Consider the following 115343-nt stretch of genomic DNA (forward strand, 5'->3'; position numbering starts at 1 on the left):
TTAATTATGAGCTACTCATGAAATAATTATACTTGTAGCTTATTATAAAAAATTAGCTTGTTTAGAATACTAAACAAGCTCTATGTTACAATGATATTGTTTCTTACGGTTCTTAGTTCAATGAGAACTGGACCGCTTTTGCGGTTTACAATCGCCCACTTCTATAAGTGGTGAGTATGTTGAATATGCAGTTCTAATGCTCAAAATAATTTAAAACAATTTATTTACTTGTGGTAATAATCATAAATATATATTATATTTTACTAGAAGATGATAAAATTGAAGGCAAATGAACTTTTAAATTATAAAAACTGGGTTGTAGTTGTGGATGTATTAAATCAATCAAAATATGCTTATAAAATATTACTTTCTTTAAAAACAGATGGATTTAATGTAGTTGGTGTAAATCCATCTATTGAAAATAAAGTATACAATAAAGGAAGTGAGTATTTAGTGGAAGTGTCTATTTACAATAAGCACACTTTCACTAAAATAATACATGGAGATAAAAAAAATTATGGGAAATACATTTTGTATTACTACTGGTATGACATATATACCATTTTATAAAATTAATGAAAAAGAAATAATTATGTTGGATTCTGGATGGGCAAAAGGACAAAGACACGGAATTGATGAACTACTAGAAAATAACAACTTTAAGGTGGTTGCCATAATATGCAGTCATGCTCATGTTGACCATATAGGTAACAATACTTTTTTAAAGAATAAATTCAATTGTATAATCGCAATGCCAGCCTACGAAGCTCTTATTTGTAGTTCAGTTATAAATCTCAAGCTTTATTACAGTAATCAAACATTATCTGATGTTGCGTTGCATTTTGGACATATGGTTTGTCAAACAGATATTATGATTTATGATAATCAAAACTCGATATATATATGTGGAGTTGAATTCAAAATTCTTCATACGCCAGGGCATAGTCCTTCACATATATGCATAACAACTCCAGATGATGTTGCCTATATTGGAGACGCACTTATAAGTCATGAAGTCATGAATGGCTCTAAAATGCCCTATGCCTATATACTCACAGAAGATTTATTAAGCAAATCAAAACTTTATGACTTAAAATGTTCTAAATACATAGTTGCACATAAAGGTATATATAACGAAATTACAGGACTTATAACTGATAATATAAATTTCTATAAAAATAGAGCAAAAGCAATATATACTCTCATAGTAGGGGCTATGACAATGCAAGATATTCTAAAAACTGTTATTGAAAATTTTAATATTAATATAAGCGATATATATAAATATACCCTAATTGAGCGAATGTTAAGGTCCTACGTTGAATATTTAAATGAAACAGGACTTATAGTTTTAAATATGAATAATGGATTCCTTAAATACTCAAAAGCCTGAGAGATAATTTATTGTTTCTCAGGCTTAATCTATTTATAAAAGTTAATATTAAAGAATATTTAGATGCCTATATCTATGATATAATTTACTGTATGATAAATGAGCATAAAAGGTTTGGTGATAAAAATGTATACTTTTGAAATAATATACTGATATTATATGTTTATACAATAAAACTTAACAGAATATGGGGGAATAATAAAACTTATGAAAAAGAATGTAAAAATAATGATAATTTTACTACTAATAGTCGTTTTGGGATCTAGTGGACTTTATACATATGTTAATTATAATACAAAAAAATGGGCAAGTCTTGTATACCCAGGTGTTAAAATCGGTGAATTAGATATATCTGGGAAAACACTAGCGCAGGCAAAAGATATGGTAACTCAGAAATATCAATCCACTATGTTAAAGAAAAACGTAAATATTAAAACACCGCAGAAGACATATTCGTTAAACTTTGCAAAGATGAATGCAAAATATAATATTGATGATGTAGTTACTGAGGCTTTTAATTACGGCAAAACTTTATCACTATACGGAAAATATAAATTAATTAGAAAATCTGAAAACAAGGTAATTACTATGAAATTTACCTATAATTCTAAACCTCTAACAGATCTAATTTCTAATATGAAAAAAGAGATTAATAACACTCCTAAAAATGCAAGCATTTATATGAATGGCGATACCTTCATTGTTACACCTGACACTAAAGGATCTACACTTATGGATGATAAACTAAAAAAGGAAATCTTAAGTAAAATAAATGGCGACGTAAACTCTGGGGATATTCGTGTAAGCGCAGAAATTAAAACTACTTTAGCAACTGTAACGAAAGAAAAACTTCAAACTGTCAACACAAAACTCTCAAGTTTTTCTTCTGATTTTAGTACTTCAGCATATGGTAGATCCACTAATATAACCCTTGCAACAAAAATTATTAACGGAACTATTTTAATGCCTGGAGAAAGTTTTAGTTTCAACGACACTGTAGGTAAAAGAACAGCAGACAAAGGTTATCAGCCAGCACCCGTTGATATTGGTACCAAAGTAAGTTCCGATTATGGTGGTGGAATATGTCAAGTATCTACAGCATTATATAATGCCATAATTAGGTCAAACATTAAATCTACTGAGAGGAATCATCATTCCATACCTTCAACTTATATACCACTAGGGAATGATGCAACAGTAGATTGGGGTAATTTAGACTACAAATTTACTAATACCTTAGGATATCCTGTTTTTATTGAGAGTATTGTGAACAATAAGATACTAACTTTTAATGTTTATTCTAATTCAAGTTTAGCCAATAAGTCTTATACTCTTGTGAATGATATATATGCTGCTGTTCAGCCTGGCCCTACTCAGTATATAGATGATGCTACTCTTCCTGTTGGTAGTATTGTTCAAGAACAATTTCCTTTGGTTGGATATAAAGTAAGAACATATAAAAATACAATTCAAAATGGTAATGTAATTAATCATGAACTAATTTCAAATGATAGCTATCAGTTAAAAGCTGAGGTAATTAGAGTAGGTATAAAAAAAGTTAAGTGATCACCTATTCTAAAAAGGGGAAGTAAATATGCTAAATAAAAAAGTTATCGTAATTACATTAGGCATTATATTCATAATTACTTTTTCAGCTTTTTCTCCAAACACAGATACAAAGAAGGATAGCATTTATCCTACCGAGGGACAATGGATAAACAATGATAATAATAACTCTTTTACAACATATATCATTGATTTAAAATAATACAAATAACACGTAAAATCAGAGTATCAGCGCCTTAACAGATAATAACTCAAGTATTTAATTAGAATTTTATTAAATTTAACAAGATTCTAATTAATTTTAATTATTTATTCTTGTAAAAAAAGGAATTTGGAAATATTTGGAGAATACTTCTTATATATAATTAGGAGGCGCATACTATGATCTATGATGCATTTAAAATTGCTAAGCATTTAAATATAAGTAAAGTAACCGCATATGCTAAAATGAAACTACCTGAAGTAAAACCTTTTTTAATAACACACAATGGTAAAACCTGTGTAGATGAGAAAGGACTAGAGGCAATTAAACAATGCCTAAAATATAATCAAACCTCCGATTCAGAGGTAGCAGCTACTGTAGTTGCATCTAACGTAGTAAATTTATTAAAGGAAGATATGATTGAAACACTTAAAAATGACATTGAATTTATTAAACAACAATTAAATGTAAAAGACGGGCAACTCTATGATATTAATAAATTATTAGAAAATACACAGATCCTCTTTAAACAAGAACAAGAGAAAAACAAAATTGTATTATCCCTGCCTCAAACCATTAAAGAACACGATATCCAATTAATTGATACACTAAACCAGTCTCTTGAAAAACAAAGAACTAAAGCATTAGCCGAAGAAGTTCTCCATAGAAAAAAAGGAATTTTCCATAGAATATTTGATAAATAAAATATATATGACCTTGCTCTATGATAAGAGTATAATGTACGTATACGGTATGCTTTTGCAAAAATAATAATTTTGTAATAATACTAAATCATTAGGAGGTAAATACATATGTTAAAACAAACAATAAAAGACGATATTATTAAATATATGAAAAGCAGGGATAAGATAAGACTAACTACTTTAAGAACTTTAATGGCTGACGTTAAAACTAAAGAAATGGATTCAAAGAAAGAAATTGAAGAAATCGACCTAGTAAGTATTATTGAAAAAACAATTAAACAATTACATGAAACTCTCGACTATGCAAAACAAGCTAGTAACACAGAAATCATATCTGAATCAGAAATATCTATTGAAATGCTTTCGGTTTATATGCCAAAACAATTCACTGAAGATGAAGCAAAAGCAATCATCGCTGAGGTTATTGCTGAAAATAGTTTCAAGGGTAAAGGTGACATGGGAAAAGTTATGAAGGCTATTATGCCAAAGCTCAAAGGTAAGTATGATAGTAGAAAGGTAAATCCACTTGTAATTCAGTTACTTTCATAAATAATTTAGGGTAGTAATATTTATATTACTACCCTAAATTATTGTGTAAACTCATTTATTCTAGAATATTATTACCTAATTCCTTATTCAACTTCTTAAGTACTCTCTTTTCAATTCTAGAAATATATGACCTCGAAATCCCGAGTATTAATGCTATTTCTCTTTGAGTTCGAGGTTTACCATCGATTAATCCATAACGCATTTGAATTATTACTTTTTCCCTCTCCTTCAAAACTACATTTATCTTACTATAAAGCCTTTTAATTTGTATTTTATTCTCTACTATATCGCTAATAGGATCTTCCTCGCTACGTAATACATCCATAAGGGATACCTCTTTTCCCTCTTTATCCGTGCCAATAGGGTCTTGCAGATACACTTCCCCTTTTATTTTCTTGTTACTGCGAATTAACATAAGTATCTCGTTTTCTATACACCTTGCAGCATAAGTCGCGAGCCTTATTCCCTTATTCATATTAAAGGAATCAATAGCTTTTATAAGTCCCACCGTTCCAATAGATATGAGATCATCTACATCCTTTCCCGGGTAGGAATATTTTTTTACTATATGTGCTACTAATCTCAAATTTCGTTCAACTAATGTACCTTTAGCTAATAAATCACCCTCCGCAAACTTTGTTAAATAGTATTTTTCCTCTTCCTCGCTTAGTGGTTGAGGAAATGAATTGGTACCAGTTATATAAGCTGTTAAAAATGTAACATTTCCTATCATATCTAATAAACTATTTATGAAAAACACAGATGTTCCTCCTACTAGAGCTTATAGATATAATATGATTAATTATTTGTTTTCATGTTTTTAATATTTAATTTTACAATGTAACCATTTAAAACAGTCCCAAAATAAGTATTTTAGTTCTTATATTATAACCTTATTCATTTTTTAAACTAATTATATTTATTGCTTCATTTTCTCATCACTTAATAATGTAGTATTCTCGTCCAATAGTGTAGTATTCTCATTTATTAGTCCCGTATTTTCTAATGACTTGCTAGCCTTTTTTACTAATTGAATAGACTTAGCTTCTATACAATGTGTCTTTTGTTTCTCAAATTTCTTCTTACTATTAAATTTAGTAATTAGTCCAAGATTTATATACTCACTTAGATCTTCCTTAATGTAAATGTATATTCCAACTACTATGCTTGCCACCGCACCAAGACATCCGATAACTAGAAGTATTACATATCTCATGTATAAATTTCTATCCATACACTCTCCCTCTTATTTTATTGATTTCTGAGCTTTAAGCTCTTTTATATGATCTTCTAACAAACCAAATTGATCATCATTTATTGATCTATCATACCTTTTTAAGGCTAACTTATAATAAACATTCACCTTAGTATAATTTTTCTTTGTAGTTGGTGAATGAACTTCAATATTATAATAAAGTAATCCTAATTGGGTGTATCCCACATAATCATTAGGAAACATATCTATCATTTTTTGAAAAGTTTTTTCACTATTTACATAACTTCCAATTTTTTCATATGCATTTCCAATAGAATAGTATCCATCTACTTTATTAAAACCATTATTTAAAGCTAGATTGTAGTATTCTAAACTTTTTTTCATTAAGGCAATATATTTAGCAGTACCCTCTTTAAGATTACCTGCTTTGTCATTATATGCTTTTCCAAGTCTTACATGCAGCTTATAGTCTCCTGTTGCATTGCCTGTTGCCTCCCCCACTGAATTTGCCTGTTCTAATAGTTTTATAACCTTATCAAAACTGTTTGGATAAATATCTTGATTACTTGTATATATGTCTGTTAAGTCCATATAACTTCTAATTCTCACATCTGTGTCTGGCATAGTTTTAATGTAATTTTCAAGATTAGATATTATAGTTATTATTTCTTTTGATGATTTCTGCTCATATCCTAGTGTTTGAGCTGTATCCTTGTAAAATATTACAGATTTGTCTGTAGGATTTTCTATCATTCCATAATATTTATAAGCTTCCTTATAATTTTTTTCTTTAAAGAATGTATTTCCCATAAGGCTTAATATTCTTTCATCTTTAGCCACACTTAATTTTTTTAATATAACATTATCAATTAAATAGCTAATACCTTTCTCTAATCTTTGATTTTCCTCAAGACTTGTATCTTCAAGATAGCTATTTGCTATATCTATATACGCTTCTGGTCTGTTACTATTTTTTTCTACAGCTATATCAAATGTTGTAATAGCTTCATCATATTTTTTATCCGCTTTTAACTCTTCTCCAGTTTTAATAATACTGTTGTATTCTTTGATATTTTCTCTTTGTATTCCGCAATTCCCACTAAAAATAAAAACACTTGATAAAACAAATGAAAATAGTATAATATACACTTTCAACATTTTCTTTCTTACTAATTCTCTATATGCTGAATTTAGTTTATGAATATTTTCGAGATCAAAAATCATTTCTTTAACATTTTGATATCTAAGAGTTGGATCTTGTTTCGTGCATTTTGAAATTATATATTCAAATCCTTCAGACAATAAAGGATTCATCTCTCGTGCTGGTTTAATTTCATATGGAGGATCATTTGGTCCTTTCCCTGTCGCTAGATGATATAAAGTAACACCTAAACTGTAAATGTCCGTCCTGGCATCCGTTTGATGACTTCCATATTGCTCTGATGCAGCATATCCTTTTGTACCAATACATGTGGTATCTGTAGATACCTCTTCTTTGTACTCTCTTGCTATTCCAAAGTCAATCAACTTAATTTTACCAAGCGATGTAAGCATTAAATTTCCAGGCTTCATATCTCTATATATAATAGGGTTAGGCTTTATACAATGCAAGTAATCAAGCACATCACAAATTTGCTTGGCCCAATCAATTACAGTTTTTTCTTCAAATATACCAACCTCTTGTAATTGAATATCTAATGAAATACCATCTATATAATCTAGCACTACATAAATACTATCATCTATAGTAATTATATCTACTATTCTCGGTAATGCTGGATGATCTAATTTCTTGAGTATATTTGTTTCAGCCATTAAGTTTGATTTAGAATTAATTGTACTAACAGATACTTCTTTAATAGCCCATAATTTTTGTAACTTTATATCTTTTGCAAGATAAACTGTACTCATCCCACCTTTACCTAAAACATCAAGAATTTGATACTTATTTTCAAAAACCTTTCCAATTAATTCCATAATTCAACCATCCAATCTTCATTTATATCATTTTACTATTTCAATTAGTTATTTATATTCAATGTTTTTATATTTATTTCTTTATTTGGTCTTTTATGTCTTATATGGTTGTATTATATCATATTTTGTTGTAAACTTAAATCATATTTGTTTATTAATCGAGGAGGAGATATTTTTTGAATCGTCAAAAATTAGCAATACTTGTTGCCGTATGCTTTACAGTTTCAACCACAGTTGTTCCTGTCAATGCTACAACGGAACAATTAAAATCACAAACGGAAGTGACACAAAAAAACAATTTATCATTAAATGCTTATAGCGACACAATAGCCCCTACTTTATCCAATGTAAAAATTGTTTCTAGTAGTAATTCGTCAACTACAGCAATTGGGGATACAATAACATTAAAATTTACAAGCAGTGAGCTTCTCAAAAATAATCCAACCATAACAATTTTAGGCAATGCAATTAAAGAAAGCGATGTAACTTCAATTGGAAATGACTACACTGCAACCTATGTAATCGCACCTACAACTCATGATGGACCAGTTACCTTTACTATTAGTGATGTAATTGATATGGCCTCAAACCATATGGCTACTAATGTTTCTAAAATCACCACTGGTACAGACATAAATGTAACCAAACAAGTATTATCTGAAGTTACAATGTTATCTGATAATGCTAATAAAGATTATGCGAATTCAAGCAATACTGTTACTTTGAAATTCACTAGTTTTCGTACTCTTGCTAGAACTCCAATAGTAACAATTAATGGGGTCAATATTAAACCTGTTAGTATTGTTCCCAATACATATACTGCTACATATGCATTAAACAAAATAAAAACGCAAGGTCCGATAACCTTTAAAATTACTAACTTAATAGATATTTCTGGAGTAACCGAGGTTAATGGCATAAATTCAGTTACATCAGGCCCTGGGGTTACTTTTTATAACGCACCACCAACTGTAAGTGATGTTTACATTGACTCAGGTAGTTCTGATAAATCAGCAAAAATTGGTTCTACTATTCACTTAAACTTTACAACAAATAAACCACTTTCAACCCTTAACGCGCAGGCCCCTATAATAAAGATCTTCAACAAAATAGTTATTCCTTTGCTTATTACAAATGTTGGATTGAAATATACTGCTTCTTATGTCTTAAAAGATATAGATCCAGAAGGCTATATAAATTTTGAAATATCAAATTTAACTGACCTGGCTGGAAATCTTAATAAAGACGCTATAAATACTATGCCTGTTGACAAAAACATTAAATATGATAAAACTCCAACAGCTATTAATAATGTTACTTTTACTTCAAATAATCCAATAGCTACCCTTGCTAAACCTGAAGACAAATTGTCCTTAGAATTTGATACGGATGGCACTGAATTTGTGGCTACAAATGTAATTATAGCTGGACATAAAGTTACAGCGGTTAAAACTCCAAATACAAATCACTATAAAGCAGAATACACCTTAGATGATACTACTTTGGATGGTCAAATAATTTATGATTTTAATGGAATACTAGATGAGGCAGGTAATGTCGCACTTCCTACTAATCCAATCGATTCTTCTGTGATTTTTGATAAAACAGCACCTACCTTTACTAATATAAGCTTAAAATCAACTAATAGTAGTGGGATTGATACTGATTATCCTAATGTATCAGATATTGTTAATTTAAACTTTTCAAGCAGTGAAAAACTTAAAGAAAATCAATTTGTCGAAATTAACGGTCATGATTGCAACGTTAACTTAATTTTGGGAGATAGATATTCTGCAAGCTATAGATTAACCCAAAATGATGCTGATGCAAATATAACCTTTAAAATATCTTCTTTATTAGATATTGCCGGAAATAAATCTACAACTTATGATACTATAGAAGATGGCGACCCTATTATTTTAGATAAAATTGCTCCTACCATAGCTATAAGCGGAGTTATTAATAACGAAATTACTAATGATAAATCAATTGATGCATTAATTACCTTTTATGATGAAAATTTTGATTTAGATTCTAATATAACCACCATAAATGGTATTGATGTAAGTAAATCTATAAAAAAGACTGGTGACGGTCTCTATTCTTATAATTTTCATGCTACAGAAGAGGGAAAATATGTGGTAAAAGCCTATGGAAAAGATTTATCTCAAAATGAAACCACTAAAACTTTGACCTTTACCATTGACCGTACAATACCAGTGGTTTCATTTAATGTAAATAGTCCATATGTAAATAAGGCTTTCACACCAATTATAACTACAGGTTCACCAGAAGATGTTGTTATTGAAGTATTAATAAACGGCAGTTCAGTTGATCCTAAAAATTTACCAACATTATATAAAAACCAAAAATATGTATTAGAAGCAATATCAATGGACTTGGCTGGTAATGTCTCAAAAACAACAACTTCAACCTTTATATTAGATACGATTAGACCCCAAATTAATGTATCCGGATTAATCCAAAGTTTCTTTTATGCAACTGATGTCAATCCTAATATAACCTTTGCAGATGTAAACTTACTTAATTATACCATGACATTGAACGGTGCCAAGTATACTAACAAAGAAATCACCAAAGATGGAGTTTATGATTTGAAAATATTTTCAAAGGACAAAGCTGGCAATATAAGTGAGCAACTAATTCACTTTGTAATTGATAAGAGTAGTCCTACTATAGAGTTTAAATATCCCTTAAATAATAAAACTTTTAATAAAATAATAAAACCACTATTAATTACCAAATCTAAATATGGCCTTGATTCAATTTCAATGACTTTAGATGGTGAAATATATCATGGCGAAGATATAACTACCGACGGTAAACATACTATAATTGTAACTGCCAAAAATAAATCTGGCAAAGTAACTAAAAAATCATTTACATTTTTTATAAAAACTACACCTCCAATTATACGAATTACGAATGTTAAGGAGGGCAAAACCTATAAATCAGGAATTATTCCTGAAGTTTATAAAGAGGAAGCTATAAAATATGAGATGACCTTAAATGGTAAGCCCTATATATTTGGACTGGCTATTAATGATGCTGGACCTTATACATTAGTGATTAAAGCTACTGATACAGCTGATAATGTAGCAACTAAAACAATCCACTTTTCAATTGAAAATAAGACACTTGTTGGCGCTCTCAAAGCTATAAACCCTCTTACAGAAAATAAACGAAGTTCACTCCCTATAGTTGGGGGCTTGATTGCCTTATGTGCAGCTGGAATATTTGGGTTTTTCAGATTTAAATCAAGAAAAAAAACCGTAGCTAAATAAATTGAACCCTATAAGTTGTAATATGAATAAATCCCCTTTGCTAACTTAGCAAAGGGGATTTATTCCTTATGTACTACATAAACTATTGTACTACTTTAACTTTGGCTTAGCTTAGCTACGAGCTTTCCGTCCTTTTCAAAGACTTGAGCACCAAAAAAAGTCCAATAAGTACTTTTCTCTCCATTTGGATTAATGCCTACCTTTAGCATTATACTAACACCTTTTTTTGTAACTAAATCAGGGCCATCATATTGAACACTTAATGCTTTCACATTAACAGCTTGACCATCTTTTAGTTTAAGTTGAATTTTTAAAATTTTCAAGTAATCTACTAATTTACCTTTATCTTTCGCATTAATGCTTACTAACCCTGGTGTATAATCTGCAGGATAACTCACAATACTCTTATAAGCTGTAGCATCACCATTAAGATATCTACTAATTAAATCAATGGTAAAATCAACTTCTTTGTACTCACCTTTTACATACGGTTTGTTCTTCTCTTCATTGTAAATATAATCACTAACCTTAACTTTTTTTATGTCCTTGCTTCCAACAAAGGCAGTATCTAATTTTGTTTTTGAGGTTGCTTCTGTTTTAGAGGCAGCAGTACTAGCTGGTTTAGTTGTACTCTTTTGAGTAGTAGTTTTGCTAGCTACTTGTGTTGAACTCTTGGGTGTTGTTTGTTCCGCTGTCTTTTGAGAATTAGAACAACCTACTGCACTCAGTGCAACAAACCCCAACAAAAATATTGTTGTAACCTTGTGTGAAAATTTCATATTTCTCTCCTTATATATCTAAATTTACTCTATTAAAATTATACCATAAAAGCATAATTTGTCAAATAATGCTTCATTATCTCATATTCTTCTATATTATGTTCGCTTTTTTAACCTCTATTATTTTAATTATCATAATCCATAATTATAATTTCCTTTTCAAATGACACTATTGTATTAATTTTCACTATGTAATTTCATTTTTTTCATCTCTAAAAGAACCTTAGTAGATAGATTCTTCACCTTGTTTTTTATTCTTCAAAGCCTTCTCTAATAATTGAACATTTCCAAAAACATTAGGAACACTAATACTATTAATTACACGTTCCTTGAATTCGTCCTCTGAACCACCTTCATCAACTTTTCTTTTTAATATACATCCCTTAACAATTATTTTATCATTAGTAATGGTGTAACTACTAACCGATTGTATATTATGGTAATAAAATGTTCCACCTGAAATTGGATTTCTCTCTTTTAAACGAATAAATAAAATATTGTCCCCTTCAAGCACAAACTTCGTAGATATATACGTGTTCCTATATCCAAAGTAAAAAGCCCACCAAGTGATTATAATATTAAAGAATACAAATCCTCCTACAAAAATAAATGCCGTAAGAATAGGAGCCGAGCTAAATCCCAATTTTATTATAATTTTTCCTAAAATTAATAATATTATCATTACTAAAATTGGATATAGAAATAAATATAAAAGTGTCTTTTTAACATAAATCTTTTTATACTTTTTTAAATCAATACTTATTTTCTCTTTCATTTAATTCTCCTCCTTGCACAATATAATCCACTCTTTTATAGCATACTTGATTATCATATCTATATCCTTTATACCTTTTCCACATTATCCAAATTGCTTTTCCCATTCATCATTCTACCCTTTTAATTTAAGATTTAACAATAACTTTTCATTAAAATAAACTAAACAGCTGTCTTATTAGTATAATTAGTACAATTACTGAAATTACTTTTTGAATTAGACCTTGATCTTTTCTATTATTTTTTTGTATATCTAAATACTCTTCTTCTGCAATAGTACCATTTTTATGTTCCGCTTCTATACGTTTTCCATTTTTCACCTTTAAAATACCATAAATTATCAAATATACAAAGTAAAAAACAAAAAACACTACCCACAATATAAGTATATAAATATCATTTTGTTTTTTTGTTATTATAACTACTGAAGCCATAATGCAAACAATGCTTCCTCCAAACAGTATTCCAAACATTATTAGAGCTTGTTTTACTATATTATTACTATTATTATTCTTCATGTATTTCCCCTCTTCTTGATATTTGTTGCATTAATATCTATAAATTTCATCTCTACCCTTAGAATTCATTAACTTACTTTTTTAAAAATGTTTCATTACTTTTTCATTTACTATAAGCTTAAGGTGCTTTTTACATTTAGGACAATCTGTTGCTATATATCCTTTCATCTTTTGTTCATCCTTTCCTTTATAATCAATTCCATAAAATAACTTTCTTTTACAAACTGGGCATATGTACTTGATTCTTGGACTCATTGGTGTAAAATTAAATTGAATTGCCATAAACCATAATATTAACCAACATATAACAAATATTATAACTGTTTTAATATCATAGAAAATCAATGATACTAAAACTCCAATAGTAAAAATAATAGCTAAAACAAATTCATGTCTTTCATCCCGTAATAATAAATTACTAGTATTTATAAGCACGGTATTTTTATCTTCATTAGTCTTTTTTTCTTCTTGCCTTTTTAGCTTCTCTTCATTTAAATCCATGTCAATTCCCCCCATTTATTTCCTTTCGTTATATATTCTTCAACTAATATATTATTATTAATTTCATAACTCTGTAAAAAAAGGAGCTGCTCTATCCAATGATTCTATTAATCATTTTAAGACAGCCCCTCTCTCTTATGTAAGTGTTTTTAAATAGCTTTTTAATAAACAAGCTCTTTTTTTATATACTTTCTACAACTTACTTATCAAATCATTATCTTAGATGTTGCGATATTAGCCCTTAAGTTGGCTAGCTAAAGTTGCATCTGTTTCTTCTATAGTCTTAGCAACCCCATTTAATTGTCCTGTTACGTCACTGCAAACTTTTGGAAATTGTTGTAATACTTTACTCATTTCTAAAAAAGCTTGCAAAAATGAACTTTGTGCTGCACCTTCCCATGAACTTTCAAGACGGTTAACTTCACCTTTTAGTGTTGTAATTATATCTGTTACCTCTCCAGCCTTTTGTGTAAATTTACTAGCCGATGTTCTAAGTTCCTCTGGTGTAATCATAATTCTTGACATATAAATACCTCCTAAAAAAAATTTTTTATTTATATAAACGCTATTTTAGCGACTATATTGAATTAATAAGTTATAAATCTGATCCTAAGTTTGGGATATCTGTATAAAGATCATCATAATCAGTTTTTGCCTCTGTTAAGCACGATTTTAAATGTGTAAGAATATCTATATGCATCTGCATATTAGGAGTCCAAGTATCTTTAAATTTGCTAAAATACTGTGTGCTTGCACCTGAAACCCAACCCGATGCCTCCAAATCTTTTATTACATTAAGTAAGTTCTTTTTCATCACTGTAAACTCGTCAATAGATTGTTGGTAATTAAGAGCGGTTTGCTGTAACTGATTTAAGTCAATTTTAAGTTTAGCCATAAAAAAACACCCCCCTTATTTAGAACTTGGGTTTATTAACGTACCAAGTACCTTTCCTTTTACCGCCGCTGTGCTTCTATCTGCCTCAGCCTTGTCAATTTCATTTAACTCCTGGTAAAGTTCAGCTCTTATTAAATAAACTTCTCCCATATCTTCATTAATTGCAAGTAAATAATTAACCATTTCAAATGCCTTATCATAATTTTTTAATTCCTTATAACACATAGCTCTATACACAACTATATCAAGCATCCCTGGATTTGCAGAACTCGCAAATCTAAATATTTTTATTGCTTCTTCATACGCAACCTTTGATTCTACAGTTTTACCTAATCTCCCTAGGCAAAGTGCTCTATAATAAATAGCGGCAAAATAAAATGAATTTTGGTCACCATTCGCAATTATTTCTTTTGAATAATCTAGTGCTTTGCTAACTTTATCTATATTCATATATATATTTATAAGATAAAACCTAGTTTCATCATCAAAGCTTTCTTCTGATTCCTTTACCTTCTCATACAATAAAACTGACTCATCAATTCTTTCTTTTGCAAGTAGAATTTCTGCTTTTTCAAGAAGTATGGTTCGATCTTCTGTATTATTATATCTTGTGTCTATTATATCTAATGCTTCGTCATATTTCCCTTGTTTTTCTAATAACGTAACTTTATCAAGTATAAATCCATCATCATCAGGGAATAATGTCATGGCCTTTTTAAGAGTCTTTTCTGCTTCTAAGTAGTTCCCCATCTCAATATTTACTAGAACCTTATAATGAAGTCCCTCGAAAATTTCTGGATTAAACTCTATCATATTATCAAGTGTTTGTAGTGCTTCTTGATATTTGTTGTCAGCAATATATATCATGGCTTTACGTAGCTTTGCATCTGCTCTAAATTTATCCCTTAGAATTGCCTTATTATAATTTTTAATTGCTTCTTCATCATTCCCAGCTTCTTCTGCTAGATTTGCCAAGTTTACGTATAGCTGTGCATCATCATATCCATTATTTATAGCCTTAGCATAATATTCTCTGCCCATATCATTATTGTCTAGGAGAAACTCAACATTTCCAAGATGAAAATATGTAATTGCATTCTTCTTATCTATTAAAAGAACTTTATTAAAAGATTCCTTTGCCTTATCATACTTATCAAGCATAACATAAGCTTCTCCAAGATTAAAATATGATTCTAGACACATTGGATCTTCACTTTCAGCTTTTTTATACATTTCTATAGCTTCGTTATATTTTTCAATTGAAAATAATACTTTACCTTGTTGGTTATATTCCTCCACCTCAGAAATGCTTTTAATCTCCATTACTAATCACCTCTTGTTTTTTATTCTTCAAAGCATTATCTAATAATTGTACATTTCCAAAAACATTAGGAACACTAATACTATTAATTACACGTTCCTTATATTCATCCTCTGAACCACCCTCATCAACTTTTCTTTTTAATATATATCCATTAACAATTATTTTATCATTGGTAATGGTATAACTACTAACTGACTGTATATTATGGTAATAAAATGTTCCACCTGAAATCGGATTTCTCTCTTTTAGTCGAATAAATAAAATATTGCCTCCTTCAAGCACAAACTTTGTTGATTTGTACGTGTTCTTATATCCAAAATAGTAAGCCCACCAAGTAATTATACTATTGAGGAATACGAATACTAATATTCCTCCAGCTACCATAATAATAGGATCCACGCTAATTCCAAATATCATTATGATTTTACCTAAGATTACTAACAAGATTACTACTATAATTGGGTATAGGAATAAATATAAAAGAGTTTTTTTAACATAAATCTTTTTATACTTCTTTAAATCAATTTTTATCTCATCTTTCATTTAATTCTCCTCCTTGTAAATCTAATCTTTTCATAATCTTTTATGGCATGCTTGGTTGCATTTGAATATCCTTTACTCTTACAGCTTGTTCATACATTTTTTTGCCATTACTTATCGCATCATTAATTATCCCTTTACCTGCAAGTACTTTTTCTCCCCCTCTAGTGACATTTACGACAGCATTAAAATTAAACTTATTTTTAGATCCAAATTTAGGAAATATAAGTTTTGAAACACTAAAATTCTTATCAATACCTGCTGCTCCAAATCCGGCTTTAAGATCCTTACAAAATATTTTTTTCTTAGCAAGTTTTTTCATAAGACCCACATTGCTTAATCCGTTATACATACCCATCTTTTTAATTGCTTTAAAATCTTTACTTAACCCAAGTGGTGTTTTAATTATTCCATATCCTAATGTTGCAATTGTCAAAGCAGAAAAAGTTGATTTCCCGAATTTTTCTCCTTGCTTATTAGCAGCATTAGCCATATCCTCTCCACCAAATACATATCCAACACCATAGAATGCTCCACCACCAGCAGCTGCCAGAACATCCGAACCACCCTTTTTATCCAACCACCTTGACCCTGTAGCATCGCCTGTGCTCTTGTAGTTAGCTAATGCGGCTATATCATAACCCATAGAACTAGCTCCCTTAAATAGCTCAAACCCTGTACATAATTGAGCTGCAAGTGTAGATCCAAGCAATGGTCCTAGAGCGGCTAAGGAAAGCCCCCCAGTTGGCATCGCAAGTAAAACTACAGCAACAATCGCAACCACTGCAAGAACATCTTTTGCAACTCCTACCCAATACCTATGTGCTCCCTTCCTATACCAATCTTTAATTCCATCCTTAAGTCCTCTTATATCCTTTTTGCTTAATCCATTTCCACCTAAGATAACATTTGATAATATAGAAATACCATCAGTCTTTACTGCGTCAAGAATAACAGCAAGTCTACTAACCTTAATCCCTTTTTCTTTTTCAAACGCTTTTGTATCTGTAGTTATACGGCTAGCAACACGTTGATCTGTTTCTTGAGCCTTTTGAGAAAATTGGCTCATTTTTGTACCAAATAAATTAAGTTTATCAATTTTAGATTGATACTGTATATTCTTTTTATTTATACAATCATTAGCATTTGCAAGATTGCTCCGCGATGTAGGTATAGCTTTAAGCCCACTAACTATATGTTCAAAATTTTCTTTTTTACTTTCAAATATATCTGCCAATCTAGTAGCAACTGAAGTCGCATCACTAATTGCGCCATAGTCAATAACCATTACACTCATGATTTCCCTCCTATATTTATAATATATTACACCTATGTATTTACACTATTGCCCCATTGATAAAATATTAGCTTTCATGCTCTCTATTTTGGCATCAGTAGCTGCCTTTAGCGCATCTACCGCTTGTCCAGTTCCATCTTTAACGTTCTTTTCAACCTCAGCAATTTCCTTTTGAACATTAGCTTTAGCTTCTAAGATACTAGCTTTTACGGACGCTATTTTAGCATCTCTAGCCGCTTTTTTTTCTGCTGCCTCTTGTTCAATTTCCCTTTGGACAGCGTCAATCTCATATTGAATATTATTCTGAGCACTTATGACATTAGCATCACTCTCAAGTGACCCTTCCTTTAAGTTAGTTATTCTTTCAATTGTATTTCCTAAATTATCACTTTTAACACTACTTACAAAATATTCATGTAAGCGGAGTGTTTCACCATTAATATTGTCAATTAGAAAACTATCTTGTACCAAAGAACTTTTATACATTATTAATTTCCTGTGAATTTCCTTCTTATCTATAATTCTCCCCTCCTATTTTCCTACATTTATGCCCCTAGCTTTAAAATGCACCGCCACCTCCGTTACCACTATTAAACTGATTATTGCTACTCCCGGTAACCGGGTTATTACTACCACCATTAAACTGGTTATTATTACTTCCAATAAACGGATTATTGTTACCTCCTAAAACAGGAGGTGTGTACGGTTTTTTAGGAACTGCTGGCTTAGCTGCAGGTGGCTTTAGTTGACCAGCTAACTGAGTATCCCAATCTACATAAGACTTCATACAATCTTGCAGATCCTCTTTTATTGTAAATAAATTATCTTCTTCATCCTTTAGCTGAGTTTTAAGTCTACCATACTGCTTCTCAAAAGAATTCTTGCCTTTTCCCTCCCAATCATATAATAATTTTTCCGTTGAATCAAATACCCTTTCTCTGGCTACTCTGTATTTTTTTACAGCACTTTCAAACCCATTAATAGCCTCCTGGAAATTTTTTGTATCTATTTTTTTTACACTACCTGTATCTCCTGCCATTTGTTAACCTCCTACTCATTAAGTATTGTTTTAATTTTTTCAACTTCGCCTCCAAAACATAAATATCCATCACCAGGTTTTATTGGCTTGCTAAATTCTTTCTGCTGTTTAAATTCTATATCCACGAACTTTAAGTTAGCTACATCATCAAATAAGATTACCTTCTTATTTTCTTTTATTTGTTTAACTATTTCCGGAGTACCATACGCTACTGCTGCGTTATCCAAATTTGTAAATATAACCGCAACTTTTAAGTTCTTTAACTGTTTTGTAATTTTTGAAAACTTGTCATAAAGATCTTTATCTTTCACTGTTTCCTCAATAAAACTAGAATTCTCTATAACTAGTAAAATTAATGGATATTCTTTTAGAAGTTCACTCTCTGGTTTTGTACCTCTTCGCTGTATTAAATCACTTTGTCTATTTTCAAGTTTTTCAAGAATATTATCAATCATTCCTGATACGTCAGCTGTGTCAATTGTATATTGTTTAACATAACCAAAGTCCTTAACACTTTCAAGTTGACGCTTCATGTTATCGAAAACGTACGCTTCTGTCAAATTGTTAAAAATAGTTTTATTTATAGTTGTCATAAGGTGTTTAATAAAGTTTGTTTTCCCACTCTTTTCTCTTCCCATAATAGCGAGCATGCCTATTGTTAATAAGTTTATATGATTAAATGCTACTGTTGAATAATCAATACCAATAGGAATTTCATATGGGCTAGCAAACTGCGTTCTATTATTTGCAAATACCTCACTACCCTTAAGTATTTCTGGAACCTCAGGAATTTGTCTTGCTTTCTTTGTAGCATATTTAGCTTTGTTATCCTCTACAAATGCCTTCAATTTTTCTGCTCTAATTATTTCCTTATCACCTTTTACGCATAATGCAGTCTGGAATTCTACAATATGCTTATCCATCATGTATAGAGCTCGCCCAGGAGTATCTTTTGGTTGAATCCTACATCTTTCAAAAATGTTAGAATATTCACCTTTGTCATTGCAGGTATATGCAATTCTAGTACCAAAGTTTGCGAGCGTCTTATATCCCATTGCATTAGTTTGTGTTGCTGTTGTAATTATATTAATTCCCACACTTTGCCCTTCACGTGATAAATTTAATAATTCATCATCATATAAAGGATAATATTCCCTAAATGCAGAAATATTGTCAATTATGAAGAGTATTTGTGGTAAATTCTTAAATCCTGCTTCTTTATATGCCTCAAATGTTCCAACACTATTATTTGAGAAAAAGGTTTTTCTAATATCAATCTCATTATGAAGCATTCGGAACAAATTACTTATTCGTTCTTCCTCAGCTGGTAATACAATACCACCTATATGGTTTGAGTTTTCAAATACCTTCATTGCCATATTTCCACAATCTATTACATAAATGTTTACTTCAAGCGGTGTATAATTATCCATAATTGAATATATCATTGTCTGAAGTATCGTTGTCTTTCCTGATTGTGATGAACCGATAATAAAGGTATTACTATCTGATAGATTAATATTTAATTCAGTTTGTAATTGTTGTTCTGGATCATCATACAGCCCAACCGTCGCCATTATACCTGTCACAATGTCTATTACACAAGATTTTAATATATCCATATAAATTACATTCTCTAATGGAGGTTGGCAAATACCTGCTAATTTTTTAATGTTATCAGCTTTGCAATAATTATTTACATATTCAATAACAGCTTGCAATTGAGTCTTTACATTTTTGTCCTCTTCAGTCTTTTTATTAGAATATATTAACTGTTTCTTACCCCATAAATTTAGTTTATTTAATTCAAAAACATTACTATTTCCACCATCTGCTACTATTGCTTTTGCCCCACTGTAGGCAGATTGGAAAAGTTCAAATATTTCATTGTTACCGACTTGCAGATATGCCCTACCTGGTTCAACAATTTCAGCAGCTAGCGGTGTTTTGATTACTTCGTTACTATCCTCTTTAGTTTGAACTTTAAGACATAATTTAAACTTAGAGTTACTCCAAATCTGGTTATCTACTACTCCAGATGGCTTTTGAGTTGCAAGTATTAAATGAACACCCAAACTTCTACCTATTCTTGCTGTACTTATTAACTCCTTCATAAATTCTGGATATTCACTTTTGAGTTCTGCAAACTCATCTACAATTATTATTAAGTGAGGTATTGGATCTGTTGCCTTTCCATCCCTATAAAGCTTTATGTATGCATCAATATGATTTACATCATACCTTGAAAACATCCCCTGTCTACGGCGTAGTTCCGCCTTTATCGATAGAAGTGACCTATCTATCTCTCTACCATCAATATTTGTAATTGAACCTATCAAATGTGGTAATTCCCTAAATTGATTGGCCATTCCGCCACCCTTGAAATCAATAATCATAAATCCAACTTCATAGGGATGAAAAAGTGTTGCCATTGATAATATATATGTTTGAAGTATTTCACTCTTACCTGAACCTGTAGTACCTGCAACAAGTCCATGTGGTCCATGATGTTTTTCGTTAAGGTCTAAATATACTATCTGATTTTTAGTTTTAACTCCTAGTGGCGCAGCCATGCTTTTATAAACCCTTGATTCTGACCATCTAGTGTTTAAATCAAGATCATCCACTGACAAAATGTTAAGTAATTCAAAGAGTGATATATTTTTAGTTAGTTCGCTTTCTAAACTAACTGCATCAACTGATACTGCAGTTAACTTCAAAATAGCATCTTCCATTGTTTTGTCTGGTATCTTAGAATATTCAAACTTTGAAACATAATCTCCATTATCACTTTGTAATAAACAACCAGTACTACTATTATCAAGCCTTATTATTTCGCTACATCCCTTGGGAAGAAGTTCTTCATATTCTTCAAAGAACACAAAAGTAAAGTTGTACTTATTGCATGTTTCTATATACTTAGATACTGGATGTTTTTCAATACCCTTCTTATCAAAAACAAAAATAACATAACTAGTTTCTACCTGGTCATTGCTTCTCCTTGATAATTCAGCTTCTCTTTTAGAGAGTTCTATAAATAGATTCTCTAATATGTAATTTCTACTTTCTTCGTCATACATTAAATTTCTAATGCTATTATCTTCATCTTCGTTATTAACATTTTTAAGCCATCTTAACCATGCAAACTTTTCATGGTCCTCTTCTTTAAACATATAAAATAACTTTACATCTTTATAAAATTGCCTAGTTGTTATGTCCAATGTAATAGTTTTTAAAATATCATATAATTGATCACGCTTACCTACAATACCAATTGTATTGGATTTTGAGAACTTTGATATTATTGGTGAATTCGCAATAAAGCGATATTTTTTTTCTATCTCTTCTGGCATTGATACTAATTCATCATCAGTGTTTTTAAATTCTTGCTTAGTATATTTTATTTTGCAATTTGCTTCATTTATACCTGTTCCAAGTCTTACAAACATGAAGTCCTCATCATTTAAATCTCTTTCAAAAAGATCCTTACCAAAATCTTTTATTGTGATAATATCATCATCAATAGATCTATATACTTTTTCTAAAATTCTCTGTTCATTACTACGTTTGCCCTGAATTTCTTTTTCTTTTTCTTTTATGTATTCCAAGTATTTTTCCTTACGTTCAACGATAGACTTCTTATAACTTTTTCCATCCGTCATAAATGTAATAATAGACACTAGTACTCCAATGCTCATTGTTGCAGCACTGTATATAATAAACGAACCTCCACCACCCATTGATCCCCTAAGCATAATAACAAGTGCCAACATAGCGAGGGCAGGAAGCAATGTTACTATAATGTTTTTCTTTGGTTTTTGTGGTTTTGTTATTGGCTGCAATACTTCAATTTCTTCTGATGGTATTACATACTTTACTCTTGTACTTCTATTAAACTTTGGATACTTAAATGCACTTTTCTGATCGACAGCATCCATATAGTTTAGTTTATCAACTATTAAATTCTCATTTCTAGATGTATATAGGTGCTTATCCTTTAAATAAAAGCTGTATCCTACAAGCTCAAAAAAGTCATAATCCAAAATTTGTGAATATTCATCTATCTTTGTTCCATTTATATAAACACCATACTTTGTATTATTATCTGTAATGTAATACTTATTGTCTTTTACACTTAGGGTAATGGTGTCACTTTCAAGAAGCGTATCACAAATATAAATATTGCACCTATCAGTTCCGCCAATTGTTATAGACTGTACTTCACCAATATCAATAATACGTTCATAATTTTTTTCTACCAACCCGAAATCAATAAAAAAATTAATCCTGAATATTTCACCGTTGGAATTCTGGTTCTTGACAATAATTTCATCACCATGAGATAAATCCTTTGAATATATTTTCATTACACCATCTACAGTAAAATAAACGCTATCCCCTCCGTTTAACTGCCAACCATCATTAGTCCTAACTAGATTAAACTCGAATTCACCAAAGAAATTATCCTTATTAAATCTGAGCTGACAGTTTTTTGTAGTTCCTACGTTAATTAAATCTTCTTCTGAATTTGATAGCTCATATTCGCGGTAAATATTTTTCCCGAAAATTATTATCTTATATTTAGTATCCTTAAGCACTACTTTTCTCCCCCTACCCAGTGATATTTATTACTGTACCGTTTCTAAGTTTATAATCTTTCAATTTAGTATTACCTTTGAGCAAAGCTATCGGATTTTCAGTCTTTAGATAACACTCAGTGATACTACTTACATCTATTCCTAAATTAAAAGCCTGATTCAAAGCAACCACAAGGTCCTTTGCTGTTATATCCAATGGTATTTCAACATCAAATTTTTTACCACTTTTATGAATATATATAACTACAACAATTTTATCCATATCAAATCACCCCCGATTAAATGAGCGTATAGGCTAGCTTTTGAAAATGTTTATTCATAGCCAAAAATTCAAGGTCAAAGCTTGCATAATCAAGTTCAAAACATTCTATATATTCACTTATTGTACACTTATTATTTAAGTTACTACTTATAAGCCAATTAACTAATTGTCCAGAATACTTATTACAAATAAACATATATTTATTATTATCAGAGCAATCAATGTTTTCAAGTAAACTGTCTAATTTAGAAACAGATACCGCATCCTGACCTGTTATTATCAGAACCTTATCACAATAACTCATCATCATCGTTTTCTTACTAGTAAAATCTGATGAACAATCTACCACTACATAATCATATTGTCCCGCTTCTCTAATATCTTCTATTAAACGCTTATAATGCTCCATATTAATATTTAAAGAAGATATAGACTGCTTAAATGGTAATAAATAATCAAACATTTCCACTCCAACCGCTGAAGATAAATACTGAGTAATATTTTCTTCTCGCTGTATCATACGTTTTTCAAAGCTATGTGGACAAAATTCTTTATTTTTCAACATAAAATTATATCGCTGCAAAGTTTCTGTATTTATGTATAACACATGTTTATGACACTTTGCAATTGCTGCACTTATACCTAGTGCCACAATAGTTTTACCAGAACCTCCTGAAGGTGAATACACCATTACTACTTTAGTATCTTCCTTCTGATTTATTCTTCTTAACAACTTTGTTGAGGGATTACTCATAATCTCATTAAAAATCTCCTTAACACTTGTATACTTATATATTTTATTAATACTCATATCTTGAGTACTATTAACATCATTTGATTCAGTTAGTATAAATAGGTTTTCAATAGAATGTTTTTCAAGGTCACGTGTATATAATGTTTCATGTATAATCAATATGTCTATCTTCTTAAGTGAATTAAAATAAGATTTAAAATACTCTATATCTGATATAACTTCTATATTTGCTTTATCTCCAAACTCCTCAATAAATTTTAATTCTAGTGGCATTAAATATTTCTCGTCTGTATCTGCTAACACTACAACCAATTTGCCCATGAAAAAACACTTTCCTTCCATAATATGCTAAACATATCAATATCCTTTACTTGCTGATTCTAGCAAGAATTAAGGTAATATTGTCTGTTTCACCACGATCTTTAACTTCATTTATTATACTTTTACATGCCTTCTCTAAATCCATCTTTTGTTTGCTAACCATTTCCAAAATTTCATTTTCTCCAATGGTCTTATAAATTCCATCACTGCACACCATAAAAATATCGTTTTTCGAAATTTTGCCTGTTGCACAATAATAATTAATTTCGGCTCTATTTCCTAAACATTCTGTCAAAGCGCTTTGCTTATATATTTTTCCGTTTATTGTCTTATCCACAAGACAGGAATGATCTATAGTCAATCTTTCAATTTTCCTTGTTACTTTATAAATTCTACTGTCCCCTATGTGTACAATATAATAGATGTTCTTATGAATAAATAAAACAGATAAAGTTGTAGCGGTTCTAACATTTTTTAATCTTGAATAGCTCATAATCTCTTCGTTACATTTAGTAAAAGATTCAATTAAAGATGGGATCAATTTTCCCGTATCATTATAAAAGTTTCTAAAATCACAATCCCACCATTTATTAAAATTTGAAATCGCTATTGCACTGGATATCTCTCCGTCCTTTAGCCCTCCCACTCCATCTGCCACAGCAAATAATCCTGCATGAGCGTCCTGAACTTCAACTACTTTGTATACAAAACTATCTTGGTTAACTGCTTTTACTATTCCTTTATCTGATATTCCAAAAGAATTAATTTTAAAATTGCCCATGTGATATTTGTCATTCCTCTCGCGTTAAACCCTACTTAAGTCATTTTGCAGTTTTAACCATAAAGTCACTGTTTGACAATCTTACTTTATCTCCAATTTGTATTTGAACCCGTTGTCCCTTTTGTAGTTTAACTAAATTAACATAAGTTCCGTTAGAACTTTCAAGGTCCTCAATCACATAAGAATTATTAATGTAGGATACCTTGCAATGAACCCTGCTTATTGTTTTATTAAATTGAATAACTCCATCAACAGCTTCAGGATTTTTACCTATGATAAATTCAGGTTTACTAATAACAAGCTTTATGTTTTCTTTTGTCCCAATTCCTGTTAGCGAAATAGAGGGTGTGAATATGCTGTCTAATACTTCAGTAGCTCCGCCTTCATATATTGGCTTGAAATCCATATTACTTGGTGCCTGCACCTTTTTCTTTTTTTTCAAGACAAAAATATAAATCAGTATTGATGTTATTAAATCAATAGCTAATGTTACACCAATTGAAATCATAGATGTTTTAGACTTATAGTTAAAACTAAGTATTATCCCTACACAAATGAGCACTGTACAAATTTGAATAATAATTAATATAGGTGGCTTTATTAAGCGTATCTTTTTATCATTAGCTTTGGTTTTAATATTTTTAGTTTTGGTTTTAGGTTTAAGTTTATGCATAAGTTTAAGTCTAGGTTCAGCCTTATCTATAATCTTTAGATTTTCAATTTCTCTGCCCTCAAAATGATCATCTCCAGGTGCTAGTGATCCACTTTCTTGTCCTGTCTGCAATGGATTTATAGGTAGTTTGTTACTACCTTCTGATGGTGCCTCTCCACTTTGAATACCAAATTCATTCTTCATTGGATCTCTTATTATAATATTTCTCTTCATATTTTCTTTTATTTCATCTAATCTATAATTCTCATTTTGAAGATCATTATAAAGTCCATATACCATTTCTTTATTTAAATTATTATTTTCAGAAATCGCTTCTGCTAAATTTTTCTTAAGTTCTCTCTCAAATATTCCAATGCTACTTAAGCTCGTATGTGTGTTAACTGGAAGATATATAAAAAAAGCATTCAAATTATTGCTATCAATAAAAATTTTATCTAAATTCACCTCAATGTTCTCACACTGCATAAACCCATTATGTTTAACTTCTGATACAATATTGAGCACTCTAGATACTATTGATAAAAAATTTTCCGGTGTAAGCTGGTGTAATAATGACTTAAGGCTTTTATATTTTGAAATATCATAAACTAACTTTGTTTTTCCATTATGTGAAACTTTAACACATTTTATAAATCCATTTTTCTCTTGATTCTGTAACACCTTATATCCAGTTTCGAAAAAAAGGTATTCTTGTTCCAATATATAACTTATATTAGAATTGTCTCTATTTTCTTTAATTAGATCATTTACAACTAAATTGTTCATTTAAGTACCCATTCCCCTTTTTACTAACCGCTCCATCTGCTTTTTTTACAATGTTATTTTCATTTTGAAAAATTTTCAATGATTTGTCGATTTTACCTATTATAGAAATAATACCATTCTTTAGCTAAAATATCTACAGCTAATTCGATATTATTATGATTTTCTACATTTTTTTAGCTAATATTACATATTAGTCTATATATACAGCAAGTTTCCTCCTATTTTTCTTTATATATTATATATACATAATACTATTTAACAAACTCAAATATAACGGGGGTAGTTCACAATTTGAACTACCCCACTCTTTTTAAATTATCCCTACTATTAATATTTTTATTTCTCCACAGGTAACGTAAATATAAAATTACTCCCCTTATCAACTTCACTTTCACAATAAATTGTTCCATCATGTGCTTCTACAATTCCCTTTGCTATAGAAAGCCCAATCCCCGAACTCAAAAATTCTGTATCATAGGCACTTATCTTAACAAACTTTTCAAATATTTTCTCATGATATTCTCTAGGAATTCCTTTACCGTTGTCTTTAACAAAAACTTTCATTTTTTCTCCATCTATAAATGCACCTATAGTTATTTTCCCACCTGAATTCGTATATTTAATAGCATTAGAAACTAGATTATTTAATACCCATGTTATTTTCTCTTTATCTACAATTACATTAGGTAAATCAACTTCTACACTATTATATAAAGTAATTCCTATATTTCTTGCCTGTACCTCATAATTTTTAACACAATCATCTGCAATCTCAGCTATCGAATATGCTTTTATATTATATACAGCTTGATCCGACTGTATCTTTGAAAGTCTTAGAAGATCACTAACTAGATCTGTAAGCTTTTCAGTCTCTTCTTTTATTGTATCTAAAAGCTCTTCCTGTTTTTTATTTATGTCTCCTAAATTTTTCTCAAGTATTAAGCCTACACCCATCATAATCGAAGTAAGTGGAGTTTTAAATTCATGAGAAATTGTAGCTATAAAATCTGTACGCACCTTTTCAAGTTCCTTATATTCTGTTATATTTTTTAAAAGTACCACTATAGCATTAATTTTATTCTCTTTATCATAAACTACAGTTACTATAATATTAAAAAAACAAGTTCTATCATTTACCTTAAGGCTTATTATCTTTTCAGTAATCGGAACTTTATTGTCTACCACACAAAAAATATAATCATATAATTCCATATTTCTAATGGTCTCTAAAAAATGACTATTAATTACATTTTGTTCTAATACTCCGAAAATGTTTTCGCAAGACTCATTTAGTAATTGAATTTTATAACTAGCATCAAGTACTATTAATGGATCTGTTATACTTTTTACAATTGCAATAGATTTATTTCTCTCTGAAAGTAACTTTCCGGTAGTACTCTGCTCAAATTCGTAAAGCCTATTTGTCATATTATTAAATTCCATTGCAAGCATTCCAATTTCATCCTCATTTATCACAGGTGCTTGTTTATTAATTTCTCCTTGTTTAACTGATTTTATAGTTTCAGTGAGTAGATATATAGGTTTTAAAGACTTATTTGTAAATATAAGCGATATTATTAATCCTATAATTGCAGCTATGGAGGAAATTAATAATATAAAATGCATTGCATTTAATGCATTACTTTTTGCATTATCCCGCCCTTTAAACATAGCTTTTTCATTAAGTTTCGCTAAAATTCCTAAATCGGCTTTAACCTTAACTACAGAAGGATAAATTTTAGAATTGTAAAATTTCATATTCTCTTGGCTTGTGTGAGAAGTTTGATATTCGTGAAATTTTGAGAAAGATTTAACAAACAGAAGATAGTCCTCACTTATTTTATTAGTATTATTAGCTTCACCAACTTCAGTTATATTAGTTTTTGCAATATTAAGCCACTTATAAAATTCTTCATTGTTATTATAAATAATATCTATTGCACTTTTATTTTCAAAAGCAATATATCTAAGAATTGTCTTATCTTGAGTTTCAATGACCTCAGTCATTTTAGTTGAAGCATCGATGCTCTTGTAATTATTTGTTATTAATCCATCTATCTTTCCACCTACTCTGTATATGTTAAAGCTTGAGAGCAGTCCAATCATTACTATAACTAAAACTAAAAACACATTAATAGTTACAATTTTGCCTTTTAATGTTTTAATAAAAAACACCCCCTTAACTTCAATATACCTTTTAATTGTATTTTAGTGAAAGGGATCTGCAACCACAAGCACATCAATATATTTGGTATCTCTCATTATCGTTCTAACAATTGAACCCCTTAAAATCTCATGAAATCTAGTTCTAGCAGACGGGCCTATAATTATCTGGGTTATATTATTATCAGTTGCGAACTCAATAATAGGTCTTTCACGATGTTTTGATCTTTCCACCTTAAGTTCCACATCAAGTTTCTCACATAATTTTTTTAATTCTTCTAATTTTTTTGACTCTTCTATTCCATGATTATAAGTTTTACTTACAGTTAGAACATAAAATTCTGCTTTTAACATCTTTGCCATTCTATAACCACGCCTAATTAAGTATTCTGCATTAAAATTAAGATTAACACATACTAATATTTTTTCTTGTGCGCCTATTAATCCAGCTACCTTATTTTTATTCTTGTATATTACAAGTTTTTCATCCACTTCATTTGCAACTTCTCTTAAAGTAAGTTCTCTTAATGCGGTTAGATTTCCTACTCTAAAAAAGTTATGCAATGCATCCTCAATTTTATCCTCTGAATAAACTTTTCCGTCCTTTATTCGCCCGCGAAGTGCATCAGGAGATACATCTATAACTTCAATTTCATCTGCAATGTCAATAATTTTATCTGGCAACGTTTCTTTAACCTTAATTCCAGTCATTCTACTAACATGATCATTTAGACTTTCTAAATGCTGAATATTAACTGCTGTCATTACATTTATGCCATTATCTAATATTTCTAGAACATCTTCAAAACGCTTTTTATTTCTAGATGTAGGCACATTAGTATGTGCTAACTCATCTATTATAACAAACTCTGGTTTTCGTGTTATAACTCCATCGATATCAAGTTCTTTTAGATTAATCCCTTTATATCTTATTTCTTTTAAAGGAAGAATCTCTAAATGTCCTATTTGTTCTTCTGTTCCCACTCTTCCATAAGTTTCTATTATACCTATGATAATATCTATATTACTTTTTTTCATATCATTAGCATCATGTAGCATTTGATAACTCTTGCCCACACCTGGAGCACCACCAATATATATTTTTAATTTTCCTCTGCTTTCTTTTTCATAAGCCTCCACCTACTATCACATCCTAAACATATTTTCATTATCAACATAATTTCTATATAATTATTATATTATGTTTAAATATGTGAATCATTAAATAGTTCATAAATATTATTAAATAATTCTGCTTCATCAAATTTATTTAAGTTCTTATTTACCTCACTTATTAAATTATAAATTTCTTTATTATAAGGGTTTATTCCGAGTACTATTTTTAAAGTATTATGTGCTTCCGCGTATTCTCCCTCTTCAAGCAACTTCTTTGATTTTGCTATTAATATCTCTTCTTCTAAATCTTTTGAACTTTCAACAAAACTTTTATCAAGGTTTTCGTTTGAAGTAAATATTTCTTCTAAAACAGAAGTAACTCTATCAGGCGAAAATGGTTTCTGAAGGTAAGCTGCAGCTCCAAGTTTTGTACAATCAACAGCATTTTTTACCGTAGCAAATGCAGTCATAATAATAACGGGACAATTAAAACCCATATCGCGAATTATCTTTAAAACCTCTGTTCCGCTCATTTCCGGCATTCTTATATCTAAAAATATTATATCAATACTTTGCTTTTCTTCTTTTAATATATTTATAGCTGATTTACCAGAATCTGCAGTAAGAACTTTATAACCTTTTAGTTCAAGACATGTGGTTAATAACATTCTTATATTTTTTGTATCATCTATTACCAAAACCTTTTTCATATTATTCACCTACCTCATTAATTTTATTGTTCACATAAATCTAAGATTGTACTAAAACAATTACATTATATAATAAATATTTTCCTTTTTAAAGTGTGCCTTTGCTTTTTAATATATTTGCTATATCTAAATTAGCTTTTAATACGTTCACTCTTGGTTCCCCAAATATGCCTAAAGTTCTTCCTTGTGTATTGTTTAATATAATATTATTTAAATCAGTTGAGCTAATATTAGTAGCCTTTGCAACAGCTGATACCTGTATCTTAGCAGCCTGGGGACTAATATTAGGATCAAGTCCTGAAGCAGAACTTGTTAGCAAATCAGTAGGTACATCTCCTGCTTTTAAACCAGGATGACTTTTTAAAAAATCACCCATATCTTTTCTTACTCTATCCATTAAAACAGGATTTGATGGGCCAAGATTAGACGACCCAGAAGTTACACCTGTATATGCAATATTACCTTTACTATCAGGCTTCAAATCTGCTTTTGTATAGGTATTATAATTAGAATTTGAAACTCTAGAGCGAAAAAATCTTTTATCAGTAAAACTTTGCCCTATAAGCCCTGAGCCAACTTCTTTCCCATTAAAACTAACCATACTTCCATTAGCCTTTTTGTTAAATAACACTTGGCTTATTCCAGTCATAGCTAGAGGATATATTAAACCACATATAACAAAGAGTACCACACTTAATAATACTGATTTTTTTAACATATCTTTCATTTCTATCTCTCCTCATATAAAACCTAAGATTAACCTAGGTTTAGAATTCTAAGTAATGGCGTAACTGCTAAATCTAATAGTTTAATTCCTACAAATGGAGCAATAAGTCCACCTAATCCATAAATTAAAAGATTTCTGCGAAGTAAGGCTTCTGATTTCATTGGTGTATATTTTACACCTTTCATTGCTATAGGAATTAAAGCTGGAATTATTATAGCATTAAATATTAAAGCTGATAGTATGGCACTATGAGGCGTTGATAATCCCATAATATTTAGTACGTTCATCCGTGCTATTCCCACTGCAAACATAGCAGGAATAATTGCAAAGTATTTTGCTACATCATTTGCTATACTAAAAGTAGTGAGCGCTCCTCTTGTTATAAGGAGTTGTTTACCAATTTCTACAACCTCTAATATTTTTGTAGGATCTGAATCAAGATCAACCATATTTGCAGCTTCTTTAGCTGCTGTAGTTCCACTATTCATTGCAATTCCTACATCTGCCATAGCTAGTGCTGGGGCATCATTTGTTCCATCACCTGTCATAGCAACAAGCTTACCTAAATCCTGTTCTTTTTTAATTACAGCAATTTTATCTTCTGGCTTGCACTCTGCTACAAAATCATCTACACCAGCCTCCCTTGCTATAGTTGCTGCAGTAAGAGGATTATCTCCAGTACACATAATAGTTTTAATACCCATTTCACGAAGTCTTGCAAACCTTGCTGTAAGGCCCGGTTTTACGGTATCTTTTAAGTAAATAACACCAAATATCTCATTTCCTACACAAACAGTAAGTGGTGTACCACCGGCACTAGCAACTCTTATTACTGCCGCCTCTAAATCTGTAGGAGCTTTTCCATTAATTTTCTCAACATATTTAATTATAGAATCTGATGCACCTTTTCGAATTTGGACTCCATTTGATAGGTTCATACCGCTCATTCTTGTCTGCGCCGTAAACTCTACAAATTCAGCATCTTTATAATCATCTTCATTAATTGAAACTCCTTGCTTCTTTGCAAGTTCAATTACTGACTTACCTTCTGGAGTTGTATCTTTTATAGATGAAATTAAAGCCTGTAATCTAAGGTCTTCTAACGTATGTCTTCCCACAGGTATAAATTCAGCTGCAAGCCTGTTACCATAAGTAATTGTTCCAGTTTTATCTAAAATCATTGTATCTACATCTCCGCAAGCCTCCACAGCTTTACCGGACATTGCAATTACATTAAATCTTGTTACTCTATCCATTCCGGCTATTCCAATTGCTGAGAGTAGTCCTCCTATCGTTGTAGGAATAAGACAAACAAGAAGAGCTATAAGTGTGGATACCTGCAACGTAACTTTAGAGTAGTTAGCCATAGGATATAAAGTTACTATAACAATTAAAAATATTATTGTTAAAGCTACAAGTAGCGTACTTAACGCAATTTCATTTGGCGTCTTTTTCCTTGAAGCACCTTCAACAAGTTTTATCATCTTATCTAAAAATGATTCTCCCGGAGTTACTGTTATTTCAACTTTAAGCCAGTCACTGACAACCTTTGTGCCTCCTGTTACAGATCCAAAATCGCCGCCTGATTCCTTAAGTACAGGAGCAGATTCTCCAGTAATTGCAGATTCATCAACTGATGCAAGTCCTTCAATTACCTCCCCATCATTAGGAATAAAATCACCAGTCTCAACAAGAACTATATCTCCCTTTTTTAGCTTAGCAGCACTTATTAATTTAAAATTACCTTTTGAATCTAATAATTTTGCAATTGCATCCGTTCGGGACTTTTTTAAACTTTCAGCTTGAGCTTTTCCTCTTCCTTCAGCCACTGCTTCAGCAAAATTTGCAAACAGAACTGTAATAAGTAATATAAATGATACAAGTCCATTGTATCCTCTAATATTTTCACCTTTATCACCAAATACATATGGGAAAAAAGTTAGAAATAAAGTTATTACAAAACCAATTTCAACTACAAACATAACAGGATTTTTCATCATGTATTTAGGATTTAATTTTATAAAAGCACCCTTAATAGCATCTTTAAGTATATCCCCAGTTATAATTTTTTTCTTACTCATAATATATCCAAGCCCCTTTCTAATGACCTAGCATTAAATGTTCTGCTATAGGTCCGAGTGTAAGTGCTGGCAAGAATGTCAAAGCACCTATTATTATTACAACACTAATTAAAATCACTACAAATATGCTATTATCTGTTCTAAATGTAGCCATAGTTTCAGGAACAGCATGTTTAGATGCAAGAGAACCTGCAACAGCGAGTAGTATTATTATTGATAAATATCTCCCAAGGAGCATTACAATACCAGTTGTAGTATTCGCAAACATTGTGTTTCCATTAAAACCTGCAAATGCTGAACCGTTATTGGCCGCCGCCGATGTAAATTGATAAACTGTTTCAGTTAGTCCATGAAAGGCGGGATTTGTTATTGAGCTAAGCCCCATTTTTGTTGTAAGTGCCACAGCTGATGGAAATAATATTATAAGTGGATGCACTAGTATTGCAAGTGCAATCAATTTTATCTCTTTACCTTCTATTTTCTTACCTAAAAACTCAGGTGTCCGTCCAACCATTAACCCTGCAATAAATACTGTGATTATTGCATACATCATCATATTCATAAAACCTACACCTTTACCACCAAAGACTACATTGAGCATCATATTCCATAATGGTACAAGTCCTCCCAGGGGCATTAGTGAATCGTGCATAGTATTTACAGTTCCAGTGGTAAAAGCAGTTGTAATAGTAGTAAATAATGCTGATGCTGCGATTCCAAATCTAACCTCTTTACCTTCCATATTACCCATAACTTGACTTAACCCTACTTTAGCTAAGTTCGGATTTCCTGCTTTTTCTGACATGTATATAATAGGAATCACCATTACAAGTAATACTGCCATTGTTATAAAAATCATTAAGCTTTGTTTCTTATTTTTAAGCATTAATCCAAAGGCAATAACTAATGCTCCAGGTAATGCCATCATTGAAAGTAATTCAGCTAAATTTGAAAAGGTCGTTGGATTTTCAAAAGGATGTGCAGAGTTTGCATTAAAGAACCCTCCACCATTTGTTCCTATATGCTTTATTGATTCAAGGGATGCAACTGGTCCCATTGCAATATCTTGATATTTACTTTCTATTGTTGTTATAGTTTTATTAGGGGCAAGAGTTTGAGGTACTCCTTGCGATACTAAAATCACTGTAACAAATATTGATAATGGAAGTAAAATTCTTGTAATTATTCTTGTCATATCTACGAAAAAATTTCCAAGTGTCTTTTTTCTACCAATAATTCCTCTCATAAATGCACTTGCAGCAGCAAAACCAGTAGATGCAGATGTAAACATTAAAAATGTCATTACTACCATCTGACTTAAATAAGATACTCCTGATTCTCCAGCATAACCTTGTAGATTAGTATTTGTTATAAAACTTATAGCTGTATTAAATGATAAATCTGGCTTCATTGCTGTTATATTATTAGGATTTAGAAAGTGTAGACTTTGTATTCTTAAAATAATATAAGCACATAAACACATTATTGCATTTGATATTATTATTGCTAAGACATATGTTTTCCAGTTCATTTCCTTGTGATTTATTCCAGTTACTTTGAAAATTAAATTATCAACTTTGTTAAGCAATGGATCAACAAAGCTTTTTTCCCCACTTAGAACATTATAGACATATCTTCCTAAAGGAATAATAATTAAAACGAAAACAATTAACGGTATAATAATTTGCATAACTTCCATTTAATAGACCCCCTTTTGAAATGTCATTAAAATTTTTCTGGATTTAAAAGTGCATAAAATAAATAACAAAATAATGAGATTATCATTATTATTAGAATTACCATATGAAATCCTCCTTTAAGCTAATTAGGACATCTGCTACGTAATAGCATAATTACTTACTATTTTCTGAAAAATGCCTAACCCCTTTGCTCGCCTATACCAATAGCCATTCAAAGCTTGTTTCTTAAGTCTATAGAGATTATAATCCCAATTAGCTTTTTACTAAAGCCGAGTAATAGTTCGCCTAAAATGTTCTTGTATTCATTAAAGTTCATTACGACAAACTGTATGCGAGCCTCGTAGTTCTAAGTCGATTATTGACCGTTTTTCTTAGTAGCCTATTTAAAATTGATAATACTCTAGATTTAATGTAATATATTGGATTTTTAAAACAAAAAAACATTACATATCTTTGTTTTTCTGTTATACTACTATTGAAATCAAGCAAACTAACTCTACAATAAACTTATGAGGAGATTAATAAAATGAAAGATTTTGCATTTATATCTGATTTTGATGGAACCCTTACTAAAAAAGATTTTTATAAAATATTATCTGACTTGTATTATAAAGAAGAACTTTCACCCATATTTAAATCTTGGAAAAATGGAGAAATGAAGGATAGAGAATATTTGAACTATGTTTTTAATAACGTTAATAGAAACGAAGAAGAGCTTCTCGAAGATATTTTAAATATTGCCTTTGATCCTACAGCTATTGCTTTTATTGATAAGGTTAAAGCTGCTGGTGGTGATTTTATTATTATAAGTGCAGGAACAAATTATTACATAGATAAGGTACTTGAAAAAAATCATATAGAAGGGGTAGATGTTTATTCGAATAAGAGTGTTTTCAAAGACAATGGAATTCACTTTGATTTAGATGAACATGATGAATTTTACTCAGACTTATATGGCATTGATAAATTAATTGTATTAAAAAAGTTAAAAGTTAATTACAAGAAAATATTTTATGCTGGCGATAGTACTCCCGATCTTAAACCTGCATTAGAAGCAGATCTTGTTTTTGCTAAAGGGAAATTAGTAAATCTTCTAAAAGAAAAAAACAAAGATTTTATAGAATTTGAAAATTTCTCAGAAATTTGGGATAAGTTAAAGATTCACTTATAAAAAATACACTTATTTACTTAATATTTTGCTTAAGTAAATAAGTGTATTTTATTTAAATTTTCCTCATTATTATTCTATGTAAACTTCTCTTAACATCTTAATTTCTTTTGCATGACCTTCTAGTTCATTAGGAGTTTCTAAATAAAATGGTAAATGGCGCAGCTTTGGATGATTAATAATTCTAGTAATCGCCTCTATTCCAATAGATCCTTCGCCTATTGTTTCATGACGATCTTTATGACTTTCAAATGGGTTTTTACTATCATTTAAATGAATTGCATATAACTTATCAAGACCTATAATTTTATCAAATTCATTTATGACCCCATCTAAATTATTAACTATGTCATAACCAGCATCATATACGTGACAAGTATCAAAACATACTCCCATTTTCTCATGTAATGTAACTCCATCAAGGATTTGTTTTAACTCCTCAAAAGTCCTACCTATTTCTGTTCCTTTACCAGCCATTGTTTCAAGAAGTACAGTAGTTGTTTGTTCTGGCTTTAGTATAGAATTTAGCATATTTATAATATACTCTATTCCAACTTGTGTACCTTGTTTTACATGACTCCCCGGATGGAAATTATAAAAGCTGTTTGGGAAAAATTCCATTCTTTTTAGATCATCTTCCATAATCATCCTTGCAAAATCTCTTGTTTTCGCATCAGCAGAGCTTGCATTTAATGTGTATGGAGCATGTGCTAGAATTGTAGCAAAATTGTTCTCTTTTAGTATTTCGAGAAGCGCTGCTACATCGCTTGGATCAATATCTTTTGCTTTACTACCTCTGGGATTTCTAGTGAAAAACTGGAATGTATTTGCTCCTATGCTAAGAGCATCTTCCCCCATAGCCTTATAACCTTTAGATACCGATAAATGACAACCTATATTTAACATACTTATTCCTCCAATAAAAAATTATATTTTAATTTGCGAGTACCTATGCCAATTAAATATAATTTGCCCTATTCTACAATAATTAAGTCTTTTGTATAATGGTTTAATACCTCACAACCATCCTTAGTAACTATTACTAAATCCTCAATACGAACTCCAACCTCACCCGGAATATAAATACCTGGTTCAATTGAAAAAATTTGTCCTACCTTAACTTTATCAGTATTCGCAGCTGAAACATCTCCAAAGTCATGTACTTCTATTCCTATTGAATGTCCTAATCTATGTGTAAAATATTTTCCATAGCCTTTTTCTGTAATATATTCTCTAGCTGCAGCATCGATATCACAAAATCTAACTCCCGCTTTAACTTTCTCAATTCCCCTTTTATTTGCTTCCTTAACAATGTTGTAAACTTCTCTACTGTGGTCTGATACTGTTTTATAAAAAACAGTCCTAGTCATATCCGAGCAATACGAATTCATTTTGCATCCGATATCAATAACTATACTGTCACCTTCTTTAACTGTTGACTCATCCATTTCATGATGAGGGTCAGCAGCATTTGCACCATAACCTATAATTGGATCAAATGAATGTCCCTGAGTGCCCATATCATCCCATATATCTGAAAGCAACTTTCCCATCTTTTTTTCAGAATATTTTTTAGGAATAAGTTTTATCATTTTATCAACAGCAGTATCATTTAGTTTTGACGCTACTCTCATTAGATCTTTTTCATTCTCATCCTTACACATTCTCACCCTATCTAAAATCTCAGATCCATTAACAAATGTGCTCCCACCTTTGAGCTTCATTAGTTTTATTAAGAAATGAGCTGGCCAATTTTTATCTATACCCATTGGCACCTCTTTATCAATGTTTTTTGCAAGAATTTCTACTGGACTCTGAGTATCGTTAAACCATATTTTTTCTACCCCTAAATCTTCATTTATAGGGAATAACTCATTAATAAACAATTTATTTTGTCCATCTAAATTGATATAGAGCACAAGCATTCTCTCTCCAGATAAAATCCATTTCCCTGTAAGATAGAATATAGCCGCAGGATCAGAAACTATCATTTGAGGTATTTTATCTTTTGCCATAATTTTCAAAACTTTGTTAAGTCTTTCCTTTAACATTAAAATCCCTCCTAATATATTGTGTTATCCTACTTTCAATCTATCATAAAATTTAAATAATGTACATGGTTTTTCATACATTTAAATGACCTTAACATTTCAAACAAAAAAGGCCCTACTAAGCCTTCTCTACTTTTAGTGAACTTATATTAAGATAATTTAATGTCTATTTTAATTTCTCCATTTACCAAACAGTAGGCTGTATCCTCTTCAACCTTTATATATACATCTAAAGTCTTAAGTTCTGTAATCTTATGAGACTTTGTCCATTCTTTATATACTTCTTCTAGTATTGTTCTTTTTGAAATCTCTTTACCTTGATATTGGACATAGAAACCAACATCAATTTTCTTAGCTATTGTTCTTTTGGCTCCTGTCTTTTTTACACCAGTAGTTACCTTGGTTGCTTTTGATTTAACATTTTTAGCAATATCTTTTACCACATTAATAGTCTTTTCAACATTTTCTTTTGTGACATCAGACACTATTGTTATTGCCTCTTCTGTTCCCACACTAATAGCTTTTTTATCAGAAGCTAAAGTATTATCTTTTTCCATATTATTTACCCCCATTTATAAAAAATTTTATATGTTACTTACTATATTCGATATTTTTCTTTAAAACCCTTTTTTTAGGAGAATATTATAAATATTATGATGTAAATCTATGTTATTCATTACTTCCCACTAAAAATTTTTTATGTTTAGTTTGCTTAAGATTTACATTCACACTTGATAAAATGTGGAATATAATAAAGTACAACTATAACTTAATTAATTTCACAATTATGCATTAGCAATTACATTGCCTCTATGTGATGGTATAATGCTAAGCTAGCCTAATACTTAAGTTAAAGTATAAGATTCTTATTAGAGTATCCAATTAATTTACTTTAGTAGACTCTTAAACTTTTACTTACTAAATAAGGAGGTTATTTATATGAGTCATAGACATAACAATAATTGTTGCTGTAAACCTGTTCGTTGCTGTAAACCTGTTTGCAACTGTGAAAATACCTGTGGAAATGGATGCGGTGGTGGCTTCGGTAATTGCGGAGCTGGCAGTGGCATTTGGATACTTCTTTTACTATTAGGTTGTGGCGGCATCGGCGGGCGTGGTGGTCGTGGCTGCGGTGGCGGCTTTGGCGGATTATTTTAGTTAGTTTAAAAAGGCACTTCTAATAATATTATTAGAAGTGCCTTCATTTATTTATTTATTTATTTATTTATTTATTTATACATAAGTTCTAGTTCTTTTTGAACCTCATCATTTTCTATGAATTCATCATAAGTCATTATTTTATCCATTAATCCCTTAGGAGTAATTTCTATTATTCTATTTGCAACTGTTGCAATTAGCTGTGAGTCATGAGACGTTAGCAGCATTGTTCCAGTATAGCTAGTTAATCCATTGTTTAAAGCAGTTATAGACTCTAAGTCTAAATGGTTAGTAGGCTCATCAAGAATTAATACATTAGCATTACTAAGCATCATTTTAGATAACATACATCTAACCTTTTCTCCACCAGACAACACACTAGCTTTTTTAAGAGCTTCTTCTCCTGAGAAAAGCATTCTACCTAGGAAACCTCTAATAAAGCTTTCAGCCTTATCCTCAGAGTACTGACGAAGCCAATCAACTAATGTGCAATCTACTCCATTAAAATATTCAGTGTTATCTTTTGGTAAATAGGCTTGAGTTGTAGTAATTCCCCATTTAACTTCACCAGTATCTGGCTCCATTTCACCCATTAATATCTTAAATAATGTAGTTTTAGCTATTTCATCAGCCCCTGTAAATGCGATCTTATCTCCCTTACTAACTATAAACGATACATTATCAAGAAGAATTTCTCCATCCACAGTTTTACTTAAATTCTCAACTGTTAATAAATCATTTCCAGCTTCTCTTTCCGGTTTAAAACCAACAAACGGATATTTACGAGAAGAAGGTTTTATATCATCTAAAGTCAATTTATCTAATTGCTTTTTACGAGAAGTAGCTTGCTTTGCTTTAGACGCATTAGAACTAAATCTTGCAATAAAGTTCTGCAGTTCTGCAATTTTTTCTTCTTTTTTCTTATTTTGATCCTTAGCCATTTGAAGGGCTAGCTGACTAGACTCATACCAAAAATCATAATTTCCAACAAATAATTGAATTTTGCTAAAATCTATATCTGCAACATGAGTACATATTTTATTCAAAAAATGTCTATCATGAGAAACAACTATGACAGTACTCTCAAAATTTAGCAAGAAACTTTCAAGCCAATTTTTAGATTTTATATCCAAGTTATTTGTAGGCTCATCTAATAATAGAATATCAGGTTTTCCGAATAAAGTTTGGGCAAGAAGAACCTTAACCTTTTCTGATCCTGTTAGTTCCTTCATTTTTTTGTTTTGAAGCTCTTCATTTATTCCAAGTCCCATGAGTAGTGTTGAAGCTTCTGATTCTGCTTCCCATCCATTAAGTTCTGCAAATTCACCTTCTAGTACTGAAGCTCTAATTCCATCTTCATCCGTAAAATCTGATTTAGCATATAATTCATCTTTCTCTTTCATTATTTCAAACAGTCTTACATGTCCCATCATTACTGTATTAAGAACTTCATTTTCATCAAATTCAAAATGATCTTGTTTTAAAACTGCAAGTCTTTCTCCTGGTGTTATGAAAACTTCACCTGTATTTGCTTCAATTTCGCCTGATAATATCTTAAGAAATGTTGATTTTCCAGAACCATTAGCGCCAATTAATCCATAACAATTACCAGGATTAAATTTTATATTAACATTATCAAATAATTTACGTGCACCATATCTTAAACTTATATTATTTGTACTAATCATATATTTATATATACCTCCATATTAACTGAAAATTCCACACATAAAATATGTAGTCTTTCCACAAAAAATTTTAATTTTATTATATCCTAAACCACTAAGTTATTATACCACATGCAAGGAGACTAGGCTATTGCTATTTATTATCAGTTTTAGTATTATGTCCTAAAAATCTATCTTTAGCTATAATTTGGGGTTCAGTAATCTCCCCCCTATGGATTTCTTTTTGAGTGATTTCTATATTAAAATCTCTTTCATAGTTTTTAATAAGATCAAGTTCTCTCTCTACAGCTATTGATAGTGCTAAGCCATACTCTCCCATTCTTCCTGTTCTACCTACTCTGTGCAAATAGTCTTTCGAGTTTTCTGGTATATCAAGATTAAATATATGGGATACTCCTACTATGTCAAGACCCCTAGCTGCTAAATCAGAAGCCACTAACAATTGGATTTTACCTTCATTGAAATCCTCAAGTGCCTTCTTTCTATTTTCTTTTTCAGAGGATCCATGAATTCCCTCTACTTTTAGATTATGATATCTAAGTTTTGAAGTTGTAATCTCTACCTCATCACTTTTGTTTATAAATATTATTGCCTTAGAAGGTTTAGTAGCGCTTATAAGTTTCCGTAGAAGCTCAATTTTATCTCTTCTTTCAACTACAAAATATATGTGCTCTATATTTGGGTTTACAACACTTTTATCTCCTACTTTAATAACCTTAGGATCCTTCATTAAAGTCTTTGCGATTTCAACTACTTTAAGTGAAATTGTAGCAGAAAATAACATAATCTGTCTATCACGAAGTGTAGTTTTTATTATTGCCTTTACTCCATCTATGTTATTCTCATCTATCATTCTGTCACCTTCATCTATTACTATAGTTTTGACGAAGTGTGATTTTAGTTTCTTCATTGTTATAAGTTCTAAAATTCTTCCAGCAGAGCCTACTAATATATGAGGTTTTTGCTTAAGAGACTCGAGTTGCCTTTTAATATTAACATTACCTATTATACTAGTTGATCTAACTTCACTCCTTGAGTTAACTGATAACAATTCCACCTGCTTATATATTTGCATTGCAAGCTCATGAGTTGGCGCAAGTATAATTGCTTGAATATCCTTTGATGTTACATCTATTTTTTGAAATATAGGTAACAAATAAGCTAAAGTTTTGCCAGTACCCGTTTCTGATTCTCCTATGATGTCCGCGCCTGCAAGTCCCATTGGTATAGCCTTTACTTGAATTTCTGTAGGACTTTCAATGCCTTGTTTTATAAGACCTTCTATAAGATTTTGTTCTAATCCTAGTTCATTAAATAATTTTTCCATGTTTTCTCCTTTTTTCTAAGAAATCTTATTATTAGCGTATTTAAATATTGTTGCCTTTATAGCTAAATAATCTATTTCTTCTGGTAATTCTTCTTTAATAGGTCTGAGCTTTGTTGCTCCGATTTTCTCTATAACCTCAAGAATAAGTGCTTCCTGATTTTTCGGAATAAAATCATCTAAATTAACATCAAGACCCTCAGCCGCACATTTAAATATATGTTCTTGAACCGTCAGGCTTTTAAGTTTCCGCTCTCTTATTATCTCCTCTATACTTTTGCCATCCTTATACATGTTATATGTAATAATATAACTTGGCACCTTGTCTTCATTTTTAGGGTCTCGCTCAATCGCACTCTCCGTTTTATCGCCATCATCTTCATTATATAGTATTTCTGCCTTAATTTCTATATTGTTTTCCTTCATATATTCTTTAATAACCTGAATAAATTCCTCTCCATACTTATTAAGCTTAGATTCCCCTACACCTTTTATGTTTAGCATTTCTTTTTCATTTACTGGGAAATATTCGCTCATCTCTCTCAGTGCACTGTCTGCAAATACAATATATGGTGGAACTTTTTCACGCTCAGAAATTTCTTTACGCAAGGTACGCAATATTTCAAATAATCCAGTATCTTTAATAACTTTTGCTTTCTTTTTATCAACTTTTTGATATACTTTTTCCTTGTTTTTAAGTACGAGTACTGCTCTTTCTTTTAAATGAACCACTGGGAACTGTCCATCTGCAAGTGACAAATATTCTTCTGCTGTAAGCACATTTATAAGGTCCCTTATTTCCTTAACAGTATATTGTTTTATTATCCCATAGGTTGATAATTTATCAAATCCAAGTTCCAAGACCTTTTTATTTTTAGATCCACGCAAAACATCTGCAATTAATGAAGTCCCGTACCTCTCCTTCATACGAAGAATACAAGAGAATATTTTTTGTGCCTCTATAGTTATATCTACAAGTTCACTCTCATCATTGCAGGTACTACAATTATCACATTTATCTTGAACATTTTCTTCTCCAAAATACTCTAGAATAAACTTTCGTAAACATCTTGTCGTATGTGAATAATCCACCATAGCTTGAAGTTTTTTATATTCATTTACCTTTCTTTCAGGTGATACTGTGCTTTGTTCTATAAAAAACTTTTGAAGTAGGACGTCCGCCGCTGAAAATAACAATACACATTCACTTGGCTCACCATCACGCCCGGAACGTCCAGCTTCTTGGTAATATGCCTCCATGCTTTTTGTTAAATTATAATGGATTACATATCTAACGTTCGATTTATCTATTCCCATACCAAAAGCATTAGTAGCTATAATTATGTTGATATCATCATACAAAAACTTTTCCTGATTTTGCTTTCTCTCTTCATCATTAAGTCCTGCATGATATTTTCCTACATTATATCCTTTTTTATGTAACAGCTCATAAAGATTATTTGTTTCCTTCCTTGTCGCTGTATAAATTATCCCCACTTTGTCTTTATTGTCCTCAATGTATTTCAGTACAAAATCTCTTTTATTTTCACCACGGATAACAGTAAAGCTTAAATTTTCTCTATTAAAACCAGTTACATAAACATCAGGCTCTCTTAATTTTAATAGCCTTATAACATCTATTCTTACGTCCTGCGTTGCCGTGGCCGTAAATGCTGCTATAATTGGTCTCTCTGATAATTTATCAATCAAACTAGAAATTGCTGCATAACTAGGCCTAAAATCATGTCCCCATTGTGATACACAATGAGCTTCATCCACTGCTAAAAGCGATATTTTTAATCTATTTAACATATTGCAGAAAAAGTCTGACTCTAATCTTTCTGGTGCAACATAAAGTAGCTTAAACTCACCACATGCCACCTTATCAATTCTTTCATTCACTTCATTAATACTTAATGAGCTATTTATATATGTTGCAGCTATCCCTATACTATTTAAGGTATCCACTTGATCTTTCATAAGGGATATAAGTGGTGATATAACAAGTGTTACCCCTTCTAGCATTAAAGCAGGTATTTGATAACACACTGACTTTCCTGCTCCTGTAGGCATTACAGCAAATGTATCTTTCCCATTTAATATGCTATCTATTACATCTTCTTGTCCTTTTCTGAAATTATCATATCCATAATATTTTTTTAATTTTTCTTGTGCTTCACGCAACATATATTTCTTCCTCTCATACGTAATAATTGCTTACAACAGTATAACATTATTTTAAGGACTTTGTACTCTTCTGATGATTAACTTTGAATTTGACCTATATATAAATATAAAAATAGACTTACTCTTTTATTTTAAAAACATAAGAGTAAATCTATAAAATTTTTATCCCCAAAACATTTTCAGCTATAGCTAAAACTTCATTAAAGTGAAAGGGCTTAGTAATGTACTTATCGCACATTACTTGTCTCCCTCTATGTTTGTCATCTTCTAGCCCTTTGGCTGTTAAAAGTACTATATATATACCTTGCAGCTTTAATTCTTTTTTCACTATATTACATACCTCGTATCCATTTATTGTAGGCATCATAATATCTAAAAATACCAAGCTAGGCCTCTCAATTTTAATTATATTCAAAGCTTGCTTTCCATCTTCGGCTAGAAGTATTTCTACATCTTTCTCTTTAAAATCTTCAAGTATCTCCTCTAGTAATAATCTATTATTAACTTCATCATCTACTATTAATATTTTCTTCATTTATACCTCTCATTTCTTATTATAAATAACAATAATAATCACATATTAAGTATTCTTCTAAACTCTTTAACGTAGTGTCTACTTACAGGGACTTCCTCTTCCCAGTCTTCTATTTGAAGAACAAAAGTACTATTAAACCATGGTACTATTTTGTAAATTCTATCTAAATTCACCAAATAACTTTTATGACTTCTAAAAAAGTTCTGATTAATCAACTTATTTCCTAATTGATTTAACGTATAATTTGTTGTATACGTGGCCTTTCTAGTAAATGCAAACACTTCTTTATTAATCACTGTGCAATATAATATGTCTTGTGGATGCACAAGAAAAATACATTCATCCTTCCAAAGTGCTAACTTTACCATACCTACATTTGATATTTTTTCTAAAAGCACTCTTTGTTCTAAAAGCACTCTTTGTTCTAACCGTATATTTTTACTACAATTATGGTTTCCCTCTATCTTATTAATAGTAAGAGCTAATCTTTTCTCTGAGAATGGTTTCAAAACATAATCAATTGCATTAATTTCAAAGGCTTTTATAGCATATTTATCAAATACTGTCGCAAATACAATACTCACTAAAAAATCCAAATTGCATATTTCCTCAGCCAAAGTAAGCCCATCAATTTCCGGCATTTCTATATCTAAAAAAACAATTTCAGGTTTAGATTTCTTTATAAATTCTAAAGCTGTTAAGGGACTTAAAAACTTACCTATAATTTCTATTTCACTCCTTTTACTTAGAATGAAACTTAATTCGTCTAAAGATAATTGTTCATCATCTACTAAAACTACTCTTAACATATAAACCCCCACCTATACTAAAATTTCATCATACTAGTAATAATACATTGTTACAATTTTACTTTACTGCGAAAACATTGTCAATTTAATGCTATAATTAATCTTTTTAGTCAATATATAATAATAAATCAAACAAATTTTATATATTCTATAGGTATATACAAGGTTATATATGTTCCAATTAGCAATGTACTAACTACTTCCAACTTGGCATTATATAAATCTTTATATAAAGAATTTAGGTTTGAAGTAGATCCATAATTTTCACCATTTAATATTTGTTCTATTTGAAACTGATCCATTCCAACACCATCGTCTTTAATTCTTATCACTATTTCTTCCATTTGCCTTTTAATCATAAAAGTTATAGTACCACCATGAGTTTTTTTTAAAATTCCATGTTTAATTGAGTTATCTATTAAACTGTATAATGAGTCTTTAGGTATTAAAAAATTTATATCTTCTTCTATGTAATACTCACAATTCAATCTATCTCCAAATCTGACCTTTTGAATATATAAATATGATTTTATGTATTCTACTTCTTCCTGCAATAGTATACTTTTATCTGTTACATTAAAATTAAATCTCAAATAATTACTAAGTTCTAGAACAACATTCCTAGCTTCTTCAGAATTTTGCCTACAAAGTGATAATATACTATTTAATGTATTAAAGATAAAATGTTGGTTAATATAAGGCCCTTTTGGTTTCAGTTCCTTTTCATCTTCAATATTCTTTAATTTATTGGGTTTCTTTATTTTATTTACTTCCATTGATTTTTCTCCTTATAAATATTTATAAAACATTATTTGCTATTCATTAAATATATCGTTGATTTATATATATACCTTAGTTACATAGCCCTAATATTAAAAATTTAATCTTTACTCATTAACTACTGGACATTTACAAACTATTAACCTACTATTAATTAAGAGACTCGAATTAATTTACATAAATTTAGAGGAGGTTTTTAATTATGGCAACTGCACATTCATTCGACATAGTATCAGATGTAGATATGCAAGAAGTAGATAATGCGATAAACCAAGCATTAAAGGAAATTAAACAAAGATATGATTTTAAAAATACTATTACTGAAATAAAACTAGGTAAAGAGGATATTAAAATAATATCTGATGATGATTTTAAATTAAAATCAGTTGTAGAAGTTCTTGTAGCAAAATTAATTAAAAGAGGAATATCTGGAAAGGCATTAGACCTTGATAAAAAAGAAGAAGCAACATTAGGTTCTGCAAGACAAACCGCTAAAATTATAAAAGGAATTTCCACAGAAAAAGCTAAAAAAATAATTGCAGAAATTAAATCTAGTAAAATTAAAGTTCAAGCACAAATTATGGATAACCAACTAAGGATTAGTGGTAAGAATCTTGATGATTTACAAGAAGTAATGGCTTTAATAAAATCAAAGGATTTTGATATTGCATTACAATTTACTAATTTTAGATAGTTATATTTAAAAAGACTATCTTAAAGTGATTAAAAATTACTTTTAGATAGTCTTTTTTTGTCCATAAATTCTTACACTAATTGCAAACTATTATGAATATTGTAATAATTAAACTATTTTGTATGTTGTATAAGATAGTATAATAATGTTTAAAATGACATAGCATTATATTTTTTTTGCATAATACGTAAATGATTGCTAATTTTTATTATTTTTTTTAAATATTTTCATAAACCTATTGACGTTTTATGTATTATTTGCTACAATTTAATTATAAATAAGTCGAAAGATGTTCGAGGAGGAAATTAAATGAAATCAACAGGTATTGTAAGAAAAGTGGATGAACTTGGAAGAATTGTTATTCCTATAGAATTAAGAAGAACTTTAGATATAGATATCAAGGACGCTTTAGAAATCTATGTAGATGGTGATCAAATTATTCTTAAAAAATATGAACCAGCTTGTATTTTTTGTCAAAATGCAAGAGACGTTGTAAACTATAAAGGCAAAAACATTTGTAAAGATTGTCTTGCTGAATTAGGTTCAGGTAAATAATTTAGGATATTTTTTCCTAAACTATGTACAAGCCTACTAAACAAGAACATAAAAAAGATATCCTTCTAAAGGATATCTTTTTTATGTTCTTAACCTAAACTCGCTACTACACTTTGAGCAAGTTACAATAATTTTGCCCTTGCGTTTTGGCACTCTTAATTTCTGTCTACATTTGGGACAATAAGTTATCATATAATTTCTTTTTTCTTTAAATTGCTCTAATGGCTTATATTTTTTAATTTTAATCTTAAAATTTTTTATATTTTGTTTAAAACTTTGTCTAAAATTTTTAATTTTATAATGAAGATTTCTTTCTATATTTTCATAAACAAATTTTTCATTATTTCTTCCAGACATGTTAGTTGACCTACTTCTCCAAATTGAATAGATAATAAGTGCTGCTGCTAAAATCCAAGACCTAGTTACAAGCAAAAATATTCCTAGCAATAAGGTTACTTTTGAAAATCTATCCCAACCATAAAGTTCTTTAGAAGATTTAACAAACATTTATACTATTCCTCCTTATTATACTTTTAAATAGATAACGCTTCTAAATTGCCACTCTCATATAGTCTATCACTATAAAGCTTTAATCATTATTAATTTTCTGTAAAAGATACTTGATGACAATTAATTATTTTTTTCAATTTGATATTCCTAATATTTTGTCGAATGTTTTTGTCGTTTTTAGTTTTAAATTTGTTTAAATTAAACTTTTAATAATTCTATTGACTCTTTGTGTAATCCATGGTATTCTTAAATCAAGAAATAAGTCGAAACATATTGGTAATATACACACAAAAGGTAATTCTTATTTCGACATTAATTGCAAAACTTAAGTACCCCCATAATAAAAGGAAACTATTTATGTCCTATTAGTGAACTATTATCGTATTCATGGATGTAAATATTTTATGTAGATGTATTTGTAGCTGTTATAAATAAATTAGGTTTCCTTTCTTTATCCCCCCAAATATTAATAGATAGACTTTAAGTATAAAAAAAACTTGAGCATTCGCTCAAGTTTTTTTATTTTAAAATGTATTATTTCCAAAAATCACAAATTTCTTCACTTACATGAATATTGTTATTAATTTTTTGATAATTATTCCATTCTTTTGGAAATAGTCTTCTATACCTTTGATTAAGAAATCTATCATCTATTAAAAGTACAGTTCCTCTATCCTCTTCTGTTCTAATCACTCTTCCTGCTGCCTGTAGTACTTTATTCATACCTGGGTACATATAAGAATATTCATAACCACAATTGCTTTTATTATTAAAGTAATCTTTAATAATTTCCCGTTCAAAGCAAATCATAGGATGCCCTACCCCAATGATTATAACACCAATCAATGCGTCACCTTTTAAATCAATTCCTTCTGAGAAAATGCCACCTAAAACTCCAAACCCTAGAATATTATCTTTACCATCTCTATTAAAATTCTTAAGGAACTCTTCCCTAGCCTCTTCAGTCATTGCATTAACTTGAATACTAACTTTCACACTTGGATATATCTTAGAAAACCTATTAAAAACGACCTCCATATATTTATATGACGGAAAAAACACCATATAATTTCCCTTTTTAGCCTTTATAACAGAATATATATATTCTACTATTTTGGGGTAACTGTTTTCTCTCCTATTATATTTAGTAGAAATATCCTTAGCTATCATAACTTTAAGTTTATTTTTATCAAATGGGGAATTTAGAGTTAAATTGTAATCCTTGCTTTGTCCACCTAAAATTTCTTTAAAATATGATAGAGGAAGTAGTGTTGCAGAGAAATATATCACCGATCGCCCTCTTTTGGATGCTTCTCTTAAAAGCTTAGATGGATCTAGGCAAAATATTTTTAACACTACATCATCATCTGTACTTTCTACATAAGTTATATATTTATCATCGTATAGTTCAGCTATTCTTATAAAACTGAGTGAATTAAAATACAACTCTAAAAAGTTATCATATATTTCAGATTTTTCATTTTTAGTGAGCCATATTTCCAATATCTTAGTAAGCCTTGTAAGAAGATTATATACTTCTACGGGTTCAGATTCTTGTTTATAATACCCATCTTCATTGCACATTTTTTTCATATTTAACATAAAAGAATTTAACTTACTTAATATTTTATACATTTGATCATTTTTGCCTTTTATGTCTTTTTTCAATTGTAGAAGTAATTTTTTATGAATTTGGGATGAAAACATTTCTCTTGCCCTATCTACTAGGTTATGAGCTTCATCAACCAATATAGTATAATCCCCGTTGTTATCAGTAAAGAATCTCTTTAAGTAGACCCTAGGGTCAAATACATAATTATAATCGCATATAACACAATCAACCCATATTGTTAAATCTAATGAAAATTCAAAAGGACATACATTATGTTTATTCGAATACATCTCAATTATATCTCTACTAAACGTATTTTCATTCTTCAATATATCAAAAATAGCATCATTAACCCTATCAAAATGTCCTTTTGCAAATTTACATTGTTCTGGATTACATGCACTGCCCTTACTAAAACATACTTTATCCTTTGCAGTTATTGTAATGGTCTTAAACTCAAGGCCTCGCTCTTTCATTTTATCAAATGCATCCTCTGCAACTTGTCTTGTTATAGTTTTTGCAGTTAAGTAAAAAATTTTTGATGTATGCCCTTCTCCAATGGCCTTAATGCTTGGGAACAATGTAGATATAGTTTTACCTATTCCAGTGGGAGCTTGCACAAACATTTTTTTACCTTCTACTATTGTTTTGTATACAGAAACTGCTAGCTCCCTTTGTCCCTCCCTATAACTATCGAAAGGAAACTTTAAATCTTTTATAGTCGTGTCACGCTTCATATTCCACTCATTTGTAATATTCGCCCATATAAAATAATTAGAAATAATTTCATCAAAGAACTCTTTGAGTTTGTTAATTGAAAAAGCTTTAATGAATTGCTTAGTTTTCTCACTACTTATTTCATAATATGTTAATTGAACATTAATAAGAGTAAGATCATTTTGGATCCCATATATATATGCATAACACTTAGCTTGAGCCCAGTGAAGATTATTGTAATCTTCCTTTATAAATTCTATATCTTTAGTAACTGTTTTAATTTCATCTATAGTGACTTTACCATCTTTTATTAATACGCCATCAGCTCGTCCTTCAATTACAATAGTAATATCATTGTATATTGTTTTATGTTTTAAACTTACTTCTGATAAATATTCTTCTCCAAGAAGTACAGAATACTTTTCACTATTTTCTTTTTGAATCTTTTGATGTGCTTTGGTACCCTCTACAGCCCTGCTGCTTCCCATAAACCGCATATCTAAATCCCCAGCTCTTAATACAAACTCTACTAAGTTACGCACAGATATTTTTATGTCTCTACTTTTATCCACAGGTTATACCTTCTTTATTATTTTAACGACATTTCAGAAGGTAAATCTCACACTTCTATTAATGTGAGATTTACCTTCTGAAGTCGTTAATATTCACTTCCGCAAGAGATTCTCTCCCCAGGAAATGATTTAACTATTTTTCTGATCTTCTATTTTTTCTACTAATTCATTTAAATATGTCCAACGCTTCATTAAATATTCAGTCTCTACTTTAATAGTTTTTTGCTGCTGCACTAGTTCTTCCAAATATTCAAAGTCACTACTACCAGCGTTAATTTTTTTATTAACATCTACAAGTTCTGATTCCTTCTGCTCAATTGCACCGTCTATTTCATCAAATTCTTTTTTTTCTTTAAACGTAAACTTCAAAGGCTTATCATTTTTAATGTCTTGATTATCATCCAATGCAACTTCTTTATTATCAAGCTCTTTTTTCTCTTCTTTATTCACCTCATCATTACCTTCTAGCACCTCGGGATTTTTTTGTATATATTCTTGATAATCAGTATAATTTCCAACAAATTGTACTATTTTTGCATTGCCCTCAAAACTGAATATTTTATCAGATACTCTATCTAAAAAGTATCTATCATGTGATACAGTTATAACAACACCATTAAATCCATCTAAATAATCTTCGAGTACTGCTAGTGTTTGAATATCAAAGTCATTAGTCGGCTCGTCTAAAAATAATACATTTGGAGCTTCCATAAGAATTCTTAATAAATACAACCTTCGTTTTTCTCCACCTGATAAACTAGAAATAAAGGAATGTTTCGTATTTTTATCAAATAAAAATCTCTCAAGCATTTGCGATGCTGTAATCTTTTCTCCACTACCTGTAGATATGTATTCTGCCCCTTCTCTTATGTATTCAATTGCCCTAAGTTTTTCATTCATCTCACCATTTTCTTGATGGAAAAATCCAATTTTTACTGTTTCGCCCCATTCAACGAGCCCTGCATCTTGTTTTAGTACTCCACTTAAAATATTCATTAGAGTAGATTTTCCCATTCCATTAGGACCTATAATTCCAACCTTATCTCTCCTTGTGAATATATGACTAAAATCTTCAATTAATTTTTTTTCACCAAATGCTTTATATATATGTTCAACATTCATAATCTTTTTACCAAGTCTTGTAGATGCCGAAGATAGTTCTAAGTTGTCACTTGAAGTATCTACTTTTCCATCTTTGAGTTCATCAAAACGGTCAATTCTAGCTTTTTGCTTTGTGCTTCTAGCTTTTGCTCCACGTCTTATCCACGCTAGTTCCTTTTTAAACAAACTCTGCCTTTTTCTCTCTAGTGTATCCACTAAAGCCATTCTCTCAACTTTCTTTTCCAAATATACAGAATAATTACCATCGTAACTATATAAATTACCCTTGTCTAGTTCAAGAATTTTATTTGTTATTCTATCTAAAAAATACCTATCATGGGTAATCATAAGTAGAGCACCTTTTCTTTTGTTCAAAAACTTCTCTAACCAATCAATTATTTTATTATCCATATGATTTGTAGGCTCATCTAAGATCAATAGATCTGATGGAGTAATAAGCGCACTACATAAAGCTACTCTCTTTCTTTGCCCACCTGAAAGTTCACCTATACGCTGCTTAAAATCAGTTATCCCAAGCTTCGTTAAAATAATTTTAGCATCATCTTGCACTTGCCATCCATTACATGCATCCATTTTATCATTTAGATTCATTAATGCATTTAGAGTAGATTCACTTTCTGGATTCTCTTGTAATTTTTCTAAAACTACCTCATATTCCCTTATGACTTTCATAACATCAGTATCACTCTTGAAAATCTGCTCAAGTACTGTAGCTTCTGAATCAAACTCAGGATTTTGAGATAAATACTCTATATTTACCCTATTGCCCTTTATAATTCTGCCCCCATCGGGAACTTCATAACCAGCTATTATTTTTAAAAAAGTTGATTTTCCAGTACCATTAACACCTATTAATCCCATTTTATCTCCATCACTTATACCTAGTGATACTTTATCAATGAGTATTCTCTCACTATAACTTTTACTCACTTCTTCTATTGTTAACAAATTCATATATGTACCATCCTTTTCATGGCATAACACCATGCTTTAATTATAACTAAATAAATAGCTAAGGTATAGTGGAAATTTTTTTAAAAAGTATTCCTCTATCCAAAGATATATATTATTTATGTATTCTTAATCCCTTATCAATAAAAAAGTCGCCTTTCGGCGACACCTTAAACATAATCTTAAATAAAATTTATTTTTTACGTGTAACTAAAAGAGGATTGTTTATTTTCTTTTGTTTAGCCAAACTAATTTGATATTCTATCAACTTGTTTTGAGAATCAATTATCTTATACTTATAAGACTGAAGCTTAAATTTCATTTCTTTATTTTCTGTTTTAACTCTTCTATTTTCTTCACTAGAAATTTTGTTGATCTCTTTCATACCTTCTAATTGCTGTTGCATATCTATATTTTCCTGCTCTAAGGTTTTTACATATTCAGTCTTTTCTATATTTTTACATTTATTAAGTAATTCCTGATTGTAATCTTCCATATGGCTTAACTGTTTTTTTAAATCTTCTAACTTTCCTGTCAATTCTTTATCATGATTATTTAATTCTTCACCCTTAGTTGATAATTCCTTGCAAAGTGACTTACTTTTAAACATATCATCACCTAAATTTAAAGCCGTTAAAATTGCTGCAGAAGAGGTACTAAGTTTTTCATTGTTTCCCATTATATTCTTTATTTTTTTATCAACATAACTGGCTACCATATGTAAATATTCTTCTCTTTCATCACCTTTTAAATTATATTCAATGCCATTTATTTTTATTGTTACAACGTTCATCTAAAACACCCTCTTAGACAGATTAGTTAATCCCATTGTACCACAATATAACTTTTAATAAAACCAATATTTTGAAATTAATCATACAAATCAAACAATTAATAACTTGGTATACTTAATAATAAATATACATTACATAATTAAAACCCCCTAACTTTAAGGGAGTTTTAATTATTTGCTATTATCTAAGCTCTGCACCAACTTTATTTTCTAAAGTTCTTAGTATTTTCTCGTGTACCTTGTTTACCTCATCGTCAGTTAATGTCTTATCTGCCCTTCTGTAGACTATAGCATAGGCTATACTTTTCTTACCCTCTGCTATCTGCTTACCCTTATATACATCAAATAACTTAACGCTTTCTAAAATATTGCCACCTTGCTTTATAATTACATCCTCAATGTCTTGAACTAAAACTTCCTCATCAACTAAAAGAGCAATATCTCTTGTAACAGCCGGAAATTTTGGAAGTGATTTATACTTATTATTTAAATCTGTATTTTTATATAATACATCCAAGTTTAATTCTGCGACAAAACATCTTGGTAACACATCATAGTTCTCTGAAACACTAGGATGAATTTCTCCAACTACGCCTACAAATTCTCTCTTCACATATAAATTTGATGTTTTTCCTGGATGATAAGTATGATTTTCACTTTCCCTTTTATATGACGCATTTTTTATTCCCAAATTATCCAATACATTTTCAACGACACCCTTCAAATCCAAATAATCAACATTTCCATACATTCCTATTGTTAATATATTTCTTTCCTCTGGAAGCTTATCTAAATCAGCGTCAGGTATATAAACCTTACCTATCTCAAACAACCTAACTTCTTCATTATTTCTTGAATAATTTCTTGATAAAGAGTCCATCATAGATGCTATAGTTGTAGTTCTCATTATGCTATAATCTTCACCTAGTGGATTTTTTATAGTAACCACTTTCCTTAATTCACTCTCTTCTGGTACTAAAAGCTTATCAAATATTTTAGGACTTACGAAAGAATAACTTATTGATTGATTAAGAGAACTTGCAGTTAAAGAAAGAACTACTCTATCTTCTAACTTTTGCTTCTCACTTTTCCCACTTTTTGAAGTTTCGCAATTAGGTAATGTAGATGGTATATTATCGTAACCATATATTCTAGCTATTTCTTCTGCAATATCTTCTCTAATATTAATATCAGATCTATGGGTAGGCGACTGCACAATTAGAAAATTACCTATTATTTCAGTAGTAAGTTCTAATCTATCGAGATATGATTTCATATCATACTTAGATATATTTGTTCCAAGGAAAGTATTAATCCAATTTATATCCACTTCTAAAGTATGAGATTTAATTATTTTTGGATATACATCTATGCACCCCTGCATTATTTCACCAGCACCTAATTCTTCTACTAAATGACACGCCCTATTAATTGCCATTTCAGCCATATTAGGATCTAAATCTTTTTCAAATTTTGAAGATGCATCAGTTCTTAACAATAATTTTTTCGATGCAAGTCTTATATTAACTCCATCAAAATTTGCGCCTTCAAATATTACGTTTGTGGTGTCTTCTTTAATTTCTGAATTAAGACCTCCCATTATACCTGCAAGTCCTATAGTTCTATCTCCATCTTTTATGGTTAATATACTGTCATCTAACTCTCTTTCTTTTTCATCTAATGTTGTAAATTTTTCACCATTACTCGCTCTTTCAATAACTATGTTATTAGTAGTAATTTGCCTAGCGTCAAATGCATGCATAGGTTGACCAAGCTCAACCATAACAAAGTTTGTAATATCTACTATGTTATTAACAGGTCTGATTTCGGCTTCTATAAGTCTTTCTTGCATCCACTGTGGTGATGGCTCAATTTTTACATTTTTTATACCCTTTAACATATATCTTTTGCATAATTCATCCTTAACATCTACCTTATAGATATCCTCTACATTCTCCCCTGCAGTAGCTTTGTAATCAAGAGCTGGCTTTCTATATTCTATGCCTAATGTTGCTGCCGTCTCTCTAGCTATTCCTATAATACTAAGACAATCTGCTCTATTAGAAGTTATCTCAAAATCTATTAGAGCGCTTTGAAGATTTAATACTTCTTTTATGTCTTTACCAAGTGGTGTATCCTTTGGTAGTATCATTAAACCCTCAACTGGTTCATCCACAGCTATTCCAAGTTCTTCCTCAGAGCAGAACATACCATTCGATAATATACCACGAAGTTTTCCTTTCTTTATTTTCGCTCCTCCATGTAGCGTTGATTGATGAAGTGCTACCGGTACAATATCATTTTCTTTCATATTAGTAGCTGCTGTAACAATTTGTGTTGGTGCACTAAGTCCTATATCTACCTGACATACAACTAATTTATCAGCATCTGGATGACTCACAATTTCTATTATTTTTCCTGTAACAACATTTTGAATTTCAGCACCCGAAATAATAACTTCCTCAACTTTTGAACCAGACAAAGTTAATTTGTCGCCGAGCTCCTGTGGTGAAATATTTATATCGACATAATCTTTAAGCCATTTAACTGGAACTTTCATAATATATCCTCCTAGCATCTGTGTTAGTACAAAACAAGTATTAATTGTTTCGCCCCTTGTAACTATATAATTACCAAATAATTATTAATTTAGAATTGTTTTAGAAATTTCATATCACTTTCATAAAGTGCGCGAATATCGTCTATTCCGTAATTAAGCATTGTAATTCTATCAAGCCCAAATCCAAAAGCAAAACCACTATAAACTTCTGGGTCAATTCCACAATTTCTTAAAACATCTGGATGAACCATTCCACAACCTAAAAGTTCTATCCAACCGCTTCCACTACAAACCTTGCATCCTTTACCCTTGCACACAAAACAAGTAGCATCCATTTCAGCTGAAGGCTCTGTAAACGGAAAGTGATGTGGTCTAAACTTTGTTTCCATCTTATCTCCAAACATCTTTTGCGTAAATAATTCTAGCGTTCCCTTTAGATCCGCAAATGTAATTCCTTTATCTACTACTAATCCTTCAATTTGATAAAAAATCGGTGAATGAGTAGCATCTGCTGCATCTGACCTGTAAACTTTACCTGGTGAAATCATTTTTATAGGTGGTTTCTGCAATTCCATAGTTCTTATTTGTACTGGTGATGTTTGAGTTCTTAAAACCACACTATCATTTATATAAAAAGTATCTTGTTCACCTCTTGCAGGATGGTTTTTAGGTATATTTAATGCTTCAAAATTATAGTAATCTGTTTCTACCTCAGGACCCTCTTCTATTACAAATCCCATAGATAAAAATATGTCATTAATTTTTTCAAGTGTTAGCTCAAGTGGATGTCTTTTACCTATTGTTTGTTTTTTTCCTGGCATAGATATATCTATAACTTCACTTTTTAGCTTTAATTCGTTTTCTGTTCTCTTTAATTTGTCTGAGGCTTTAGTTATAATTGATTCAATATCCTCGCGAACTTGATTTGCTAGTTTCCCAATGACTGGTCTTTCTTCATTTGATAGCTTACCCATACCCCTTAATATTTGCGTAAGTTCACCCTTTTTCCCTAAATACTTAACTCTAACATTTTCTAATTCTGTTTTAATATCTGCTCCTTTTAATTCTTCTAAAACTGCAGCTTTTATCATTTCCAACTTTTCTTTCATAATGAAAACTCCCTTCATATTTATGTAATATATTATATTTTTTTATAAAACAAAAAAAACCATCCCCAATAAAGGGACGGAATATCCGCGTTACCACCCTAATTGACTAATAAATAGTCCTCTTAGATAAATTTATCGGTTCTACCCGCTAGCAGTTACTTTATTTCACTGTTAGAACTCCAGAGTGAACTTCAATATAAAAATTATTTTCGAAGCTCTCAATCTAAGGCTTCTTATCCCTGTAAACATTTTTATATTTACTATCTCTATCACAGTTTATTATTCTTCACTAATTTATGAAAGTATACAAAACATTATAACCATAACTACATAAAATTTCAACTATGAATTTATAACTATATAATATTTTTTTGTCTTACAACTTCATACATCATAATCGATGATGCTACTGCTGCATTTAATGATTCTGCACCACCAGGCATAGGAATTTTAATTTTCAAATCACATATCTCATAAACTTCATCACTAATTCCATTTCCTTCATTTCCAACTGATATGATAATTTTACCTTTTAAATCTATGTCATAAAAATTTTTATCAGTAGCGAGTGAACTAGTTACTAGTTTAAATCCATTCTTTTTAAGTTTTTTAACTAGTGATAAATCATTATCATAAATAATAGGTATTTTAAAAATAGAACCCATTGTAGCCCTTAATGTTTTCTCATTATAAATATCCACAGTTCCCTTAGTAAGTATAACTCCAAGGGCCCCTGCAGCATGGGCAGTTCTAATTATAGTTCCCATATTTCCTGGATCTTGAATCCTATCCGCTAACATATAAAATCCATTGTCATATTTGATTTCTACAGGTTTATTTCTAACCGATGCAATAATCCCTTGTGGATTATCTGTATCGCAAATATTTTTAAATAAACTATCACTAACACCATAAACTTTAGTATTTACCTGTAGCTTATTTTTCATACTGGAGTTCTCAAATTTAGCCTCGCCTCTAGCACTTATAAATATATGTACCACTTCAAATTCTGAATCCAAAGCTTCTTCTACAAATCTAAAACCCTCGACTAAAAACATATTGCTACTTACCCTATATCTTTTTTCCTTTAATTTTCTAATATCTTTAATCAACAAATTATCCTTACTCTGAATATATTCCAAACGAAGTACTCCTTATTTAACTAAATTTTCTAAAGCATTTAATTCTTCAATGCTACCTATAGCCACAATAATATCTCCGGGTTCAATAATATTATTGGCCGATAGAGAAACATCAACATCATTATTTCTTTTTATAGCCATTACATTTATTCCATATTTAGCTCTTATATTTAATTCTCTAAGTGTCTTGTTATGCCATTCTATCGGACTCACAACTTCAGCAATACTATAATCAGGCGATAATTCTATATAATCTAATATATTTGATGACACTAAATTATGAGCAACACGTTCACCCATATCTCGCTCTGGGAAAACAACTCTATCTGCACCTATCTTATACAAGACTTTAGCATGTAATGCATTTGTTGCCTTTGTAATTACATATTTCACTCCCAATTCTTTAGCTAATACTGTTGCTAAAATACTAGATTGAATATTATCACCTATACCAATAACTGCACAATCAAAATTACGAATGCCAAGTGCTCTCAAACTATTTTCATCATTTGCATCAACTTGAACCGAATGAGTAACTGAATCTGAAATGCTTTGAACTACCTCCTCATCAGAATCAACTGCTAAAACATCGTTTCCCAAAGCATATAATGTTTCAGCAACTGATGTTCCAAATCTTCCAAGTCCTATAACAATAAACTGTTTTTTATTCATTACTTCCACCCCTATCCAATTAAAATTTTACCTTCCGGATATTTTATAGTTCCAGATTTACCGCTTCTTCTTTTAGCTAATGCGAGCATTATAGTAAGCGGTCCCACTCTTCCAGCATACATGGTAAGCGTTATTATTATCTTCCCGACTATTGTTAGTTTTGTAGTTAATCCCAAGGTTAATCCAACTGTAGCAAATGCCGAAGTGGCCTCATATAAAAAATATTCAAAAGGAATATTGGATGGCTCCGTAATTGATAATACCATTGTAACTGCTATTACAATTCCCAGGCCAAGAACAGTTATTACTAAGGATTTGTACACAACTTCTTTATTTATACGTCTCTTAAATATTTCAGTATCTTCACGTCCACGAACTACAGATACCACCGTCATAAAAAGCACAATTGCAGTAGTCGTCTTTATTCCACCAGCCGTTGAACCAGGAGACCCACCGATAAACATTAAAATTATCGTTAGAAAATTTCCTGCGCTAGTCATCTTATCTAATGGAATAGAATTAAACCCAGCTGTTCTAGGTGATACTGATGCAAATATTGAAGATAAAATTTTCCCCTTCACAGACATTCCTTTCATAGTGCTCGGATTATTCATTTCAAAAATGAACATGAGAATTGCACCTAAGACGATTAGTACTATTGTTGAATAAATAACTACTTTAGAATGCAGTGATAACCTTTTGTTTCCCTTAGAATTATAAATTTCTACCCAAACATAAAAACCTAATCCCCCTACTGCAATTAATGCTGAAATTGTAAGTATTACTACAGAATTATTAGCATAAGCAGTAACACTTTTAAAATTTCCCATCAAATCAAACCCAGCATTGCAAAATGCAGAAACCGCATGAAATACACTATAATAAATCCCTTTTGCAATTCCAAATTCAGGAATAAATTGTGTTGCAAATAATACTGCCCCTACTCCTTCAACTGAGAATGTAAATATCAATACATATTTGATCATTTTTACTAACCCCTGCAATGAATTTACATTCATTGCTTCCTGCATTACTAGCCTTTCCTTTAATGTTATTCTTCTTCCAAAAAAGAAAAAAACTAAAGTTGCAACCGACATAAATCCAAGCCCGCCCGTTTCTATTAAGAGCATTATTACAGTTTTTCCAAAATAAGTCCAATATGTTCCCGTATCTAGAGTTACAAGACCTGTAACACACACAGCAGATGTAGAAGTAAATATACAATCTATAAACGGTGTAATTTCACCACTTTGAGACGATATTGGTAAGCTAAGTAGTATTGCACCTACAAGTATTACTATAGCAAAACCTAATGCAAGTATCTGAACTGGAGTATATTTCTTTTTCTTATTAAGAGCTTTTAAATCTAATTCCAAATTAGCCACCTCTACACCTTTAATTATTCAAAAATAGTATTTTTTATAATTACATTTCATTAATTATAGCACTTAACATATTTTTGTCAAAATACAATAAAAAATGCAGCCATAAGGCTACATTTTCAGATAAATAATTTTAAAGTTTTAATTGTTTTTTTGCAACTTCTACTAATTCAGCAAAAGCTTTTGGATCATTTATAGCAATTTCAGAAAGCATTTTTCTGTTAATATCTATGCCTGCAAGTTTCATACCATTCATAAATCTTGAATATGAAAGATCGCTTAATCTTGTAGCAGCATTTATTCTAGCTATCCAAAGTGTTCTAAAATCTCTTTTCTTTCTCTTTCTACCTATATATCCGTTTCTTAAACCTCTCATTACTGCTTCATTTGCTGTTTTAAATAACTTACTTCTTCCACCGTAGTAGCCTTTAGCGAGTTTTAATACTTTCTTATGGTTTTTACGAGAGTTAACTGCTCGTTTAATTCTTGCCATTTAATATACCTCCTAATCACCATTTTTTATAAGTATGGTAATAATTTTCTCATGTTTTTTATTTGAGTTGTTGAAACATATGCTGTTTTTCTAAGATTTCTTTTTCTTTTAGGACTCTTTTTTGTTAATATATGACTTGTAAAAGCCTTTGCTCTTTTTAATTTTCCTGACCCTGTCTTCTTAAATCTTTTTGCTGCGCCTCTATGTGTTTTCATTTTAGGCATGTAAAATTCCTCCTCTCGGTTATGCTTTTTTGGGAGCTAAAATCATTATCATATTTCTTCCCTCTTGTCTCGCTGGTTTTTCAACAATATAAACATCACCGATTTTTTCTACAAAAGATCTTAATATCTTATGCCCCGCTTTTGAATTTTCAATTTCTCTTCCTCTAAATCTTACAGTTATCTTTACTTTGTCTTCATCTAATAAGAACTTTTTAGCATTGCTAGCCTTAATAGAAATATCATGGTCTTGTATTGTTGCACTCAATCGTATTTCTTTAAGAGTTACAACCTTTTGTTTCTTTTTAGCTTCTTTTTCTTTCTTTTGTTTTTCATATTCAAATTTACCAATATCCATTATTCTGCATACTGGTGGTTTTGCAGTTGGTGATATCATAACAAGGTCTAAGTCACTATCTTCTGCAAGCTTTATTGCATCTTTAGTGTCCAAAATACCAAGTGCAGAACCATCTGCTGCAATAACTCTTATTTCTTTATCTCTTATTTCTTCATTCATCATAAAATTTTTGTTTTTACTAATAATTTTCACCTCCTAGGTGTACTTGCTTAAATTTTTTATATTATTCAATAATAAAAAGGACGGCATAAATGCCGTCCTTAATAGTAACAATTTAAATTACTAATCAACCTAACTAGCTATGCTGTAAGGTGAGAGACGGCTGTCTCTTCTTGTTAAAATAATTCTATTATATAAAATATTATTTCAAAATATTTATTTATATTTCATTCACAACAATTTATACTATACTATAATATTGTTTAATTGTCAACTATAATTTATCCATTATTTAATTGTTTATACTGATATGGTTTAATTGTTTCACACATATACAACCTTTTTTGCTATAATATCATAATTACCTCATACTAACACTCCATTTTTAATCTTCTCACATTCAATACACGTATCACAATAATAAACTTTATCTGTAAAAACCTTGCTTATCGTTTCAATTAACTCCTTATTTTTACAATGCTGGACGCAGTGTATAATCACTTTCTTAGGAGCACTAGATATCATAGTGCTAATTATAAGTTCTTCTTGGTTTTCTATTGAATCAAATTTAACATCCGGTAACTCATCCATCATACTTTCCACTAAATCATTGCCTTCTTTATCTCTTAAATAATAATTGCCATCTTTTTCAATTAGAATATTAACTTCATCTACCTTACTCTCCTGAATATCAACGAAGTATTTAAGAAGTTTTATAAACTCATTATATTCTTTTTCTACCATATATTCTTCTACAATTTTATCAACTATACTCTCTAGGTCCGCATTTAGTTCTTTTGACCTGAATGTTAAAAATCCACTTATATTAATTTCATTATTTTCTTCTATACATTTTGTTATTTTATCAATGATAACATTTTTTCTATTTATACAATATACCATATTAGGACCAGATATTTCCCCCTCATTAAACAATGCTTTTTGTATCCTAGGTTTAACTTGTTTTATTTCATCATATTGTAGAAAAAAATATGTTTCAGTAAGGAAATCATTTATTCCTTTTTTACAAAACTCGGTTGTTACTATTTTATATAACATATTTGCAACATTCAAATTAAATGCTTTGATGTTACTATAACTTATATTGTCATCACTACAAAAGAACTTAATAAAATGCATATCTTCTACTATGCTTTCAGATACACCTAAAATTGTTTTTTTATACTCAAAACATTTTTTTATCACATTTATCTCGTCAATAATGTATTCCATACTCCTATTATATACAACGGTTAATAAAAGCATTTCGCACACTCCCTTCTTATTACGGTAGTATGTGTGTAATATTAATGTATATGCAAAATAAATTAAACAATTATCGACATATTGCAATTCATAATAACTTTGTGTTATAAAATAAATATAATAAAATATATATTAAATAGGAGTTCATAATGAAAAACGTTATCGTAGATTTTAGAATTCATAATGATGAAAAAAAATGTTTAATTTCTAAAGGGTATAACTTGCTTATTTGCCCTCCGAGTAATCTTTTATATGATGCTGTATGTGGTCACCCCGATATGCTTTTGCACATTTGCGGAAATACTATTGTAGTACATAAAGATATGAATAGTGACTTTATACAGAGCCTAGTTTTACAAAATTACAAAGTTTATAAATCAAAATCAGCTTTACAAACAAAATATCCTTATAATATATGTCTAAATTCGTTAAGCATACGCAATCTTTTCGTTCACTCCATTAATTTTACTGATGAGAATCTTTTATTGGTTACAAAAGATAAAAAATTAATAAATGTAAAGCAAGGTTATACAAAATGTTCTACTTGCATTGTAAATGATCATGCAATTATAACTAGTGATGTTACTATTGCCAAAGCTCTAAACCTTGAAAAGATAGATGTATTATTAATTCCTCCCGGTGATATTCTTCTTCCAGGGCTTAATTACGGTTTTATCGGTGGCGCAACCGGTCTTATCGAAGATAATGTTTTAGCTTTTTATGGTCACTTAGATTATTATTTATACGGAAAAGAGGTATTGGCTTTTTTAAATAAACACAAGGTAGAACCTGTGTTTTTAAGAGATGGCAAGCTCGTTGATCGTGGTAGTATTTTTAGGATTTAATAAAAAATAAAAGTGCATCCGTAAGAACTTTCTCCTGCACCGCTCCAAATAAGAGCTTAAAACGTGAAATCCCATTAAATAATTCTAATGATTAAGAGCATCATTACCGATTACAAATTTCCCAAATCTTTTAAATGGGTATGTAATAAACTGTGCTTTCCCTTTTATATCCTTCCCATCTATATATGGATTTTCCCATTTTCTAGCATCCAATGAACTCGCTCTATTATCACCGAAAAACAAATATTTATTTTCTGGAACTTTAAATTTTATATCTAAATCTTCCTTATTTACTACATATGGCTGAGCGATTTCACTTCCATTTATAAATACACGCCCTTTATCTTTTACAACAACTTCGTCTCCAGGAAGCCCTATTAATCTCTTTATCATTACCTCTTTTAGTTCATCAGATTTGAAAACTATTATATCTCCACTTTTCAATTTCGCTTTATTATAAACTTTTGTAACAAGAATTCTATCTCCTACCTTTATAGTTGGATACATTGATCCCGATGGAACCTTAACTTGAAAAAATAGTAGGTTATTTATTAAAACAACCAAAATTATTACTGAAAGTATTGGTAATAGCCAGTCTTTGATAATATTTTTTAAACTCTTCATTAATTTAACCCCCTTGTAAATATTAGTTTGTAATAATTGGAGTGAAAACAGTCATATATATGTATAACAAAATCCATAATTGAATCGCTAATTTAAAAATCTTTTCAGGAATCCAAGAAAGACGAGATAAATAACAAAAGCTGCCTTGATATGAATTATAACAAAGTTTATGATATATTCTTTCTTTTGTTCCCTCCGGTGGATCAATTTGTACATTTATCGATTTAAACATTTTTTTAAAAATCTCATCCTCTTTTATCATATAATTCATCCCCTTCTATCATGTTATATTCTTTTTTAAAACTGATTTTCGCTCTTTGTAATATGCCATCAATAGATTTTGGAGTTTTGCATAAGTATTTTGAAATATCTTTTACACTATAGTCATCTATATATTTGAGAATAAGAACATATTTATAAATAGGCTTTAATTTATTTAAGGTTTCTAAAATCACCTTTCTAGTTTCCAAATTGATAACCATAAATTCAACATCTTGGTTATCTACTAGATAATTCAGTTCTTCTGCATAATTAGGCCCCTCCTTCCTAATATTATCTCTATAATAATTCATTATTTTATTTTTTGCTATTCCACAAAGCCAAGTTTTATATGAACTTGTAGCTTTGTAGTTTATAAGTCCTTTCATAGCACTGATAAATATCTCTTGAACTATGTCTTCAGTAGCTTCCTTGTTTGCTGCTAATCTTAAAAACACAAAAGAATAAACATAATTAAAATTTTTTTCATATATTTCCTTAAAATTTTCTTTATTCATTTTAAAAATATTTTTTATCATTTTTTCCACCTAACTACTTTTAATGCTAAAGTATATTTTCTATAACTATTCTTAATTTACCATATTTTCAAGTCCTTTCATATCTTTAGTAACATAAAAAGAGGAAATCCCCCGAAAAAGATTAATAATATAATAAAAAATCTACAATACTTTCACATTCTATTTTTATAAAATAAAAAAAGTAGCCTATCTACTGAAATATCAGTATCTAGACTACTTTTTAATATTTTGGAGGCGCCACCCGGATTTGAACCGGGGAATAAAGGTTTTGCAGACCTTGACCTTACCGCTTGGCTATAGCGCCATATTATGAAACTTTGAAATAATTGGAGCGGAAGACGAGATTCGAACTCGCGACGTCCACCTTGGCAAGGTGGCACTCTACCACTGAGCTACTTCCGCAACACTGGTGGCTAAACCCGGAATCGAACCAGGGACACGAGGATTTTCAGTCCTCTGCTCTACCGACTGAGCTATTTAGCCATAATGCTTTTTAAAATTTATTAAATTTTAATGGCGACTCAAAAGGGACTCGGACCCTCGACCTCCGCCGTGACAGGGCGGCACTCTAACCAACTGAGCTATTGAGCCATATGTGGTGGGAACAATAGGGTTCGAACCTATGACCCTCTGCTTGTAAGGCAGATGCTCTCCCAGCTGAGCTATGCTCCCACATGTATTAATGCAACTACTATAGTCTACATCATTTCATAAAACTTGTCAACAACTTTATGTGTTAATTGTTTTATATACTTGACTACTTACTACTTTGTCGATCATTACTTTACTATATTATAAAATTTCCTTGGAACTGTCAACCCCAAATATAGTCTATATCTATGATTATATCAATTAAAATCGTAGATAATTGAATTTTCTCCATTTATCTACGATTTTCAATATATTTTCCTATATCACCATTTAAAAACATAATTATTATTTAAGACTTAGCCTCTTTAAGTAATTTCCCAATATCCTCATGATTAAACTCATAATTTTTGTTACAAAAATGACATTTAAGTTCTTCTGTTTTATCATCGTTATATATTTCTTCTAAATCCTTTTTGCCTATACTTATTAATGCCCTCTCAACTCTTTCTCTAGAACAATCACATTTATACATTGGTTTAACCTCTTCATGTATTTTTAATTCCATATCTTCAAAAATAAATTCCAAAATTTCGCAAATGCTCATGCCTTTTGCTATAAAATCGGTTATAGATGGGATTTCTTCAAGTCTATATGTTATCATATCAGCCAAAAATTCATCGGCATCAGGCATCATTTGAATTATAAACCCTCCTGCAGCTTTAATACTCATATCTGTGTCAACTAAAACACCTAATCCAACAGCAGATGGCGTTTGCTCTGAAACAGTAAAGTAATATGCTAAATCATCTCCAATTTCGCCTGTGCGTATTGGTACTTGACCTATGTATGGTTCCTTTAGCCCCATGTCTCTTATAACCCTTAAATAACCATCTTTCCCAACTGCGCCACCTACATCAAGTTTTCCTAGAGTATTTGCAGGTAAATCCACATTAGGATTTCCTATGTACCCTTTTACACTTGAATCAGCATGAGCTGTTACGATTACTCCCTTCGCTTCTCCCCCTCCATCAATTTGGAGTGTTAGACTATCTTTCTCAGACTTTAGAAGTGTGCCCATAAGTGTACCCGCTGTTAGCATTCTACCAAACGCCGCGGCTGCTGTAGGAGCACATTGATGCATAGTCACTCCCTCATTTACTAATTCCGTAGTTATTGCTGCAACTATTCTAACTTGACCTTCCTTTGCAGTAGCTCTAACTAATTTATCCATATACTAGCCTCCCATAAAATCATTTTTTTAGTACATAACATATTCTTTCTGTTTTATCATTTACTACTTTATCTTCATAACTATCCATTTTCTTAATTATTTTAAACCCAATTTCTTTTATAAGGCTTTCCACATATTCTTCTTTATAAGCCCTCTCTAAGTGCATCTCATCAAACCGCCTATATACTTGTCCTTCTTTAACAAAAAAGGTTAAATTCATTTCCACTATATCATTTTCTAAATAATTTTCCCAAATATATACTACATCATCACTATCGTAATTATAAATATTATTGCCGAGCACCGTAGTCAGCTTATAATAAGAGTTAAGATCAAAAATAAATAACCCATCATTTTGTAATAAATTATAAACTCCTAATAAATATTTTTTAAAATTTTCTTCTTCTAATATATAATTGCTAGAATCTAAACAACAAGTTATAAGATTAAACTTATTATTTAAATTAAGTAAACAAATATTTTGACATACAAATTTTGCTTTTATAAGTTCTTCCCTCATTTTTTTCTCTGCTTGGCTTAACATATCACTAGATAAATCGACTGCCCATATGTTTTTAAATGAATTTGCAATTTCTATAGTAAGATTTCCTGTACCACAAGCTAAATCTAAATAACTCTCCATATTTAGGTCATATTCTTTGCAAATACATAATATGTTAGCTGCCCATTTTTTATAATCAATATCAGCATTGATTAATTCATCATATATGCGAGCAAACTCTTTATAACAGTCCATATTAACATTTCCCCTTTTCCAAAACTTCTTCTTTAAAACTATATTGGTATATAATATACTACCCTATACACCAAATATTGTCCAAAGTATTTTATTAAATACCCTTAAAAATCTTTGTTTTTAGGTAAATTTATACTCTTTTTTCTTTTTGTCATTAATCCTCCAATTCTACCTGTTTCTTCTGCTGTTAATCCACTCCAACCACATTCATGTATTTTACTAGTTAACCCTAATTCTTCTGCTATTTCATATTTTAACGTCTCTCTAAGCATTTCATTCTTAGTTAACTCTTTATTTGTTTTTAATTTAGCTTTTATAACTTTTTTTAAAGGTGTTTTTCCCATAATGTACCTCCCAATTGTAATTGTAATATATTATATTTTTTACAATTTAGAGGTTTTTTATTCATAACAGCTAAAAAAGTAAATATTATTTCTTTAAAAATATCTATTTTTATTTGTTAAAATGGGTGATTTTCATCTTTTTTAAAAAAAGTATATATATTTTCACATATGGGCTATATAATATAATAAAGAAAAATATTTTAGTGAGTATTCGTATCTTCTTCAAATTTATTATGAATTAACAAAACAAAATTATTTTTAAAACGAAATGTTTCACTAAAAGCGATCTAAATTAATAGTTATATAGTAGTAAATATAAAATAGTTATATGGTTAATAATTATTATTTTCCATATAACTATGAGGAGGTAATCTTATGAGTATTTTTAAAGGTTCTGGCGTTGCACTAATCACTCCATTTAATGAAAGAGGAGTTGATTTTAAGAAACTTGAAGAATTAATAGAATGGCACATTACCAGCAAGACAGATGCTATTGTAGTATGTGGTACTACTGGTGAAGCTTCTACAATGACTGAACAAGAAAAAAAAGAAACTATAAAATTTGTAGTTGATTTAGTTAATAAGAGGATTCCAGTAATTGCAGGTACGGGTAGTAACAGCACTGCCGATGCAATAAGTATGAGTAGATGGGCAGAGAAAATAGGAGTAGATGGATTACTTGTAATTACACCTTACTACAATAAAACTACTCAAAAGGGTTTAATTGAACATTTCAAAGCAATTGCGAATAGTGTAACTTCACCAATCGTTATCTATAATGTTCCTTCAAGAACAGGCATGAATATTAATCCAACCACACTTTTAGAATTATGCGTGATACCAAATATTGTAGCAATTAAAGAAGCAAGTGGTAATATAAGTCAGATAGCTCAAATTAAAGCACTATGCAGGGATAACTTAGATGTATATTCAGGTAACGATGACCAAGTTATACCTATACTTTCCTTAGGCGCTATGGGAGTTATATCTGTTCTCGCAAATATAATTCCTACAGACATGCATAATATGTGCGAGTTATATTTTAATGGTGAACATGAAAAAGCTTTAGAAATTCAACTTGGGTACCTTCCTCTTAACAACGCAGTATTTATAGAAACTAATCCTATCCCTGTGAAAACGGCTATGAATCTTATGGGAATGGGTGTTGGGTCTTTAAGACTACCTTTATGTGAAATGTACGAAAATAATTTAGAATTTTTAAAAAAAGAATTAAAATCATATAATATCCCTTTAAAGGAGGAAAACTAATGATAAAAATGCTTCTAAACGGTTGCAATGGAAAAATGGGAAAGGTTATTTCTCAAATGGCTAAAGATTCTGCAACAATATCAATTGTTGCGGGTGTTGATAGAGATTCATCTAATTTAGACTACCCATGTTATGACAGTATATTAAAATGTAAAGTTGATGTAGATGTAATTCTAGATTTTTCAAGACCGGATGCTTTAGATAGTTTGTGCACGTATTCTAAAGAAAAAAATATTCCTATTGTATTTTGTACTACTGGATTCTCTCCTGAACAATTGTTAAGGATTGATTCTCTAAGTAAAGAAATCCCAGTATTTCATTCTGCAAATATGTCTATAGGAATAAATATCGTTAATAATTTACTCAAGAATATTAGTAAAATGCTTTATAAAGATTTTGATATTGAAATAATAGAAAAACACCATAACCAGAAAGTTGATGCACCAAGTGGTACTGCTCTACTTCTTGCAAATACTATTAAGGATTCTATAAACGATGACATGTTCTTCGTTAAAGGAAGAGATGGCTCAAGCAAAAGACAACCTAAAGAAATAGGCATTCATGCTATTCGTGGTGGAAACATTATAGGTGATCATGAAGTTATATTTGCAGGAAAAGGCGAATGTATTGAAATCAAGCATACTGCCATATCAAGAGATGTTTTCGCTATAGGTTCACTTAAAGCATGTGAATTTATATATGGAAAAGATAAAGGTCTATACAACATGGATGATGTAGTTAATATGTCCCTATAGTCCTTAATAAATAAAGCCTTGGAGCGGATATTTATCTGCTCCAAGGCTTTATTTAATTTCTTAATCAACTTTCACGTTTCAAACTCTTATTTCAAATCATGCAGGAGAAAGTTCATACGAATCCAAAACTTATTTTCAAAAAAATCACTGTGATAACGTTGCGATCCATTTTTCCATTCTATCTAAAGCCTCTTTTAACACCTCTAAACTATAAGAATATGAAATTCTTATAAACCCCTCTCCTCCTGTACCAAAAGCTGAACCAGGCACAACAGCAACCTTCCCTTCATATAACAATCTATTGCAAAATTCTTCACTACTCATAGAAAATCTGGTTATAGATGGAAATATATAAAAGGCTCCTCTAGGAAGCGTTATATCCATCCCCATTTGCTTTAACCTTTTATATACATATTCTTTTCGTTTTTCAAACTCTAATTTCATATTATCCACATCATGTTTGCAAGAAAGTAGTCCTTCATATGCGCCCCATTGAGATATTGAGGTGGCACATGAAACATTATACTGATGTACTTTCATTATATTATCCATAATATATTTACTTGCACAAACATAGCCTACGCGAAGCCCAGTCATTGAAAACATCTTAGAAAATCCACCTACTAAAATTACCTTATTTCTTAATTCATCAATTTGAGCTAAAGAATAGTATTCTTCATAACATAATGAACTATACATTTCGTCACTTATTATGTAAATATCCTTTTCTTTTAAAATTTTAACAAGTTTATCTCGCTCGAAACGTGATAATATTGCTCCAGTCGGGTTCGATGGATGAGACATAACTAAAAGCTTAGGATTTTCCTCCTCAATAAGTTTAGTTAGTAAATCAAAATTAATGGTAAAATCTTTATTCAGATTATAATTAATTACTTCTCCACCAAAAATTTTAACACAACTCTCATAGGCCGGGTAAGCTGGAGTAGGCACTAAAACCTTATCGCCAGCATTTAAAAACGCCGCAAATATACATAGAAGCGCTTCACTTCCACCTACAGTTACCGTTATCTCATCAGCTAAATAGTTAATATCCATTTCTTTTAATAAATTTGAAATTTCATTTCGAAGTTCTGGAATACCCGCATTAGTTGTGTATACGGTTTTATTATCGTCTATAGCTTTAATCATGGCATTTTTAATGTTTTTAGGTACCGGAAAGTCAGGTTGCCCAAGTGTAAGTGAAATGGCTCCCTGTACTTTTGTAACCTTGTTGGAAAATTTTCTAATTCCAGAGATTTCTACTCTATTTACGTTGTTTGAAAATAAATTATTCATTATATCATCCTTTTCTAGTGTTTGCATTATAAGTATTTTACTATATAATAGAATAAAAATCAGTATTTTTTTAATTATTCTGATATATTGATAACATTTTGTTTATTTAATGTAGATTTTGTTATATCATTTACATTATGTATAACAAAATAAAATGCATAAAAAAAATAATTTGGCTAAATACTTATAATACGAAAGGAGAGTTACTATGATGAATTATGATTTAACAGACCCTTATGAAATTGCAAGATACATAAAAGAAGCTAAGAAGGCTACCCCAATTAAACTTTATGTTGATGGGGATTTATCACAATGTGAGTTTGGAAATATAGAAAACTTTGGTAGTGAAGATTTCTATATACTTTTTGGAGAAAGTGAAGAGGTGTCAGACTTTCTAATAAAGTATAAAAACAGGATCAAAAAATCCAAACTAGAACAAGACAGACGAAACTCTGCCATTCCTTTGATAGACCTTAAAAATATAGATGCAAGAATTGAACCAGGTGCAATTATCCGTGATAAGGTTACTATAGGTAAAAATGCTGTTATTATGATGGGCGCTGTAATTAATATAGGTGCTGAAATTGGTGATGAAACTATGGTAGATATGAATGCTGTGGTTGGTGCACGTGGAAAACTAGGTAAAAGAGTTCATTTAGGAGCAGGTGCAGTAGTCGCAGGAGTCCTTGAGCCACCAAGCAAAAGTCCTTGTGAAATCGGAGACAATGTTTTAATTGGAGCAAATTCCGTAATACTCGAAGGAGTAAAAATTGGTAAAAACTCTATAGTTGCAGCTGGATCCGTAGTTGTAAATGATGTCCCTGAAAATGTTGTAGTTGCTGGAACTCCAGCGAAAATAATAAAAAATGTAGATAGTAAAACTAAAGACAAAACTAAATTACTTGATGATCTACGTAAGTAATTAACAAGAGCATATGTTACTTTAATTGCGTTTCATTTCGCTAAGTAATTCTAGACTAATTTTAATTAATGATACTAAAAAGTACAAACTCGCTATCGCTCAAACATGTACTTTTCTTAACGCACTCTTCATTAAAATTACTTTGAATTACTAAAGCTTGTTCAAATGCAATTTACGTAATATATGCTCTTTTTTACTAACTATACTTATTAAATATAATCATCATATAGTATAAGTTCTTTTTACCTGTAAGTGATATAAATACTAAGAAGTTCAAACATGTACTTTTCTTAATGCACTCTTCATTAAAATTATTTTGAATTACTAAAGCTTGTTCAAATGCAATTTACGTAATATATGCTCTTTTTTACTAACTGTACTTATTAAATATAATCATCATATAGTATAAGTTCTTTTTACATGTAATGAATGGAAGATACTAAACAGTACAAACTCACACGTATTCAAGCGTGTACCGTTTTTAACGTATCTTACAATAAATTCAGTAAAGGATTACTAAAGCTAAAGCTGTATTCTATATAACGTCTAAAACTTCAAAGCTCTGCTCTTCTTCTACTATATTATTTGATCCTACTATACTTTCACCATCTTTGTTAACTTTCTCCATTTTGGATATAGATACCTCATATGCTACCTTTTTTATAACTTCATCATCTGATAATTTCTTTTGATATTCTCTACTTTGAAGTCTTCCCCAAATTCTTATATTATCTCCTACTTCAAGACTTTTACAGAATCTAGAATTTCTTCCCCAAGCAATTGTAGGGATATAATCGGATTTATTATACAATCTATTGACTGCTAAAAGCATGTCAGCAATTTCTCTTCCAAAAGGAGTAGTTCTATATACTGGATTTTTGCAGATATATCCATCTAAGAATATTTGATTTGGATTTTTACTACGTTCTTCACATATTCTAATATCTCTAGCAAATACTGTTAATATTAATCTATTAGATCCATTAACAAATTTATTATAAGATCTAAGTTGACCTTCAACTATGAATTCATTTCCTATCTTAATATCAATTCCTGCTATTAGTCTTTCAGAAATTGTTATTGTTAAGATATCAGTTGTTTCGCTAAGTCTCCATACTTCAAAATCAAATACGTAAAACCCCTCACCATACATTTCATGACTAAATTTTAGTTCAGATACTACCTTTCCTTCTAAATAAATCTTATTGTTTAACATAACATTATCCATCATAATCCCTCTTTCCCCTTAGTTTTTTTTATTAGACTTTCCTTAGAATATAAGTATTCATTTTTCTGATGTAATATACCTAATAGTTAAATAATTTTTTTACATTTATTTTTCCATAATTAATATTAATTGGTATTCCCATTATAATACAAATGCACATTGAATTTCAATACATTTATATTTTATTTTTGTATTTGTTTTCCCGCTGCATCTATATAATAATTTTTTTTGTATATAAGGTCCGATACTTTCACAAATGTGTATCCTTGATCATTCAAATATTGTAAAATTTTAGATAGATTTTGAGGTGTATATTTTGCATTATTGTGAAATAAAAGTATAGAACCTGGCTTGGCATTTTTTATTATTCTATTATACTCAATTTCTGCGCCTTGTTCTTTCCAATCAATACTGTCTACGTTCCATTGAATACAATAATGATTCGTAGCTTCTACAGTTTCAACGACTAAGTTATTATATTCCCCTGATGGGCACCTAAAAAGTGTTGTTCCCTTTCCTGTTATATCCATTATTTTAGCATCTGTCGTATCTATTTCTTTAATTATTTCTTCTTTAGATATTGTAGTCATCATAGGATGCTTATTAGAATGATTGCCTATTTCATGCCCTTTCTCATACATTATTTTTAACTTATCTGGATACTGATCTACCCATGCTCCCACTACAAAAAATGTTGCTTTAGCATTATATTTATCTAATATCTTTAATATCTCATCTGTTTTGTCATCACCCCAACTTGCATCAAATGAAATTGCAATTTTTTTATCCTTAGTATCTACGTTGTAAATTGGTAATTTACGCTGTGCTCCTGCAAATGCACCATTAGTTTTAAAATTATAAATTCCTATAACCGTAGAAACTCCGATGAAAATCATACAAAATATTACTAATTTTTTTTTTATGTAACTCATACCATCCTATTCTCCCCTTCTACCTTATACTTTAAATTTATATTCTAAAACTCAATAAATATGTATAATTTAACTTACTAATTTGTATTTTATAAAAATTTAAATAAAACATAAAAATTAATAGCACCGAATTATTTCAGTGCTTTTTATGTTATACTGTTTATAGTTAAATTTTACATAAAAAAGACAATTCACTAATGTTTTTGATTAGGCTATTTACAAGGAGGGACAGATATGTTTGAAGATGCTTTAGAATTAGCTGAAAATAAGCTTCTTTTACTTTATATATTTTATAAAATAAAGCTCCCTATTTCCAATATCCAAATAACACAAATAATTTTAGAAAATAATTTTATAAATTATTTTACTCTGCAACAATATATTACAGAACTTATTGCGTCTAACCTGATTAAGCATACTGAGCAAAAGGGTAAACATAGATTGGTCATTTCACAAAAGGGTGATAATGTCCTATCCTTATTTAAAGAAAGAATTTCTGAAAAAAAGATTGAGCTTATCGATAATTATTTAAAAGCTCATATTGAAAACATCAAGAAAGAATTAACAGTTAGTGCTGATTATACAATAGAAAACAATAACAACTATTTAGTTAACCTAATTGCTTCTGAAGATAGTTTTACACTTATAGATATTAAACTTAGTGTAACCTCAAACAAACAAGCGCAAAATCTATGCACCAAATGGAGAAAAGAACCCTCTAAACTTTATGCTAAAATAATAAACCTTCTTATAGATGATTAATCTTCTTCGAAGCTTCTAATCTTCGTATCGAAGCTTTATCTTCTTTCAGAAGCTTTATCTTATTACTGAAGCTTTTTCATCTTATAGAAGTGTCATTCCTGTAGGCTCTGTGCCAATAGAAATGACTTTTTTATTTTCTGTTATTTTGTCAATTCTAAAAAGCAAATTATTATAATTATCACCTACATACAAATATTTTTCATCTTCAAGTATTCCTCTAGGCATTCCTCCAACTTCAATTCTTTTTATCTCTTTGTATTTATTTATGTCTAATATACTCACAGTACCATCTCCAAAGTTTGATACATAACAAAATTCCCCATTAAAATACATGTCCACAGGTGAATTCCCAACAGGTATTTTATTTAATACATTACAATTTTTTAATGAAATAATATTAATGCATCCTTTATTGTCCATACCTATATTACTCTCACAAACTAAAATATAATTTCCATCTGGAGTAATTACCGCTTTAGTAGGATATGCTCCTACCCTAATTTCTTTAATATTTCCATTCTGAGCACACTCTATTAATGTTATGCTGTCACTGTTCATATTTGCTACTATAATAAGGTCCTTTTTTTTGCAAATATAAATACTATGGGGTGAATTACCACAAGGAATTGCCTCTACAATGTTTTTTTTCTCTAAATCAAAGACTATTATATCATCAGAATCTCCACAGATAACATAAGCCTTATTATCATAAACGGATAAATCATTACAGTGCATGCCTATAAAATAGCTCTCTATTTCATAATTATAAGTATTAACAATAGAAATACTATTATCATAACTATTAGCTGTTAATATCTTATTTTCATAAACATATATACCATGAGGACCAATTCTTTTGAGATTTTGTTTATCCAAATATATTTTTTCTTCTTCTATAAACAAATCTAGGTTAACCTTTGATATGCAATCCGATGAAGTACTACATACATACAAGTTTCTCAAATTCCTCACCTCCTCATAACCATAATATGAAAATAGTTATAATATGCTAACAATGTTTTAATAAAAATTAATTTCTTGAAAAGAATACACTTCATAGTATATAATAATTAGTATGATTAATAAATTCTCGAAAGATGGAGGAATAAAATATGTATAGTTATAAGACAAAAGGCGTTTGTTCAAGAAATATAGATTTTGAAATAGTTGATAATAAAATAACTGAAATTGGTTTTACAGGAGGATGTGCAGGTAATTTACTTGGAATTTCAACCTTAGTAAAAGGGATGGATGTTCAAGAAGCTATAAAAAAACTTAAAGGTATTAAATGTGGAGACAAAAGTACTTCATGTCCTGACCAATTAGCAATAGCTCTTGAAGAATTCGTTGCAAATGCTTAATTAATATATATATTTAAAGACAAGGCTCATATTATTTTACAATATGAGCCTTGTCTCTTTTTTTAAAGTTTATTGTATATGGACATTTCGTATTATTTTCCTCATATCTCCCACCATGTATAGCGATCCTGACACTAATAGTAAATCATCATCCTCGCAGTAGCTCAATGCTTTTTTATAAGCCAATTCGTAGTCTTCAATTGACTCACATTTTGATGTATATTTTTCTACTTGAACTTTTAATTCTTCCGAAAGCTCTGCACGCTCGCTGTGAGGAGTAACAGTAATAACTCTGTATACCTTTGGAACTATAGTTTTTATCATCTCTTCCACTTGTTTATCTGCAAGAATTCCTAGAATTAATATAATCTTATTGTAGTTAAAATACATGTCAATGCTTTCTGTAAGATTTTTAATACCATCTATATTATGGGCACCGTCTATAACAACTAAAGGCCTTCTATTCATCACCTCAAGCCTCGCTGGCCACACGACGTTTATTAGCCCAGCTATTATGTTATTCTTACTAATAATAACGCCTTGGCCTATAAGAGCCTCTATAGCATGTACTGCTACCGAGCAATTTAGTAATTGATGCTTACCTAAAAGTGCTAAATCAATAATATAATTATTATTTAAAGTTTTAATTTCTATTTTTTGAGTTATCGCATTATGTTTATAAGGAACTTGTCCTTCCATTAATGTAATAACAACCTGCTTTAAATTCTCTTTGCCTAAATATACAGCTGAAAGACGTTGTACTTTTATTAATTTACATTTTTTTTCTCTACATGTTTTTTCTATTACATCGTAACTTTGTTTTTTCTGTGGATACACAACTACAGGGATTCCCATCTTTATGATGCCTGCCTTTTCATAAGCAATCTTTTCCAAAGTATCTCCGAGTATTAACGTATGATCAAGACTTATGGATGTTATAATGCTTAAAATAGGTGTAATTACATTTGTTGAATCAAGCCTTCCTCCAAGCCCTACTTCTATAACCGCAAAATCTATATTATTTTTATAAAAATACAAAAATCCAGCACAAGTTATAATTTCAAATTCTGTTGGATTAATGTATCCAAGTTCCACCACCTTTTCTACAGCTTTAGAAACCTCAGTTATAATATCACTTAAATCATCTTTAGAAATATTTTTATTATTTATTTGTATCCTTTCTTCAAACTCCTCAATAAATGGTGAAATATATGAACCTACCTTATATCCAGCTTCCACAAGAATACTACTCACCATTGCCGAAGTTGAACCTTTCCCATTAGTCCCTGCAATATGTATACACTTTAATTTTTTATGTGGATTTCCTAAAAGTTCTAATAATTTTTCAGTTCTATCAAGCCCAAGTTTGCTACCAAACTTAGCCGTATTTGTTATATAAGATCTAGCCTCATCATAGTTCATGTTTATCATTCCTTTCAAACCTAACTTCTTTCTATTAAATTCTATACTAACTTAGAAACAGTTACCAACCTTTTGTTATAAATATATATAATATTTATTTCTATTGTACCAAATACTAATGTAAATTAAATAAAAAAAGAGAAAGAGCGATAAATATGTCATCACTCTTCCAATTACACTCTTAATTATATTTTCAAAAATTATTTAAATAAATGACAAGCTACAGAATGTCCTGGTTTTATTTCTTTTAGCTCTGGTGTTTCACTCGCGCAACAATCCATAACGTATTTACATCTTTGACGGAATCCGCACCCAGGTTTAGTATTTATTGGACTTGGTACTTCTCCCTCGAGCATTATCCTATTTTTATTTTTAGATTCAATAGGATCAGCAACAGGAATAGCTGATAATAACGCTTTAGTATATGGATGTAATGGATCTTCATATAAAATCCCACTTGGTGCAATTTCTACAAGCTTCCCTAAATACATTACACCTACCCTATCAGATATATGCTTAACCATAGATAAGTCATGTGCTATAAATAAATAAGTTAACCCAAGTTCCTTTTGAAGCTTAATTAATAGATTAACTACTTGAGCTTGAATAGAAACATCTAAAGCAGAAATAGGTTCATCACATACAATAAATTTAGGCTCTATAGCAAGTGCTCTAGCTATACCTATTCTTTGCCTCTGACCACCAGAAAATTCATGTGGGAATCTAGATGCATGCTCTTTATTTAACCCAACCAGTTGAAGTACTTCCTGAATTTTTTCTGCTTTCTTTTTTCCTGTATAGAGTTTATGTATATCTATACCTTCTCCTACAATATCTCCAACAGTCATTCTAGGATTCAATGATGCATAAGGATCTTGGAATATTATTTGTGCATGCCTACAAAAGTCCCTTTTAGCTTTACCCTTAAGCCCATGAATATTTACACCTTCAAAAATCACTTCTCCAGCTGTTGCTGGATACAGCCCCATTACAGTTCTTCCACATGTGGTCTTACCGCAACCTGACTCACCAACTAGCCCTAAGGTTTCCCCTTTTTTAATTGTAAAGGAAACATCATCAACAGCTTTAAGTGTTTCGTTTTTTCCAACTTCAAAATACTTTTTTAAATTTTTAACTATAATTAAATCTTCGCTTTTATTTTCAGCCATTATTTTGCACCCCCAATTTCAAATGGCACTTCTACTTTAGGTGCATTCGGATGTTGTAACCAACATAAAACTTCATGAGTATCATTGATTATAGTAGCTTCTGGCATTTCTTGTTTACATATTTCCATAGCATATTCGCACCTTGGAGCAAATGGACAACCAACTGGTGGTTTTACCAAATCAGGTGGCGTTCCCTTAATCGAATACAAACTATCTTTATGACCAGTTTCTAATCTAGGAACCGATTGAAGAAGTGCCCATGTATATGGATGTTTCGGATTATAAAATATTTCATCCGTACTGCCTCTCTCAATTATCTTACCTGCATACATAACTTGGATTCTATCTGCAACATCTGCAACTACTCCTAGATCATGTGTAATTAAGACAACAGCTGTACCTAGCTTATTCTGAAGTTCCTTTATAAGATCCATTATTTGAGCTTGAATTGTAACATCTAGTGCAGTTGTAGGCTCATCTGCTACAAGAATTTTAGGAGAACATGCAAGTGCAATGGCAATCATTGCACGCTGCCTCATTCCGCCAGAAAATTCATGTGGATATTGTTTAGCCCTTCTCTCTACATTTGGAATGTTAACAAGTTTCAACATCTTTATAGCCTCATCCATAGCCTCATGTTTTTTCATGTTTCTATGGATAATTAAGCTTTCTGATATCTGCTTTCCAATAGTCATAGTAGGGTTCAAAGAAGTCATAGGATCTTGGAAGATCATACTAATTTCAGCACCCCTAAAATGTCTTAATTGTTCTTTATTCATTTTTAAAATATCATTGCCTTTATATAATATTTCAGAACCATCTTTAATCTCACCAGGTGGAGTTTGTATTAATCTCATAAGAGACTTAGCTGTTACTGTTTTTCCACAACCAGATTCTCCTACCACTGCAAGAGTTTCGCCTTCATTTACCTCAAAGCTTATGCCTCTTACAGATTGAACTTCTCCAGCATATGTATGATACGAAACTCGTAAATTTTTAACTTCAAGTAACTTTGACATGCTTTTTAGCCCTCCTTACTGTCTAAGTTTTGGATCAAGAGCATCTCTTAAACCATCACCAAGTAAATTAAATGCTAACATAGTTAAACTTATTGCTATTGCTGGAAATATAAATTCATGAGGATGAAACATCATCTGACTTTGACCAGCAAAAATTAATGCTCCCCAACTAGTTTTAGGTGATTGAATACCAAGCCCAAGAAAGCTTAAAAATGCTTCATCAAAAATAAAGGCAGGTATATCCATAGACATATAAACAAGTATAATTCCAATTGTATTAGGAATTAAATGTTTCCCAATGATTCTAGTCGGACTAGCACCTAGTGCTTTAGCAGCTAAAACATACTCTGATTCTTTAAGTTGCATAACTTGTCCTCTAATTAAACGAGCAATGCCTGTCCATCCAGTAATACAAAGTGCAATAATTATTGTTCCTTCCCCTGCTGGCAATACTAATAACAACAAAATAACAACAATAAGATATGGTACACTTACAATTATTTCAACTATTCTCATAAGTATTGTATCAACCATGCCACCAAAATATCCACATATGCCACCGTACACACATCCAACAAAAAGTTCAATCAAAGTACCAATAAACCCAATTCTTAATGATACTCTCGCACCCATCCATAACCTTGCAAACATATCTCTTCCTAAATTGTCAGTTCCAAACCAATGTTTTGCCATTGGACTCTTATCTAAAATGTCATAATTTTGAGTTTGATAATTTACTGATGAAATCATTGGTCCAATGATGGACATAATTATAACTATTATCAAAACCACCATAGAAAGCATAGCAACCTTATTTTTTTTAAGTCTTCTCCATGCATCTTGCCAATAACTTACATTAGGCCTTACCATAACATCTAAATCTTTCTGCGAATACCCTATAATTTTAAATAAATCTTTGCTATATTTTTTCATGCCTTCTCTCCTTACCCTTTCCTTTGAGTTAATTTAATTCTAGGATCAACTAAAACGTAAACTATATCTACAATAAGTAAAGAAACAATGTATAAGAAAGCAAAAAACACAGTTAATGACATAACTACAGTATAATCTCTATTAGAAATTGCAGAAACTAATTCTCTACCGAGCCCCGGCACACTGAATATGCTCTCTACAACTAATGAACCAGTGATTACATATGCTATTCTAGGTCCTATCATTGTAACTACTGGTAATATGGCATTTCTTATAATATGTTTCCATACTAAAGAGACCTTGCCAACCCCTTTTGACTTCGCAGTCAAAACATAGTCTTGATTAATTACTTCAAGCACTGAAGTCCTCATAAACCTTGCATTTGATGCAAGTCCAGCCATAGCAAGTGCAATGGAAGGTAATAATGAGTATCTATATATGTTGAATAGGTTGCTATCAGACCATCCCGCTATTTTTAAACCAAATTTTGCTCCAAGGCCATATTGTAGAAGAATTGCTAAAACAAAACCCGGAACGCAAACTCCAATAAGTGCAATGAAAATTACGGTATAATCTACCCATGTATTTCTCTTAAACGCCGCAATAATCCCTAAAAATATTCCAAAAACAAGTCCTATTCCTACTGCTTGAAGAGCTAATCTTAATGACACTGGAAATTCTTTTGAAATAATATCATTAACCTTCTGGCCTGGATAATGTATTGACATTCCTAAGTCCCCGTGTACTAAATTCTTAATATATGTACCATATCTTACATACTCTGGTTGATCTAGTTGATATTTTTTCATGATTTGCTCATATACTGTTTTATCAAGAACCTTACCTGCTGAAGCTGATATTGGGTCTCCTGGTATAGCATTTATAAGCACAAATGTAATAGTCGCAACAACCCAAAGTGTAATGATCATATAGCCAATCCTCTTTATTATATATTTAGCCATACAAATACTTCCCCCTATCATAAAATTACTGCAACAAAGCCTAATTAACTCTGTTGCAGTGTTTAATTAAAATCTAATTACTATTTACCTGAAATATATGCAGTTTTAAGGTCAAACCAAGCACCAAATAATGGTACATATGTTCCCTTTAAATAATTCTGAGTAAATGAATTAGTTGCTTTGTAGTAATATGGAGAAACTCCAGCATCTTTAACTACAAGAATCTCTTCTGCTTCTTTAAATATAGCTAATCTCTTAGTAGCATCTAATTCCGTTTTTCCTTTTGCAATCAAAGCATCATATGCTGGATTGTTGTATTTACCATTATTATTACCATTAGTAGATGTAAACACATTAAAGAAAGAAATAACATCATTATAATCAGCACCCCAACCACCAGCACAAATATCGAATTGACCTTTTGTTCTAGCCGCAAAATATGAAGGTTGATCTACTGAATAAGTAATTGAAACATTTATTCCAAGATTCTTTTTGTATTGATTTTGAATAAACTGAGCTTGAGCTGTTGTAAGTGAAGTTGCTTTTGGCATTAATAATTTTAAAGTGATTTTTGATGGATCTGAACTTAAGCCTGCTTCTTTTAATCCCGCAGCTAAAAGTGTTTTTGGATCATCTTTAACAGTTTTTAATGGTTCTGGTACTACTGTTCTATATTCATCTTTTCCAAGCATTATCTTTGTAGGGATTAAACCTTCAGCAACATAATGTTGTTTAAATACTGTAGTTATTTGTACTTGTCTGTCATAAGCAAGTGATAGAGCTTTTCTTACCTTAGCATTTGATAATGCTTTAGTCTTATTGTTAAAAATGTAATAATATACTGATGGATCATAACCCTTGAAGTATGAAATCTCACCTGCTGATGCTTTCTTTTGTAATGCAGCAGTGTAATCAGTATCTCCTTTAATCATATCAAGTTCTCCAGCATCAAACATTTTATTGTAAGTAGCTGGCTCATCAATTATCTGAGCGTTAACAGTTGTTAATTTAACGTTTGCTGCATCCCAATATTTATCGTTCTTTTTGTAAACAACTTTAGCACTTTTTACATGGTCTGATACTACGAATGGTCCATTATAAACCATGCCCTTGAAATCTTGACCATATTGATCTCCTAATTTTTTCACTATATCTTCTCTTTGTGGAACTAGACCTTTAAAGTTTAATGTACTTTCAAAATAAGCACTTGGTGCATTAAGTGTAACCTCAAATGTATTATCATCAATAGCTTTAACTCCTAAATCACTTGGTTTAGCTACTCCTGTTTCAGTTGCACCCTTAACTCCCATTTCATTAAGCATTCCTAGATAATCTTGGCTTACTTTTGGATTAGCGAGTCTTTGCCATCCGTATACATAATCTTGAGCTCTAATTGCCTTTCCATCAGACCACTTACTAGCTCTTATATGAAAAGTGTAAACTTTATGGTCAGCACTAACTGTCATCTTATCAGCACCTGCAAGGATACTTATAGTTTTACCATCCTTAGATACTTCTCTCATTAGTCCTTCATCAACATTTGTAAGTGTAGTAAATGATTCATGATCACTAACTACTGCAGGATCAAGTGATGTGTAATCATACCCTAAAATGTTTGCAGTTTGATCAGCATCAAGCTTAGCCTCTGTTGATTTTGTAGCACCTGCACTATCTCCGCTTTTAGCTCCGCAACCTACTAGTGCCACACTTAACACTAAGGCCACAATTAGTACTGAAACAATTTTCTTGCTTTTCATTAATAGTCCCCCTTAATCAATAAATAATTACCTCTAAATAAATGACATTTCCTCTAATTTCGAATGAGAAATAGATTAATAATTTAATTTTTGTAATATTTAATATTATTAGAATACTAGCAAATAAACAAATAAATGTCAATGTAATATTTTAAATTTAATATCACACTTCTTCATATTATTTATAATTTATTTGTATATTATTAGTGTTTTATTCATATTTATTATAATTTATGCATGAAATCATTATTTAATAATATCTTTATGTATATTTATACAGTTTTGATCAGATAATACTAAATTTAATCCTCTTTAATCCTTCTTAATCTACATCACTAATATAAATTAAGTAAGAACCTCACATTTTTTTATTATTGCTAATATCTTTCATAATCTTCAATGCGATGAACCTTTTTTATTCTTTTTTTTCAATATTCTTTTTTTAAAAATATTGAATCTTTTAATGCAATCTATATTTTTTTATTTTTTTAATATACCTTTACATCTTATCTTTTTCTTGCTACAACAAAAAAATTATAGAATAGACATTTTTAAATGTCTATTCTATAGCTAGCAATTTTCTCTATTAAAATACATAGGAATTATAAAATAAATTCTACTTCAAATTTTCTATACTTAAAATCACCGAATTATACATTTCTTTATATTTTTCACCTTTAGCTTTTTCCTCTTCTACTACCTCAACTGGGGCTTTAGCTGTGAATCTTTCATTACAAAGCTTTTTCTCTACCCTATCTATTTCTTTTTTTAGTTTATCTTTTTCTTTGTTTAATCTTTCCAATTCTTTTTCTAAATCTACAAGTTCAAGTAATGGCATGTAGATTTCAGCACCTTTAGTTACTACTGTAACTACATTTTCTGGCGATTGTGATTTAGATTCTAAAAATTTTACTTCGCTTGCTGATGCAAGTTTTTGAAAATATACCATTCCTTCTTCAAATGCTTCTTTTGCCTCAATAGCATATATAAATACTTTAGCTTTTCTTGAAGGTGCTACATTCATTCCTACCCTAGCATTTCTTACATCTTTTATTGCTTCTATAATATAGTTCATTTTTTCTTCTGATTTTTCGTCTTTAAGAGACTCATCAAATTCAGGCCACTTAGCAATTGTTATAGATTCATATTCATTCTCTAAATGAGTATAAATTTCTTCTGTTATAAACGGCATAACTGGGTGAAGTAATTTAAGCCCTGTTTTTAATACTTTGTTCAATACATTTAATACTATGCCTTTAGCTTCACAATCATCTGCATATAATACTGGTTTAACAAGTTCTATATACCAATCACAGAATTCTGTCCACATAAAGTCATGAGTTTTTTGAAGTGATATTCCTATTTCATATTTCTCAATATTTTCTGTAACTTCTTTTGTCACAGTATTCATTCTTGATAATATCCACTTGTCTGCAACTGTGTAATTTTTACTATCCTTGTATTTCGTCATTAATTCGTAATTATTATTCATCATAACAAATCTAGATGCATTCCAAATTTTATTAGCAAAGTTTCTAGCTGCTTCAACTCTTGATTCATAGAACCTTATATCACTTCCTGGTGAATTTCCTGTTGCAAGTGAGAATCTTAATGCATCTGCGCCATATTGATCTATTACATCTAATGGATCAATACCATTTCCTAACGACTTAGACATTTTTCTTCCTTGCTCATCTCTTACCATACCATGTATCACTACTGTATCAAATGGTACTTCCCCTAAATTATAAATTCCTGAAAATATCATTCTTGCAACCCAGAAGAATATAATATCGTACCCAGTTACTAAAACACTTGTTGGATAGAATTGTTTTAAATCCTCGGTGTTATTTGGCCAACCAAGTGTTGAGAAAGGCCATAATGCAGAACTGAACCAAGTATCAAGCACATCTTTATCTTGATTAAGATTTGTACTATTACATTTGCTGCAGTTTGTTGGAGCGTCAACAGAAACTATAACTTCACCACAGTCTTTGCAGTACCATACTGGAATTCTGTGTCCCCACCATAACTGCCTTGATATACACCAATCTTGGATATTTTCCATCCAATTGAAATATGTTTTATCAAATCTTTCAGGAACAAATTTTGTTTTATTTTCTCTTACTGCATCAATAGCTGGTTTTGCAAGAGATTCCATTTTCACGTACCATTGCTCAGATAACATTGGCTCGACAGTAGTTTTACATCTATCATGAGTACCTACATTATGAGCATGGTCTTTTATTTTAACTAGTAGACCAGCCTTTTCTAAATCTTCTACCATTACCTTTCTTGCCTCATATCTATCAAGACCTGAGTATTTTCCATATCCATCACTTATAGTTGCATTTTCATTTAAAATTACTATTTGCTCTAAATTATGTCTTTTACCTATTTGATAATCATTAGGATCATGTGCTGGAGTGATTTTAACCGCACCTGTTCCAAACTCTATATCAACATAATCATCTGCAACTATTGGTATTTCTCTGTTTACTAGTGGGAGCATTATTGTTTTGCCTATTAAATGTGTATAACGAGGATCGTTAGGATTTACTGCAACAGCGGTGTCTCCAAGCATAGTTTCTGGCCTTGTGGTAGCTATTTCTAAAAATTCATCCGTTCCTACTATTGGATATTTTATATGCCAAAAATGACCCTCTTGTTCTTCAAACTCTATTTCCGCATCTGAAATTGCTGTCATGCATTTCGGACACCAGTTAGTTATCCTATTCCCCTTATAAATAAGTCCATCGTTATATAGTTTAACAAAAACTTCTCTTACCGCATGATTTAGATTTTCATCCATAGTAAAACTTTCACGGGTAAAATCAACAGAGCATCCCATTTTTCTTATTTGGCCCCTTATTTTTGCTCTATACTCATTAGTCCAATCCCAAACTTTTTCAAGGAAAGCTTCTCTTCCCATTTCTTTTTTCTTAAGACCTTGTTTTAAAAGTTCATTTTCAACTTTTACCTCTGTTGCAATACTAGCATGGTCTTCACCTGGAAGCCACAACGTGTTATACCCCTGCATTCTTTTTGTTCTTATTAGGATATCTTGAAGAGTATTATCAAGAGCATGACCTAAATGTAATTTCCCTGTAATGTTTGGTGGAGGCATCATTATCGTGAATGGTTTTTTCTCTTTATCAACTTTTGGTGTAAAAAAACCTTTTTCTTCCCACCATGCATAAAGTCTTTCTTCAAAATCTTTTGGATTATAATTCTTATCAATATTGTTGTTTTCTTCCATAATTAACTCCTCCTAAATGATATTTATTAGATTGATTTTTTTAGCGCCAATTTTTAGATAATAAAAAAAGAGCCTTCGTCTATAAAAGGACGAAAAGCTCCGCGGTACCACCTTTTTTCCTGCAAAATTGCAGGCTCTTTATAATTTAACGATTAAGAAAACCGTCTTATACCCTCTATTCATAAATACATGAATGTGGCAAAGAAGCTCCAAAGCAACCTTCAAGGTTTTTCATATAAAAGATCTTACAGCCTATGGATCTTTCTCTCTTAATATTAATTTTCCCCTACTCCTCTTCATCTAAGCTTTTATATATTATTATACAATATGTTTTAATTGTCCTATAACTATACCATATAATATGGTGTAGTTGTTATATAGTATTTAATTTTTATTATACCTTTTAATTCTTTTATGTCAATATTAAATATACAACTTACCCTGAATATAAAATGTCACATATACTTTGTTTTTCATATTATATAATCATAACTACTATATAATATGGAGGTATCTATGAAGATTAAAAAAATGTCGATTTTTTCTATATTTCTCTCCCTTGCATTAATAACTACCTTATTTTCTGGCTGTACACCAAAAACTAAGACTACTCCTCTCGTAAAAGTAAAATTAAATGAAGTGGTCCGTTCTATATTCTACGCTCCTATGTATGCGGCTATTTCTCAGGGGTTCTTTAAAGAAGAAGGCCTAGATATTGAGCTTTCGACCGGTCAAGGAGCCGACAAAACTATGCAACAAGTCTTAAGCAAAGCTTCAGATATTGGTCTTGCAGGGCCAGAACAAGTTATTTACATCTACAATCAAAAACGAACAGATTACCCAGTTATTTTTGCACAATTAACTCAAAAGGACGGCTCTTTCTTAGTATCTAAAAAAGCTGAATCAAACTTTAAATGGGAATCCTTAAAGGGCAAAACTATAATAGGCGGAAGGCCTGGTGGAGTACCTGAAATGGCTCTTGAATATGTTTTAAAAAATCATGGTATAAATCCTGGAGTTGACGTGAATCTTATTACAAACCTTGCATTCACAGCTACTGCTGGTGCTTTTAAAGCCGGTACAGGTGATTATGTTGCTCTTTTTGAACCAACAGCTAGTACATTAAACAATAATAATTCTGGAAATATTGTAGCATCAGTCGGCGATTCTGCTGGAATCATACCTTATACCTGTTTTTTTGCAACAAAATCTTATATAACACAAAATCCAGCTGTATTGCAGAAATTCACTAATGCAATATACAAAGGTCAAAAATGGGTTAATAGTAATTCTGATAAAGATGTAATTACTTCAATAAAATCCTACTTCCCTGGTACAGATGAAGCTGTACTTATTTCATCTATAAAAAACTACAGAAATATAAACGCCTTCTCAACAAACCCTACATTAGGAGCAGAAAACTTAACAAAACTTATGGATATAATTCAGTCCTATAAAGCATCACTAATACCCACAAGACCTGACTTTGATACAATAGTTAACACTACATTTAGTAAAAAAGCAGTAACAACTATAAAATAAAACAAAAAAGTATATATTACGCGTATTGCTATACGTAATATATACTTTTTTAGCGTATAAAAATATTTGTTATTTCATTGTAATGTATCCTATTATGTCTCTAAAATGATTGGCATATAAAGAAAATAATTTATATCCATAATCTCTACAAAAAAATCTTTTAGCCGGTAGGCTGCTGATATAATACCTATATAATCACAGCTAATTTATTTTAATTTCTGTACTTAATATCATGTTGTTAATGTTTATTAATATACTCGATATACATATTAACCATTTCTATTACTTTTTTTATACTATCAAAAACAATTTTGTCTTGTATTTTGTCATATTCATGAACCAATCTATTTCTCATCCCAGTACATGGTGCTAATTCAGTTGCAAAATTTATTGGGATAACTCCTAATTCCCCAATAATTTCAAATGAAGAATAGTAATCTTTAGATGGTGCATGATTCATTTCACTAATTAAAATAGAATTTATATCTACCATATTTTCCACAATGAGCTGTATTAATCTTTCACCGGTTCTTTTTATAAAATAATTTGAAATATATTGTTCATAGCTATATTGTAAAAATGGCTCCAGTTCTTCAATATATTCAGAAAGATTTATTAACTTTCGGCGGATTACATTTGTGTATACCATCTCTTTCACCTCTTATAAAATTCTCTAAATACACCTTTTCTAATATTCTAAACTTCTTGGTATCATTATATTGTTTTACAGTATTTAAGTAAAACTCAAGAAAAATCTCATCTTCCTCACAAAATAATATCTTATAATTAGATATTATCTCAAATTTCAAAACAGGATCACCATGATTTAAAATTGCAACATCTATGATATCTCCATTAAAAACCTTCATTAGGTCTTTTATTATATCCTCAAAATCATATGAATCATCTTTTAAAAGCAGCCCTAAATCTATATCACTTTTTTCATTACTATTTCCCATTGCCTGAGAGCCATACAATAAAACCATTTTAATTCCATGTTTTATGCATGTATTCCTTAATTCATCTAAATTATAATCCATATAATCCACCTCTTTTGCTTAGTTTAATCATTTGTATCTATTCTTCTTTCACTAATTATTATACCCTAATTGTATGTTTTTTTATATGACTTTGCGACGCAAAAACTTTTCAAATCTCTGTCATATAAAGCAAACATCTCTCAATTATATAAATATCCTATCTAGCAGCAAATCTATGTTTAATTAACCATGACTTAGCAAAGTCAACTCCATCTTTCATTTCAAATAACGTGCATTCTGCATTACCAACCATGCCTTTTTGTACATTATAATTATCCTCAAAGTCTTTTCCAATTAGCATGAAATCTTCTGTATCATACTCATAATCCTCAAACCATTTCCAGCACCTATCACCATTCTCAAATATTGCGGCACCCACATGTTCTTTAGGCATTTCATTTATAAGTGATTCTGAAAGATGAAAACTGGTGCAAGAATTATATCCTACTCCTAGTAAAAGAACTTTTGCTTTTAAATTATACATTTTGCCAAGAGGTGAATCCATACCCAGTTGTGGAGCCAATGGATGATTTTCAATAATATGCATTGCCTCTTTTCCATTTGCACTAAATGATACAAGTGGATGATTTGACCGTATTGTGCTAGGAAATGTTCTAAACAATTCTGAAATGCGCCCTATTCCTCGTGTTGGTGAGATTTCAGGGTCAAATGCTGGCATATTATCATATATTGTTTGTATCCATTCTTTTGGTACAGATGGGTTGCACCACTGCGCAGGGTCACTCCACTCTCCGCTATGAGCTGGCATAACCAGTGTTCCGTCACTTCCCACAACATTCATTAATGCAGTTATTACAGTCTGGGCCCCACCACAAACCCATCCTAATTTTGACAACGATGAATGAACTAATAATATATCACTATTATTTATGCCAAGTCTCATCAAATCTTGATAAATAGTATTAATAGTATTAGGTTCTCTTGTTGTATTAATTATTTTCTCTTCACTCATTTATTTTACTCCTTTTCTAATTACTCCCTAATACTTTTATTTTCATACATATAAAACAATATTTCACTACTAGGAAATAGTATATTTGCTTAATTATACTACTAATAATATCTATTACATAAATGAATTAAAAAATAATACTACCCAACTACTTCGCGAGTGTACCTACCCCTTGTAATAAAGAAAGCTACCATTTGTAAAACTATATAAGCAACAAACACGCAGAGTGATTTATTAAACATATAATCTCCATTTGGTACAACTCCAAATACTATTGATAAAAAATATGTTATTAAACTAACAGCTAAAACTACTGGGGTAAAAAAGATTATTGCCAGTTCCTTTGTTAAAACCTTTGATATTTCACTATCTGTCATGCCTAATTGAACCAATTTTTTCACTCTTTCCTTTTCTTCATCAACACCGGTTAATACCTTGAAATACAAAACCACTCCACTGGCTATTAAAAACATCATTCCTAAAAATAAACTTGAGAAAAGCATAAAGCCACTATCACTTATATTTTCTTCTAACATTTGCTGTTTAAATGCTGGTTTTAAAGACTCATCTCCGTGATTTAATCTCTTTAATTCACTTGAGATACTATTAAAGCTTTTATAATCCTTAGGGTCTTTTAATTTAATTAAATGGTCATAAGAAATAACTTGTGGTCCTAACTTCTCTTTTATTCTTTTATAGTCTTCATCATTAATTATAAGAGCTGTTCCTCTTGAATAATCTACTGAGTAAGATTCGTTAGTATATGTTCCTTCTATATATTTATTTTTACTTTTATTAACATATATATAACTATCTTTATCCATAGTAGCTAAAAATGTTTTTATACTTATATTCTTATCTTTTTCAATCTTAGCAATTTGTTCTTTTTGTTTAGACAAATCATTGAAATTAATAATTATGTCACTATCTTTAAACTTATTATCTGTATTAGAGTTAGATACCTGTACTAGTTCTCCCTTATTTACAACCACATTTGTCCCCATATGGTTATTGTAATTTTTCTGGCTTATGACAGAAATATTTCTACCTACCATAACCTTACCTTCATAAGACCAGCAATCCATAAGATCAATGTTTTCTAAAAGTTTCTGCTGCTTTATTTCTCCACCACTAGATTTTACTATGTTTTTAAGCTCCTGCTCTGATATTTTGTTAAGTTTAATATTTTGTATAAAGCTAATATCATAAGGATGCCTATTATTTGTATTTTCTTCTATTGTGGCATACATACTATAATTCATACTTATTAAAGTAATAGCTGCTGATGCCAATATCAAAACTAAATAAATAACACTTTTATAAGATATAAATTTATGCTGCACACTAGATAATACTAAAAGATTATTATTGTATGTCTTTTTAAAATTCATAAGCACTATATTTACCATAGATATTAATGATCCTACTATAAAATAAGGTGCTATTATTGTTGTTATCATAATTATCATTATGATTTGTGCAGTTCCACTTGTTCTAAATATTTCATGCCTCATTACTTTAGGAAAAAGATACAACACCGTTATTAATGCTATCAAAGCTACTGTTCCAATTATATAATTACCCTTACCTAGCTCTGCTTTAGAAGAGGATTTTATAAGTTCTATTATTGATAGCCTTCCTACAAATATCAGTTGAAATATTGAATTTATCAAGAAAATGATTAACGCTATAACTAAACACATAAAATAGGTCTTTATATTTAGGCTAGGTCTAAAATTATCAATCCAAAGTATTTTACCTATTATCATATAAAATAGCCTAGAAAACAAGGTTCCAACAATCATACCGGTTACCATCGACGCAAACAGTATTAGAATATTTTCAATAAATAATATCTTCCTTAAATCCTTAGTAGTAACCCCTAAAGTCAAATATACTCCAAATTCTTTTCCCCTATATCTTATAAAGGATATAGTTGTATAGGAAATAAAGACAATTGAAAATATAATCATGAGCATCAACATAGTCATTACGTTATCCGTTAAACCATTTGCCTTAGAACCTTCTATAAATTCCTTACTAAACGCTAAACTACCATACATTAATAGAACAGCGATAATAAAGCTATTAGCTATAAAATAAGCTATATATTTTTTGAAATTAAACTTAATGTTCTTTATGATTATAGAAGAAAAAGTCATTATTGCTCCCCTCCTATAACACTTTGTGCTTCTAGAATTTTATCAAAGAATTTGTTTCTATCACCATCTGATATTATTTCTAATTTTATAGACCCATCCTTTATAAAAATTATCCTTTTGCAGAAAGATGCTGCAAATGCATCATGGGTTACCATGATTACTGTAGCACTTTTTTCCTCATTCATATTCTTAAAAGTTGTCATTATACTTTTGGAAGACTTTGAATCCAGATTACCTGTTGGTTCATCTGCAAATATAACTGAAGGTTCACATATGAGTGCTCTAGCAGCTGCTGTTCTTTGTTTTTCCCCACCTGATATATTATAAGGGTACTTTTTCTGCAGATCTTCTATACCTAGGTACTTCATAATATCTTTAGCTTTTCGGTCTATTTCTATTGGATTTACTTTATCTATTATTAAAGGAAATGATATATTCTCTTTAACGTTTAAACTATCTAAAAGATTAAAATCTTGAAATATAAAGCCAACCTTCCTTCTTCTAAATAAAGCTAGCTCATCCTTTTTCATTTTAATAATATCTTGCCCATTAATATGAACTTCTCCTGATGTAGCTTTATCTATACCAGATAATATATTTAATAGCGTAGTTTTCCCACTTCCACTAGGCCCCATTATCCCTATAAACTCACCCTTGTCCACATTAAAACTTACCTCATTAAGGGCTATAACTTCCTTCGCATCTTTAAAAGCATTATAAACTTTAGTAAGTTTTTTAATTTGTAATATTTCCATATAAATCCACTCCTTTATTGTAATTTAAGTATAAATCTAATGTCTTTATTCTCTAATTGAAAAACATTACTTAACCTTACAATTTTGAAAGGTAGCTAATTTCTACTATAGTTCCTTCTCCTACATTAGACTTTATATTGATTTTATGACCTAATTCATCAGCTACAAGCTTAACCATATATAACCCAATCCCTGATGACTTCTTATTATTTCTACCATTACTTCCAGTAAAAAAAGCCTCAAATACTCTTGATATATCTTCTTTCCTTATACCTATCCCTTTGTCTTCTACATATAATGTTATATAATTATCATCTTCCACTAAACTAAAGGTAACGTAGCTATTTTCTTTTTCTGAATACTTTATTGCATTAGTTATTATCTGATCTAACATATACTTTGACCACTTTTTATCTGTGTATATATAATATTTTTCATCTATAATAACCTTTGGGTATACTTTACTATATATAAATTCTCTTTTTTTATTATTAACAGCACTATTTACGAGCTCCCTTAGGTTAACTTTCTCAGGAATATAATCTTTTGAAAATTCATCTAGTCTAAACAAATTAAGTGTTTCCTCTAAGTTATCCTGCAACTTCTTATTCTCTTCCAATATATCATAAATAAAATCACTATTTTCTAAATCTTTTAAGGGTATTTCAGAAGATACACCGTCAGTATTACGACACCGCTTATAATGATTTAGACCCTTTTCAGAGGCTAAATCTATAACTGTTATAGATGTTTTCATATTGTGAACCCATTGAGCCATAAGGGTATCTCTTTCCTTTATTCTGTTTTTCATTTTATAAAACTTATTGATATAGTTATCATGTATTTCATTGATAACTTCAAAAACTTCTACATTATTATCAAATTTGCCCTTATAATTCGGACTTGTTTTAGCTTCATTAATTCTTATATAGAAATTGTTATACTCAATAATTTTATAAATAATGAAAATCATTAAGAAGAATAAGCTTACAGCTATAGGATATATAATTTCTCTACTATTAAATATTAAATAATAAAAACTCACTAAAACTACAGTATTTAGTAAATATATATTTATGGCAGCTTTTTCTTTTTTCAAAACCACTAATATTAATTTAGTTAAACACATAACCTACTCCTCGTTTTGTAACAATTGAATTTTTAGTTTCCAAATCTTTAAGTTTCTTTTTAACCCTAGTTATATTCACCGTTAAGGTATTATCATCAATAAAATCCGTGTCATCCCATAATGTTTCTAGCAATTGTTCCCTAGTTATAACCTTTCCACAATTACTCATAAATAACTTTAGTAATTTGTATTCATTTTTACTAAGCTCTACTATCTTTTCTTCAAACATTAGCCTCATACTATCACTGTTCAAAGTTAATCCGCAAATATTAAAATCTTCAGTAACAACAACACTATTTGTTCTTCGCAGCACAGCATTTACCTTTGCAAGTAATATGCCCATACCAAAAGGCTTTGTTATATAATCATCTGCCCCTAGCTCCATTCCTCTGATTTGTTCACCCTCTTCACTTCTAGCTGAAACAATAATTACTGGAACATTAGATTTATTTCTAATGATCTTTAAAAAGTAAAAACCATCAAAAGTTGGAAGGTTAATATCTAATATTATAAGATTAGGCTCTATATGCTGAACATCTTCTAATACATTGTCGAAATCATTTAAGAGAATAGTCTTATAATCATAAGCATTTAAATATTCCTGCATATACTTTTTTAATTTTAAATCGTCTTCTATTATTAAAACTTTATTCATAGTTAATCTCCTAATTTTATATTTATAATGCTAATTATACCATTTTTTAAAGTGTTAAGATTATATTTGAAATTAAGGATACTTTAATAATTGTCGTCAAATTTTCCACTAAAGCACCTTCAAAAAAATAAAAAGGCACAAGAAGATTTAAATTTAATGATATAGCAAAAAGACTGTACTATTTTAAGTACAGTCTTGATTGCCAATATAAGAAAGTATGAACTATCATTGTTAACTTATACTCTTATAGCAGACTAATTTAATTTAATAGATTAAATTTCGGAATAAATATCTACATTATTTGATAGATGCATCATAAATTGTTCCAATTGAATTGGATAACATCAAATTGAATTCTTTATCTGTTTGCTTTGCAGTCAATCCTTGCGATAATGCACGGGAAAAACTAGCTATCAGTCCATGATTATGCGTAAGTTTTTCATTTGCTTCACTTTGAGTGTACCCTCCTGATAAAGCCACAACACGTACAACATGTGGATTATCCATTAAATCATAATAGAAGTTATCTTCCGTTGGTATTGAAAGTTTAAGCATTACTTTGACATCTTTGTCAAGGAGTGATAATTGATTAGAAATCTCAGATTTTAATATTTTTTCTGATTTTTCCTTATCCCTGCTGTGGATATCGACCTCTGGTTCGATAATTGGAACTAACCCAGCTTCAAATATTTTCTTGCCAATATCAAACTGTTGCTCAACTACTTTTCGAATTCCTTCTGAATTGGCTTCTTTAATAACTGAACGCATTTTTGTCCCAAAAACATTTTTTTCACTCGCCCGTTTTAAGAGTCCCTCCAAATTTGGAATCGGCTTCATGAGTTGAACACCATTTTCCATTTCAGCCAGCCCTTTATCGATCTTTAGAAAAGGCACGACCCTTTTGTTTTCCCAAAGAAAATCTGCAGTAAATTTATCACCAATCTTACGATCCATAGTATTTTCAAATAAAATAGCACCCAAAATATGCTTTGAATTGAATGTAGGGTTCATTATAATACGCGTTCTCATCTCGTGTACTAAATTAAACATCTCTTCGTCATTTGAAAAACGTTCTTCCGAAATGCCATACTGCAGAAGTGCCTTAGGAGTACTTCCCCCACTTTGGTCTAAAGCAGCGATAAATCCTTTTCCAGCATGCATTTGGTCCATTTGTTCCTTATTCATATAATTATCCCCTTTCATTTTTATTACTAAGTAATATCTTTAATTACATTATAACACTTATTAAGTACAGATATACAACAATATTTCCATAAATAAGGAATTTAGAACACCGTGTTTTTTACTACACTATTCCATGCTATTCCATATTGGACATATAAAATAATATAACATTAATGATAATATTATTATAACTACCATATACATAATCGCACCTAATATAAAACTAGAAGAAGTTATAAAACCTGTTACTATTGAAATCAAGCAAGCAGAGATATATAAGTACCAGCCTAACTTCTTCCAGCTAAACATTAGTATAAAACCTATAAGTTGAATTAAAGCTAAAATTATTGTTCTTAATGCATAGGCATTCATTAATCCTCCTGGTTGTCTTGAAAAAGAATATAAATTATCTAGTATACTTAAGCTATATACTACTATTAATACCAATAAAATTACTGTTAACCCCACTCCCCTTTCTTTGTTCTCCTTGACCACCATTTATCATCCCCCATAATATTTGATCACATATTGATATTGATGCCTTTTTTCTATGTAGCTTAATAATACTTATGTTACATTTGTTGATTTTAAACCATATAATAATAATTTATATTTATTTTTTACCATTGTAATACGATGCATATGGTGGTAAACTAATTTTAAGTAGTAATACGATGTACGGAGGTGACTTTATGGATAAAGAAATAATGAAGGGTAGCATTGATATTTTTATACTTTCTATAATTAGTAATCAAGATACCTATGGTTATGAAATTGCAAAATGTATTAAGAGTAAAAGCGAGGGTACATATGCTATGGGAGAAGGTACATTATATCCTGCATTAAAGAGACTAGAAGAAAAAAAACTAGTAGAATCGTACTGGCAAAAAAATGAACTGTCAGGTAAACGAAAATATTATAAGATTACTGATGAAGGGAAAATAACATTAAATGAAAAAATAAATCAATGGAATAAAGTAACGAGTTTAATTAATATTTTTAAGGAGGAGTAATATGGACACATTTAATGCTTATATTAAAGAACTTTTAAACGAGAGAGGTATAAATGAATGCGATAAAAAAGATTTGGAATTTGAGATTAGAGACCATCTCATGCTTTTAGAAAATGAATATTTAAATAAAGGACTATCTGAAAAAGATGCAATTAAATTATCAATTAGAGACTTTGGCGAAAGCAACTTTATAGGAAATAGTATTAAAAAAAATTTACCTTCACATAATAAGTACATTGATTTTACAGTTAAAGAACGGATTCAATGCTTATTAGGCATGTTCTTAGTATATTTCGTTTTTATTTTTATTCTTTCATATGTAACATTTTTTAGCCAAATTTTTGATTCTATATTTTATTATATAGACATGGCTATAGTGGTTACACTTACTTCATTTATATTCGTAAATAAAAAAGTAAATAACAATAAAAACAAGGTTAAAAATATAATTAGTATTAATATACAGTTCTTCATAATCGAAAAAATATTTATGTCCTTGTTTATTTTAATTGTTAGTAGCATTACAGGTGTATATGATTTTTCTTTACTTAATACATATATTTTTAATTGGATATATATTTTGAGTTTTATATTGTTAACATCATGTTCTGTTATCATTACTAAATATGTAATGAACAAAGTAACTCTTAATTTGAAAAATAATTATAATACTACTATTACCTCTACGTTTTTATTTATTATATCAATACTATTTATAATAATGTATATACTAATTCCAAATAGATTTTACGTATTAAGAAAGATAATAATCGGTATACTTGGTTCCGATATTACAAATGTGAGTAAAAATATATTTTTCATGGTAATCAACAACAATTTAGTAATTCCTAATATAGGACTTGTGATTCTAATAATACTCTGTATTAGATTAATCCTTCATATAAAGAAAAAAGGAATAGAAAGCCTATTATAATAGGTCTCTCAGCCCTCTCCTACTCTCAATCAACAATAATGATAATTTTGATGTTTTTCTTGGATTATGCTAACAAAAGTATATATTGCGTATAATGCATTTGAACAAGCCTTATAATTCCTAATTTATTTTAATTACACAAACTAAGATTTTGTAACACTCGTTATATGCCATCTTTCACACTACTAAACAACAATTTTCTTAGGAGTAACTTGCAACAAGAAACGAAATGATAATTAAATTTCCATTTAATAATTCTCCTTTTGCGAATGTAAAATCCCCTTAAGACTGCCAGGACGGCAGTCTAGTGAACCTGAGGCAGAATGCCGAATGAGAGCACGTAACAATTAAGAATTGTTACGCGCCACAGAGGACTACCCAGAGGTTGAGAATTTTACAAGAACAAAAGATTAGAATTCCTTATTATAATAATTTATATTTATTATTTAAATAAATATAAATTATGTTATCTTTTTATTACCCTACATCCTGCATTAAAGAGTCTTGAAAAAAACTAGTATAATCTTGTTAGCAAAGTCAAGAAATGCCTAGGTTAAAACATAAAAACGTAGAAGCTAAAAAATGCTACTCATTTTTAAATGCTTTAGAATAGAATAAAATCATCCCTCCGGGATTAAAATATATGGAGTGCTAATAGTTTCAAAATCCACTAATATTCTTAAATGGAGGGACATAACAAATATTAATTGTTATGTCCCTCCTTTAGTCTGATTACAATTTTTTTCATTACATAAACTAATATTACAGGCTACCGCCTATAAGAATCATGGATGAACGCGGAGTAATGAAATATGAAATTTCTCCGGAGTGACTTGCAACTAGAAATGACAAAACTATTGCAATTTCATTTAGTAATTCTTCTTTTGCGAGTGTAAAATCCCCGTAAGACTGCCAGGACGGCAGTCTAGCGAACCCGAGATAGGACGTCGAGTGTGAGAGTTAGGGGATTTTATACAAGCAAAAGATTAGAATTTCTTAATGCAATTTCTAGTTTCGAGTTCGGTTGCAATTCACCCAGGAGAAATTTATACTTTTTAGTCTTCCTTTTTGTCACTAGCTGCCTCATCATAAGCAGTTTTTATTTCTTCTTCACTCTTAAGATTTTTAAAAGCAATAGACATCATAAGTTTAATCCTATTAATTTGATTTACCTCACTTGCACCTGGATCATAATCTATAGCCGTGATATTAGCACCTTTATTTCTTCTCTTTAATTCCTTAATCATTCCTTTACCTGATACATGATTAGGTAGACAAGCAAAAGGTTGTACACAAACTATATTTTTTGTGCCACTTTCAATAAGTTCAACCATTTCAGCTGTTAAAAACCAGCCTTCTCCTGATTGATTACCTAAAGATATAATAGGAGATGCTATAGCCGCTAATTCCTGTATTGTTTTTGGAGGAGTAAATCTTTTACTCTTTTCAAGAACTAATTTCATATGTTTTCTATAACTTTCTATATATTGAATAGCCACATTATTTATTATTTTATCAGTTCTACTTTTACCTAAATACTTATATTTAAAGTCAGCATCGTAAGCACAGTATAAGAAAAAGTCAATTAAATCTGGCATAACTGCCTCTCCACCCTCTTTTTCAATAACATCTATAATATTATTGTTAGCTATGGGATCGAATTTAACTAAAATTTCTCCAACTAGTCCTACCTTAGGTTTAATAATATTTTTAATTTCTAAAAGATCAAATTCAGAGACAATGCCAGTTATATTGTTTTTAAACTCTTTATTTTTTCCTTCTGCTACTGCTATCTTGCATACTTTTACCCATTTTTCATAAAGCAAATTAGCTGAGCCTTCTACAACTTCATAAGGCCTAACCTTGTATAGTACTCGCATAAGCAAGTCACCATAAACTAAAGCCATAAATGATTTCTTAATTATTGGATAACTAAATTTAAAACCTGGATTTTTCTCAAGTCCAGCAGCATTTAAAGATATAACTGGTACCTGTGGAAAACCTGCGTCCTTAATCCCTTTTCTAAGGAATCCAATGTAATTTGTTGCCCTACATCCCCCACAGGTTTGAGAGATTATAACAGATGTATTCTCTACATCATATTTGCCTGACTTAAGAGCAGCAATTAGTTGCCCAACAACTATTATTGTAGGATAACAAGCATCATTGTTTACATATTTTAATCCTTCATCTACAGCTTTAGTATCTACTGATGGCAGTATTTGTAGATTATATCCTGATGAATTAAAGGCTTCCTGTAAAAATTGAAAATGTATAGGCGACATTTGTGGGCATAAAATTGTATGTTTCTTTCTCATTTCTTTTGTAAATATAATTTTTTTATCAGGCTCTTGTACTTTGCTTGGCAATACACCATTCTTATCTCTTTCATAAAGTGCAGCTTTTAAAGATCTAATTCTAATTCTTGCTGCTCCCAAATTATTACCCTCATCAATTTTTAAAGTTGTATATATTTTACCATTATCTTCGAGTATTTGAGCAACCTGATCTGATGTTACTGCATCAAGTCCACATCCAAAAGAATTTAGTTGAATAAGTTCAATATTGGGCTCTTTTGATACAAAACTTGCTGCTGCATATAACCTAGAATGATAAACCCACTGATCCACCGCTCTTAAAGGCCCTTCAATAATGCCTAAATGAGCCACAGAATCTTCTGTAAGTACCGGCATATCAAAATCAGTAATAACACTTGGAATCCCGTGATTAATTTCTGGGTCTATATGATAAGGTCTGCCAGCGAGTACTATACCCCTTTTCCCTGTTCTCCTAATATATTCTACAACTTCTTCACCTTTATTTCTAATATCTAATTTAACCTTTTCAGTTTCAGTCCATGCTAGCTCAGCCGCTATAACAACTTCCTTTTTGCTAATTCCAAAACTAACTAGTTCATCTGCTAATCTCTTATCTAGTGCCTTCTTATTATCTAAAGAAATAAACGGATTAAGGAACCTAACATTTCTTTCTTTTAATATATCCATATTGTTTTTTATTACCTCAGGATATGAAGTTACTATAGGACAATTATAATGATCATCCGCATTTTTTCTTTCTTTTTTTTCATATGGAATACAAGGATAAAATATTAAATCTATGCCCTTATTTATAAGGCTCATTATATGTCCATGTGCAATTTTAGCAGGGTAACAAGCAGACTCTGATGGAATTGTTTCTATTCCCATTTCGTATACCTTTTTAGATGATCTTTGGGATAACTCTACTCTAAATCCTAAATTCGTAAAGAAAGTAAACCAAAACGGATAATTTTCATATAAATTAAGCACTCTTGGAATTCCTATTGTTCCTCTTTTCGCTTCTTCTTTTTTTAGTGGAATATAATTAAATATTCTTTTATATTTATAATCATAGACATTAGGTATTTCCTCTTTTTTGTTACTAAGTCCTAGTGCTTTTTCACAGCGATTACCAGATATAAATTCCCGATCATTATCAAATTTATTAATTGTGAGAACACATTGATTAGCACACTGCTTGCATCTTCCCATGGTTGTCTCGATAGCTAGGTTGTCCAATTGTTCTAACGATAATAATGTAGAAACTCTGCCTTCTTCATCTCTTTCTTTTGCAATAAGTGATGCACCAAATGCACCCATTAGACCTGCAATATCTGGTCTTACAGCCTCTCTTCCTGAAATAATCTCAAAAGCGCGAAGTACGGCACTATTATAAAAAGTTCCCCCTTGAACTATTATCTTTTTGCCCATGTCTTTTGGATCTCTTATTTTAATAACCTTTTGAAGTGCATTTTTTATTACCGAATAAGAAAGTCCTGCAGATATATCACCTACAGAAGCCCCTTCCTTCTGAGCCTGCTTAACTCTCGAATTCATAAATACAGTGCACCTTGAACCTAAGTCAACTGGCCTTTTAGCCTTTAATGCCACCTCTGCAAACTCTGCTACTTCCATATTTAAAGAGTGAGCAAATGTTTCTATGAAAGAACCGCAACCAGATGAACAAGCTTCATTTAACATTATACTATCAATTACTCCATTTTTTACTTTTAGACATTTCATATCTTGTCCACCAATATCTAGTATAAAATCTACTCCAGGCATAAAAAATTCTGCTGCCTTATAATGAGCTATGGTTTCAATTTCCCCAATGTCCACCTTCAATGCTGCCATTATTAGTTTTTCGCCATAACCTGTCACTGCTGAATTTTTAATAGTAACACCTTTAGGTATTATAGAATATATATGTTTTAGTGCTTTTCTAACTGAAGTCAATGGATTACCTTCATTACTGCCATAAAAAGAGTGCAAAATCGCCCCTTCTTCATCTATAAGTGTAACTTTAGTTGTTGTAGAACCTGCATCAATGCCCAAATAACAATTTCCAGTATACCCTTCAAGTTCACGTCTTTTAGCCTTATACTTGCTTTGCCTTTCATTAAAAACCTGTAGCTCATTATCATCTGCAAAAAGGGGCCTAAATCTACGAACATCATTACTTGTCGCTTCCATCAATTTTGGAAGCTGATTTTTTAAATGTTCAAATGAAATAGTACTATTATCCTTTGAAGACATTGCAGCACCTACTGCTACAAATAGCTGAGAATCTTTTGGAAAAATAACTTGATTCTCTGTAAGTTTTAAAGTTTCGATAAACCTTTGTCGTAGCTCAGACAAGAAAAATAATGGTCCACCTAAAAATGCAACATTACCTCTAATTGGCCTACCACATGCGAGTCCGCTAATGGTTTGATTAACTACTGACTGAAAAACTGACACAGCAATATCTTCTTTTGCAGCACCTTCATTTAATAATGGCTGAATATCTGTCTTTGCAAAAACGCCGCACCTAGCAGCTATTGGATATATAGTCTTATAGTTTTTGGCAAATTCATTAAGTCCAGTTGCATCCGTCTGGAGAAGGGATGCCATTTGATCAATAAATGCCCCTGTACCTCCAGCACAAGATCCATTCATCCTTTGATCTATTCCTCCATCAAAATAAATTATTTTTGCATCTTCTCCACCCAGTTCTATTGCTACATTAGTTCTCGGTATAATTTTCTCTATTGCATAAGTACTTGCTATTACTTCTTGAATAAAAGGTATATTCAACCATTTAGCTAATGCTAGTCCACCAGATCCCGTTACAACTATAGTAATATCGGCCTCTGAAAAATTATTATAAGCTTCATTTAAAAGCTCTGCGATTGTACTTTTAATATCTGAAAAATGTCTCTGATACTTGCTATAAATCGTTTTTTCTTGCTCATCTAACACTACTATCTTAACAGTAGTAGATCCTACGTCTAACCCAACGTGTAATATATTTCTCATAATCATCTTCTCTTTCCTCGCAAGTTCGATTTATTTTTGTTTCTAAAATCTATTATATATATTTATGCGTCTTGATATAAACCCATTATTTTTTAAAATTTTTCTTTCATATATCCTATTTTTAGTTTATATATTTTTATTCTTCAAAAACATAATTTATTCTCAAAATCGCAACTTATTAGCATATTCTTTCCATTAATTATATCATTCTAATATTTATTTTACATATCAACAACGTAAAATAAAAATTAAAAAACTAGTATATAATATTATAACTCAATAAATATGATATTTTCAACCTATTTTTGTTTAATTATTTTAGAAACTAATGTCAATTATTTTCTATTCTTGTAAAAATACTTAATAACTATAATTTTGATTTAATACCATTTATCGTCATATTCTAAAATGTTCGTTAACAATACAATATAAGCCCTCATATACTAAACTATAACTTTGAGGGGATGATAAAGTGATTAAAGTAGAAATTAATAATATATGTATGAATTACCACTCCTTAACTGCTGAAACTCCTGCCCTAGCAGATATTTCTTTTGGTGTACAAGAAGGTCACTTTTTAAGTATTGTAGGGCCTTCTGGTTGCGGAAAATCTACGCTATTAAATATAATAGCAGGCTTAATTTCTCCGTCATCCGGAGAAATTAAAATCAATAGTAGTGCTGATAGCGTAAGTTTTTTAAAAATCGGATACATGTTTCAAAAGGATCAATTGTTTGACTGGCTAACTATATGGGACAATGTACTTCTAGGCCTTAAAATTAACCATTCTATTACAGCTGCCAATAAGGAATTAGTAAAAAGACTTCTAATAAGTTATAATCTCTGGGAATTTAGAGACCATCACCCTAGAGAATTATCTGGAGGCATGAGGCAAAGGGTTGCTTTAATTAGAACCTTAGCTTTAAGTCCTGAATTACTTCTTTTAGATGAACCTTTTTCAGCTTTAGACTATCAAACTAGATTAAACATTAGTGATGAGGTTTATGAAATTATAAAAAAAGAGAAAAAGACCACAATAATGGTAACACACGACATTGCAGAAGCCATCGCTATGTCCGATGAAATTATTATCCTTTCTAAACGCCCTGCTGTAATTGTTAAACACGTGACACTAGAATTTGGTGAAAACTTTTCTTATCCATTAAAACGTAGAGAGGCTCCAAATTTTAGTATTTACTTCAATGAAATTTGGAAGGAGTTGAATAATAATGCTGATTCAAAGTGATGAACAGAAAAAATATATTAAAGATGTAAAAAGAAAAAAATACATTATTATTTTTACAAGGATAATAATATTAATAATATTTTTTAGTCTTTGGGAAATAGCCGGCAGACTCAAATGGATAGATTCATTCCTAACAAGTACACCCTCGAAAATGTTTACATCATTTATACAGATATATAATGAAGGAACACTTTTAACTCATATCTGGGTAACATGTTTTGAAACCATAACAGGTTTTTTACTTGGAACAATTTTAGGTGCCCTTATCGCAGTACTATTGTGGTGGTCCGATTTTGTATCCAAAGTTTTAGACCCATATTTAATTGTATTGAACGCTTTGCCTAAAGTAGCTCTTGCACCTATTATTATATTTTGGGTAGGTAATGGTATAAAAGCAATAATAGTAATTGCTCTTTTAATATCAATAGTTGTAACTATAATAAGCATCCTAGGTGGCTTTAGAGAAGTGGATGAAGATAAAATAAAACTTTTAAAGACCTTTGGTGCCTCAAAACTTCAAATATTAATTACTCTAATTATTCCTGCTTCTATTCCTACTCTCATTTCTGCACTTAAAATAAACGTAGGGCTATCATGGGTCGGTGTAATTATGGGTGAATTCTTAGTAGCTAAAGAAGGTTTAGGTTTTTTAATAATTTATGGTGGTCAAGTTTCCGAGCTAGATATGGTAATGATGAGCATAGTAATACTCGCAATATTAGCTTACCTTATGTATGAGATGGTGGCATTTATTGAGAGAAAAGTGGTTTTTAAAAACAAATGAAATTTTACTTATAATGAATATAAATTAAACCCTTGGACAGTATTTATATTGAATGACCAATTCAATGTAGTGCTGTCCATATTAGTCTCATTTAAATTAATAGTGATCTAATATTAATTTTATTTTCATGAGATTTAGGATAACAAATTTGTAATTCTTTTAAGAATCATAAGGAGGATAATAATGGAATACTTTCAAAAAGCTAACGATATCTACAATACTAAAGATTATAATAGAGCAATATCTCTATATAAGAAAGCTGCTGAAATGAAAGATAATGAGGCCGGCGCACTTTATAACAGTGCAGTATGTTTTATTCACCTAAAAAAATATGAAAATGCAATACCTTTATTTCATGCTGCTATATCACTGCGCCGTGAAAGCAAATACTTTTTCAACTTAGCTTACTGTTATGCCATGTGTTTTAACAAACCAAAAGCATTATATTATTTTAATACCGCTTGGTCACTAAATAATGATGATGAAGATTGTGAAAAGGCTATTAATTTATTATTAAAAAGTTATAAAAGAGCTACCTAATTTTAGGTAGCTCTTCTTTTACCATTCTCCAGCTATGCTCTCTTGCTTATGATCTATAGTAAATCTTTTAGTATCAAAATAGTCTCCTCCAATTAAAAATGTAGGATCTACATTAATCCACTTATTCTCACCTGCTATATATACTTGATTCCAAGCATGACTAACCCAATTACTTCCATTAAACCCTTGACCAGTTATAATTCTAACTTTTATATTGTTAGCTCTGCACATAGCGACGTATAGACATGCATAATCGAAACATATTCCACTTTTAGAATCAAAAGTTGGGATGGCCCCCGATGTCATTTGTGTATCATTATTTAATACTCTATTTGCTTTTTCATCACTATAAACTATCTCACTACCTACCCACTTGTATATAGCCTTGGCTTTATCCCTCGTACCATTTTTACCTTGAGCTAAGTTAATAGCGAACTTATTTATCTCATCATTAGACTTAACTCCTTGCTCTAGTGTAATACCATTGTAATAAACAATACCTTGTTTCTTATTATTTTGTACATTAGGCGCAAGTGTAGAAGGATCTTTCACAACTATCGTAAATGAATTATTAACGATATTAGGAAGTTTTTTCGCAAGTTTCGAATTAGTAAGAGGAATTACTACTTCCTTTGATATATAATTGTATGCTTGTGATTCTTCCAAATACTTATTATATGTATCCGCTACATTGAGAAGTGACATAAAATTCAATACAAAAGTAATAACAATTACATAAGAAATTGCTTTAGGCACTTGAAATATTGCACCAACAATTCTATTAAATAAAATACTCTTTTTCTTTAACTTATTCTCTATAGTATCAAATAAAGGATAAAGAGTGATATGAGCAATAATATTAACAACAAAAGTTATGATGCTGTAAATTATCATTATCAAAAGTGGCATAAGCAATATATAAATTACCAATGGATTACTATTAATAAATTCTATAGCCTTTGGCGGTATATTTTTATATATGTTTGCATACATACCTTCATCATGTTGAATAAATATTTTTTTAGTGTAATAAATGCCTAAACACAAAGAAAACAAAAAAGAAAAGCTTTGAAATACGCCTTCAATAGATCCTTTTAAATATTCCGATGAAAACTTAGATATAAACCCTCTAATTATTGGGTATATAAATAATAATAGCAAAATCATACTTACGGGTTGCCTAAACAATACTATCACCTGCTTTAATTCGTATCATCTTTTTCCTCCGACTTATTATATTTTGAGGATGAGATAAACTAAAGTTATAATTCACCTCATATCTATTCATCTTCCACACCGTTAATCAAATTTCTTAATACTTTTTTGATTTGTTCCCACCTAAAACCACGTCGCAAAAGATAATCGTAAAGCCTTTTGTATATTTTTCTCTTATCAGTCTCTGACTTAATTAATATATTGTACCTTTTACTAGCTAGTTCGTACAATTTATTATAATCTTCCTCAGCTGTATCTTCATAGTTCTCACCTTTGGACAAAGGTATCCCGTCTACAATGTCATCATCCTTGTCATCACTCGCGATTTCATCCATAACTTTTCTGATTAGTTCGTAATCATATCCACTACGGGCTAAATAATCTGATGTTTTTTTGTATAGTTTTTGGTGGTCTTTTTCACTCTTAGCTAATGTTACAATCTTTTTATTTGCTAACTTCAAAGCTGTTTCTATTAGCTGCTCACTAGTTATTTTATTAAGTTCTTCATTAATCAATTCTTTTGGTAGAAATTTTTTTAATAATGCAAACTTAATCTTATTTTTACCACAAGATCTAATTTTCTCTTTTATATATAACTTAATAAATAGACTATCATCAATAAAATCATACTGCCTTAAAAAGTCCATTACCCGTTCTATGGTCTTAGCATCAAATTCTTTCATCGTTAATTTATCTATTACTTGCTTTGTTGACTTAAAACTTCTTTCTAAAAAGTGAAGTGCACAAGTTTTTCCTTTTATATAATTATCTTCATTAACTATATTGTAAAGACTCTGCTTGTCCATGGCTCTACCCTTAGTTATATTATGAATATAAACAAGCTGAGCATCACATGCAAAAGCATACTCGCCATCTATATAGATGTTAACTCTAGCCTTGTTCTTCTTTTGGAATTCAATTTTTGTAATAAGACTATTCAATATTAGCCTCTCTTTTCTGGTAAAAATATGTGAATTGTTGGTTTTTGTAATACTTTTCTAGAAACATTATATAAATCCTCACTTTTAATATTTCCCATGTTTTTCATATCATCAGTAAATTGATATATATCTTCACTATCCATAGCCTGATGAAGTACATAATTTGAAAGATCCGTAGAATCCTCAAGCGTTGATGCAATGGCAGTTTTCATTATTTTTTTCATTAAAGATATTGTATTATCATCAAAAACTATTTTCTCAGTTTCGATGTCTTTAATTACAGTATCAATTACATGGATTGCCTCATCAACATTTTTTTCTGATACCGAGGTATAAATATAAAGTGTTTTAACGTTATTTGAAGTATCTAAATGAGTGTAAACATCATAAGACAATCCTCTTTCTTCACGTAGTTCTCTAAATAGTATAGAATTAGAACTTTCACCAAACTTAAAATTTAATATTCTAAGTGCAAGTTCCTCGTCTTTAGACAAACCATTAAATGTATATAAATAAAGTATTGTACTTTGTTCAATTTCTTTTTTATATGATATTTTTTTTATGAATTGTTGTTTTTCAGCTATTATTTTTTTCTTTTCAAATTTGCTCTTAATCCATTTACCAAAACACTTACTTACAATATTTATTATGTCCTCATGTTCAAAGGGGGATACAATAGATATAAAAGAATTATTCGGCAAATAATATTTATTATAAAACTTAACAAGTTGCTCCCTTGTAACATTTTTTATAATATCTTCATTTCCAATAGTATCTTCCCTAAGCGGACTATATTTAAACGCGATTTCATTAACTCTTTGAAAACTTAAGTCTTCAATGTCATCATTAATTGTTCTAATTTCAGATAATATAACGCCTCGTTCCTTTTCAATTTCAGCAATAGGGAATGTAGAGTTTAAAAGCATATCCCCCATAAGTGTTATAGCATTCTCTAATTCTTCATTTAAAACCGTCGCACTATATACTGTAGAATTAAAATCAGTATAAGCATTATATTCTCCACCTAAATTTTCTAAATCACTATTTAGCTTCTCATTAGTTCTAATATGTGTACCTTTAAACAGCATATGTTCAATAAAGTGCGCTATGCCTTTTTCATCTTTTTCTTCAAAAAGCGAACCTATATTTACTCCAGCATGAACTGCTGATATTTGACTATCCTTTTTAATAGTAATAAGTTTTATACCATTACTTAGCTCTGTTTGTTTTGTGTTAAAAATTTCTTTAATCATCATATTCTCCTTTAACCTAAAACTATATTATTAATTATCATCTTAAAATACAATATTAATACATTCAAGAGGTAATTTATACCTTAATTTAAAAAATAATTTACTTACATTTAAGTAAAACGCATATGTTGTTTAACTATATCATACTTTTAACTACTTTAAACTATATTCTTAACCAATTTAAAGCACATTTTTTTGTGAATTATAGCAAAAGCTATTGACTAATCAAGAATTATATACTAGAATTAAAGTTCGAGTCAAATACTCATAGACAGTTCGCAACCATCCTGTCTTAAACTAAAACTATGGAGGCACAAAATTGAATATTAAATTAAATGAAGGAACTATGTCTGTAAAAATAAGAAAAATCGTTTTTGCAGCAATGGTGGCTGCTATTTATGCGGCTTTAACTCTAAGCTTATCGTTTTTCAGCTTTGGAGTTATTCAATATCGCGTAGCTGAAGGGCTTACTATCCTACCTTACTTCGCATCCTTTTCTATTCCAGGATTGCTAATAGGTTGTATAGTTTCTAATATTATAAGTCCACTAGGTATTATGGATATGGTTTTCGGTTCCCTTGCAACACTTATATCCGCAATTTTAACTTACTATATTGGTAAGAGCAAACTAAAGTTCAAAAAAATACTTGCTCCATTACCAGCTGTGCTAGTAAATGCCTTTGTTATAGGCATACTGTTAAAGCTTTTATATGTCAAGGACATGCCCCTTTTACTTTGTATGCTGCAAGTTGCATGGGGAGAATTAGTCTGCTGTTATGGAATTGGATTACCTCTTATTTATATTATTGAAAAGAACTCAATTTTGAGGAGTTTTTTAAAGTAATAATGAAAAGCAATTTAATTTTGCTTTTTTAGTTTAATATTTATTGTTTTGTATAGAAAATTGTAATAATAGATGTATTTGATACTTTATGAGAAGAAAGAGGAATTTTAATTAATGGAAAAAATTAAGTTTGATGAATTAGGACTAAACGAATCTGTACTACACGCTATACAAGATTTAAAATTTGAATACCCATCTGATATCCAAGAAAAAGCTATTCCAGTAGTACTCGCTGGCTTTGATATCATAGGTCAGGCTCAAACAGGAACTGGTAAAACATTAGCATTTGGTGCACCCATTTTAAGTAGAATGGAAAAATCAAATGGTAAAGTTCAAGCAATAATAATGTCTCCAACAAGAGAACTTGCTGTTCAAGTTGCTGAAGAACTTTCTCGAATTGCAAAACATGAAAGAATTAAGATATTACCAATCTATGGTGGTCAATCTATCGATAGACAAATATCCGCTCTAAAAAGAGGAGTAGATATTGTAGTTGGAACTCCAGGAAGATTACTAGACCATATTAGAAAAGGCACTTTAAAACTTGCAAATGCTAAGTTTCTTGTTTTAGATGAAGCTGACGAAATGTTAAACATGGGCTTTATTGAAGATATTGAAAGTATTATAAGTAATTTAAGTTCAGATAGACAGACTTTACTTTTCTCAGCTACTATGCCAAGAGCTATTAAAATATTGTCAAAGAAATATATGCATCCAGAAACAAAAATTATTGCTATAGAAAAGAAATCTTTAACAGTTTCTACTATAAAGCAATTTTATTATGAAGTAAATAATAAAAACAAATTTGAATCATTATGTAGAATTCTTGATGTTGATGCTCCTAAAACTTGTATACTATTCTGTAAAACTAAAAAAGGTGTAGATGAGTTAGTTGATGCATTACAACCTAGAGGTTATACTGTAGAAGGTATGCACGGAGACATGAAACAAAGCCAAAGAATGAACACTCTTAAGAAATTCAAAGAAGGTAATTTAAACTTCTTAATTGCAACTGATGTAGCTGCAAGAGGAATCGATGTTGAGGATGTTACTCATGTAATAAATTATGATTTACCACAAGATAGCGAATCATATATACATAGAATTGGTAGAACTGGTAGAGCAGGTAAAGAAGGTACAGCATATAATCTTATAACAAGACGTGAATTATCAGCTATAAGACAAATTGAACGTGATACTAAAAGTGTAATCAACAAAAAAACTGTACCTACTATAACAGATATTTTTGCTGCTAAATCAGATACTATTATAGATCAAATAAAATTAGTTCTAAAAGAAAATTTGTATGAAAACTTTCTTCCACTAGGACAAAATCTTATTTCAGAATTTGGTGATGAAGATGTAGCTGCTTCTTTAATAAAAATTATTTTTGATAAAGAAGTTAACTATAACTATGCAGATGATTCTACAACAACAACATCTGACACTGTTAGACTATTCTTATCTATAGGAAGAATGGATGAAGTTATGACTAAGGATATTATCGCTTTCTTATGTGAAACTGCTAATATTAACAAAACTGAACTTGGTCGTATTGACATCTTAGATAAATTCTCTTTCTTAGATGTACCTTCAAACTTAGTTGATGCTATTTTAAATAATAGTTCAGGTAAGAGATTAAATAGCAGAAAAGTAAATATTGAAGTTGCTAAATCTAGAAGATAATTCTAACAAAACAAAAAGAGTACCTATTATGGGTACTCTTTTTGTTTTGCTAATTTTATACACAATATTTTTGTATTTTAATTATGTTACCACCATCTCTAACATACAATATATAAGGGGTGATAACTATGAACAAATTCAAAAAACTACTTTATACTTTAACCTATATCTTATTGATTGAGATATGTCTAATATATTTTGTTTATAAATAAAAATATTAGAATCCTTATTTATATTATCTCAGCTTTATAGATTTCCTCAAAAGCGCATAATTTTTGCACAATACCACTACTCTTAATATATCTTGGCGCTAAAATTGTATACATCGTTGTACTGTACTTTGAAGTTTCATTTTCATCTTCTTCATCATCAATCACAAATTCTATATTCTTAACTTTTATGCTAACACTGTCAAAATACTTTTCTAGTTTTTCCACCATGTCTTTTTTGTTAACATATTGAATTTCCAATTTTAGAACATTAGTATTTTTAAAAAGCTTAGTCTCAAAAGTCTTAAGAAATACTAATACTATAAAAACACATATAGTGGATAATATCGTTAAAGTATAATATCCGAGTCCAATAGCAAGACCAATACAAGCAACTGTCCATATGCTCGCTGCAGTAGTAAGTCCTTTTATTGATCCCTTATCATGTATAATAGTACCTGCTCCTAAAAAGCCTACCCCTGTTATAACTTGTGCTCCCAGCCTTCCAATATCTACTTTCATAGCCGATTGGAGCTCTGGATGTTGCAAAATCATATTAGTTGTTTCTTGAATAGAGTATAATTGTATCATTGAAGTAATTGCCGCACCTAGACATACTAATATATGCGTTCTAAACCCAGCTGGTCTATTTTTAAACTCTCTCTCATACCCAATTAAACCACCGACTAAAACTGCAAGCGCAAGCCTTATTGCTACTTGATATACTAACATGTACTTACCCCCATAAATCCATTGATAACATTATATTTTAATTTAAATATTTTAATTCAATACGGTTTGATTTTAACCACTCTATAACAAATTCATTTATACAATGGTCTTCATATTTATAATACTCATCCGTAGTACATTCATCGTCTTCGCATGCATCCATTGTATTTTGTTTATCCATTAGAACATGTTTAAACTTTTTTGTAGGCTCATTGCTTTTTAATGCCTCCGTTAATTCTAATTTCAAATCATAATTACTGATTTTAGTTTTAACATATTCCTTCATAGCTTTTATATAAAACTCCTCATCTATTAGTGGAGTAATTAAATACCTATTTGCCTTATCCTCATTAATAAGTATCGCAATACTAACAAATTCTTTTAACCAATTATCGAAGGTATTTTCCTCCAATGTCCCATTTTCTAACGCTAAACTTACTTCTGTTGGAATATATATAACCTCGCCAGTAACCGAATCTAGATAACTTTTTCCTAAATTGTCATCAACATGCGAAATTGTTTCTATAAGTGCTTCCATATCAACCGCAACTAAATTCAAAACTTTTCCTCCTCAAATTGTATAATAGTTATTTAATATCTACAATAAAAAGCCAATAAACCCAAATGGTCTATTGGCCTATTTACTTATTCTTCAAATGTTGATTCATATTCTTCTAATACTTTTGCGAATTCTTCCTCATCTTCTACTGCAATATATTGTTCTTTATCGTCTACTAATTCTATTTTATAGACGAAAGCATCATCTTCTTCTCCTATTGGAGCGAGCAATGCATATTTATTTTCATCTAATTCAATAATTTCAATTATTTCAAAATCAACCTTTTCTCCATCTTCATCGAGCATCGTAATAACTTTATTTTCTTCCATGACAATTCCCCTTTCAAACTTAATAAACATATTATACCGTTAACCTCGCCGTCATGTCCATATAAAATATAGATTTAAATTATTTTAATCACTATATCCATCCATTCCTCTAATAGATACTTCTCCTGATACAATATGTTCAACATTGCCACTAGAATTCTCAACAACTAATTCACCTTTATCACTTATATCAATTGCTTTAGCTATTGTTACTTTTCCTCTATTTAT

General features: G+C 30.2%; 108 protein-coding genes, 5 tRNA genes and 3 other annotated features (1 of these 116 running past the window's edge). Of the genes, 25 read left to right on the forward strand and 88 right to left on the reverse strand.

Going from position 1 to position 115343, the window contains the following annotated elements; all coding sequences use genetic code 11:
• Window positions 1-279 precede the first annotated feature (279 nt).
• The 6 genes from KPL54_RS26085 to KPL54_RS12205 all read left to right on the forward strand — a co-directional run bounded on the left by KPL54_RS26085 (window position 280) and on the right by KPL54_RS12205 (window position 4414).
• Window positions 280-570 carry a CoA-binding protein gene (locus KPL54_RS26085; RefSeq protein WP_253203451.1) on the forward strand — a complete coding sequence of 97 codons (291 nt, stop codon included), beginning with the start codon at window positions 280-282 and terminating at the stop codon, window positions 568-570.
• Complete coding sequence (locus tag KPL54_RS12185) at window positions 500-1393, forward strand: MBL fold metallo-hydrolase (protein ID WP_216106817.1); 894 nt, start codon at window positions 500-502, stop codon at window positions 1391-1393. The genes KPL54_RS26085 and KPL54_RS12185 overlap by 71 nt, the downstream gene beginning before the upstream one ends.
• 207 nt (window positions 1394-1600) lie before the next feature.
• Window positions 1601-2959 (forward strand): VanW family protein, encoded by a 1359-nt coding sequence (locus KPL54_RS12190; protein WP_216106818.1) that lies wholly within the window; start codon window positions 1601-1603, stop codon window positions 2957-2959.
• Between the two features lie 28 nt (window positions 2960-2987).
• Entirely contained in the window at window positions 2988-3161 is a 174-nt protein-coding gene (locus KPL54_RS12195; RefSeq protein WP_216106819.1) for a hypothetical protein, read from the forward strand.
• A gap of 179 nt (window positions 3162-3340) precedes the next feature.
• Window positions 3341-3865 (forward strand): hypothetical protein, encoded by a 525-nt coding sequence (locus KPL54_RS12200; protein WP_216106820.1) that lies wholly within the window; start codon window positions 3341-3343, stop codon window positions 3863-3865.
• Between the two features lie 108 nt (window positions 3866-3973).
• Window positions 3974-4414, forward strand: coding sequence for a GatB/YqeY domain-containing protein (locus KPL54_RS12205; protein ID WP_171296387.1), 441 nt, complete (start codon window positions 3974-3976; stop codon window positions 4412-4414).
• A gap of 55 nt (window positions 4415-4469) precedes the next feature.
• Here the strand turns inward: KPL54_RS12205 and sigK are convergent, their stop codons facing one another.
• The 3 genes from sigK to KPL54_RS12220 form a co-directional block, all read right to left on the reverse strand.
• Window positions 4470-5174, reverse strand: a complete 705-nt coding sequence (sigK, locus tag KPL54_RS12210) for an RNA polymerase sporulation sigma factor SigK (RefSeq protein WP_216106821.1) — start codon at window positions 5172-5174, stop codon at window positions 4470-4472.
• 159 nt (window positions 5175-5333) lie between these two features.
• Entirely contained in the window at window positions 5334-5648 is a 315-nt protein-coding gene (locus KPL54_RS12215; RefSeq protein ID WP_216106822.1) for a hypothetical protein, read from the reverse strand.
• 12 nt (window positions 5649-5660) lie between these two features.
• On the reverse strand, window positions 5661-7607 hold the full coding sequence (locus KPL54_RS12220) for a serine/threonine-protein kinase (protein ID WP_216106823.1): 1947 nt from the start codon (window positions 7605-7607) through the stop codon (window positions 5661-5663).
• A 176-nt stretch (window positions 7608-7783) separates the two neighbouring features.
• Here KPL54_RS12220 and KPL54_RS12225 point away from each other — a divergent pair, with 176 nt between their 5' ends.
• A complete protein-coding gene (locus tag KPL54_RS12225) occupies window positions 7784-10912 on the forward strand; it encodes a hypothetical protein (protein WP_216106824.1) in 3129 nt (1042 codons plus the stop codon).
• A 95-nt stretch (window positions 10913-11007) separates the two neighbouring features.
• On the opposite strand, the gene KPL54_RS12230 is transcribed toward KPL54_RS12225, so the two are convergent.
• The 24 genes from KPL54_RS12230 to kdpF all read right to left on the reverse strand — a co-directional run bounded on the left by KPL54_RS12230 (window position 11008) and on the right by kdpF (window position 35333).
• Entirely contained in the window at window positions 11008-11691 is a 684-nt protein-coding gene (locus KPL54_RS12230; RefSeq protein WP_216106825.1) for a hypothetical protein, read from the reverse strand.
• Between the two features lie 223 nt (window positions 11692-11914).
• Window positions 11915-12466, reverse strand: a complete 552-nt coding sequence (locus KPL54_RS12235; RefSeq protein WP_216106826.1) for a hypothetical protein — start codon at window positions 12464-12466, stop codon at window positions 11915-11917.
• Window positions 12444-12572, reverse strand: a complete 129-nt coding sequence (locus KPL54_RS26520; protein ID WP_268037453.1) for a hypothetical protein — start codon at window positions 12570-12572, stop codon at window positions 12444-12446. Before KPL54_RS26520 ends, KPL54_RS12235 begins: the two co-directional genes overlap by 23 nt.
• Before the next feature lie 45 nt (window positions 12573-12617).
• Window positions 12618-12983 carry a hypothetical protein gene (locus tag KPL54_RS12240; protein WP_216106827.1) on the reverse strand — a complete coding sequence of 122 codons (366 nt, stop codon included), beginning with the start codon at window positions 12981-12983 and terminating at the stop codon, window positions 12618-12620.
• A gap of 81 nt (window positions 12984-13064) precedes the next feature.
• Window positions 13065-13484, reverse strand: a complete 420-nt coding sequence (locus tag KPL54_RS12245) for a hypothetical protein (RefSeq protein WP_216106828.1) — start codon at window positions 13482-13484, stop codon at window positions 13065-13067.
• A 234-nt stretch (window positions 13485-13718) separates the two neighbouring features.
• Window positions 13719-14009, reverse strand: coding sequence for a WXG100 family type VII secretion target (locus tag KPL54_RS12250; RefSeq protein WP_216106829.1), 291 nt, complete (start codon window positions 14007-14009; stop codon window positions 13719-13721).
• A 70-nt stretch (window positions 14010-14079) separates the two neighbouring features.
• Entirely contained in the window at window positions 14080-14379 is a 300-nt protein-coding gene (locus KPL54_RS12255) for a WXG100 family type VII secretion target (protein WP_216106830.1), read from the reverse strand.
• Window positions 14380-14394: 15 nt separating this feature from the next.
• Complete coding sequence (locus tag KPL54_RS12260; protein WP_216106831.1) at window positions 14395-15702, reverse strand: tetratricopeptide repeat protein; 1308 nt, start codon at window positions 15700-15702, stop codon at window positions 14395-14397.
• Entirely contained in the window at window positions 15692-16246 is a 555-nt protein-coding gene (locus tag KPL54_RS12265; RefSeq protein ID WP_216106832.1) for a hypothetical protein, read from the reverse strand. The genes KPL54_RS12260 and KPL54_RS12265 overlap by 11 nt, the downstream gene beginning before the upstream one ends.
• A 40-nt stretch (window positions 16247-16286) precedes the next feature.
• Window positions 16287-17540 carry a hypothetical protein gene (locus KPL54_RS12270; protein WP_216106833.1) on the reverse strand — a complete coding sequence of 418 codons (1254 nt, stop codon included), beginning with the start codon at window positions 17538-17540 and terminating at the stop codon, window positions 16287-16289.
• Between the two features lie 45 nt (window positions 17541-17585).
• Window positions 17586-18026 (reverse strand): hypothetical protein, encoded by a 441-nt coding sequence (locus KPL54_RS12275; protein WP_216106834.1) that lies wholly within the window; start codon window positions 18024-18026, stop codon window positions 17586-17588.
• A gap of 73 nt (window positions 18027-18099) precedes the next feature.
• Window positions 18100-18579: a WXG100 family type VII secretion target gene (locus KPL54_RS12280; protein ID WP_216106835.1), complete on the reverse strand. Its 480-nt coding sequence runs from the start codon at window positions 18577-18579 to the stop codon at window positions 18100-18102.
• Between the two features lie 11 nt (window positions 18580-18590).
• Window positions 18591-23177, reverse strand: coding sequence for a type VII secretion protein EssC (essC, locus tag KPL54_RS12285; RefSeq protein WP_216106836.1), 4587 nt, complete (start codon window positions 23175-23177; stop codon window positions 18591-18593).
• Between the two features lie 13 nt (window positions 23178-23190).
• Window positions 23191-23439: an EsaB/YukD family protein gene (locus tag KPL54_RS12290; protein ID WP_216106837.1), complete on the reverse strand. Its 249-nt coding sequence runs from the start codon at window positions 23437-23439 to the stop codon at window positions 23191-23193.
• Between the two features lie 16 nt (window positions 23440-23455).
• Complete coding sequence (locus KPL54_RS12295) at window positions 23456-24514, reverse strand: AAA family ATPase (protein ID WP_216106838.1); 1059 nt, start codon at window positions 24512-24514, stop codon at window positions 23456-23458.
• A gap of 46 nt (window positions 24515-24560) precedes the next feature.
• Entirely contained in the window at window positions 24561-25295 is a 735-nt protein-coding gene (locus KPL54_RS12300; RefSeq protein ID WP_216106839.1) for a PP2C family protein-serine/threonine phosphatase, read from the reverse strand.
• Window positions 25296-25335: 40 nt separating this feature from the next.
• Entirely contained in the window at window positions 25336-26733 is a 1398-nt protein-coding gene (locus KPL54_RS12305) for an FHA domain-containing protein (RefSeq protein ID WP_216106840.1), read from the reverse strand.
• A gap of 336 nt (window positions 26734-27069) precedes the next feature.
• A complete protein-coding gene (locus KPL54_RS12310; RefSeq protein ID WP_216106841.1) occupies window positions 27070-28908 on the reverse strand; it encodes an ATP-binding protein in 1839 nt (612 codons plus the stop codon).
• Window positions 28909-28941: 33 nt separating this feature from the next.
• Complete coding sequence (locus KPL54_RS12315; protein ID WP_268037447.1) at window positions 28942-30036, reverse strand: universal stress protein; 1095 nt, start codon at window positions 30034-30036, stop codon at window positions 28942-28944.
• A 65-nt stretch (window positions 30037-30101) separates the two neighbouring features.
• A complete protein-coding gene (locus KPL54_RS12320) occupies window positions 30102-30722 on the reverse strand; it encodes a response regulator (protein WP_216106842.1) in 621 nt (206 codons plus the stop codon).
• A gap of 88 nt (window positions 30723-30810) precedes the next feature.
• Entirely contained in the window at window positions 30811-31449 is a 639-nt protein-coding gene (gene kdpC, locus KPL54_RS12325; protein WP_216106843.1) for a potassium-transporting ATPase subunit KdpC, read from the reverse strand.
• A 29-nt stretch (window positions 31450-31478) separates the two neighbouring features.
• Window positions 31479-33533, reverse strand: a complete 2055-nt coding sequence (gene kdpB / locus KPL54_RS12330; protein ID WP_216106927.1) for a potassium-transporting ATPase subunit KdpB — start codon at window positions 33531-33533, stop codon at window positions 31479-31481.
• 16 nt (window positions 33534-33549) lie between these two features.
• Window positions 33550-35229 (reverse strand): potassium-transporting ATPase subunit KdpA, encoded by a 1680-nt coding sequence (gene kdpA, locus KPL54_RS12335; RefSeq protein WP_216106844.1) that lies wholly within the window; start codon window positions 35227-35229, stop codon window positions 33550-33552.
• A gap of 26 nt (window positions 35230-35255) precedes the next feature.
• Window positions 35256-35333: a K(+)-transporting ATPase subunit F gene (gene kdpF / locus KPL54_RS26840; protein WP_216106928.1), complete on the reverse strand. Its 78-nt coding sequence runs from the start codon at window positions 35331-35333 to the stop codon at window positions 35256-35258.
• A 423-nt stretch (window positions 35334-35756) separates the two neighbouring features.
• Here kdpF and KPL54_RS12345 point away from each other — a divergent pair, with 423 nt between their 5' ends.
• Entirely contained in the window at window positions 35757-36401 is a 645-nt protein-coding gene (locus KPL54_RS12345) for an MtnX-like HAD-IB family phosphatase (RefSeq protein ID WP_216106845.1), read from the forward strand.
• Between the two features lie 69 nt (window positions 36402-36470).
• Here KPL54_RS12345 and KPL54_RS12350 read toward each other — a convergent pair whose 3' ends face one another.
• The 3 genes from KPL54_RS12350 to KPL54_RS12360 all read right to left on the reverse strand — a co-directional run bounded on the left by KPL54_RS12350 (window position 36471) and on the right by KPL54_RS12360 (window position 39006).
• A complete protein-coding gene (locus KPL54_RS12350; RefSeq protein WP_216106846.1) occupies window positions 36471-37304 on the reverse strand; it encodes a deoxyribonuclease IV in 834 nt (277 codons plus the stop codon).
• 68 nt (window positions 37305-37372) lie between these two features.
• On the reverse strand, window positions 37373-38449 hold the full coding sequence (locus tag KPL54_RS12355) for a M24 family metallopeptidase (protein WP_216106847.1): 1077 nt from the start codon (window positions 38447-38449) through the stop codon (window positions 37373-37375).
• Window positions 38450-38598: 149 nt separating this feature from the next.
• Window positions 38599-39006 carry a DUF6465 family protein gene (locus tag KPL54_RS12360; protein WP_216106848.1) on the reverse strand — a complete coding sequence of 136 codons (408 nt, stop codon included), beginning with the start codon at window positions 39004-39006 and terminating at the stop codon, window positions 38599-38601.
• Window positions 39007-39388: 382 nt separating this feature from the next.
• Here KPL54_RS12360 and KPL54_RS12365 point away from each other — a divergent pair, with 382 nt between their 5' ends.
• Window positions 39389-39607 (forward strand): ground-like protein, encoded by a 219-nt coding sequence (locus KPL54_RS12365; protein WP_216106849.1) that lies wholly within the window; start codon window positions 39389-39391, stop codon window positions 39605-39607.
• 71 nt (window positions 39608-39678) lie between these two features.
• Here the strand turns inward: KPL54_RS12365 and KPL54_RS12370 are convergent, their stop codons facing one another.
• The 6 genes from KPL54_RS12370 to KPL54_RS12395 all read right to left on the reverse strand — a co-directional run bounded on the left by KPL54_RS12370 (window position 39679) and on the right by KPL54_RS12395 (window position 46926).
• Window positions 39679-41295 (reverse strand): ABC-F family ATP-binding cassette domain-containing protein, encoded by a 1617-nt coding sequence (locus KPL54_RS12370; RefSeq protein WP_216106850.1) that lies wholly within the window; start codon window positions 41293-41295, stop codon window positions 39679-39681.
• 133 nt (window positions 41296-41428) lie between these two features.
• On the reverse strand, window positions 41429-42622 hold the full coding sequence (locus KPL54_RS12375) for a DEAD/DEAH box helicase (protein ID WP_216106851.1): 1194 nt from the start codon (window positions 42620-42622) through the stop codon (window positions 41429-41431).
• A 15-nt stretch (window positions 42623-42637) separates the two neighbouring features.
• Window positions 42638-44806, reverse strand: a complete 2169-nt coding sequence (gene recQ, locus KPL54_RS12380; protein WP_216106852.1) for a DNA helicase RecQ — start codon at window positions 44804-44806, stop codon at window positions 42638-42640.
• Window positions 44807-44957: 151 nt separating this feature from the next.
• Window positions 44958-45341 (reverse strand): response regulator, encoded by a 384-nt coding sequence (locus tag KPL54_RS12385; protein ID WP_216106853.1) that lies wholly within the window; start codon window positions 45339-45341, stop codon window positions 44958-44960.
• A 38-nt stretch (window positions 45342-45379) separates the two neighbouring features.
• Entirely contained in the window at window positions 45380-46150 is a 771-nt protein-coding gene (locus tag KPL54_RS12390) for a LytR/AlgR family response regulator transcription factor (protein ID WP_216106854.1), read from the reverse strand.
• A gap of 128 nt (window positions 46151-46278) precedes the next feature.
• Window positions 46279-46926, reverse strand: a complete 648-nt coding sequence (locus KPL54_RS12395) for a sensor histidine kinase (RefSeq protein ID WP_216106855.1) — start codon at window positions 46924-46926, stop codon at window positions 46279-46281.
• Between the two features lie 206 nt (window positions 46927-47132).
• Between KPL54_RS12395 and KPL54_RS12400 the strand changes: the two genes are divergently transcribed.
• On the forward strand, window positions 47133-47624 hold the full coding sequence (locus KPL54_RS12400) for a YajQ family cyclic di-GMP-binding protein (RefSeq protein ID WP_216106856.1): 492 nt from the start codon (window positions 47133-47135) through the stop codon (window positions 47622-47624).
• Window positions 47625-47933: 309 nt separating this feature from the next.
• On the forward strand, window positions 47934-48179 hold the full coding sequence (locus KPL54_RS12405; protein ID WP_071614011.1) for an AbrB/MazE/SpoVT family DNA-binding domain-containing protein: 246 nt from the start codon (window positions 47934-47936) through the stop codon (window positions 48177-48179).
• Window positions 48180-48260: 81 nt separating this feature from the next.
• Here KPL54_RS12405 and KPL54_RS12410 read toward each other — a convergent pair whose 3' ends face one another.
• The 13 genes from KPL54_RS12410 to ytxC all read right to left on the reverse strand — a co-directional run bounded on the left by KPL54_RS12410 (window position 48261) and on the right by ytxC (window position 63818).
• Window positions 48261-48686: a zinc-ribbon domain-containing protein gene (locus KPL54_RS12410; protein WP_216106857.1), complete on the reverse strand. Its 426-nt coding sequence runs from the start codon at window positions 48684-48686 to the stop codon at window positions 48261-48263.
• Window positions 48687-49223: 537 nt separating this feature from the next.
• Entirely contained in the window at window positions 49224-51590 is a 2367-nt protein-coding gene (locus KPL54_RS12415; RefSeq protein WP_268037438.1) for an ATP-dependent DNA helicase, read from the reverse strand.
• A 129-nt stretch (window positions 51591-51719) separates the two neighbouring features.
• Window positions 51720-53666: an ABC-F family ATP-binding cassette domain-containing protein gene (locus KPL54_RS12420; RefSeq protein WP_216106858.1), complete on the reverse strand. Its 1947-nt coding sequence runs from the start codon at window positions 53664-53666 to the stop codon at window positions 51720-51722.
• A gap of 190 nt (window positions 53667-53856) precedes the next feature.
• Window positions 53857-54456, reverse strand: coding sequence for a cell division protein ZapA (locus tag KPL54_RS12425; protein WP_216106859.1), 600 nt, complete (start codon window positions 54454-54456; stop codon window positions 53857-53859).
• A gap of 181 nt (window positions 54457-54637) precedes the next feature.
• Window positions 54638-57016: a phenylalanine--tRNA ligase subunit beta gene (gene pheT / locus KPL54_RS12430; RefSeq protein WP_216106860.1), complete on the reverse strand. Its 2379-nt coding sequence runs from the start codon at window positions 57014-57016 to the stop codon at window positions 54638-54640.
• A gap of 89 nt (window positions 57017-57105) precedes the next feature.
• Window positions 57106-58125 (reverse strand): phenylalanine--tRNA ligase subunit alpha, encoded by a 1020-nt coding sequence (pheS, locus tag KPL54_RS12435; protein WP_216106861.1) that lies wholly within the window; start codon window positions 58123-58125, stop codon window positions 57106-57108.
• A 69-nt stretch (window positions 58126-58194) separates the two neighbouring features.
• Window positions 58195-58407, reverse strand: a binding site (T-box leader).
• 74 nt (window positions 58408-58481) lie between these two features.
• Window positions 58482-59267 carry a TrmH family RNA methyltransferase gene (locus KPL54_RS12440; protein ID WP_216106862.1) on the reverse strand — a complete coding sequence of 262 codons (786 nt, stop codon included), beginning with the start codon at window positions 59265-59267 and terminating at the stop codon, window positions 58482-58484.
• A 12-nt stretch (window positions 59268-59279) separates the two neighbouring features.
• Window positions 59280-59939 carry a potassium channel family protein gene (locus KPL54_RS12445; protein WP_216106863.1) on the reverse strand — a complete coding sequence of 220 codons (660 nt, stop codon included), beginning with the start codon at window positions 59937-59939 and terminating at the stop codon, window positions 59280-59282.
• A gap of 11 nt (window positions 59940-59950) precedes the next feature.
• Window positions 59951-61315, reverse strand: coding sequence for a TrkH family potassium uptake protein (locus tag KPL54_RS12450; protein WP_216106864.1), 1365 nt, complete (start codon window positions 61313-61315; stop codon window positions 59951-59953).
• A gap of 139 nt (window positions 61316-61454) precedes the next feature.
• Window positions 61455-61814, reverse strand: coding sequence for a 50S ribosomal protein L20 (rplT, locus tag KPL54_RS12455; RefSeq protein ID WP_071614021.1), 360 nt, complete (start codon window positions 61812-61814; stop codon window positions 61455-61457).
• Window positions 61815-61840: 26 nt separating this feature from the next.
• The gene (gene rpmI / locus KPL54_RS12460; RefSeq protein WP_071614022.1) at window positions 61841-62038 is read right to left on the reverse strand and encodes a 50S ribosomal protein L35; all 198 of its coding nucleotides are present in this window, start codon (window positions 62036-62038) and stop codon (window positions 61841-61843) included.
• Window positions 62039-62057: 19 nt separating this feature from the next.
• Window positions 62058-62585 carry a translation initiation factor IF-3 gene (infC, locus tag KPL54_RS12465; RefSeq protein ID WP_216106865.1) on the reverse strand — a complete coding sequence of 176 codons (528 nt, stop codon included), beginning with the start codon at window positions 62583-62585 and terminating at the stop codon, window positions 62058-62060.
• A 36-nt stretch (window positions 62586-62621) separates the two neighbouring features.
• Window positions 62622-62733 (reverse strand) — a sequence feature (ribosomal protein L20 leader region).
• A 185-nt stretch (window positions 62734-62918) separates the two neighbouring features.
• Window positions 62919-63818 (reverse strand): putative sporulation protein YtxC, encoded by a 900-nt coding sequence (gene ytxC, locus KPL54_RS12470; RefSeq protein WP_216106866.1) that lies wholly within the window; start codon window positions 63816-63818, stop codon window positions 62919-62921.
• A 149-nt stretch (window positions 63819-63967) separates the two neighbouring features.
• Here ytxC and KPL54_RS12475 point away from each other — a divergent pair, with 149 nt between their 5' ends.
• Window positions 63968-64663 (forward strand): DUF6873 family GME fold protein, encoded by a 696-nt coding sequence (locus KPL54_RS12475; RefSeq protein WP_216106867.1) that lies wholly within the window; start codon window positions 63968-63970, stop codon window positions 64661-64663.
• 84 nt (window positions 64664-64747) lie between these two features.
• Here KPL54_RS12475 and lepB read toward each other — a convergent pair whose 3' ends face one another.
• From lepB to KPL54_RS12530, 11 genes are all read right to left on the reverse strand, one after another.
• Entirely contained in the window at window positions 64748-65287 is a 540-nt protein-coding gene (gene lepB, locus KPL54_RS12480) for a signal peptidase I (RefSeq protein ID WP_216106868.1), read from the reverse strand.
• A gap of 22 nt (window positions 65288-65309) precedes the next feature.
• Entirely contained in the window at window positions 65310-65549 is a 240-nt protein-coding gene (locus tag KPL54_RS12485) for a hypothetical protein (protein WP_216106869.1), read from the reverse strand.
• Window positions 65533-66084 (reverse strand): RNA polymerase sigma factor, encoded by a 552-nt coding sequence (locus tag KPL54_RS12490; protein ID WP_152753136.1) that lies wholly within the window; start codon window positions 66082-66084, stop codon window positions 65533-65535. Before KPL54_RS12490 ends, KPL54_RS12485 begins: the two co-directional genes overlap by 17 nt.
• 229 nt (window positions 66085-66313) lie before the next feature.
• Window positions 66314-66388 (reverse strand) — tRNA-Cys (locus KPL54_RS12495).
• A gap of 23 nt (window positions 66389-66411) precedes the next feature.
• Window positions 66412-66486: transfer RNA gene (locus KPL54_RS12500), tRNA-Gly, on the reverse strand.
• 5 nt (window positions 66487-66491) lie between these two features.
• Window positions 66492-66567: transfer RNA gene (locus tag KPL54_RS12505), tRNA-Phe, on the reverse strand.
• Between the two features lie 31 nt (window positions 66568-66598).
• Window positions 66599-66675, reverse strand: a tRNA-Asp gene (locus KPL54_RS12510).
• A gap of 5 nt (window positions 66676-66680) precedes the next feature.
• Window positions 66681-66756 (reverse strand) — tRNA-Val (locus KPL54_RS12515).
• A gap of 268 nt (window positions 66757-67024) precedes the next feature.
• Window positions 67025-67906, reverse strand: a complete 882-nt coding sequence (hslO, locus tag KPL54_RS12520) for an Hsp33 family molecular chaperone HslO (protein ID WP_216106870.1) — start codon at window positions 67904-67906, stop codon at window positions 67025-67027.
• Between the two features lie 19 nt (window positions 67907-67925).
• Window positions 67926-68663, reverse strand: a complete 738-nt coding sequence (locus KPL54_RS12525; protein ID WP_216106871.1) for a class I SAM-dependent DNA methyltransferase — start codon at window positions 68661-68663, stop codon at window positions 67926-67928.
• Between the two features lie 104 nt (window positions 68664-68767).
• Complete coding sequence (locus KPL54_RS12530; protein ID WP_071614031.1) at window positions 68768-69007, reverse strand: small, acid-soluble spore protein, alpha/beta type; 240 nt, start codon at window positions 69005-69007, stop codon at window positions 68768-68770.
• 375 nt (window positions 69008-69382) lie between these two features.
• Between KPL54_RS12530 and dapA the strand changes: the two genes are divergently transcribed.
• Both dapA and dapB read left to right on the forward strand, forming a co-directional pair.
• Window positions 69383-70276: a 4-hydroxy-tetrahydrodipicolinate synthase gene (gene dapA, locus KPL54_RS12535; protein ID WP_216106872.1), complete on the forward strand. Its 894-nt coding sequence runs from the start codon at window positions 69383-69385 to the stop codon at window positions 70274-70276.
• Window positions 70276-71031 (forward strand): 4-hydroxy-tetrahydrodipicolinate reductase, encoded by a 756-nt coding sequence (gene dapB, locus KPL54_RS12540; RefSeq protein ID WP_216106873.1) that lies wholly within the window; start codon window positions 70276-70278, stop codon window positions 71029-71031. The genes dapA and dapB overlap by 1 nt, the downstream gene beginning before the upstream one ends.
• A 144-nt stretch (window positions 71032-71175) precedes the next feature.
• Here dapB and KPL54_RS12545 read toward each other — a convergent pair whose 3' ends face one another.
• Window positions 71176-72327 (reverse strand): pyridoxal phosphate-dependent aminotransferase, encoded by a 1152-nt coding sequence (locus tag KPL54_RS12545; RefSeq protein WP_216106874.1) that lies wholly within the window; start codon window positions 72325-72327, stop codon window positions 71176-71178.
• A gap of 211 nt (window positions 72328-72538) precedes the next feature.
• On the opposite strand from KPL54_RS12545, the gene dapD reads away from it, so the two are divergent.
• Window positions 72539-73249, forward strand: a complete 711-nt coding sequence (gene dapD / locus KPL54_RS12550) for a 2,3,4,5-tetrahydropyridine-2,6-dicarboxylate N-acetyltransferase (protein ID WP_216106930.1) — start codon at window positions 72539-72541, stop codon at window positions 73247-73249.
• 535 nt (window positions 73250-73784) lie between these two features.
• Here the strand turns inward: dapD and KPL54_RS12555 are convergent.
• A complete protein-coding gene (locus KPL54_RS12555; protein ID WP_216106931.1) occupies window positions 73785-74477 on the reverse strand; it encodes a single-stranded DNA-binding protein in 693 nt (230 codons plus the stop codon).
• Between the two features lie 182 nt (window positions 74478-74659).
• Entirely contained in the window at window positions 74660-75409 is a 750-nt protein-coding gene (gene pdaB, locus KPL54_RS12560; RefSeq protein WP_216106875.1) for a polysaccharide deacetylase family sporulation protein PdaB, read from the reverse strand.
• A 234-nt stretch (window positions 75410-75643) separates the two neighbouring features.
• Between pdaB and KPL54_RS12565 the strand changes: the two genes are divergently transcribed.
• Window positions 75644-76171, forward strand: a complete 528-nt coding sequence (locus KPL54_RS12565; protein WP_216106876.1) for a DUF4364 family protein — start codon at window positions 75644-75646, stop codon at window positions 76169-76171.
• A gap of 81 nt (window positions 76172-76252) precedes the next feature.
• On the opposite strand, the gene KPL54_RS12570 is transcribed toward KPL54_RS12565, so the two are convergent.
• On the reverse strand, window positions 76253-77134 hold the full coding sequence (locus tag KPL54_RS12570) for a YncE family protein (RefSeq protein ID WP_152753143.1): 882 nt from the start codon (window positions 77132-77134) through the stop codon (window positions 76253-76255).
• Between the two features lie 149 nt (window positions 77135-77283).
• On the opposite strand from KPL54_RS12570, the gene KPL54_RS12575 reads away from it, so the two are divergent.
• On the forward strand, window positions 77284-77532 hold the full coding sequence (locus KPL54_RS12575; RefSeq protein WP_171296347.1) for a TIGR03905 family TSCPD domain-containing protein: 249 nt from the start codon (window positions 77284-77286) through the stop codon (window positions 77530-77532).
• Window positions 77533-77601: 69 nt separating this feature from the next.
• On the opposite strand, the gene KPL54_RS12580 is transcribed toward KPL54_RS12575, so the two are convergent.
• From KPL54_RS12580 to KPL54_RS12610, 7 genes are all read right to left on the reverse strand, one after another.
• A complete protein-coding gene (locus KPL54_RS12580) occupies window positions 77602-78954 on the reverse strand; it encodes a bifunctional folylpolyglutamate synthase/dihydrofolate synthase (protein WP_216106877.1) in 1353 nt (450 codons plus the stop codon).
• 200 nt (window positions 78955-79154) lie between these two features.
• Complete coding sequence (locus tag KPL54_RS12585) at window positions 79155-80123, reverse strand: ABC transporter ATP-binding protein (RefSeq protein ID WP_216106878.1); 969 nt, start codon at window positions 80121-80123, stop codon at window positions 79155-79157.
• On the reverse strand, window positions 80123-81142 hold the full coding sequence (locus KPL54_RS12590) for an ABC transporter ATP-binding protein (RefSeq protein ID WP_216106879.1): 1020 nt from the start codon (window positions 81140-81142) through the stop codon (window positions 80123-80125). Before KPL54_RS12590 ends, KPL54_RS12585 begins: the two co-directional genes overlap by 1 nt.
• Window positions 81143-81157: 15 nt before the next feature.
• Entirely contained in the window at window positions 81158-82075 is a 918-nt protein-coding gene (locus tag KPL54_RS12595; RefSeq protein WP_216106880.1) for an ABC transporter permease, read from the reverse strand.
• 11 nt (window positions 82076-82086) lie between these two features.
• Window positions 82087-83037, reverse strand: coding sequence for an ABC transporter permease (locus KPL54_RS12600; RefSeq protein WP_216106881.1), 951 nt, complete (start codon window positions 83035-83037; stop codon window positions 82087-82089).
• 80 nt (window positions 83038-83117) lie between these two features.
• On the reverse strand, window positions 83118-84794 hold the full coding sequence (locus KPL54_RS12605; RefSeq protein ID WP_216106882.1) for a peptide ABC transporter substrate-binding protein: 1677 nt from the start codon (window positions 84792-84794) through the stop codon (window positions 83118-83120).
• Window positions 84795-85410: 616 nt separating this feature from the next.
• Window positions 85411-88053: a valine--tRNA ligase gene (locus tag KPL54_RS12610; RefSeq protein WP_216106883.1), complete on the reverse strand. Its 2643-nt coding sequence runs from the start codon at window positions 88051-88053 to the stop codon at window positions 85411-85413.
• An 82-nt stretch (window positions 88054-88135) separates the two neighbouring features.
• Window positions 88136-88365: a binding site (T-box leader), on the reverse strand.
• A 204-nt stretch (window positions 88366-88569) separates the two neighbouring features.
• On the opposite strand from KPL54_RS12610, the gene KPL54_RS12615 reads away from it, so the two are divergent.
• Window positions 88570-89595, forward strand: a complete 1026-nt coding sequence (locus KPL54_RS12615) for an ABC transporter substrate-binding protein (RefSeq protein WP_216106884.1) — start codon at window positions 88570-88572, stop codon at window positions 89593-89595.
• A gap of 238 nt (window positions 89596-89833) precedes the next feature.
• On the opposite strand, the gene hepT is transcribed toward KPL54_RS12615, so the two are convergent.
• From hepT to KPL54_RS12660, 9 genes are all read right to left on the reverse strand, one after another.
• Window positions 89834-90244, reverse strand: a complete 411-nt coding sequence (gene hepT, locus KPL54_RS12620) for a type VII toxin-antitoxin system HepT family RNase toxin (protein ID WP_216106885.1) — start codon at window positions 90242-90244, stop codon at window positions 89834-89836.
• Complete coding sequence (gene mntA / locus KPL54_RS12625) at window positions 90198-90635, reverse strand: type VII toxin-antitoxin system MntA family adenylyltransferase antitoxin (protein ID WP_216106886.1); 438 nt, start codon at window positions 90633-90635, stop codon at window positions 90198-90200. The genes hepT and mntA overlap by 47 nt, the downstream gene beginning before the upstream one ends.
• Window positions 90636-90792: 157 nt before the next feature.
• Window positions 90793-91608: an aminoglycoside N(3)-acetyltransferase gene (locus KPL54_RS12630; protein WP_216106887.1), complete on the reverse strand. Its 816-nt coding sequence runs from the start codon at window positions 91606-91608 to the stop codon at window positions 90793-90795.
• 140 nt (window positions 91609-91748) lie between these two features.
• Window positions 91749-93770, reverse strand: coding sequence for an ABC transporter permease (locus KPL54_RS12635; RefSeq protein ID WP_216106888.1), 2022 nt, complete (start codon window positions 93768-93770; stop codon window positions 91749-91751).
• On the reverse strand, window positions 93770-94525 hold the full coding sequence (locus KPL54_RS12640) for an ABC transporter ATP-binding protein (protein ID WP_216106889.1): 756 nt from the start codon (window positions 94523-94525) through the stop codon (window positions 93770-93772). The genes KPL54_RS12635 and KPL54_RS12640 overlap by 1 nt, the downstream gene beginning before the upstream one ends.
• Before the next feature lie 76 nt (window positions 94526-94601).
• Window positions 94602-95654 carry a sensor histidine kinase gene (locus KPL54_RS12645; RefSeq protein ID WP_216106890.1) on the reverse strand — a complete coding sequence of 351 codons (1053 nt, stop codon included), beginning with the start codon at window positions 95652-95654 and terminating at the stop codon, window positions 94602-94604.
• On the reverse strand, window positions 95641-96309 hold the full coding sequence (locus KPL54_RS12650) for a response regulator transcription factor (protein ID WP_216106891.1): 669 nt from the start codon (window positions 96307-96309) through the stop codon (window positions 95641-95643). The genes KPL54_RS12645 and KPL54_RS12650 overlap by 14 nt, the downstream gene beginning before the upstream one ends.
• Window positions 96310-96606: 297 nt before the next feature.
• Window positions 96607-97494: a fructose bisphosphate aldolase gene (locus KPL54_RS12655; RefSeq protein ID WP_216106892.1), complete on the reverse strand. Its 888-nt coding sequence runs from the start codon at window positions 97492-97494 to the stop codon at window positions 96607-96609.
• 126 nt (window positions 97495-97620) lie between these two features.
• A complete protein-coding gene (locus tag KPL54_RS12660; RefSeq protein ID WP_216106893.1) occupies window positions 97621-97992 on the reverse strand; it encodes a hypothetical protein in 372 nt (123 codons plus the stop codon).
• A gap of 194 nt (window positions 97993-98186) precedes the next feature.
• On the opposite strand from KPL54_RS12660, the gene KPL54_RS12665 reads away from it, so the two are divergent.
• Window positions 98187-98507 (forward strand): PadR family transcriptional regulator, encoded by a 321-nt coding sequence (locus KPL54_RS12665; protein WP_216106894.1) that lies wholly within the window; start codon window positions 98187-98189, stop codon window positions 98505-98507.
• 1 nt (window position 98508) lies between these two features.
• Window positions 98509-99441, forward strand: coding sequence for a permease prefix domain 1-containing protein (locus tag KPL54_RS12670; RefSeq protein WP_216106895.1), 933 nt, complete (start codon window positions 98509-98511; stop codon window positions 99439-99441).
• A 1055-nt stretch (window positions 99442-100496) separates the two neighbouring features.
• Here KPL54_RS12670 and KPL54_RS12675 read toward each other — a convergent pair.
• Window positions 100497-104777 carry a 2-hydroxyacyl-CoA dehydratase gene (locus KPL54_RS12675; RefSeq protein WP_216106896.1) on the reverse strand — a complete coding sequence of 1427 codons (4281 nt, stop codon included), beginning with the start codon at window positions 104775-104777 and terminating at the stop codon, window positions 100497-100499.
• Between the two features lie 502 nt (window positions 104778-105279).
• Between KPL54_RS12675 and KPL54_RS12680 the strand changes: the two genes are divergently transcribed.
• The 3 genes from KPL54_RS12680 (at window position 105280) to KPL54_RS12690 (ending at window position 107347) form a co-directional block, all read left to right on the forward strand.
• The gene (locus tag KPL54_RS12680; RefSeq protein WP_253203459.1) at window positions 105280-106023 is read left to right on the forward strand and encodes an ABC transporter ATP-binding protein; all 744 of its coding nucleotides are present in this window, start codon (window positions 105280-105282) and stop codon (window positions 106021-106023) included.
• Window positions 106007-106807 (forward strand): ABC transporter permease, encoded by an 801-nt coding sequence (locus KPL54_RS12685; RefSeq protein ID WP_216106898.1) that lies wholly within the window; start codon window positions 106007-106009, stop codon window positions 106805-106807. Before KPL54_RS12680 ends, KPL54_RS12685 begins: the two co-directional genes overlap by 17 nt.
• 183 nt (window positions 106808-106990) lie before the next feature.
• On the forward strand, window positions 106991-107347 hold the full coding sequence (locus tag KPL54_RS12690; protein ID WP_216106899.1) for a tetratricopeptide repeat protein: 357 nt from the start codon (window positions 106991-106993) through the stop codon (window positions 107345-107347).
• An 18-nt stretch (window positions 107348-107365) separates the two neighbouring features.
• On the opposite strand, the gene KPL54_RS12695 is transcribed toward KPL54_RS12690, so the two are convergent.
• From KPL54_RS12695 to KPL54_RS12705, 3 genes are all read right to left on the reverse strand, one after another.
• Window positions 107366-108535, reverse strand: coding sequence for a transglutaminase domain-containing protein (locus KPL54_RS12695; RefSeq protein ID WP_216106900.1), 1170 nt, complete (start codon window positions 108533-108535; stop codon window positions 107366-107368).
• 92 nt (window positions 108536-108627) lie between these two features.
• Window positions 108628-109503 carry a recombination regulator RecX gene (gene recX / locus KPL54_RS12700; protein WP_216106901.1) on the reverse strand — a complete coding sequence of 292 codons (876 nt, stop codon included), beginning with the start codon at window positions 109501-109503 and terminating at the stop codon, window positions 108628-108630.
• Between the two features lie 2 nt (window positions 109504-109505).
• Window positions 109506-110756, reverse strand: a complete 1251-nt coding sequence (locus KPL54_RS12705) for a M16 family metallopeptidase (protein WP_216106902.1) — start codon at window positions 110754-110756, stop codon at window positions 109506-109508.
• 319 nt (window positions 110757-111075) lie between these two features.
• Between KPL54_RS12705 and KPL54_RS12710 the strand changes: the two genes are divergently transcribed.
• Both KPL54_RS12710 and KPL54_RS12715 read left to right on the forward strand, forming a co-directional pair.
• Window positions 111076-111600 (forward strand): QueT transporter family protein, encoded by a 525-nt coding sequence (locus KPL54_RS12710; protein WP_369700372.1) that lies wholly within the window; start codon window positions 111076-111078, stop codon window positions 111598-111600.
• A 114-nt stretch (window positions 111601-111714) separates the two neighbouring features.
• On the forward strand, window positions 111715-113286 hold the full coding sequence (locus KPL54_RS12715) for a DEAD/DEAH box helicase (protein WP_216106903.1): 1572 nt from the start codon (window positions 111715-111717) through the stop codon (window positions 113284-113286).
• A 230-nt stretch (window positions 113287-113516) separates the two neighbouring features.
• Here the strand turns inward: KPL54_RS12715 and KPL54_RS12720 are convergent, their stop codons facing one another.
• From KPL54_RS12720 to KPL54_RS12735, 4 genes are all read right to left on the reverse strand, one after another.
• A complete protein-coding gene (locus KPL54_RS12720; RefSeq protein WP_216106904.1) occupies window positions 113517-114227 on the reverse strand; it encodes an MgtC/SapB family protein in 711 nt (236 codons plus the stop codon).
• Between the two features lie 37 nt (window positions 114228-114264).
• Window positions 114265-114786, reverse strand: coding sequence for a UPF0158 family protein (locus KPL54_RS12725; protein WP_216106905.1), 522 nt, complete (start codon window positions 114784-114786; stop codon window positions 114265-114267).
• 86 nt (window positions 114787-114872) lie between these two features.
• A complete protein-coding gene (locus tag KPL54_RS12730) occupies window positions 114873-115115 on the reverse strand; it encodes a DUF1292 domain-containing protein (protein ID WP_162523245.1) in 243 nt (80 codons plus the stop codon).
• Between the two features lie 84 nt (window positions 115116-115199).
• Window positions 115200-115343: the 3' portion of a biotin--[acetyl-CoA-carboxylase] ligase gene (locus tag KPL54_RS12735; protein ID WP_216106906.1), read on the reverse strand. The gene runs 846 nt beyond the window's last position; the window shows 144 of its 990 coding nt (coding positions 847-990); its start codon lies beyond the right edge, outside the window; its stop codon occupies window positions 115200-115202.

The organism is Clostridium estertheticum, from assembly GCF_018861295.1.
GTDB classification, from domain to species: domain Bacteria; phylum Bacillota; class Clostridia; order Clostridiales; family Clostridiaceae; genus Clostridium_AD; species Clostridium_AD estertheticum_D.

Coding starts and splice junctions, on each gene's coding strand:
- pheT (WP_216106860.1), bottom strand. CDS start 57,016: ATGAAAGTTCCAGTTAAATGGCTTAAAGATTATGTCGATATAAATATT.
- KPL54_RS12265 (WP_216106832.1), bottom strand. CDS start 16,246: ATGAAAGATGAGATAAAAATTGATTTAAAGAAGTATAAAAAGATTTAT.
- kdpA (WP_216106844.1), bottom strand. CDS start 35,229: ATGGAAGTTATGCAAATTATTATACCGTTAATTGTTTTCGTTTTAATT.
- KPL54_RS12445 (WP_216106863.1), bottom strand. CDS start 59,939: ATGAATAAAAAACAGTTTATTGTTATAGGACTTGGAAGATTTGGAACA.
- KPL54_RS12255 (WP_216106830.1), bottom strand. CDS start 14,379: ATGGCTAAACTTAAAATTGACTTAAATCAGTTACAGCAAACCGCTCTT.
- KPL54_RS12705 (WP_216106902.1), bottom strand. CDS start 110,756: ATGATTAAAGAAATTTTTAACACAAAACAAACAGAGCTAAGTAATGGT.
- KPL54_RS12275 (WP_216106834.1), bottom strand. CDS start 18,026: ATGTATAAAAGTTCTTTGGTACAAGATAGTTTTCTAATTGACAATATT.
- KPL54_RS12305 (WP_216106840.1), bottom strand. CDS start 26,733: ATGAACAATTTAGTTGTAAATGATCTAATTAAAGAAAATAGAGACAAT.
- KPL54_RS12345 (WP_216106845.1), top strand. CDS start 35,757: ATGAAAGATTTTGCATTTATATCTGATTTTGATGGAACCCTTACTAAA.
- KPL54_RS12270 (WP_216106833.1), bottom strand. CDS start 17,540: ATGAGTGTAATGGTTATTGACTATGGCGCAATTAGTGATGCGACTTCA.
- KPL54_RS12410 (WP_216106857.1), bottom strand. CDS start 48,686: ATGTTTGTTAAATCTTCTAAAGAACTTTATGGTTGGGATAGATTTTCA.
- KPL54_RS12605 (WP_216106882.1), bottom strand. CDS start 84,794: ATGAAAAGCAAGAAAATTGTTTCAGTACTAATTGTGGCCTTAGTGTTA.
- KPL54_RS12290 (WP_216106837.1), bottom strand. CDS start 23,439: ATGGATAAAATTGTTGTAGTTATATATATTCATAAAAGTGGTAAAAAA.
- lepB (WP_216106868.1), bottom strand. CDS start 65,287: ATGAAGAGTTTAAAAAATATTATCAAAGACTGGCTATTACCAATACTT.
- KPL54_RS12250 (WP_216106829.1), bottom strand. CDS start 14,009: ATGTCAAGAATTATGATTACACCAGAGGAACTTAGAACATCGGCTAGT.
- KPL54_RS12660 (WP_216106893.1), bottom strand. CDS start 97,992: ATGGTGGTCAAGGAGAACAAAGAAAGGGGAGTGGGGTTAACAGTAATT.
- KPL54_RS12630 (WP_216106887.1), bottom strand. CDS start 91,608: ATGAGTGAAGAGAAAATAATTAATACAACAAGAGAACCTAATACTATT.
- KPL54_RS12405 (WP_071614011.1), top strand. CDS start 47,934: ATGAAATCAACAGGTATTGTAAGAAAAGTGGATGAACTTGGAAGAATT.
- dapA (WP_216106872.1), top strand. CDS start 69,383: ATGAGTATTTTTAAAGGTTCTGGCGTTGCACTAATCACTCCATTTAAT.
- KPL54_RS12670 (WP_216106895.1), top strand. CDS start 98,509: ATGGACACATTTAATGCTTATATTAAAGAACTTTTAAACGAGAGAGGT.
- KPL54_RS12205 (WP_171296387.1), top strand. CDS start 3,974: ATGTTAAAACAAACAATAAAAGACGATATTATTAAATATATGAAAAGC.
- dapD (WP_216106930.1), top strand. CDS start 72,539: ATGAATTATGATTTAACAGACCCTTATGAAATTGCAAGATACATAAAA.
- KPL54_RS12260 (WP_216106831.1), bottom strand. CDS start 15,702: ATGGAGATTAAAAGCATTTCTGAGGTGGAGGAATATAACCAACAAGGT.
- hslO (WP_216106870.1), bottom strand. CDS start 67,906: ATGGATAAATTAGTTAGAGCTACTGCAAAGGAAGGTCAAGTTAGAATA.
- KPL54_RS12690 (WP_216106899.1), top strand. CDS start 106,991: ATGGAATACTTTCAAAAAGCTAACGATATCTACAATACTAAAGATTAT.
- ytxC (WP_216106866.1), bottom strand. CDS start 63,818: ATGCTTTTATTAACCGTTGTATATAATAGGAGTATGGAATACATTATT.
- KPL54_RS12215 (WP_216106822.1), bottom strand. CDS start 5,648: ATGGATAGAAATTTATACATGAGATATGTAATACTTCTAGTTATCGGA.
- KPL54_RS12185 (WP_216106817.1), top strand. CDS start 500: ATGGAGATAAAAAAAATTATGGGAAATACATTTTGTATTACTACTGGT.
- KPL54_RS12595 (WP_216106880.1), bottom strand. CDS start 82,075: ATGAAAAAATATAGCAAAGATTTATTTAAAATTATAGGGTATTCGCAG.
- KPL54_RS12375 (WP_216106851.1), bottom strand. CDS start 42,622: ATGGAAAAATTATTTAATGAACTAGGATTAGAACAAAATCTTATAGAA.
- KPL54_RS12475 (WP_216106867.1), top strand. CDS start 63,968: ATGAAAAACGTTATCGTAGATTTTAGAATTCATAATGATGAAAAAAAA.
- KPL54_RS12240 (WP_216106827.1), bottom strand. CDS start 12,983: ATGAAGAATAATAATAGTAATAATATAGTAAAACAAGCTCTAATAATG.
- KPL54_RS12490 (WP_152753136.1), bottom strand. CDS start 66,084: ATGATAAAAAATATTTTTAAAATGAATAAAGAAAATTTTAAGGAAATA.
- KPL54_RS12645 (WP_216106890.1), bottom strand. CDS start 95,654: ATGTGTTTAACTAAATTAATATTAGTGGTTTTGAAAAAAGAAAAAGCT.
- KPL54_RS12390 (WP_216106854.1), bottom strand. CDS start 46,150: ATGTTAAGAGTAGTTTTAGTAGATGATGAACAATTATCTTTAGACGAA.
- KPL54_RS12545 (WP_216106874.1), bottom strand. CDS start 72,327: ATGAATAATTTATTTTCAAACAACGTAAATAGAGTAGAAATCTCTGGA.
- KPL54_RS12675 (WP_216106896.1), bottom strand. CDS start 104,777: ATGAGAAATATATTACACGTTGGGTTAGACGTAGGATCTACTACTGTT.
- KPL54_RS12360 (WP_216106848.1), bottom strand. CDS start 39,006: ATGGAAAAAGATAATACTTTAGCTTCTGATAAAAAAGCTATTAGTGTG.
- KPL54_RS12600 (WP_216106881.1), bottom strand. CDS start 83,037: ATGGCTAAATATATAATAAAGAGGATTGGCTATATGATCATTACACTT.
- KPL54_RS12610 (WP_216106883.1), bottom strand. CDS start 88,053: ATGGAAGAAAACAACAATATTGATAAGAATTATAATCCAAAAGATTTT.
- KPL54_RS12555 (WP_216106931.1), bottom strand. CDS start 74,477: ATGGATAATGTTATGTTAAACAATAAGATTTATTTAGAAGGAAAGGTA.
- KPL54_RS12680 (WP_253203459.1), top strand. CDS start 105,280: ATGAATTACCACTCCTTAACTGCTGAAACTCCTGCCCTAGCAGATATT.
- KPL54_RS12590 (WP_216106879.1), bottom strand. CDS start 81,142: ATGTCAAAGTTACTTGAAGTTAAAAATTTACGAGTTTCGTATCATACA.
- KPL54_RS12320 (WP_216106842.1), bottom strand. CDS start 30,722: ATGAAAAAGGTTTTGGTAATAGATGATACAAAAAATATAAGAATGTTA.
- KPL54_RS12220 (WP_216106823.1), bottom strand. CDS start 7,607: ATGGAATTAATTGGAAAGGTTTTTGAAAATAAGTATCAAATTCTTGAT.
- KPL54_RS12195 (WP_216106819.1), top strand. CDS start 2,988: ATGCTAAATAAAAAAGTTATCGTAATTACATTAGGCATTATATTCATA.
- kdpF (WP_216106928.1), bottom strand. CDS start 35,333: ATGGTAATTCTAATAATAATGATAATCTCATTATTTTGTTATTTATTT.
- KPL54_RS12355 (WP_216106847.1), bottom strand. CDS start 38,449: ATGTTAAAGGAAAGACTTAACAAAGTTTTGAAAATTATGGCAAAAGAT.
- KPL54_RS12715 (WP_216106903.1), top strand. CDS start 111,715: ATGGAAAAAATTAAGTTTGATGAATTAGGACTAAACGAATCTGTACTA.
- recQ (WP_216106852.1), bottom strand. CDS start 44,806: ATGTTGCGTGAAGCACAAGAAAAATTAAAAAAATATTATGGATATGAT.
- KPL54_RS12350 (WP_216106846.1), bottom strand. CDS start 37,304: ATGTTAAATATAGGTTGTCATTTATCGGTATCTAAAGGTTATAAGGCT.
- KPL54_RS12585 (WP_216106878.1), bottom strand. CDS start 80,123: ATGGCTGAAAATAAAAGCGAAGATTTAATTATAGTTAAAAATTTAAAA.
- KPL54_RS12565 (WP_216106876.1), top strand. CDS start 75,644: ATGTTTGAAGATGCTTTAGAATTAGCTGAAAATAAGCTTCTTTTACTT.
- pdaB (WP_216106875.1), bottom strand. CDS start 75,409: ATGAGTTACATAAAAAAAAAATTAGTAATATTTTGTATGATTTTCATC.
- KPL54_RS12530 (WP_071614031.1), bottom strand. CDS start 69,007: ATGGGAAAAACACCTTTAAAAAAAGTTATAAAAGCTAAATTAAAAACA.
- rpmI (WP_071614022.1), bottom strand. CDS start 62,038: ATGCCTAAAATGAAAACACATAGAGGCGCAGCAAAAAGATTTAAGAAG.
- KPL54_RS12235 (WP_216106826.1), bottom strand. CDS start 12,466: ATGAAAGAGAAAATAAGTATTGATTTAAAAAAGTATAAAAAGATTTAT.
- KPL54_RS12665 (WP_216106894.1), top strand. CDS start 98,187: ATGGATAAAGAAATAATGAAGGGTAGCATTGATATTTTTATACTTTCT.
- pheS (WP_216106861.1), bottom strand. CDS start 58,125: ATGAAAGAAAAGTTGGAAATGATAAAAGCTGCAGTTTTAGAAGAATTA.
- KPL54_RS12420 (WP_216106858.1), bottom strand. CDS start 53,666: ATGAATTTGTTAACAATAGAAGAAGTGAGTAAAAGTTATAGTGAGAGA.
- KPL54_RS12615 (WP_216106884.1), top strand. CDS start 88,570: ATGAAGATTAAAAAAATGTCGATTTTTTCTATATTTCTCTCCCTTGCA.
- KPL54_RS12650 (WP_216106891.1), bottom strand. CDS start 96,309: ATGAATAAAGTTTTAATAATAGAAGACGATTTAAAATTAAAAAAGTAT.
- KPL54_RS12230 (WP_216106825.1), bottom strand. CDS start 11,691: ATGAAATTTTCACACAAGGTTACAACAATATTTTTGTTGGGGTTTGTT.
- KPL54_RS12190 (WP_216106818.1), top strand. CDS start 1,601: ATGAAAAAGAATGTAAAAATAATGATAATTTTACTACTAATAGTCGTT.
- KPL54_RS12635 (WP_216106888.1), bottom strand. CDS start 93,770: ATGACTTTTTCTTCTATAATCATAAAGAACATTAAGTTTAATTTCAAA.
- dapB (WP_216106873.1), top strand. CDS start 70,276: ATGATAAAAATGCTTCTAAACGGTTGCAATGGAAAAATGGGAAAGGTT.
- KPL54_RS12575 (WP_171296347.1), top strand. CDS start 77,284: ATGTATAGTTATAAGACAAAAGGCGTTTGTTCAAGAAATATAGATTTT.
- KPL54_RS12685 (WP_216106898.1), top strand. CDS start 106,007: ATGCTGATTCAAAGTGATGAACAGAAAAAATATATTAAAGATGTAAAA.
- KPL54_RS12400 (WP_216106856.1), top strand. CDS start 47,133: ATGGCAACTGCACATTCATTCGACATAGTATCAGATGTAGATATGCAA.
- KPL54_RS12580 (WP_216106877.1), bottom strand. CDS start 78,954: ATGAACTATGATGAGGCTAGATCTTATATAACAAATACGGCTAAGTTT.
- KPL54_RS12280 (WP_216106835.1), bottom strand. CDS start 18,579: ATGGCAGGAGATACAGGTAGTGTAAAAAAAATAGATACAAAAAATTTC.
- KPL54_RS12640 (WP_216106889.1), bottom strand. CDS start 94,525: ATGGAAATATTACAAATTAAAAAACTTACTAAAGTTTATAATGCTTTT.
- KPL54_RS12395 (WP_216106855.1), bottom strand. CDS start 46,926: ATGGAAGTAAATAAAATAAAGAAACCCAATAAATTAAAGAATATTGAA.
- KPL54_RS12655 (WP_216106892.1), bottom strand. CDS start 97,494: ATGAATAAGGAACAAATGGACCAAATGCATGCTGGAAAAGGATTTATC.
- KPL54_RS12365 (WP_216106849.1), top strand. CDS start 39,389: ATGAGTCATAGACATAACAATAATTGTTGCTGTAAACCTGTTCGTTGC.
- KPL54_RS12385 (WP_216106853.1), bottom strand. CDS start 45,341: ATGAAGAAAATATTAATAGTAGATGATGAAGTTAATAATAGATTATTA.
- rplT (WP_071614021.1), bottom strand. CDS start 61,814: ATGGCAAGAATTAAACGAGCAGTTAACTCTCGTAAAAACCATAAGAAA.
- KPL54_RS12245 (WP_216106828.1), bottom strand. CDS start 13,484: ATGGATTTAAATGAAGAGAAGCTAAAAAGGCAAGAAGAAAAAAAGACT.
- KPL54_RS12525 (WP_216106871.1), bottom strand. CDS start 68,663: ATGGACTGTTATAAAGAGTTTGCTCGCATATATGATGAATTAATCAAT.
- KPL54_RS12295 (WP_216106838.1), bottom strand. CDS start 24,514: ATGGGCAAATTGGTTGTAGTGTTAGCAGATACAGACGAGAAATATTTA.
- mntA (WP_216106886.1), bottom strand. CDS start 90,635: ATGGATTATAATTTAGATGAATTAAGGAATACATGCATAAAACATGGA.
- KPL54_RS12370 (WP_216106850.1), bottom strand. CDS start 41,295: ATGATTAGTACAAATAATATAAGTTTAAGATATGGTGCACGTAAATTA.
- KPL54_RS12730 (WP_162523245.1), bottom strand. CDS start 115,115: ATGGAAGAAAATAAAGTTATTACGATGCTCGATGAAGATGGAGAAAAG.
- KPL54_RS12425 (WP_216106859.1), bottom strand. CDS start 54,456: ATGAACGTTGTAACAATAAAAATAAATGGCATTGAATATAATTTAAAA.
- KPL54_RS12485 (WP_216106869.1), bottom strand. CDS start 65,549: ATGATAAAAGAGGATGAGATTTTTAAAAAAATGTTTAAATCGATAAAT.
- kdpC (WP_216106843.1), bottom strand. CDS start 31,449: ATGAAAGATATGTTAAAAAAATCAGTATTATTAAGTGTGGTACTCTTT.
- KPL54_RS12720 (WP_216106904.1), bottom strand. CDS start 114,227: ATGTTAGTATATCAAGTAGCAATAAGGCTTGCGCTTGCAGTTTTAGTC.
- hepT (WP_216106885.1), bottom strand. CDS start 90,244: ATGGTATACACAAATGTAATCCGCCGAAAGTTAATAAATCTTTCTGAA.
- KPL54_RS12200 (WP_216106820.1), top strand. CDS start 3,341: ATGATCTATGATGCATTTAAAATTGCTAAGCATTTAAATATAAGTAAA.
- KPL54_RS26520 (WP_268037453.1), bottom strand. CDS start 12,572: ATGGGAAAAGCAATTTGGATAATGTGGAAAAGGTATAAAGGATATAGA.
- KPL54_RS12300 (WP_216106839.1), bottom strand. CDS start 25,295: ATGGGCAATTTTAAAATTAATTCTTTTGGAATATCAGATAAAGGAATA.